This is a genomic window from Streptomyces cupreus (genome assembly GCF_014257025.1).
Lineage (GTDB): Bacteria > Actinomycetota > Actinomycetes > Streptomycetales > Streptomycetaceae > Streptomyces > Streptomyces cupreus.
Map to the genome: position 1 here is coordinate 1 of NZ_JACMSF010000010.1, position 112,834 is coordinate 112,834.

General features: G+C 70.8%; 106 protein-coding genes and 3 pseudogenes (1 of these 109 cut by a window edge). 55 read left to right on the forward strand and 54 right to left on the reverse strand.

The features are described from left to right. Positions 1-255: 255 nt before the first annotated feature. Positions 256-1,101: an SDR family NAD(P)-dependent oxidoreductase gene (locus H4N64_RS11775; protein WP_186282192.1), complete on the forward strand. Its 846-nt coding sequence runs from the start codon at positions 256-258 to the stop codon at positions 1,099-1,101. Positions 1,102-1,234: 133 nt separating this feature from the next. Next, positions 1,235-2,218, forward strand: a complete 984-nt coding sequence (locus H4N64_RS11780) for an aldo/keto reductase (protein ID WP_186282193.1) — start codon at positions 1,235-1,237, stop codon at positions 2,216-2,218. Positions 2,219-2,298: 80 nt separating this feature from the next. Here H4N64_RS11780 and H4N64_RS11785 read toward each other — a convergent pair whose 3' ends face one another. The 7 genes from H4N64_RS11785 to hppD form a co-directional block, all read right to left on the reverse strand. Then, positions 2,299-2,658 (reverse strand): 5-carboxymethyl-2-hydroxymuconate Delta-isomerase, encoded by a 360-nt coding sequence (locus tag H4N64_RS11785; protein WP_186282194.1) that lies wholly within the window; start codon positions 2,656-2,658, stop codon positions 2,299-2,301. Between the two features lie 87 nt (positions 2,659-2,745). After that, positions 2,746-3,831, reverse strand: coding sequence for a prephenate dehydrogenase (locus H4N64_RS11790; RefSeq protein ID WP_186282195.1), 1,086 nt, complete (start codon positions 3,829-3,831; stop codon positions 2,746-2,748). 91 nt (positions 3,832-3,922) lie between these two features. Then, positions 3,923-4,876 carry an EamA family transporter gene (locus tag H4N64_RS11795; protein ID WP_186282196.1) on the reverse strand — a complete coding sequence of 318 codons (954 nt, stop codon included), beginning with the start codon at positions 4,874-4,876 and terminating at the stop codon, positions 3,923-3,925. Then, a complete protein-coding gene (locus tag H4N64_RS11800; RefSeq protein WP_336246690.1) occupies positions 4,873-6,195 on the reverse strand; it encodes an aminotransferase-like domain-containing protein in 1,323 nt (440 codons plus the stop codon). The genes H4N64_RS11795 and H4N64_RS11800 overlap by 4 nt, the downstream gene beginning before the upstream one ends. After that, entirely contained in the window at positions 6,192-7,109 is a 918-nt protein-coding gene (locus tag H4N64_RS11805) for a phytanoyl-CoA dioxygenase family protein (protein ID WP_186282197.1), read from the reverse strand. Before H4N64_RS11805 ends, H4N64_RS11800 begins: the two co-directional genes overlap by 4 nt. Positions 7,110-7,124: 15 nt before the next feature. Then, complete coding sequence (locus H4N64_RS11810; RefSeq protein ID WP_336246691.1) at positions 7,125-8,276, reverse strand: alpha-hydroxy acid oxidase; 1,152 nt, start codon at positions 8,274-8,276, stop codon at positions 7,125-7,127. Then, positions 8,273-9,373 carry a 4-hydroxyphenylpyruvate dioxygenase gene (hppD, locus tag H4N64_RS11815; RefSeq protein ID WP_186282198.1) on the reverse strand — a complete coding sequence of 367 codons (1,101 nt, stop codon included), beginning with the start codon at positions 9,371-9,373 and terminating at the stop codon, positions 8,273-8,275. The genes H4N64_RS11810 and hppD overlap by 4 nt, the downstream gene beginning before the upstream one ends. A gap of 769 nt (positions 9,374-10,142) precedes the next feature. On the opposite strand from hppD, the gene H4N64_RS11820 reads away from it, so the two are divergent. Both H4N64_RS11820 and H4N64_RS11825 read left to right on the forward strand, forming a co-directional pair. After that, a complete protein-coding gene (locus tag H4N64_RS11820; protein ID WP_186282199.1) occupies positions 10,143-11,090 on the forward strand; it encodes a recombinase family protein in 948 nt (315 codons plus the stop codon). Between the two features lie 201 nt (positions 11,091-11,291). Continuing rightward, positions 11,292-12,725, forward strand: coding sequence for a PepSY-associated TM helix domain-containing protein (locus H4N64_RS11825; protein ID WP_186282200.1), 1,434 nt, complete (start codon positions 11,292-11,294; stop codon positions 12,723-12,725). Here the strand turns inward: H4N64_RS11825 and H4N64_RS11830 are convergent. Beyond that, positions 12,682-13,128: a winged helix DNA-binding protein gene (locus H4N64_RS11830; RefSeq protein WP_186282201.1), complete on the reverse strand. Its 447-nt coding sequence runs from the start codon at positions 13,126-13,128 to the stop codon at positions 12,682-12,684. The genes H4N64_RS11825 and H4N64_RS11830 overlap by 44 nt on opposite strands. Continuing rightward, positions 13,125-13,616 (reverse strand): MarR family winged helix-turn-helix transcriptional regulator, encoded by a 492-nt coding sequence (locus tag H4N64_RS11835; protein WP_186282202.1) that lies wholly within the window; start codon positions 13,614-13,616, stop codon positions 13,125-13,127. The genes H4N64_RS11830 and H4N64_RS11835 overlap by 4 nt, the downstream gene beginning before the upstream one ends. A gap of 114 nt (positions 13,617-13,730) precedes the next feature. Here H4N64_RS11835 and H4N64_RS11840 point away from each other — a divergent pair, with 114 nt between their 5' ends. Next, positions 13,731-14,696, forward strand: coding sequence for a pirin family protein (locus H4N64_RS11840; protein WP_186282203.1), 966 nt, complete (start codon positions 13,731-13,733; stop codon positions 14,694-14,696). A 44-nt stretch (positions 14,697-14,740) separates the two neighbouring features. On the opposite strand, the gene H4N64_RS11845 is transcribed toward H4N64_RS11840, so the two are convergent. The 3 genes from H4N64_RS11845 to H4N64_RS11855 form a co-directional block, all read right to left on the reverse strand. Continuing rightward, positions 14,741-16,429, reverse strand: coding sequence for a tetratricopeptide repeat protein (locus tag H4N64_RS11845; protein WP_186282204.1), 1,689 nt, complete (start codon positions 16,427-16,429; stop codon positions 14,741-14,743). Between the two features lie 75 nt (positions 16,430-16,504). Further along, complete coding sequence (locus H4N64_RS11850; protein WP_186282205.1) at positions 16,505-17,905, reverse strand: hypothetical protein; 1,401 nt, start codon at positions 17,903-17,905, stop codon at positions 16,505-16,507. A 97-nt stretch (positions 17,906-18,002) separates the two neighbouring features. Continuing rightward, the gene (locus H4N64_RS11855) at positions 18,003-19,028 is read right to left on the reverse strand and encodes a hypothetical protein (RefSeq protein ID WP_186282206.1); all 1,026 of its coding nucleotides are present in this window, start codon (positions 19,026-19,028) and stop codon (positions 18,003-18,005) included. Between the two features lie 336 nt (positions 19,029-19,364). Here H4N64_RS11855 and H4N64_RS11860 point away from each other — a divergent pair, with 336 nt between their 5' ends. Continuing rightward, positions 19,365-19,781 (forward strand): hypothetical protein, encoded by a 417-nt coding sequence (locus tag H4N64_RS11860; protein WP_186282207.1) that lies wholly within the window; start codon positions 19,365-19,367, stop codon positions 19,779-19,781. 206 nt (positions 19,782-19,987) lie between these two features. Here H4N64_RS11860 and H4N64_RS11865 read toward each other — a convergent pair whose 3' ends face one another. From H4N64_RS11865 to H4N64_RS11915, 12 genes and pseudogenes are all read right to left on the reverse strand, one after another. Beyond that, positions 19,988-21,211, reverse strand: a complete 1,224-nt coding sequence (locus tag H4N64_RS11865; RefSeq protein WP_186282208.1) for a patatin-like phospholipase family protein — start codon at positions 21,209-21,211, stop codon at positions 19,988-19,990. Further along, positions 21,208-22,287 (reverse strand): ComEC/Rec2 family competence protein, encoded by a 1,080-nt coding sequence (locus H4N64_RS11870; protein ID WP_186282209.1) that lies wholly within the window; start codon positions 22,285-22,287, stop codon positions 21,208-21,210. The genes H4N64_RS11865 and H4N64_RS11870 overlap by 4 nt, the downstream gene beginning before the upstream one ends. 27 nt (positions 22,288-22,314) lie before the next feature. Then, positions 22,315-24,066: a S8 family serine peptidase gene (locus H4N64_RS11875; protein ID WP_336246692.1), complete on the reverse strand. Its 1,752-nt coding sequence runs from the start codon at positions 24,064-24,066 to the stop codon at positions 22,315-22,317. Positions 24,067-24,168: 102 nt separating this feature from the next. Next, complete coding sequence (locus H4N64_RS11880; protein ID WP_186282211.1) at positions 24,169-26,067, reverse strand: M6 family metalloprotease domain-containing protein; 1,899 nt, start codon at positions 26,065-26,067, stop codon at positions 24,169-24,171. A 107-nt stretch (positions 26,068-26,174) separates the two neighbouring features. Further along, the gene (locus H4N64_RS11885) at positions 26,175-26,798 is read right to left on the reverse strand and encodes a LuxR C-terminal-related transcriptional regulator (protein ID WP_186282212.1); all 624 of its coding nucleotides are present in this window, start codon (positions 26,796-26,798) and stop codon (positions 26,175-26,177) included. Positions 26,799-27,046: 248 nt separating this feature from the next. Continuing rightward, entirely contained in the window at positions 27,047-27,475 is a 429-nt protein-coding gene (locus H4N64_RS11890; protein WP_186282213.1) for a DUF5959 family protein, read from the reverse strand. Between the two features lie 45 nt (positions 27,476-27,520). Beyond that, complete coding sequence (locus H4N64_RS11895) at positions 27,521-28,963, reverse strand: Gfo/Idh/MocA family protein (RefSeq protein WP_186282214.1); 1,443 nt, start codon at positions 28,961-28,963, stop codon at positions 27,521-27,523. 296 nt (positions 28,964-29,259) lie between these two features. Next, entirely contained in the window at positions 29,260-29,970 is a 711-nt protein-coding gene (locus H4N64_RS11900; protein ID WP_186282215.1) for an FAD binding domain-containing protein, read from the reverse strand. 87 nt (positions 29,971-30,057) lie between these two features. Next, on the reverse strand, positions 30,058-31,134 hold the full coding sequence (locus tag H4N64_RS11905) for a LacI family DNA-binding transcriptional regulator (protein ID WP_186282216.1): 1,077 nt from the start codon (positions 31,132-31,134) through the stop codon (positions 30,058-30,060). Positions 31,135-31,219: 85 nt separating this feature from the next. After that, on the reverse strand, positions 31,220-33,565 hold the full coding sequence (locus H4N64_RS11910; protein WP_186282217.1) for a beta-galactosidase: 2,346 nt from the start codon (positions 33,563-33,565) through the stop codon (positions 31,220-31,222). Then, positions 33,562-33,859: pseudogene (locus tag H4N64_RS44975) on the reverse strand (beta-galactosidase); the annotation flags it as partial. The pseudogene H4N64_RS44975 and the gene H4N64_RS11910, both read right to left, overlap by 4 nt. Before the next feature lie 45 nt (positions 33,860-33,904). Next, complete coding sequence (locus tag H4N64_RS11915) at positions 33,905-35,065, reverse strand: MFS transporter (RefSeq protein WP_336246693.1); 1,161 nt, start codon at positions 35,063-35,065, stop codon at positions 33,905-33,907. A 154-nt stretch (positions 35,066-35,219) separates the two neighbouring features. Here H4N64_RS11915 and H4N64_RS11920 point away from each other — a divergent pair, with 154 nt between their 5' ends. From H4N64_RS11920 to H4N64_RS11930, 3 genes are all read left to right on the forward strand, one after another. Next, positions 35,220-35,936, forward strand: a complete 717-nt coding sequence (locus tag H4N64_RS11920; RefSeq protein ID WP_186282218.1) for a helix-turn-helix transcriptional regulator — start codon at positions 35,220-35,222, stop codon at positions 35,934-35,936. After that, a complete protein-coding gene (locus tag H4N64_RS11925; RefSeq protein WP_186282219.1) occupies positions 35,933-36,901 on the forward strand; it encodes a pyridoxal-phosphate dependent enzyme in 969 nt (322 codons plus the stop codon). The genes H4N64_RS11920 and H4N64_RS11925 overlap by 4 nt, the downstream gene beginning before the upstream one ends. A gap of 145 nt (positions 36,902-37,046) precedes the next feature. Continuing rightward, positions 37,047-37,409, forward strand: coding sequence for a cupin domain-containing protein (locus tag H4N64_RS11930; protein ID WP_186282220.1), 363 nt, complete (start codon positions 37,047-37,049; stop codon positions 37,407-37,409). Positions 37,410-37,433: 24 nt separating this feature from the next. Here the strand turns inward: H4N64_RS11930 and H4N64_RS11935 are convergent, their stop codons facing one another. Next, positions 37,434-38,408, reverse strand: a complete 975-nt coding sequence (locus H4N64_RS11935; RefSeq protein ID WP_186282221.1) for an NAD(P)-dependent alcohol dehydrogenase — start codon at positions 38,406-38,408, stop codon at positions 37,434-37,436. A gap of 214 nt (positions 38,409-38,622) precedes the next feature. Here H4N64_RS11935 and H4N64_RS11940 point away from each other — a divergent pair, with 214 nt between their 5' ends. Further along, positions 38,623-39,324, forward strand: coding sequence for an SDR family oxidoreductase (locus tag H4N64_RS11940; protein ID WP_186282222.1), 702 nt, complete (start codon positions 38,623-38,625; stop codon positions 39,322-39,324). Here the strand turns inward: H4N64_RS11940 and H4N64_RS11945 are convergent, their stop codons facing one another. Further along, positions 39,325-40,683, reverse strand: coding sequence for a VWA domain-containing protein (locus tag H4N64_RS11945; RefSeq protein WP_186282223.1), 1,359 nt, complete (start codon positions 40,681-40,683; stop codon positions 39,325-39,327). It lies immediately after the preceding gene. Next, positions 40,680-41,537, reverse strand: coding sequence for an AAA family ATPase (locus H4N64_RS11950; RefSeq protein WP_186282224.1), 858 nt, complete (start codon positions 41,535-41,537; stop codon positions 40,680-40,682). The genes H4N64_RS11945 and H4N64_RS11950 overlap by 4 nt, the downstream gene beginning before the upstream one ends. A 141-nt stretch (positions 41,538-41,678) precedes the next feature. Between H4N64_RS11950 and H4N64_RS11955 the strand changes: the two genes are divergently transcribed. Then, positions 41,679-42,245, forward strand: a complete 567-nt coding sequence (locus H4N64_RS11955) for a TetR/AcrR family transcriptional regulator (RefSeq protein WP_186282225.1) — start codon at positions 41,679-41,681, stop codon at positions 42,243-42,245. Between the two features lie 31 nt (positions 42,246-42,276). Here the strand turns inward: H4N64_RS11955 and H4N64_RS11960 are convergent. Continuing rightward, a pseudogene (locus H4N64_RS11960) lies at positions 42,277-42,516 on the reverse strand (ABC transporter permease); the annotation flags it as partial. Between the two features lie 200 nt (positions 42,517-42,716). On the opposite strand from H4N64_RS11960, the gene H4N64_RS11970 reads away from it, so the two are divergent. Then, positions 42,717-43,646, forward strand: a complete 930-nt coding sequence (locus tag H4N64_RS11970; RefSeq protein WP_186282226.1) for a hypothetical protein — start codon at positions 42,717-42,719, stop codon at positions 43,644-43,646. Between the two features lie 23 nt (positions 43,647-43,669). On the opposite strand, the pseudogene H4N64_RS11975 reads toward H4N64_RS11970, so the two are convergent. Next, positions 43,670-44,201, reverse strand: a pseudogene (locus tag H4N64_RS11975) (ATP-binding cassette domain-containing protein); the annotation flags it as partial. Between the two features lie 97 nt (positions 44,202-44,298). On the opposite strand from H4N64_RS11975, the gene H4N64_RS11980 reads away from it, so the two are divergent. Further along, positions 44,299-45,837, forward strand: a complete 1,539-nt coding sequence (locus H4N64_RS11980) for an FAD-dependent oxidoreductase (RefSeq protein ID WP_186282227.1) — start codon at positions 44,299-44,301, stop codon at positions 45,835-45,837. Between the two features lie 10 nt (positions 45,838-45,847). Here the strand turns inward: H4N64_RS11980 and H4N64_RS11985 are convergent, their stop codons facing one another. The 6 genes from H4N64_RS11985 to rhaI form a co-directional block, all read right to left on the reverse strand. Further along, a complete protein-coding gene (locus tag H4N64_RS11985; protein WP_186282228.1) occupies positions 45,848-46,489 on the reverse strand; it encodes an LUD domain-containing protein in 642 nt (213 codons plus the stop codon). Then, positions 46,486-47,964: a LutB/LldF family L-lactate oxidation iron-sulfur protein gene (locus tag H4N64_RS11990; RefSeq protein WP_186282229.1), complete on the reverse strand. Its 1,479-nt coding sequence runs from the start codon at positions 47,962-47,964 to the stop codon at positions 46,486-46,488. The genes H4N64_RS11985 and H4N64_RS11990 overlap by 4 nt, the downstream gene beginning before the upstream one ends. Beyond that, the gene (locus H4N64_RS11995; protein WP_186282230.1) at positions 47,961-48,716 is read right to left on the reverse strand and encodes a (Fe-S)-binding protein; all 756 of its coding nucleotides are present in this window, start codon (positions 48,714-48,716) and stop codon (positions 47,961-47,963) included. The genes H4N64_RS11990 and H4N64_RS11995 overlap by 4 nt, the downstream gene beginning before the upstream one ends. A gap of 71 nt (positions 48,717-48,787) precedes the next feature. After that, a complete protein-coding gene (locus H4N64_RS12000) occupies positions 48,788-50,227 on the reverse strand; it encodes an FGGY-family carbohydrate kinase (protein WP_186282231.1) in 1,440 nt (479 codons plus the stop codon). Between the two features lie 5 nt (positions 50,228-50,232). After that, complete coding sequence (locus H4N64_RS12005; protein WP_186282232.1) at positions 50,233-52,272, reverse strand: bifunctional aldolase/short-chain dehydrogenase; 2,040 nt, start codon at positions 52,270-52,272, stop codon at positions 50,233-50,235. Between the two features lie 142 nt (positions 52,273-52,414). Next, the gene (gene rhaI, locus H4N64_RS12010) at positions 52,415-53,575 is read right to left on the reverse strand and encodes an L-rhamnose isomerase (protein ID WP_186282233.1); all 1,161 of its coding nucleotides are present in this window, start codon (positions 53,573-53,575) and stop codon (positions 52,415-52,417) included. A gap of 272 nt (positions 53,576-53,847) precedes the next feature. Between rhaI and H4N64_RS12015 the strand changes: the two genes are divergently transcribed. The 11 genes from H4N64_RS12015 to H4N64_RS12065 all read left to right on the forward strand — a co-directional run bounded on the left by H4N64_RS12015 (position 53,848) and on the right by H4N64_RS12065 (position 65,420). After that, positions 53,848-55,365, forward strand: a complete 1,518-nt coding sequence (locus tag H4N64_RS12015; RefSeq protein ID WP_186282234.1) for a sugar ABC transporter ATP-binding protein — start codon at positions 53,848-53,850, stop codon at positions 55,363-55,365. Then, entirely contained in the window at positions 55,362-56,402 is a 1,041-nt protein-coding gene (locus H4N64_RS12020; RefSeq protein WP_186282235.1) for an ABC transporter permease, read from the forward strand. Before H4N64_RS12015 ends, H4N64_RS12020 begins: the two co-directional genes overlap by 4 nt. Then, positions 56,395-57,429 (forward strand): ABC transporter permease, encoded by a 1,035-nt coding sequence (locus H4N64_RS12025; RefSeq protein WP_186282236.1) that lies wholly within the window; start codon positions 56,395-56,397, stop codon positions 57,427-57,429. The genes H4N64_RS12020 and H4N64_RS12025 overlap by 8 nt, the downstream gene beginning before the upstream one ends. Before the next feature lie 40 nt (positions 57,430-57,469). After that, entirely contained in the window at positions 57,470-58,552 is a 1,083-nt protein-coding gene (rhaS, locus tag H4N64_RS12030; protein ID WP_186282237.1) for a rhamnose ABC transporter substrate-binding protein, read from the forward strand. Positions 58,553-58,569: 17 nt separating this feature from the next. Further along, positions 58,570-58,890, forward strand: coding sequence for an L-rhamnose mutarotase (locus tag H4N64_RS12035; protein ID WP_186282238.1), 321 nt, complete (start codon positions 58,570-58,572; stop codon positions 58,888-58,890). Between the two features lie 54 nt (positions 58,891-58,944). After that, positions 58,945-60,375: a BNR repeat-containing protein gene (locus H4N64_RS12040; protein ID WP_186282239.1), complete on the forward strand. Its 1,431-nt coding sequence runs from the start codon at positions 58,945-58,947 to the stop codon at positions 60,373-60,375. 83 nt (positions 60,376-60,458) lie between these two features. After that, positions 60,459-61,484, forward strand: a complete 1,026-nt coding sequence (locus H4N64_RS12045; RefSeq protein ID WP_186282240.1) for a LacI family DNA-binding transcriptional regulator — start codon at positions 60,459-60,461, stop codon at positions 61,482-61,484. A gap of 101 nt (positions 61,485-61,585) precedes the next feature. Further along, positions 61,586-62,887, forward strand: coding sequence for an alpha/beta fold hydrolase (locus H4N64_RS12050; protein ID WP_186282241.1), 1,302 nt, complete (start codon positions 61,586-61,588; stop codon positions 62,885-62,887). A gap of 34 nt (positions 62,888-62,921) precedes the next feature. After that, positions 62,922-63,665, forward strand: a complete 744-nt coding sequence (locus H4N64_RS12055; protein WP_186282242.1) for a PIG-L deacetylase family protein — start codon at positions 62,922-62,924, stop codon at positions 63,663-63,665. After that, a complete protein-coding gene (gene sigJ / locus H4N64_RS12060) occupies positions 63,662-64,558 on the forward strand; it encodes an RNA polymerase sigma factor SigJ (RefSeq protein WP_186282243.1) in 897 nt (298 codons plus the stop codon). Before H4N64_RS12055 ends, sigJ begins: the two co-directional genes overlap by 4 nt. A gap of 31 nt (positions 64,559-64,589) precedes the next feature. After that, positions 64,590-65,420, forward strand: a complete 831-nt coding sequence (locus tag H4N64_RS12065; RefSeq protein ID WP_186282244.1) for a pentapeptide repeat-containing protein — start codon at positions 64,590-64,592, stop codon at positions 65,418-65,420. 147 nt (positions 65,421-65,567) lie between these two features. On the opposite strand, the gene H4N64_RS12070 is transcribed toward H4N64_RS12065, so the two are convergent. Beyond that, positions 65,568-67,049 carry a cytochrome P450 gene (locus H4N64_RS12070; protein ID WP_186282245.1) on the reverse strand — a complete coding sequence of 494 codons (1,482 nt, stop codon included), beginning with the start codon at positions 67,047-67,049 and terminating at the stop codon, positions 65,568-65,570. 108 nt (positions 67,050-67,157) lie between these two features. Here H4N64_RS12070 and H4N64_RS12075 point away from each other — a divergent pair, with 108 nt between their 5' ends. Further along, positions 67,158-67,769, forward strand: a complete 612-nt coding sequence (locus tag H4N64_RS12075; RefSeq protein ID WP_186282246.1) for a TetR/AcrR family transcriptional regulator — start codon at positions 67,158-67,160, stop codon at positions 67,767-67,769. A gap of 96 nt (positions 67,770-67,865) precedes the next feature. After that, a complete protein-coding gene (locus H4N64_RS12080) occupies positions 67,866-68,591 on the forward strand; it encodes a DUF2470 domain-containing protein (protein WP_186282247.1) in 726 nt (241 codons plus the stop codon). On the opposite strand, the gene H4N64_RS12085 is transcribed toward H4N64_RS12080, so the two are convergent. From H4N64_RS12085 to H4N64_RS12110, 6 genes are all read right to left on the reverse strand, one after another. Then, on the reverse strand, positions 68,559-69,743 hold the full coding sequence (locus H4N64_RS12085) for a lactonase family protein (protein WP_186282248.1): 1,185 nt from the start codon (positions 69,741-69,743) through the stop codon (positions 68,559-68,561). The two genes, H4N64_RS12080 and H4N64_RS12085, sit on opposite strands and share 33 nt — an antisense overlap. A 74-nt stretch (positions 69,744-69,817) precedes the next feature. After that, positions 69,818-70,858 carry a hypothetical protein gene (locus H4N64_RS12090; RefSeq protein ID WP_186282249.1) on the reverse strand — a complete coding sequence of 347 codons (1,041 nt, stop codon included), beginning with the start codon at positions 70,856-70,858 and terminating at the stop codon, positions 69,818-69,820. Between the two features lie 25 nt (positions 70,859-70,883). Continuing rightward, positions 70,884-72,125, reverse strand: a complete 1,242-nt coding sequence (locus tag H4N64_RS12095) for an FUSC family protein (RefSeq protein ID WP_186282250.1) — start codon at positions 72,123-72,125, stop codon at positions 70,884-70,886. Positions 72,126-72,325: 200 nt separating this feature from the next. After that, a complete protein-coding gene (locus H4N64_RS12100) occupies positions 72,326-72,820 on the reverse strand; it encodes an FBP domain-containing protein (RefSeq protein ID WP_186282251.1) in 495 nt (164 codons plus the stop codon). Positions 72,821-73,645: 825 nt separating this feature from the next. Beyond that, on the reverse strand, positions 73,646-74,224 hold the full coding sequence (locus tag H4N64_RS12105) for an HD domain-containing protein (RefSeq protein WP_186282252.1): 579 nt from the start codon (positions 74,222-74,224) through the stop codon (positions 73,646-73,648). 13 nt (positions 74,225-74,237) lie between these two features. After that, positions 74,238-75,353 (reverse strand): helix-turn-helix domain-containing protein, encoded by a 1,116-nt coding sequence (locus H4N64_RS12110; RefSeq protein WP_186282345.1) that lies wholly within the window; start codon positions 75,351-75,353, stop codon positions 74,238-74,240. Positions 75,354-75,572: 219 nt separating this feature from the next. On the opposite strand from H4N64_RS12110, the gene H4N64_RS12115 reads away from it, so the two are divergent. The 6 genes from H4N64_RS12115 to H4N64_RS12140 all read left to right on the forward strand — a co-directional run bounded on the left by H4N64_RS12115 (position 75,573) and on the right by H4N64_RS12140 (position 80,878). Further along, the gene (locus tag H4N64_RS12115) at positions 75,573-76,007 is read left to right on the forward strand and encodes a hypothetical protein (protein ID WP_186282253.1); all 435 of its coding nucleotides are present in this window, start codon (positions 75,573-75,575) and stop codon (positions 76,005-76,007) included. Next, positions 76,004-76,504 (forward strand): DUF6415 family natural product biosynthesis protein, encoded by a 501-nt coding sequence (locus H4N64_RS12120; RefSeq protein ID WP_186282254.1) that lies wholly within the window; start codon positions 76,004-76,006, stop codon positions 76,502-76,504. The genes H4N64_RS12115 and H4N64_RS12120 overlap by 4 nt, the downstream gene beginning before the upstream one ends. A 313-nt stretch (positions 76,505-76,817) precedes the next feature. Further along, positions 76,818-77,999, forward strand: a complete 1,182-nt coding sequence (locus H4N64_RS12125; protein WP_186282255.1) for a methyltransferase domain-containing protein — start codon at positions 76,818-76,820, stop codon at positions 77,997-77,999. Between the two features lie 326 nt (positions 78,000-78,325). Next, the gene (locus H4N64_RS12130; protein ID WP_186282256.1) at positions 78,326-79,291 is read left to right on the forward strand and encodes a phosphotransferase; all 966 of its coding nucleotides are present in this window, start codon (positions 78,326-78,328) and stop codon (positions 79,289-79,291) included. A 44-nt stretch (positions 79,292-79,335) separates the two neighbouring features. Further along, positions 79,336-80,595 (forward strand): ROK family protein, encoded by a 1,260-nt coding sequence (locus H4N64_RS12135; RefSeq protein ID WP_186282257.1) that lies wholly within the window; start codon positions 79,336-79,338, stop codon positions 80,593-80,595. A gap of 67 nt (positions 80,596-80,662) precedes the next feature. After that, positions 80,663-80,878 (forward strand): hypothetical protein, encoded by a 216-nt coding sequence (locus H4N64_RS12140; protein WP_186282258.1) that lies wholly within the window; start codon positions 80,663-80,665, stop codon positions 80,876-80,878. Between the two features lie 246 nt (positions 80,879-81,124). On the opposite strand, the gene H4N64_RS12145 is transcribed toward H4N64_RS12140, so the two are convergent. Then, positions 81,125-82,150, reverse strand: a complete 1,026-nt coding sequence (locus H4N64_RS12145) for a PHP domain-containing protein (RefSeq protein ID WP_186282259.1) — start codon at positions 82,148-82,150, stop codon at positions 81,125-81,127. Positions 82,151-82,252: 102 nt separating this feature from the next. Between H4N64_RS12145 and H4N64_RS12150 the strand changes: the two genes are divergently transcribed. Further along, positions 82,253-82,492, forward strand: coding sequence for a hypothetical protein (locus tag H4N64_RS12150; RefSeq protein WP_186282260.1), 240 nt, complete (start codon positions 82,253-82,255; stop codon positions 82,490-82,492). 3 nt (positions 82,493-82,495) lie between these two features. Here the strand turns inward: H4N64_RS12150 and H4N64_RS12155 are convergent, their stop codons facing one another. After that, positions 82,496-83,731, reverse strand: coding sequence for a lectin (locus H4N64_RS12155; protein ID WP_186282261.1), 1,236 nt, complete (start codon positions 83,729-83,731; stop codon positions 82,496-82,498). A 171-nt stretch (positions 83,732-83,902) separates the two neighbouring features. Between H4N64_RS12155 and H4N64_RS12160 the strand changes: the two genes are divergently transcribed. The 3 genes from H4N64_RS12160 (at position 83,903) to tgmB (ending at position 86,111) form a co-directional block, all read left to right on the forward strand. Then, positions 83,903-84,679, forward strand: a complete 777-nt coding sequence (locus H4N64_RS12160; protein WP_186282262.1) for a sulfite exporter TauE/SafE family protein — start codon at positions 83,903-83,905, stop codon at positions 84,677-84,679. A gap of 272 nt (positions 84,680-84,951) precedes the next feature. Next, positions 84,952-85,143 carry a putative ATP-grasp-modified RiPP gene (gene tgmA, locus H4N64_RS12165; protein ID WP_186282263.1) on the forward strand — a complete coding sequence of 64 codons (192 nt, stop codon included), beginning with the start codon at positions 84,952-84,954 and terminating at the stop codon, positions 85,141-85,143. Positions 85,144-85,157: 14 nt separating this feature from the next. Further along, positions 85,158-86,111 carry an ATP-grasp ribosomal peptide maturase gene (gene tgmB, locus H4N64_RS12170; protein ID WP_186282264.1) on the forward strand — a complete coding sequence of 318 codons (954 nt, stop codon included), beginning with the start codon at positions 85,158-85,160 and terminating at the stop codon, positions 86,109-86,111. Between the two features lie 7 nt (positions 86,112-86,118). Here tgmB and H4N64_RS12175 read toward each other — a convergent pair whose 3' ends face one another. Then, entirely contained in the window at positions 86,119-86,652 is a 534-nt protein-coding gene (locus tag H4N64_RS12175) for a VanZ family protein (protein ID WP_186282265.1), read from the reverse strand. A 208-nt stretch (positions 86,653-86,860) separates the two neighbouring features. On the opposite strand from H4N64_RS12175, the gene H4N64_RS44980 reads away from it, so the two are divergent. The 6 genes from H4N64_RS44980 to H4N64_RS12205 are packed head-to-tail and all read left to right on the forward strand — an operon-like array spanning position 86,861 to position 90,578. After that, positions 86,861-87,040 carry a hypothetical protein gene (locus tag H4N64_RS44980; RefSeq protein ID WP_186282266.1) on the forward strand — a complete coding sequence of 60 codons (180 nt, stop codon included), beginning with the start codon at positions 86,861-86,863 and terminating at the stop codon, positions 87,038-87,040. After that, positions 87,037-87,486 carry a monovalent cation/H+ antiporter complex subunit F gene (locus H4N64_RS12185; RefSeq protein ID WP_186282267.1) on the forward strand — a complete coding sequence of 150 codons (450 nt, stop codon included), beginning with the start codon at positions 87,037-87,039 and terminating at the stop codon, positions 87,484-87,486. The genes H4N64_RS44980 and H4N64_RS12185 overlap by 4 nt, the downstream gene beginning before the upstream one ends. After that, entirely contained in the window at positions 87,483-87,731 is a 249-nt protein-coding gene (locus tag H4N64_RS12190; protein WP_186282268.1) for a Na(+)/H(+) antiporter subunit B, read from the forward strand. Before H4N64_RS12185 ends, H4N64_RS12190 begins: the two co-directional genes overlap by 4 nt. Continuing rightward, positions 87,728-88,468: an MnhB domain-containing protein gene (locus H4N64_RS12195; protein WP_186282269.1), complete on the forward strand. Its 741-nt coding sequence runs from the start codon at positions 87,728-87,730 to the stop codon at positions 88,466-88,468. Before H4N64_RS12190 ends, H4N64_RS12195 begins: the two co-directional genes overlap by 4 nt. Further along, the gene (locus tag H4N64_RS12200) at positions 88,468-88,815 is read left to right on the forward strand and encodes a sodium:proton antiporter (protein ID WP_186282270.1); all 348 of its coding nucleotides are present in this window, start codon (positions 88,468-88,470) and stop codon (positions 88,813-88,815) included. The genes H4N64_RS12195 and H4N64_RS12200 overlap by 1 nt, the downstream gene beginning before the upstream one ends. Then, a complete protein-coding gene (locus tag H4N64_RS12205; protein ID WP_186282271.1) occupies positions 88,815-90,578 on the forward strand; it encodes a complex I subunit 5 family protein in 1,764 nt (587 codons plus the stop codon). The genes H4N64_RS12200 and H4N64_RS12205 overlap by 1 nt, the downstream gene beginning before the upstream one ends. Here H4N64_RS12205 and H4N64_RS12210 read toward each other — a convergent pair whose 3' ends face one another. Then, the gene (locus tag H4N64_RS12210) at positions 90,579-91,244 is read right to left on the reverse strand and encodes a DUF4230 domain-containing protein (protein WP_186282272.1); all 666 of its coding nucleotides are present in this window, start codon (positions 91,242-91,244) and stop codon (positions 90,579-90,581) included. Between the two features lie 146 nt (positions 91,245-91,390). Between H4N64_RS12210 and H4N64_RS12215 the strand changes: the two genes are divergently transcribed. The 3 genes from H4N64_RS12215 (at position 91,391) to tuf (ending at position 94,860) form a co-directional block, all read left to right on the forward strand. Then, a complete protein-coding gene (locus H4N64_RS12215; protein WP_186282273.1) occupies positions 91,391-92,581 on the forward strand; it encodes a cytochrome P450 in 1,191 nt (396 codons plus the stop codon). Between the two features lie 58 nt (positions 92,582-92,639). Then, entirely contained in the window at positions 92,640-93,593 is a 954-nt protein-coding gene (locus H4N64_RS12220) for a ribose-phosphate diphosphokinase (protein ID WP_186282274.1), read from the forward strand. Between the two features lie 73 nt (positions 93,594-93,666). Further along, a complete protein-coding gene (gene tuf / locus H4N64_RS12225) occupies positions 93,667-94,860 on the forward strand; it encodes an elongation factor Tu (RefSeq protein WP_186282275.1) in 1,194 nt (397 codons plus the stop codon). An 8-nt stretch (positions 94,861-94,868) separates the two neighbouring features. Here tuf and H4N64_RS12230 read toward each other — a convergent pair whose 3' ends face one another. Together H4N64_RS12230 and H4N64_RS12235 are read right to left on the reverse strand one after the other, a co-directional pair. Then, the gene (locus tag H4N64_RS12230; RefSeq protein WP_186282276.1) at positions 94,869-95,249 is read right to left on the reverse strand and encodes an anti-sigma factor antagonist; all 381 of its coding nucleotides are present in this window, start codon (positions 95,247-95,249) and stop codon (positions 94,869-94,871) included. Positions 95,250-95,470: 221 nt separating this feature from the next. Then, entirely contained in the window at positions 95,471-95,908 is a 438-nt protein-coding gene (locus H4N64_RS12235) for a MarR family winged helix-turn-helix transcriptional regulator (RefSeq protein ID WP_186282277.1), read from the reverse strand. 104 nt (positions 95,909-96,012) lie between these two features. Between H4N64_RS12235 and H4N64_RS12240 the strand changes: the two genes are divergently transcribed. Continuing rightward, complete coding sequence (locus H4N64_RS12240; protein ID WP_186282278.1) at positions 96,013-97,467, forward strand: aldehyde dehydrogenase family protein; 1,455 nt, start codon at positions 96,013-96,015, stop codon at positions 97,465-97,467. 25 nt (positions 97,468-97,492) lie between these two features. Continuing rightward, entirely contained in the window at positions 97,493-98,599 is a 1,107-nt protein-coding gene (locus H4N64_RS12245) for an NAD(P)-dependent alcohol dehydrogenase (RefSeq protein ID WP_186282279.1), read from the forward strand. Positions 98,600-98,619: 20 nt separating this feature from the next. Here H4N64_RS12245 and H4N64_RS12250 read toward each other — a convergent pair whose 3' ends face one another. Continuing rightward, positions 98,620-99,570, reverse strand: coding sequence for an NADP-dependent oxidoreductase (locus tag H4N64_RS12250; protein WP_186282280.1), 951 nt, complete (start codon positions 99,568-99,570; stop codon positions 98,620-98,622). Between the two features lie 71 nt (positions 99,571-99,641). Between H4N64_RS12250 and H4N64_RS12255 the strand changes: the two genes are divergently transcribed. Together H4N64_RS12255 and H4N64_RS12260 are read left to right on the forward strand one after the other, a co-directional pair. Next, positions 99,642-100,592 (forward strand): GlxA family transcriptional regulator, encoded by a 951-nt coding sequence (locus H4N64_RS12255; RefSeq protein WP_186282281.1) that lies wholly within the window; start codon positions 99,642-99,644, stop codon positions 100,590-100,592. A gap of 62 nt (positions 100,593-100,654) precedes the next feature. Then, a complete protein-coding gene (locus H4N64_RS12260) occupies positions 100,655-101,509 on the forward strand; it encodes a hypothetical protein (protein WP_186282282.1) in 855 nt (284 codons plus the stop codon). 3 nt (positions 101,510-101,512) lie between these two features. Here H4N64_RS12260 and H4N64_RS12265 read toward each other — a convergent pair whose 3' ends face one another. Both H4N64_RS12265 and H4N64_RS12270 read right to left on the reverse strand, forming a co-directional pair. Next, positions 101,513-102,076, reverse strand: a complete 564-nt coding sequence (locus tag H4N64_RS12265) for a TetR/AcrR family transcriptional regulator (RefSeq protein WP_186282283.1) — start codon at positions 102,074-102,076, stop codon at positions 101,513-101,515. Next, positions 102,073-102,435 carry a DUF1304 domain-containing protein gene (locus H4N64_RS12270; RefSeq protein ID WP_186282284.1) on the reverse strand — a complete coding sequence of 121 codons (363 nt, stop codon included), beginning with the start codon at positions 102,433-102,435 and terminating at the stop codon, positions 102,073-102,075. The genes H4N64_RS12265 and H4N64_RS12270 overlap by 4 nt, the downstream gene beginning before the upstream one ends. A gap of 267 nt (positions 102,436-102,702) precedes the next feature. Here H4N64_RS12270 and H4N64_RS12275 point away from each other — a divergent pair, with 267 nt between their 5' ends. From H4N64_RS12275 to H4N64_RS12295, 5 genes are read left to right on the forward strand one after another with little or no spacing between them, the layout of a single operon-like run. Further along, positions 102,703-104,406, forward strand: coding sequence for an ATP-binding protein (locus H4N64_RS12275; RefSeq protein WP_186282285.1), 1,704 nt, complete (start codon positions 102,703-102,705; stop codon positions 104,404-104,406). After that, positions 104,403-104,816, forward strand: coding sequence for a roadblock/LC7 domain-containing protein (locus H4N64_RS12280; RefSeq protein WP_186282286.1), 414 nt, complete (start codon positions 104,403-104,405; stop codon positions 104,814-104,816). The genes H4N64_RS12275 and H4N64_RS12280 overlap by 4 nt, the downstream gene beginning before the upstream one ends. After that, the gene (locus H4N64_RS12285) at positions 104,813-105,184 is read left to right on the forward strand and encodes a DUF742 domain-containing protein (protein ID WP_186282287.1); all 372 of its coding nucleotides are present in this window, start codon (positions 104,813-104,815) and stop codon (positions 105,182-105,184) included. The genes H4N64_RS12280 and H4N64_RS12285 overlap by 4 nt, the downstream gene beginning before the upstream one ends. Next, positions 105,165-105,773, forward strand: a complete 609-nt coding sequence (locus H4N64_RS12290; protein ID WP_186282288.1) for an ATP/GTP-binding protein — start codon at positions 105,165-105,167, stop codon at positions 105,771-105,773. Before H4N64_RS12285 ends, H4N64_RS12290 begins: the two co-directional genes overlap by 20 nt. Further along, positions 105,770-107,020 (forward strand): cytochrome P450, encoded by a 1,251-nt coding sequence (locus tag H4N64_RS12295; RefSeq protein WP_186282289.1) that lies wholly within the window; start codon positions 105,770-105,772, stop codon positions 107,018-107,020. The genes H4N64_RS12290 and H4N64_RS12295 overlap by 4 nt, the downstream gene beginning before the upstream one ends. Positions 107,021-107,170: 150 nt before the next feature. Here H4N64_RS12295 and H4N64_RS12300 read toward each other — a convergent pair whose 3' ends face one another. From H4N64_RS12300 to H4N64_RS12310, 3 genes are all read right to left on the reverse strand, one after another. Next, positions 107,171-108,787: a hypothetical protein gene (locus H4N64_RS12300; RefSeq protein ID WP_260859680.1), complete on the reverse strand. Its 1,617-nt coding sequence runs from the start codon at positions 108,785-108,787 to the stop codon at positions 107,171-107,173. Between the two features lie 538 nt (positions 108,788-109,325). Further along, on the reverse strand, positions 109,326-110,960 hold the full coding sequence (locus tag H4N64_RS12305; RefSeq protein ID WP_186282290.1) for an amidohydrolase: 1,635 nt from the start codon (positions 110,958-110,960) through the stop codon (positions 109,326-109,328). Positions 110,961-111,123: 163 nt separating this feature from the next. After that, positions 111,124-112,617 (reverse strand): APC family permease, encoded by a 1,494-nt coding sequence (locus H4N64_RS12310; RefSeq protein ID WP_186282291.1) that lies wholly within the window; start codon positions 112,615-112,617, stop codon positions 111,124-111,126. Positions 112,618-112,742: 125 nt separating this feature from the next. On the opposite strand from H4N64_RS12310, the gene H4N64_RS12315 reads away from it, so the two are divergent. Further along, a protein-coding gene (locus tag H4N64_RS12315; RefSeq protein WP_186282292.1) for a TetR/AcrR family transcriptional regulator crosses the window boundary here: on the forward strand, positions 112,743-112,834 show its beginning. 622 nt of this gene lie beyond the right edge of the window; 92 of the gene's 714 nt are visible here — the first part of the coding sequence; the start codon lies at positions 112,743-112,745; its stop codon lies off the right edge, out of view.

Genomic DNA, 112,834 nt, shown 5'->3' on the forward strand with positions numbered 1-112,834 from the left:
GTTGGCGATCGTGTCGATCGCCACATCCGCGCCCTTCTCGGAGAAGGCACGCACGGCCGCTTCGAGGATGCGCTCCCGGTTGCGGCGGGCATCGGCACGCAACACGCTCGGCTTGCTGGTCAAGACTGCTCCCTTCGTCGCGGGACCAGTCTAACTGGACAACCGGGGAGTTCCCCGATTACGGTTGGCGGATAACCGGGGAACTCCCCGGTTACGGTGCCGGCCCGTTGTGCTCCCCAGGTAAGGAAGACCCTCATGACCTCCCCGAAGACGGTTCTGATCACCGGTACGTCCTCCGGCATCGGCCTGGCCGCCGCCATCGGTGCCGCCCGGGCGGGCTGGACGGCCATCGCCACCATGCGCGACACGAGCAGGGCCGAGGCCCTGCTCAAGGCCGCCGCCGAGGCGGGTGTAGAGGACCGGATCCAGGTCAGGCGCCTGGATGTGACCGACTCCGTCGGCATCACCGCCTGCCTGGACGAGGCCGTCGCCGAGCACGGCCGCCTGGACGCGCTGGTCAACAACGCCGGAGCCGCCCAGGTCGGCACCATCGAGCAAAGCAGCGTCGACGACGTCCGCGCGGCCATGGAGGTCAACTTCTTCGGCGTGGTGGCGGTGACCAGGGCCGCCCTGCCGCACCTGCGTGCGTCGAAGGGCCGGGTGATCACCGTCAGCAGCGTCGGCGGCGTCGTCGGCCAGCCCTTCAACGAGGCCTACTGCGCGGCGAAGTTCGCCGTGGAGGGCTTCATGCAGTCCCTCGCGCCGGTCGCCTCCACCGTCGGTGTCGATGTCACCGTGGTCGAGCCGGGCGCGGTGGCGAGCGAGTTCGTCGCCAATCTCGGCCTGGATGTTCCGACCCTGCTCGCCGCCGCCGGGCCCTATCGCCCGGCGCTTGAGGCCTACATCTCCCGCACCCGGCAGTCGTTCGGCAACGCCCAGACCCCGGTCGAGGCAGCCGCCCCGATCGTCGATGCCCTGACCGCCGCTCGCCCGCCCTTCCGCATCCAGACCTCGCCGTGGGCCCGCGACTTCGTCGCCACCACCCTCGCCGACCTCGACGGCTCCGCCGTCCAGACCCTCACCGGTACCTGGGTGTGCTGACCGCCCCACCTCCCGCCCGCCCGCGGCCGGCACGCAAACCGACCCGGTCCGGGCCGAGGGTCGCAGCGCACCGGAAGCACAACCTGACCAGTCACACATCACAGAACGACCCGCAACATCAAGGAAGATCACCGTGGAACTCCGCACCCTCGGCAGCCAGGGCCTGACCGTCTCCGTCGAAGGACTCGGCTGCATGGGCATGAGCGCCTTCTATGGCAGCACTGACGAGGCCGAGTCCCTCGCTACCATCGACCGCGCCCTGGAACTGGGCGTGACCCTGCTGGACACCGCCGAGAGCTACGGCCCATTCATCAACGAGCAGCTCCTCGGCAAGGCCCTCGCCGGCCGCCGCGAGCAGGCCGTCGTCGCCACCAAGACCGGCATCGAGTTCACCGACGACGGCACGCTCGTCGGCCTCAACGGGCGCCCTGAGTACATCCGTCGTTCCCTGGACCGCTCCCTGCGCCACCTGGACACCGACCACGTCGACCTCTACTACCTGCACCGGGTCGACCCGCAGGTGCCGATCGAGGAGACCGTCGGCGCCATGGGTGAGCTGGTGGCCGTCGGCAAGGCCCGCTACATCGGCCTGTCCGAGGTCGCCCCGCAGACCATTCGCCGCGCCCACTCCGTCCACCCCCTCACGGCGATCCAGACCGAGTACTCGCTCTTCGAGCGTGGCATCGAGAACGACGGGGTCATGGCCACCCTGAACGAGCTCGGGATCGGCCTGGTCGCCTACTCGCCGCTCGGGCGCGGGTTCCTGTCCGGTGCGATCACCAGCCCGGACGACTTCGCCGCCGACGACTTCCGCCGCACCGACCCGCGCTTCCAGGGCGAGAACTTCGCCCGCAACCTGGCCGTGGTCGACGAGGTCCGCCGCATCGCCGCCGCCAAGCAGGTCTCGCCGTCCCAGCTGGCTCTCGCCTGGGTGCTGCACCAGAGCGCGGTCGCCATCCCCGGCACCAAGCGCCGCCGCTACCTGGAGGAGAACGTCGCCGCCACCGCCATGACGATCACCGACGAGGACCTGGCCGCCATCGAAGCCGTCGCCCCACGCGGCATCGTCTCCGGCGACCGCTACGCCTCCGAGCTGATGCAGAACCTCAACGGCTGACCCCCGGCCGTGCGGCGTACCGGCGGCTCGCTCCGCCGAGCCGCACGGCAATTTGCCTGTCTGCGAGCCCTTTACCCAACTCACCCAACGTGCTTCGTGTATGAGGCGCTGAGGTCGTGTACATCGACGGACGCGTGTACCACCGTGTCGGGCACGGTTGCCGTGTGTGCGCGTACCAAGTCGAGTACCGCACGGCTCAGTTCGGTCTTGGTCTGCGTCGAACGGCCCGGGAGGATCGCAAAGTCGATGTGGATCAGGGCCTGACCAGGCTTGCCGTCCGAGATGACGGCCTCCTCGACGTACCGGAAGCGTGTCTTACAGCTTTCGACCGTGATGCCGTCGACTGTCTTGGCGGCCAGCGCGTGGAGTTCGAGGGCGAAGCGGCGGCGGTTGAAGAAGCCGTCCAAGGGCTTGTCGTAGTCCACGGTGATGTGCGGCATGTAAGTCTCCTGGTTCGATGGGCTGTAAAGGCGCTGATGCCGGGGATGGGGTGAGCTGCTTTCCCTGGCTCCATTGGTTACGTTGCGTCAAAAGCGGACCGCCCAGCCTCGGTCGAGCAGGGCGTCGGACAGTGGGCGCGCCGCGTCAGGGGTGACCAGGAGCTCGACCGAGCGTTGCGGCGCAGCCGGATCCGGGAACGCCAAGTCCTCCAGATCCACCCGTGCCTCGCTCACATCCTCAAGCAGCCGCCCCAGGCGGCGGTCCGGGGCGCCGATGGAGACCGAGAGCGAGGTGGCCAAGGGCGCTCCTACGCCGCCGTGTGCGGTCGTGATGCGGGCCCGGCCCTCGCAGCCGCGGCGCAGGATGTCGGTCAGGTCCGCCAGGGCACCGCCCTGCTGTTCCGGTGTCCCGTCGGTGAGTCGGGCCAGTGCGTCGGCCGTTCGCTGCAGGTCCGCGGTGAGCTCGGCGAGCAGCGCACCGACGGCCGGGGCGTTGGCCGCGAGGATGTCCGTCCACAGCGCGGCGTCACCTGCGGCGATCCGGGTGACGTCCCGTATGCCGCCACCGGCCAGCCGTACCGCGTAGTCCTCGCCCTCCAGCAGCCGGGCGGCGGTGAGGCTCGCCAGCAGGTGGGGGAGATGGGAGGTCAGCGCCACGGCCCGGTCGTGGTCGGGTGGGTCCAGCAGTACCGGGACGGCGCCGCAGAGCGACACCAGTTCCAGGGTGCGGTTGAGTGTGTCCTCGTTGGTCTCCGGGGTGGGAGTGAGTACCCAGCGGTGGTCACGGAATAGATCGGCGCGGGCCGACAGCGGCCCGGAGCGTTCCCGCCCGGCGAGCGGATGTCCGCCCACCAGAGCGGTGGTGTCGCATCCCAGGGCCAGGCATTCGGCGTAGGGCAGCGCCTTCACGCTCGCCACGTCCGTGTACACCGTGGCCAGTTCGGCCTTCTGGTGTTCCGCGACGGTCTTGGCGACCGCCGACGGTGGAACGCAGATGACGGCGATGTCCACCGGTGCCGAAGGCGGTTCGGGCGTCCCCGCTCCTCGTGCGGCGGCGATGCGTACGCTGTCGGGGTTGCGGTCGATCAAGTGGGTGGTCACTCCGCGGCCGGTCAGTGCCAGCGCGATCGATGTGCCGATGAGACCAGTGCCGACGACTGCAGCGGTATGCAAGGGTCGCTCCTCGACCGTGGTGAGATGGGCGGCAGCCCGCTCCGGCCCATCCGGTCTGCGGATGGGCCCGGACGGACCTGCGGGGAGGGCATTACCGGTCGGCTGTGCTCTCTGCCGTCGGCTGCGTCGATGTCGCCGGTTGGGCGGGGAACCGGTTGCCGGTCAGGCGCCGCAGCAGCGTCGGGTCGGTCAGCATCACTGCGTTGCCGATCAGGATCAGGACGACGCCCGCCAGGTCCCGCCCGGTCCAGTGGAAGTCCTCGAACATCGTGGACAGCAGCAGCGCCACGATCGGGAAGAGCACCATCGCGTACGCCGCGCGCTCGCCACCGATCCGGCCAAGCAGCGTGAGATAGGCGCCGAAACCCACCACTGAGCCGAAGACGGCCAGGTAGACGAGCGAGCCCGCGTATCGCGGCGTGGGGTCGAACAGGGCGCCCTTGCCGAGGACGGCGGCGAACGGGGCCATCAGCAGCGCCCCGTAGGTCATGGCGTACCCGGTGCTCTGGATCACCGGGATGCCGGCGGCCTGGGTCTTGCCGGAGACCACGTTCCCCAGGCAGAACACCAGGGTGCCGAGTGCCGAGAGCGCGATGCCCTGGCCCGAGTCGGAGGAGAGGCCGAAGTTCTGGAACTCCGGCCAGAACACCGTTGAGATCCCCAGCAGTCCGACCGCGCCGCCGATGAGCGTCTTCACCGTGATGGCGCGCTTGAAGAAGAAGCGGGCGAACACCATGTTCACTACCAGTGACATCGCGAAGACGATCGAGACGAGACCGGTGGTCAGATGCTCTTCTGCGAAATAGAAGCAGACGAAATTGGTGGAGAACATCAGGGCGCCCATGAGGGCGAACTGGCCGTGCACGCGCAGGGGATAGCGCAGCGGCAACCCGCGCAGACGGGCCCATGCCAGCAGGATCACGGCCGCCAGGGCGAACCGGTACGCGATCGACGCCGTGGGGTGTACGTCCCCGAGCTGGCCCTTGATGGCCAGCCAGGTGGAACCCCAGATCAGCACCGTTACGCCGTAGAGCAAGGCGTTCACAGGCAGCTCCGTTCCAGCAGATCCACCAGCCGACGGGCTCCCTCGGCCACTTGCTCCGGCGTCAGGCAGCTGAGGGACAGCCGCATCTGATGCCGGCCGCCGCCGTCCCGGTCCGGATGGAAGTAGCTCATGGGCGTCCAGATCACCCCGTGCTCGCTGGCGGACTCTTCGAGGAGTGCGTTGTCCGCCGGAACCGGCAGCGTCAGAGTCAGGAAGAATCCGCCCTCCGGCGAGTTCCAGTGAATTCCGGCCGCCTCGCGCCGCTCCGGAGGCAGCAGCCGGTCGAGACAATCCAGCAGTACGGTCAGATTGTTCCGGTAGAAGTCGGCAGCGGGCTTGTTGGCCTCCCGCAGGCGGAAGTCGTGGCTGAGGAGCATGCCCCCGATCACCGCCTGGCTGATGGCGGGCGTATTGACCGTCACCATGCCCTTGATCTTGGACAGTTCGTCCGCCAGGAGCCCGTGGCTGCCGTCTGCCGCCCGGACGCGCTGATCGGCGACCACATAGCCGACCCGGGCGCCGGGGAAGCAGGTCTTGGCGAAGGACCCGAGGTAGATCACTCGCCGCCGGCTGTCCAGCGCCTTGAGGGTGGGCAGGCCGGTCCCGGTGCGGGTGAAGAACCCGTACGGATTGTCCTCCAGAAGGAGCAGGTCCTCCTCCTCGGCCAGGTCCAGCAGACGGCGACGCGCGGGGAGCGGCAGGCAGGCGCCGGTGGGGTTCGAGAAGTCCGGCACCAGGTAGAACGCGCGCGGCCGCTTTCCGGCCGCACGTAGCTCGGCGACCGTCCGCCGCAGCAGCTCCAGGTCGGCCCCGTCCTCGCCCTCGGGCACATGCACCGTCTCGACGTCCAGCAGCCGGGCCGCTCCGGTGACCCCGACATAACAGGGAGAGGAGACCAGCAGGACGTCCGAGGGGCCGGTGAACAGGGCGCGGAGGGTGATGAACATGCCCTCCTGGCAGCCCACGGTGACCACGAGGGCATCGGGGTTCGCCTCGATGCCCTCGTCGTTGCGCAGGACGCGCGCCACCAGGTCGTGGATCTGGCCGTTGGTGCGCCCGTACTGGAAGAGCATGGTGCGGATCTCGTCGGGGGTCCGGCCCAGTTCCTCGGAGAGATGCCGCGTGTAGGCGTCGAGGTAGTCACCGATCCGCTCGACCTCGAAGAGCCCTTCGTACGGGCGCCCCGGGCCGAAGGAGATCGCCTCCGGATAGCGGGAGGTGACCTCGTTGAGGAAATTCATCACCTCCATGAGCGGGTCACCGAGCGATGCGTGCAGCTCATCGGCCGACAGCACGGTGGTGGGGGGACCTTGGGTCACCGCGGGTCCTCCCACAGGACCGGGCAGAAGTCCGGGTCGGTGTAGTCGGGGTTGCCGTTCGCGTCCGCGCGTACGAGCACGTCGTTGTTGTAGACGACCCGCTCGCCGGAGGACAGCTCGTACGGCCGCCACTGGTTGGTGCGGTCCTGCAGGTGGAAGGAGATGGCGCGGCGGGGACGGTCGCTCACGTTGTGGCCGCTGCCGTGGTAGGTGCGGCAGTGGTGGAAGCTGATGTGTCCCTTGGGGATGTTCACCGGACTCTTGCGTACCTTCGCGTTGTTGAACGCGGCGTTCTCCGCAAGCATCTCCTCGAGTTCCGACCGGTTGCGATCGGCGAAGTGGCGACTGGTGGAATCGTCGCCGCCGGTCTCCTTCCAGCGGTGGCTGCCGTCGATCATCGTGATCGTCCCCATCTCCTCGCCACAGTCGTGGAAGGGGATGAAGGCGGTGAGCATCTCGTCGGAGGAGCAGGTCTGCCAGTAGTGGCGGTCGAAGTGCCAGGGCACGATATTGCGGGCGTCGTCCGCACGCGGCGGCTTGTGGATGAGCGTGCTGTTCCACAGGCGTATCTGGCTGGTCTGTGCTATCCGTGCCGCCACGGCCGCGATGACCGGCTTGGACAGGATGCCGCGGATGGTGTCGTCCTCGTAGAAGATGTAGTCGTTGTGCCGGTGCACATCGCCCTGCTCGGGCTCCCAGTACGCCAGGCGCGGCGGACGCTTCGGCAGGGTGCGGTCACGGTGGCCGGCGTAGAAGCGGTCGGCCGCGGAGTTCAGCAGGTCGACCTCGTCATCGGTCAACAGCTTCTTCGACAGATACCAGCCGTACTCCTGGTAGAACCGCACCTCCTCGTCGGACGGCAGAAGGTCCTGTTCGGCGGCGGTCAGCGTGAAGTGCGCGTCGTTCGTCGTCATGTCATATCCCTGCCGTTAAAGGGGGTTGAGGGTGCGGTGGTACGCGGGGTCTGCGCAAGGGTGAAGGAGATCCCGGTTGACGGTGTCGAGCCGGGACCGGCCGGTCAGCGCCATCGCCTCTTCCAGCTCCGCCCGGATGGTGGCCAGGACCCGTTCGACGCCCTCCGCACCGTCGACGGCGAGGCCCCACAGGATCGGACGGCCGACGAACACCGCGCGGGCCCCGAGCGCCAGCGCCTTGAGCACGTCGCTGCCGCGGCGGATGCCGCCGTCGACGAGGACTTCGCACTGGCCCTGCACGGCCGCGACGACCTCGGGAAGCGCGTCCAGTGCCGGTATGGCACCGTCGAGTTGGCGGCCTCCGTGCGTGGACACGATCAGCCCCTCGATCCCCAGTCCGGCCGCCCGCCGGGCGTCCCCCGCGGTGAGTACGCCCTTCAGCACCAGCGGCAGGCTGGTCAGCGAGCGCACCCAGGCCAGGTCGTCCCAGGTGAACGCGGCGTCGTGGTGCTGCGCGGCGTGCTCGGCGAGAGTGGAGCCACCGGAACGGCCCCAGTGCAGTCCGGCCCGGTGGCAGTCGTCGAGATTGGCCGGCCGGACATGCAAGGGCAGACCGAAGCCATTGCGCAGGTCGCGGTGCCGACGCGCCATCCGGGGGGTGTCGACCGTGATCACCAGGGCTCGGTATCCGGCGGCTTCGGCCCGTCGTACGAGGGATTCGGTGACCTCCCTTCGACGCATCACATAGAGCTGCAGCCACAGCGGTCCGGTCCCGGCCCGTGCGGTCTCCTCCAGCGTCCTGCTGGCGAAGGTGCTGGTGATGGTGAGTGCGCCTACCGCACCGGCCGCGCGGACGGTGGCGGTCTCGCCGTCGGCATGGACCAGACCGTGGTAGGCCATGGGTGCGATGCCGACGGGGAAATCCACGGGCCCGCCGAGCAGTGTGGTGCTCAGCTCGCAGTGGGACACATCGACCAAGGCACGGGGACGCAGCCGGTAGCGGTGGTATGCCGCACGGTCCTCCCGCAGGGTCACCTCGTCGCCGCTGCCGCCGGCGATGTAGTCCCACACGGGCCGGTCGAGCCGGGCGCGTGCCGCCGCCTCGTAGTCCTGCGGGGAGAGCAGCAGGTCCTGCCGACCGCCCTGAGGTCCGGTCAGCGCGGTCACCCGCCCGTCCTCGCCGCGGCGCCGGCCGGTACGGAGGCCTCGGCGCGCTCGCGCTCCACGGCCTCGTAGAGGGCCTTGATGTTGCCGCTGCCGAAGGTCCGTGCGTCGAGCCGCTGGATCAGCTCGAAGAACACCGTCCTGCGGGCGTACGGGGAGCGGGTGAACACCTGTACCAGCTGGCCCCATTCGTCCCGGTCGGCCAGCAGTCCCAGCTCCTGCAGCACCTCGGTGTCGATGTGCACGTCGATACCGCGATCAGCCAGCGCGGAGTAGTAGCCGACGGGCGTCGAGAGCAATTCGACGCCGGATGCCCGCAGTTCGCGGGCGGCCTCGACGATGTCGTCGGTGCCGTAGGCCACATGCTGGACGCCGGGGCCGTCGAATGCGTCGAGGAAGTCGTTCAGCTGGCCGCGGTCGCCGGTGAGGTCCGGTTCCACCATGGTGAAGGTGACACCCCTGGTCTCGTCCTGAACGACCTTCGAGGCCATCGCCTGACCGCCGACGACGATGTACTCGTCGTAGGTATGCCGCAGCCCCAGTGCCCGCTGATAGAAGTCGACCATGGTATCCAGCGAACCGGCGCGCAGGCACAGAGCCAGGTGATCGACGGATCGCAGCAGTTCGGGCCCCGGCGCGGGCTCGTCGGTCACGGGCAGATACCTGCCCGGCAGAAAGGCGCCTGACGGGTCGTCACGCTGAACGAAGGTGTGCACCAGGTCATTGGTCGCGGCGATGGTGGCCCGTATGACCCGGCCGTCGGCGTCCTCGAAGGTTTCCGGTTCCGCGACGGACTCGGCCCCGGCCGCCAGCGCCCGCTCATAGTCGCCCGCGGCATCGGTGGACCGCAGGGCGACATCGCGCACGCCGTCGCCGTGCCTGCGGACGAACCGCGAGGCTGCGTGGTCGGCGTGCAGGGGGGACGTCAGTACCAGGCGGACGCCGCCGTGCGCCAGTACCAGCGAGCGGGCCGAGGCGAGCCCGGTGAGCGGGCCCGCCTCGGCCACCACTCGGAAGCCGTAGGTACGGCCGTAGTAATGGGATGCCTGATTGACATCCCCCACGAAGAACTCGACATGGTCGACGGAATGGACAGTCACCTTGATCCAATCGCTCGTTGAGGCAAGGGAGTTGAGGAGCGGATCGGTCCTGCAGCAGGGCTGTGCGACCCGGGAGGTTCTGCGTCAGCGACCTGCGCGAGCGCCTCGTCGTGCCCTTGCGAACGTAGTACGGCATTGCCGAACGGCCGTGGGAAGCAAAGCCCACCGACCCTGGTCCCGTCAAGCATGTGGTCGCAGTGTGGTCGCACAGGGAGCGACTAGGCGGACGGGGGCCTGTGGAGGGCGAGTTGATGGTTTGTGGAAGACGTTGCAGGGCCCGGGAAATGCCCTCGGCCGCAGGCGCACGGCCCCGCTTACCTGGGCTCCGAGCTTGCGGAATAGGTCGTGGGCAACCTGCGGACCGCGACGGTACTGCACGGCGATATTTCGAACCCCCATCAACCAGGGCTCAGCATTTGACGATTGCCGTACGACATTGTCGAATAACGTTCAGGGTGAGCGAGGTTGTCATGACGGCGCACGAGTGGGCGAATCCGGTGGAAGGCGGCGGGAGTTGACGAGCCGTGTCATAGGTAGGGCCTGCTTACCGTCAGCGGGTGGCGGGCGGCCTCCTTGTCCGACCCACCGCACGGCAGAGGAGACGCATCCATGCGTGACGCACTCGCAGAACAGCGGAGCTTGACCCGCAAGATCCTCGGCAAGGGGCCGTTCAGTGACGGCCTCTGCCGGATCTCACCGAGCTGATCGGGAGCTGACCGGGGTCACGCGACTTGTGCCAGGAAAGCAAGAACACGGGGGAGCGTCATCTGTGCACACTGAGCAAGGCCGGACCACGGACAGGAGGAGCCCGGGCGCGGACACCGGCCCCCGACCTGCCACCGTGGCGCCGACGGCACGGCTGCGCGGCCGTTCACCGTACGGCTACCGGCCGCCGACCTCCGAGGAGGAAATGAAGGCAGGACAGGGCCTCGTCCCGGACGAGTGGACCGCGCCGGTGGTCCGGCGGATCTTCCGGGAGTACCTGTCCGGCAAGGGGCTCCAGCGCATCGCGGACGGCCTCAACCTGGATGCGATCCCGAGCCCGGGGGCGTACGGGCGTGGTGCGACGCTGCCGGAGGCGGCGTGGTCCAAGGGCACGGTGCGCGCGATCCTGGCGAACCCGCGCTACGCCGATCACCCCACGCCCGATGGCACGGTCGGTGTGCATGCGGTGTCCGGCGCGATCGTCCCGTACGAAGTGTTCGATCAGGTGCACCGGATGTTCGTCGCCCGCCGCCGGCTCCAGCGCGAGCCGGGTACGGCCACCGGGAAACAGCGGTACCTGCTGCGGGGTCTGATGCGCTGCATCAGATGCAACCGGCTCATGCAGGGGACCTGGAACAACGCGGAGCCGTATTACCGGTGCCGACTGCCGGCCGAGCAAGCGACGGCGAACCGCATCAGCCATCCCCGCAATGTGTACCTGCGGGAGACGAACGCACTCAGACCGCTCATCGCCTGGCTACGCACGGTCTGCACGCCGCACAGCCTCCTGGCGCTCGCGGGGGATCCCAGCCCGGGCCGTTTCCGCGCTCTGGTCATCGAGGCGGCCGACCACTACGGGAAGGCCCTCCGGGAGGCCAGGGGCGAGGGACTCGCCCGGGTGTTCCGCTCCATGGGACTGCAACTCGTCTATTCCGATGCCGACAACCTGCTTAAGTCGAAGGCCGTGTTCGCGCCCGGGCGGATCACGGTCCGTGGAACTGTGGAACTGTGACCGGCGAAGATCGCCACCGACACGGCCGTCTTCGGCCGACCCGAGATCAAGCTCGGTGTCATCCCCGGCATCGGCGGATCCCGCTGCCCTTCGTGGATGTGGCTCAGGTCACTTCATAGGGCGGGAACTCCGGCGTGCCTCGGCCCGACTACTGGACCGCAACAGCACAACAAGCGTCCCCAGCCCCGGAGAGGCTCGCCGATGTCCACCCCTCCCTCGACCACCACGGACGAGGCCCCACCGTCCGACGCCGCCCCGGCGCCGGTCCGCCGCACCTGGGCGCCCCTGCGCCCGTTGATCCTGCGGCTGCACTTCTACGCCGGAGTGCTCGTCGCGCCGTTCCTGCTTCTCGCCGCCGCGACCGGGTTTCTGTACGCCGCCTCGTTCCAGGCCGAGAAGATCGTGTACGCGCATGAGCTGACCGTCCCCGTCGGCGACGAGAAGCTGCCGATCTCCGAGCAGGTCGCCGCCGCCCGCAAGGCCCACCCCGAGGGGACGGTCGCGGCCGTACGGCCGTCCCCCGAGGACGACGCGACCACCAGGGTGATGTTGTCCGGGGTTGAGGGAGTCGATCAGGACTACACCCTTGCCGTCTTCGTCGACCCGTACACCGCCGAGGTGCGCGGCTCGCTAGAACAGTACGGCTCCACCGGCGCGCTTCCGCTGCGCACCTGGATCGACGAGTTCCACCGCGATCTGCGCCTCGGGGAGACCGGCCGGCTGTACAGCGAACTCGCCGCGAGCTGGCTGTGGGTGATCGCGCTGGGTGGTCTGGTGCTGTGGTTCTCCCGGCGCCGGGCCCGCAGGAAGGTGCGCGGTACCAGCGGGCGTCGTCGCACCCTGGGGCTGCACGGCACGGTCGGTGCCTGGGCCGCCGCCGGGTTTCTGTTCCTGTCGGCCACCGGTCTGACCTGGTCGCAGTACACCGGCGCCAACATCGACGAACTGCGCACTTCGCTCGGCGGGGCGACCCCGTCGATCTCGGCCGGCGCGGGCGGTGAGCACTCCGGTCATGGAGCCTCGGCCGCCGCCGGGGACGCCGCGCACGGCGTCGGCCTCGACAAGGTGCTCGCGGCGGCCCGCGCCAAGGGGCTCGGCGACCCGGTCGAGATCGTGCCGCCCGCGGACGCGGAGTCGGCGTACGTGGTGAAGCAGATTCAGCGCAGTTGGCCCACCAAGCAGGACTCCGTCGCCGTCGACCCCACCACCGGTCGGGTCACCGACGAACTGCGGTTCGCCGACTACCCGGTGCTCGCCAAGCTGACCCGCTGGGGCATCGATCTGCACACCGGCGTGCTGTTCGGCCTGGTCAGCCAGATCGCCCTGATGCTGCTCGCGCTCTCGCTGATCGTGCTGATCGTCTGGGGTTACCGGATGTGGTGGCAGCGCGGCCGCGGCTCCGCCTTCGGCCGGCCGATCCCGCGCGGCGCCTGGCAGCAGGTGCCGCCGCAGGTTCTGGTGCCGCTGGCGGCGGTGGCCGCCGTGGTCGGCTACTTCGTTCCGCTGCTCGGGATCTCCCTGTTGGCCTTCCTCGCCGTCGACATCGTGCTCGGCGAGATCGATCATCGGCGCGGGCGTACTGCTCCCACGGCTACGTCGTCAGGGCGGCCAGCTCGGCGTTGGCCCGCTCGGTGATGAGGGTCAGCACACGTCCGGCCGCTGCCAGGTCCTCCGTGGGGATACCGGCGTAGATCCGGGCGCTGATGGGGGCGGTCTCGGCGGAGGTCCTGTCGTACAGCTTCCGTCCGGCGTCCGTGATCCGTACCTGGGACGGCTCCTGAGAGGACAGCAGTTCGGCGTTGATCAGCTCGTCGACCACGGTGTGTGCCTCGGCGGCGTCGATCTTCAGCGCGCCGACGACGCCGTCGACGAGGTGGTCGCGCTCGACCGGGCCGTCGGCGATGGCGACGAGCCGGAGGGTGACGGACTGCTGGAATGTCGCGCCGTGACGGTCCAGCACCTTCTCCAGCAGCGCGCGGCCGGCGTAGTGGGCCAGGGCTATGACTCGGGGGTCGACCAGGGGAGTGGTGGTGGTCATGACTGCTCCTTGTCGGACTCGCTGTTCAGGGCGAACGGATCAAGAGGTGCGTCGAGCAGGGTTGCCAGGTCGCGCGTGAACTCCCGGGTGCGCGCGCTGTCCAGGCCGCCGAGCGGCGCCAGCAACTGCTGCAGGAGTCCTTGTACGACGTCGATCGCCTGCCGGGTCTTCTCGCGGCCCTGCTCGGTCAGCGTCAGCTGCACCGCGCGCGGGTCGCGGGGGTCCCGGGTGCGTTCGAGGAGGCCGGCGGTTTCCAGGGAGCGCGCCAGCTTGGAGACGTACAGCGGCTCAAGGCCGGTGTGGTCGGCCAGGCGCCGCTGGCTGGGGCGCTCCCCCTCGCGCTGCATGCCGTACAGCGAGGCCACCAGCGCGTACTGCGCGTGGGTGAGCCCCAGTGGGGTCACGGCTCGGTCGACCGCGACCCGCCACTTCGTCGACAGGCGCCACACCAGGAAACCGGGTGTGGCCTTCTCGGAACCCTTGCTCATGACAGATACAGTACATGGCTACTATGTCCATGGCTACTATTTTCTTGACCTGCATCGGGGCCGCCCGGAGTGACGGACTGACGGGGCGGCGCCGGCGGGGCTAGTTTGGGCGGCATGAGCAATCTTGATCGCGAGCCCGTGCCCGCGGTGTGCGGCGGCCGCGGCTTCGTCGTGGCGGAGCCCGTACGGGAACTCCTCAGCCCTCGCCGGGTCAAGCTCGGCGAGTCCTCCGAAGTGCGCCGACTGCTGCCCAACCTGGGCCGCCGTATGGTGGGCGCCTGGTGCTTCGTCGATCACTACGGCCCCGACGACATCGCCGACGAGCCCGGTATGCAGGTACCCCCGCACCCGCACATGGGCCTGCAGACGGTGAGTTGGCTGCACGAGGGCGAGGTGCTGCACCGCGACTCCACCGGCAGCCTCCAGACCATCCGCCCGCGCGAGCTGGGCCTGATGACCTCCGGCCGGGCGATCAGCCACTCCGAGGAGAGCCCGAAGCCGCACGCCCGCTTTCTGCACGGCGCGCAGTTGTGGGTCGCCCTGCCCGACGGCGACCGGCACACCGAGCCGCGCTTCGAGCACCACTCCGAGCTGCCCGTCGTCACGGCGCCCGGCCTCACGGCCACCCTGATCCTCGGCGACCTCGACGGCGCCCGCTCACCCGGAACGACGTACACGCCCCTCGTCGGCGCCGACCTGGCACTCGCCCGCGGCGCGGACGTACGCCTGCCGCTGGAGCCGGACTTCGAGTACGCCGTACTGTCCATGTCCGGCGAGGCCCATGTCGACGGGGTCCCGGTACTCCCCGGCTCGATGCTCTACCTCGGCTGCGGCCGCACCGAACTCCCGCTGCGCGCCGAGTCGGAGGCGGGCCTGATGCTCCTGGGCGGCGAGCCGTTCGAGGAGGAACTGATCATGTTCTGGAACTGGATCGGGCGGACCCAGGCAGAGATCGAGCAGGCGCGCCAGGACTGGATGACCGGCACCCGCTTCGGCGAGGTGAAGGGCTACGACGGGGATCCCCTGCCCGCCCCCGAGCTACCGGCGTTGCCGCTGAAACCCCGGGGACGGGTGCGTTGACCAGTCGGGAGCAGTGAGCCGCTGACGTCCGCCGGACCGCCCGGTCAGGGCTGTCCGGCCGCCAACGCGGCTTCCACCTCCGCCAGTTCCTTCGCCGGGTCGGCCGTCCGGGCCAACACGGTCAGGTCGTCCTGGCTGTAGCGGGCGCGCACGTCGTCGTCCCACCTCGCGGAAGCCGTCCGCAGCGGTTCGACGGCTTCCGTGAGTCGACCCAGCCGGTGCAGGACGAGTCCGTAGTAGCCCGCGGCCTCCGTCCGGTGCGCAGCGTCGCCGGCCTCTTCCCAGACCTTGCGCAGGAAGGGTTCCGCCTCGATGTACGCGCCGCGCTGGGCCATCAGTTTCCCCGCGAGCATGGCGTTCAGCGACGAACCGTCGTCGGCCGCGCGCACATACCAGCGCTCGGCCTCCTGGTAGTCCCGGTGGTACTCGGAGAGCCAGCCCATCTCATTGCACGCGTCGTGGTGCCCCGCCTCGGCGGCCCTTCGGTACCAGTCATCGCGCAACGCGGGCCTGCGCAGCGAGCGGTACACCTCCGCGAGGTCGTACCCGGCCTCCGGGTCACCGGCCAGCGCGGCGGGTTCGATCCACCGGACCACATGGCGGTCGGCCGCGCCGGCCCAGTCGCGGAGGATCTTCCCGTACGCGTACGAGGCGTGGACGTCGCCCGCCTCGGCGAGTTCGCGCAGCCCGGGCAACCTGCGCAGATCCTTGCCGGGCGCGATGCTGCCCGCCTCGCGCAACTCGGCGATCCGGTCGAGCTGCGCGACGACGTCCTCGTCGTCCTCCCCGACCTGACGGAACCAGCGCTCGGCTTCCTCGTACCGCCGTTGCCGCTTGCAGAGGATGCCGAGGTTCCACTGGGCGGCCGGGTGCCCGGCACCGGCCGCGAGGCCGTACCAGTGCTCGGCGTCGGCGAGGTCACCGCGCTGCTCGTGCAGGACTCCGAGCACGTGCGCGGCGCCTTCGTAACCTTCCTCGTGGGATTGGACCAGCAGGCCGCGGGCCTCGGGCCAGGACGCGTCGTCGGCGGTCTCCGTCAGGAACACGGCATGGTCCACGCGGGCCGACGCGCTGAGCACGGAGGCCCGGCGGTAGTAACCCGCGGCCTCGACGGTCAGGCCCGGGTAGTCACGGAAGTGCTTCTCCAGGTCGAAGAGCGGTCGCAGGGCCGCGGCCGCGGCGTCCCCGTCCCCGGCTGCCTCGGCGGCGTCGAGGTCCGCGGCGACGCGGTCGAACTCCTCGCGGATGGACTCGAAGAGCTTCACCCAGCGGAAGACCGCGATGTCGCCGATCTCGATGTCGCTCATCAGGAACTTCGGCGCCTCGTCGAGTCGCCCCTCGGCCACGAGCAGCTTGCCCAGCTCGATCTTGCAGTTCAGGTCGCGGCCGTTCTCCCAGCCGCGCCGGAACCATTCGGCGGCCTCCGGATCGCCGTTCTCCTTGAGCAGGACACCGAGGCCGTAGGCGCATCCGGAGTGGCGGTCGGCGACGGCGCGGTAGAGGGCCTCCGCCGCCGGCCGGTCCCCACGGATCTTCCGGTACCGGGCCAGGGTGTAGTGGGAGAACGCGTCACCCGCCGCCACCGCCTGCTCCCAGTACGGGATGCCTTCGTCCACGCGATGGCCGAGCACGAAGAAGTCGGTGTGCCTGCGTGCGGTCTTCGGGTCGTCGGCGCGTGCGGCGGCGACGAGCGCTTCGCCGCGGGTCTGTATGTCCTGCGTCACGATCAACATCGTGCCATGGCCTTGTAGTTGGCCGACCGGGCGGTTGCGGTGGCCCTGACCAGCCAGGCCTTGTCAGAACCGACGTCATCGGCCGGCCGGCAGCTCCGGCACCCCCGCCCGGTCGAGCAGGGCCCGCATCTCCGCCACCGGCAGCGAGGAGTTGGCCGCCGCCGCACCGCCCACCTGGGGATCGTCGAGCAACTCGACCAATCTGCGCACGGGCAGCCGGGGGTCATGGGCCGCCGCCCCGCGCACCCTCGCGTCCGCGTCCCGGCTGAGCCGCTCGACCAAAGAGGGCGAGGCGTCCGGATCGCGCAATGCGAGGGCGCGTTCCCTCGGATCCGCCGCGTCGGCGCAGCGCGCCGCCAGCCCGGCCGAAGGGAACCCCGGCCGGGTGACGAGCATGCCGACGGCCCGGTGGGTGCCGTGCAGATACAGGTCGTACAGCAGCTCCGGCGGCGCCTTCGGATGCCACTCGGCGAGCAGCAGTCGTACGGCGAAGTCCTCGTCGTCGGCGAGGAGTTGCACGCAGTCCTCGGGCAGCTCCTCACAGAGCGCGGCGGAGCGCCGCAGCCAGGTGTGCGCCGAGTGCGCGCAGCGGCGCAGCACCTCCTCGTCGCCGCGCGAACGCCACACCCACCTCAGGACGTCCAGCCGGTCCTCGGGCGCCACCGTCCAGTCGATCGCGGCCCGCTGATCCTCCGTCAGCTCGGGGCGCGCGGAGACCGCGAGCCGCACCCGCGGATCCTCGTGGCCGGCCAGCCGGGCCGCGAGATCCGCGGGGAACGTCGGATTGAGCGCGAGCCGGGCCAGATGCCTGCCGCCGGCCATCAGGCGCTCGGCCAACTCCCGGCTGAGCAGGCCGGTTTCCAGCACGTCCCCGAGCTGCCAATGGTCCGCGAGCGTCTCGACGAGCCAGGCGGTGCGCTCGGCGTCCTCGTGCATGACGTGCAGCGCGGCGGCCTGACGGATCCCGGGGTCCGGGTCGTCGAGGAGGGCGGCGCGCGCATCGTCGGGGAGTTCGGACCAGACGCGGCGGCACGCGGCCAGCCGGAACACCGGGTCCCCGTGGGTGGCCAGCGGCACCAGGACGTGGACGGGGACATGGGCGGACATGACCGTCTCGTGCCGGACCATGGGCCGCTCGTGGCTCAGCAGCCGCTCGTACGCCCGGTCCGGCAGGGCAGGGACCGTCGCACGGTAGGGGAGCGGACCGCAGGCGACGAGGATGGCGTCCGAGTCGGGGCCGTCCAGGAGCCTGGCCCGCAGCTCGGGGTCGGCGTGGCAGCTCTCGGCCAGCGCGGAGCGCACCCGTCGGTCGGGATGGGTGACCAGAGCCTCCCCGACCTCGGCCGGCAGCGACTTGCGCCGGACGAGCCGGGTGACGATGTCCCAGTCGTGCTCGGACGGCACGATACGGAGAAGAACATCGGTGGGCGCGGACGGATTGGCGGCCAGCCCCGGCACCGACTCATGTGCGGTCATCGAATCCCCGTGACATCAAGAAGCGGGCCGCACCGGAAGCAGCGCAGCTCAACCGAATGATCCAATACCGTGAGGGGGCGTCACACGGGCCCTCCCGTCAGCACCAGCGCGTGTGGTGGCAGATGCTCCAGCCGTCGCCGCCGCCCGACGAGCTGCCGCTTCCGTCCGAGCCGCTCGGTCGGCCGTCCGGGTACAGCCGGGTGCGGTTCCGGTCGTCGGGGTAGGGGTCGAGGTAGTCGGGGTCCCCGTCGTCGTCCCGGTCGGGCAGGTAGGCGTCTCGGCCACGGTCCGGTGCCGGGCAGCCGTGGTCGGGCGAAGACAGCGAGAGCGTCACGAGATACACCTCGTCCGTGACGGGATCGCCCTCCGCCGGATCCTGGACGCAGACCCGCCAGTCGTCGTACTCACCCTCAGCAGGCAGGACGTCGTTGAGGTACGCCGTATCGGCGTGCAGCCGGTCCTCGGGCACGCCCGCGGCGACCACCTTCGCCACGGCGGCGCGCCAGGTCTTCCACACCACCTCCGGCATGACCGGCCACGGCACCGCCCTGCCCTCGTATCGAGGACACGGCTCCTCGCGGCGTACGACGGCGAAGTCGACCGTCGGCTCCTCGGGAGTGCCGCCGACCTGCTGGAAGCACACCTTCCACAGCGAGCGCGCCGTCACCTCCCGCTTCTGCTCCGAGGCATCCCGGTAGGCGACGGTGAAGCCCTTCTTCCGCGACCGCGGGAAGGCGACATCCAATGAGTCGCCCGTGAAGTCGGGCAGCGTGGGCATCGTCGCCTCGGGCGTCGTCCGCGCGGCGCCCGGAACGTAACTCGGGCGGGCGGGCGGAGTGACGTGCGCCGAGCCCGCCGTCGGGGCTGGGGTCGGCTGTTCCGGGAGTACCGCTCCGAAGAGCGCCATCGCGACGACCGTGGCCACGAACCGGCCCTTCTTGGGCCAGGGGTTGCGCCACCACAACAGGGTCAGGGCGACCAGCAGCATCAATCCACCCAGCCGGTCGTTCAGCAGCCCCAGAACAGGCACCGCGACGACCGCCCCGACGCGCGCACCACCCGTCTGCCACCAGCGGCGCGGTGTCGGGGGAGTGGGCGGTACGGGTCTCTGAGGGCCGGACATAGTGGCGCGCGTGCCTTTCCGTGCAGGTGTACGAGGCGTGTTTCACGCGCATCGTATGCGGAGCACGGACCCCGTTCCGCCCACTGACCTGCGGAATGGCGACGCCACCGAAGAGACTGCCATCGCGTCAGGTTCGCGTGGTCCCGTGACCCCGGCGACCTCGAACAGGCAGCCGCGCTCATCGGTGAGGCCGCCGACGGCGCGCCGGACAACGATCCGCGACGGTTCAGCGTCCTGTCGAACCTGGGTCATGTACTCGCGACGCTCACGCAGGAGCGCGTCGGCGCCGAGGACCACGCGACGCAGGCGGTGTCGGCATGGCGCGCGGCCGCCGGCATGCGGACCGCGAGTGCGGCTCAGCGCTTCGAGGCGGCAGAGAGCTGGGCGGAGCTGGCCGCGTCACTGCCAGGCCAGGAGACGCTCGCCGCCGACGGGTACGCGGCGGCCGTGGACCTGCTACCGCTGCTCGCCTGGCACGGCCTCGAACGCGGCGACCGGGAAAGTCTCCTGACCCGTTCGATCGGTCTGGCCGGCGCCGCCGCGGCGACGGCCCTGCTGGCCGGCAGGCCGAATCAGAGCATCGACCTTCTTGAGCACGGCCGAGCCGTCCAATGGACGCAGGCCCTCCAATTACGCACCGACCTCGCTGTTCTGCGCACGGCGGCACCCGAACTGGCCGACCGCCTCGACGCCCTACGGCAGGAACCGGACAAGCCGGTGGTGGAGATCGAGACCCCCGAGCTGGCTCGTTGACCAGCGGGGCAGCCACGCAGCCGGGTAGCAACGACCGCCCCGCCGACGGAAGACGGGCCAGGAGGCGGCTTGAGCGCTTCGCGGATGTCTGCCAAGCGTGATCGGCTCCGCCCGGCCTGCGGGTGGCCAGCCGCGCAGGGGGTGGCAGAGAGCGGGCAATTCAATGGCGAACGCACCTATGGACAGGCGTGGCTTCGGGGCGGAGTTCACAGCGGCGGTGGCTTCAGCGAGGTGATGTCCGGGAGGCGGTGTGGATGGTAGGCCGCGAGGGCGGCGCCCGCCAGCCACCAGCCGCGGTACACCAGGGCCCGGCACAGGGGTTCCTCCAGCTGGTCGAAGACGGTCGGTACGAGAGCCAGGTCGCGGCCGTCGTGGGTGCGGTGCTCGGCGAAGGCGTCCCGCCACTGGTCCAACTGCCCGTCGGAGTCCTTCGGGAAGTCGGTGGCCAGGCCCACCAGGACGCCCCTGCGTGCGCCCGGCGGCAGCGTCTCGTCGGGGCCCACGGTTCGACCGCGCAGGAAACGCTCGACGATCAACCGCGTGCGCAGCGCCGTACTCTGGCGGTACAGGAGGGAGTTGGCGCGCGCGAGATCACGGATGACGGGGATCCCGCTGTACACGCCGGGCCGCAACAGGCCGCCGGCATTGAGCACGAGCAGGAAGACATCGCGGTAGCGCTCGCTGTCGATGGATTCCGTGCCGGTGTTGTCGTAGGCGCCTCCGTCGAGGAGGGCGGGTGCGTCGCTGCCGCAGGGGAAGCTTGCGCCGTCGAGGACCAGCGGGGGGAAGGCGCCCGGGACCGCGGCCGAAGCGGCGACCGCGGTGCTCAGCTTCAGCCCTGTTCCGGCGGTTGGGGCCAATCCGATCGTGTAGTCGCCGAACACGTCGCGTTCGAAGGTGAACCGGGCGCCGGTGGTCAAGTCGGCCGCGTTGAGGATCCAGCGGACCCCCGGGTCCAGGTCCTGGAGCAGGGTGCCGTCGAAGAACCACTCGTCGAGGCGCCGGGCGAGGAGTTCCGTGCGGGTCATCGGGCCCACCGTGCGCCACAACCCCCGCAGCAGCGCCTTCTTGAGCGAGCGGGAGCTGACCTGCGCGACGAGGGGGTCGATCAGGAGTTCGTCCACGGCCGCGGTGCTGAAGCCCTGTTGTCCGAGGTCGGGCCAGCTCGTGGCGAGCCGGCCATTGGCGATCGATCCCCCGGAAACCGACGACGCGTATCGCAGCTCCGACAGCATCCCCGCATCGGCGAGCAGTCGGATGGCACCCAGTGCGGAGAGCGTCGCCCGGAAGCCGCCTCCGGACAGTGCGAGGGCGACCGGCCGGTCGGCCGGGGGCGGTTGAGCCGGGCGCAGGGTGTCACCGCAGGGCCGTGCCTGAAGACCGGTACCGAGGGCGGGTGAGTCGACGGCGAGACGGCTCGGCCGGTTCATTGCTCGTCACCTACCTCTATCACCAGCGCCAGGTCCGCGGGATCCCGGACGCTCACCGTGAAGTTCCGGTTGTCGCGCAGATCGTCGAGGGTGTCGTCGGCGAAGTCGATGTGGTTCGTCAGATGGATGGTGTACTCGTCGTCGCGGCCCCTGGATTCGACGAGCATGCGCAGGGTGTCCTCGCTGGGGTGGTGGTGCTTCACTCCGTCCGCAGAGATCACGTAGTGATCGGCGTGGACACTCTCGAAGAAGTCGCTCTCCACATTGCGATCACTGCCGTGGTGGGGCAGTTTCAGCAGGTCGACATGGAGCGGTCCCGCGTCGTCGAGCAGCCCGGTGGCGCGCAGTCCGGCAAGGATGCGGTCGCCTCGGGCGTCGCCGGTCAGCAGTGCGGTCCGGCCCTGGTGCCTCAGCATCAGGACGATGCTGGAGAGATTCGGTATCGAGCCGTCCGTGTAGGCCGTGGTGATGACCTTCGGGTCCTGACGGCTCTTCGCCTCCAGCCAGCGCTCGGTCAGCTTCTGCAGGGCGATGTCGTCCGGGGCCACCACCGTGACGTGCAACCGGTCGAGTGTCGCCTCCTCGCCTTCGAGGAGCGGGCCGTCGAAGAGGGGGTTGCCGTCAAGACCCAGCGCGGCTGCCGCGTCCCGGATGGCCCGCCCCTGGTTGTAACTGGCCCTGACGGCACTGCTGTCCTCGCTCGCGCGGTCGACGATCTCCTGGGTCGAGGCGCTCAGCCCGGGTGCGTTGCGGTCCACCAGTTCCTCGACGGAGTTGAACCAGACCCGCTGCACGGCGAAGGGATCGGGTTCCTGGTCCCCTCTGGCGCGTTGTATCCCGGTGAGCAGCTTGAGCAGGCCGACCGCATGGTCGTCGTCGACGTGGGACAGGCAGACGACATCGATCCTCGGGATGCCCTGGGCGTCCGGAGCGAGCTGCGACAGGCGGTCGCGCAGCGAAGTCTCGAAGACCTGGCTCGGCCCGCCGTCGACGAGCATGACCCGCTCCTTGGGTGCCCCCCACCGGACCAGGAAGGAATCTCCGTGCCGAGCGTTGAGGAAGTCGAAGGTGAACATGGCACGCTCCTTTCGAGCCCGGCCGCCTCAGACGGACTGCATCGCCCGCAGGACGTCGACCAGTCCGGATCCCTGGAAGTGCCGTTCCCGGCCCAGATCCGTCGCCGTCCCGCACAGGATCTGCTTGATCCGCTCCGGGCGCCCGATCAGTTCCCGGTTGCGCGCCAGCAGCATCGCGGCGGCTCCGCTGACATGGGCCGCTGCCTGACTGGTGCCGTGCAGCGCGGCGATCCCCTGGTCGGGCACGGGCCCGTCGATGTCCTCACCCGGCGCCAGCAGGTCGGGCTTCGGCCTGCCGTCGCCGGTGGGGCCGCGGCTGGAGAAGTAGCTGACGCCATGGCGGTACGGGTTGCTGCGATGGGTGGAGCCGACCGTGATGACGGACTCCGCGTTCCCGGGATCGGAGATGCTGGCGCCGCGGTAGTCCTTGCCCAAGGTCCGTACGGCTCCCGCGTATCCGGAGTTCCCGGCCGCCGCGACGACCACCACACCCGAGCGCACCAGACGGTCGCACTCGATGCACACAGGAGTCCAGCCGGTCGAGTGGCTCGCCACGTCATGCGGCACGGAGAGGCTGATGTTGACCCCGGCGATGACGAACCGCCCCGCCTGCTCATTGATGTACCGGATGGCCTGAAGAGCGGTGACGATGGAGAACTCGTCCCCGGTCCCCTCGTCGCCGAGGACCCGGAAGTCGTACAGCTGGATCCTGGGACAGATGCCACGGAACTCTTCCTGACCAGGACGAGGCCACCAGGCACCGATGATCCCGGCGATATGGGTGCCGTGCGGGTCGACCGGGGTGGTGTACCGCTGGTAGCGCGGGACCTCGGAAGGCTGTGCCGTGCCAAGGTCCGTGGCGAGATCGATTTCGGCGTACGGCAGGGCCATGGGCCAGTCGATACGTCCGTCGTTCAACGCGTCGAGGGACAGTGTTCTGCGTACGCCGACGAAGTTGAAGGCACGGGGAATGCGTGACCGGCTCGGCGTCGGCTCCGGCGTGGCTGCGGTGTTCCAGTCGTAGAAGGCGGGGTGCCGTGCGTCGATGCCGCTGTCGACCACGGCCCAGCCTATGGAACTGCAGTTCACGGAGAAGACCTGCTCGGCGGCGTCGGCCTTGACGGTGGCCCGGGACCGTACGACCGCGGAGGACGCCTGCCGGTTGGCCGTCACGGAAAGGATCGGATACCGCTGTCTGTGGTCGAGGACGCCTTGTCCCGCTGGATCCGCAGGGCGCTCGGTGTCCTCCGGCTCCAGATGAACGCCGGTCAGCATCCCGGCCACTTCGCCGCTGACCTCCGGGTCCGACGGCCGTCTGTCACGCAGCGGCGGATACGACTCCGCGACGATGGCCGTCAGCAGCCTGAGGAACCACCGCTGGTGCCGTGTGCGCTCATGCCGCCTCGCGGAGGTGTCATGAACGTCGCTGGCCCGCTCAGGAACGGCGCCGGGCCGTGCTGTTGCCGGGGTGTCGTCGTGCAGCGCGTCCGCGATGCCGGAGCCTCCCTGCCGGTTCGCCAGATCGTGCGCATCGCGGATGACACGGTTGAGGTTGGTCTTCGGCAGAACGGTCTGGACGAGTTCGCGCAGTGTCAGCTTCGCCGCGATGAAACTGCCGGAGGCGATCGGCTGGCAGTCGTTCATCATGTTCAGATTCCTGAAGCGCTGGAGAATCTGCTCGACACCGTGTTCCTCGTTGATGGCGAGGATCAGGTCCTCCCGCGGCTCCGTCCCGTCCTCGGGAGCATGAGCGAGCGCCAGCAAGGCGTCGAACCGCACCGGGCAGTCCGTCGCCCATGGAACGGGCCTTGGACCCTTCCCGTAGAACAATTCCTCAAGCCTTTTTCGGTCCATCTGGTGTCCCGCTGTGGGTCGGTGGAGTCAGGTGCCGGTACGGATGGCGATATCCCAGCTGCGCAGGGTCCCGGCGGCGCCCGCGACCGCATCCGCGATCTTGAGCTTCCAGCTGCCCGCCACCGCGTCCCCCACCAGCGGCGCCAGGAGCGACGGTGGCTGTGAAGTCAGGGTCAGGCGAAGGTTGTCGGTGTTGTCGCCCATGCGGTTGTGGATCACGGCCCGGCGGCCCGACGGCGCCAGCAACACCACGCGCAGATCGCCGATGCGGGGGTGCTTGATGTCGAGCGTCACCGTCAGCTCCCTGACCGTGCCCATGCCTTCGAGTGTGATCGCGTCGGTCAGACCGCCGGCGTCCTCGTCGGGGATCGCGGCGTCCGGGGCCGACCGGCCCGTGATCCGCCGGCCCGCGACCGCCTGCTCACCGGTGCGGAAGCCGATGACCTCGCCCGGGGGACCGACCTGGGAGACGGTGAGCCCGGACTCGCTGCCGTCCCACCACAGGGACGCGGGGCGGCTGCTGTGCGACACCGCGGTGCCGGCCGTAGGACCGAACAGGTCGCCGCCGTCACCGAAGTTCAGGCCGGTCTCCAGATCCAGGTGGCCGTCCGCCTGGAGCAGCGCGCACTGGTAGTGGCGTACCTGGTTGCCCTGCTGGAACTCGTTGGAGCCCTTGATGTCGCAGTGGTAGACCGCGAGTCCGCTGGAGGTCAGCTGGGAGTCGAAGCCGAGCCTGCTGCGGTTCTCGATCAGGTAATACTCCACGTTCTCGCGCTGCGGGTTGTGGTAGATCAGCGCCTTGTCGTACTCGCCCTGGTTGGCCTCGTACACACCGGGCACGGAGATGTCGACGTCCCGCGTCCAGCCCACCAGGCGGCGCAGATAGACGCAGACCGCGGACGGCAGGAACCCGTCGCCCAGATGGTCCCCGGCCGCCATGGCGCAGTAGGTGCCCATGCCCGCGCTGGTGAAGTCGTCGCCCTCGCGTTCGACGGTTCCGTAGTCGTAGAGATCGGGCCAGCGGCACAGCAGGTGCCCGCTCTCGTGGCAGAAGGTGCCGATGCTCAGGTCGGCAGCCGTTTCGCCGATGCTCGTGATGGTGTAGAGGTCCGACCGCACATCGCCGATCTGGGCGGCGAAGCGCGAGTTGTGGGGCCACAGATCCTCCCGGAACTCCGTCTGGCCCGCGTACATGATGCAGATGGAGTCGACGATGCCGCGGTCGAGGGAGTCGAAGCGGCTGAAGTCCACACCGGCGTCCGCGGCCGCCTGAAGCGCCTCCGGTACGAGCTTGCCCCGGTGCCGCGCCAGCCCGTACGCGAGCCGGGGCCGGCTCATGCGGAACGGACCGACGACGGTGTTGGTGAATCTGAGCCTGCCCGTCGACATGGTGCGGAAGTACTCCTTGACGGAGCAGCGGTTGCCGTTCGCCGTGAAGTCGGGGCTGTTCAGCAGGGCGGAGACCTCCTCGACCGTCACGTCCGTCGGAGTGTCCGGGAAGTCGACCAGGATCGTCAGGCCCTGGACGTCGCCCTTCGTCAGGGCAAAGCCGGGGAGCAGGCCCTTGACAGGACCGAAGGTGAGCAGGGTGCCGGGGTCGGTCTCGGCCCGTTCCTCCTCCGGAATCCCTTCCAGCACCCGGCCCATGAACACCTCTCTGCGGTAGAGCTGGCCCTCCCTCAGATGCCGGGGCAGCCCCTCGGGGGGCGGTTCGGAGACGAGGACGCCACTGGAGACGAACCGGCGTTCGGCGCCGGCGCCGTCGGTCTCCGCGTAGCAGTAGGCGCCGCGGTCGGCGTCGTAGGTGACCGAGTAGCCGTCGAGGGTCTCGTATCGCGCGTACTTGTCGTCGCCGAAGGCGACGAGCTGGACACCGCCGCCCTCTTCCTGGCCGAAGGTGAGGGTGTCGCCGAAGATGCCGCTCATCGCTGAAGACCTCCCGGAATCGGCCGCAAGAGGGCACTGGCCTACAGTCTGGAGCGGGGGAGGGGCGACGCACAGGGCAGAAGGACCCACGTACGGCAGGGGTAACGCTACCCCTGCCAGGAGCCCGCCGGGATGATGTCGTGCGTGATGGCGAAGCGCGTCAGGTCGGCCCGTCGCCGGGAGCCGATCTTGTCGCGGAGCCGGTCCAGGTGGGAGTGCACGGTGTGCTCGCTGATGCCCAGCCGGACGGCGATGTCGTGATCGGTCTCGCCGTGCGCGATCAGCTCCAGGATCTGGCGCTCACGATCGGTGACATGGCAGGACGGCTTGGTCTCCGGGCGCACGGCGAGATCCGCGGAGATGTAGGAGCAGCCGTCGGCGACGAGCCGGATCGCGGCCAGCAGCTCGTGTTCGTCGGCCTGCCGGCTGAGACAGCCGCGGGCGCCGGCGCGCATTGCGGGGACGGCGTGGTTGCCCGGGCCGGAGGAGAAGACGATGACACGAATGCCTCGGGCGGTGAGTTGTGCCACCACTTCCGCGAGACACGCGGCTGGCAGCTGGAGGTCCACGAGCGCGATGTCATCCCGTGCGAGTTCGGCCGCGGCCTCGTGGGCCGACCGGGTGGTGAGGGCGAGCGCGAGGCCGTCGGCGTCCTCGACGACATGGGCCATGCCGTTGCGCAGTAACGGGCAGTCGCCGACCACGGCGACACGTCTTACGTCCGCACTCATGGGCGCCTCACTCCGACGGGGCCGGGCGCCCGCGCCCGGGCAGGCCTCACACCTCCAGTTTCGTTCCTCCTGGGTTGTCCGGCACCCCGAGGCGTCTCGGCGGCGGGTCGGCGGTGGTCGTGCCCTGGCGAAGCGGCTGCGGTATTCAGTCGGGGTGGTGCCCTGGTGGCCGCCTGCTCGGCCGCAGTCCTCATACGGGGTACGGGCCGTGTTCGTACCGGCGACGGAGCCGGGCGGCGTGCGCCGGCTCAGGCCTCGGCCGAGGGCCAGGTCTTCCAGATCAGGTCCAGCCGTTCATAGGCGTCGTCGAACCAGGAGTCGTCCATCGGCACGGTCACCGTGACCGACGTCAGGGACATCGACGTGTCCTTGACCGTGACGCGCGCCCGCTCCTCCTCCACGTCGCGCTCGACGAACATCGAGGGCCCCCGCGAGAACTCGCGCCACGCGACGTCCCGCCCCGCGTCGAGCGCGTCCAGCGACTCCTGCCACTCCCGCAGGTCCTGGGGGAAGACCCAGATCCGGAGAGCGCCCTTCACGAAGGGGGTCTCGACGATGAAGGCACCGGTCAGGACCTCGCTCCCGGCGGAGCCCTGGCCTTCCGTCCCGGTGATCCGCAGGACGACGCTGTTGCCGTCGCCCTCCAGGCGCATCAGATCGATCGGTCCGTCAGTCACCGGTGCCCTCCCCGTTCACTCGTCTGGCCGAAGAATAGCCGCCGGTCAGACCACCGGTGGCATCTCGCTCGGGCGTGAGTCCAGGCCCGTGCGGTGGTTGACCCAGGAGCCGCGGGTGAAGTCGGGCACCGCGACCGGACGGCCGCCCGCCGCGAGGGACTTGACGCTCAGCGGGATCGGGGAGCACCACACCGCGCCGTCGTAGACGTCCATGTCCGGGACCAGGCCCGCGCGCATCTGCTGCACGGTGCGCCACTGCAGGACGTAGTCCATTCCGCCGTGGCCGCCGTTGTTGGCCGCGTCGTCGCCGATCTTCAGCCACAACCAGTGGTCGAACTCCTTGCGGTAGGCGTCGAACGCCCGCCAGGTGTGGCCGCTGTGGTCCGGTTCGAGGTAGACGCGGCCACCGCCCGCGGACATGACGCCCGCGTAGTCCTCGAAGATGCCGCGGCTGCCGGCGAGTGAGTTGATACGGCTGTACGGGCGCGGCGAGCTGACATCGTGCTCGGCGCGGATCACGCGGCCCTCGGCGGTGTCGATCAGACAGGTGACGAGGTCACCGTTGATGTACGTCTCCTTCCAACTCGGGTGGGACTTGGGGATGAAGCGCTCGCGGTAGTCGGCGAGGCCCCGGGGCTCGGTGGCCGTGGCCCGCAGCGTTGTCATGCGGTCGCCGCGGTTGATGTCCATCGCCGCCGCGATCGGGGCCAGTCCGTGCATGGGGTAGAAGGACGCGGTGCTGCGGGTGTGCCACAACCGCCGCCAGGCGTCGGTGTAGTAGGTGTCCGAGAACAGCAGCTCGCGCAGGTCGTGCAGATAGCCGCCGTGGCCGTTGGTCACATCGCCGAACAGGCCGTCGTGAGCCATCTTCAGCATCGCCAGCTCGTTGCGGCCGTAGGAGCAGTTCTCGGAGAGGATCAGATGGCGGCGGGTGCGCTCGCTGGTGTCGACGAGGTCCCACAGCTCGTCCAGCTCGGTGGCGATGGGCAGTTCGACCAGGGCGTGCTTGCCGGCGAGCAGGGCGGCGCGGCCCTGCTCGTAGTGGAACTCCCAAGGGGTCGCGATGTAGACGAGGTCGATGTCGTCGCGCCGCAGCATGCGGGCGTAGGCGTCGGCGGAACCGCCGTACTCGGCCGGGCGGGGACGGCCCTCGGCGACGAGCCGGTCGGCGGTGCGTCTGGCGCGGTCGGCACGGATGTCGCACACGGCCGTCACCGTGCAGCCCGGGACCGCGGCCCAGCCCGAGGACATGCCATGCCCCCGGTTCCCGAGACCGATCATGCCGACGCGGACCGTCGGACAGTCGTGGAACGGCACGTCGATCATCGACTTCTGACCCGGGCGCCGCGACGGAGTGCCCTCGGCGGTCGGGGCTGCGGGGGAGTCGGGGGCGGCGGAGGCCTTGGTGCCGAGTCCGGCGACCACGGCACCGGAGGCCAGGGCCCCGCCCATGAGAGTACGGCGTGAGACAGCAGGGTTTTCATGCATGGCGCGGATCGCTCCCTAATGCGTGGCGGCCGGCTGCTCGTGCTGCCGCATGACTTTGTCCACGCGAGCGCCGCGTGTCAATAGGTGCTTGAAAAGAAGGTGTTACGAGCAGAAACGAGCAAGCGGGCTTCAACTGGCCCAAGTTCGCCGCCGCTTGGCCGTGGTTGGACACCGGCTGCCGCCCACGACGCGAAGGGCCCCGTCGCCGGTCACGCAACACGCAGGGCGACCTGCGGTGTTGGGCGATCGGCGAACGGGGCCTGTGGGCTGGGCGTGTTCGGCCTGTCGCGTGGCTGTCAGCGCGCGAGGATGTCCCTGATCCGGCCGTGGACCAACTCCCGCGCGTCCGCGGGAAGCGCGCCGATGTCCGTGTTCTCCACGGTGTGCAGGACCGTGTCGACATCGGTGTCGTACGGCGTGGTCGCGGTCAGGAACTCGTAGCCGTCGCGGACCGCGAGGCGCAGGCGCTTGGTGCCGTCGGGTTCGGCGTGTACGGCGGTGGCGACCACGAAGGGGGGCGGGCCGCCGGGGTCGCCCTCCTGCTTCAGATAGCCGCTGACCAGTGGAGTACGCCAGTTGACGCCGAGGAGGAGGGGGCGCTTGGCCAGGAGTTCGGTCAGGTCGGTCTCGTAGACGCCCGCCGCGTCCAGGACCGTCGCGCGGGCGTCCAGGACGAGGGCGGCGGGGAGCAGGCAACGCAGCGTACTGCCCACGATGTTGCCGCCGACCGTGGCCGCGCGGCGCACGGCGCCGGTGCCGATCGAGCCGGCCGCGCGGCGCAGCACCTCCGGCACCCGGTCGTCGATCCGTTGCAGCACCACCGCCGAGCCCAGGGTCTCGGGCCCGAGGACGTTCGCCTCCGGCAGGTTGCGCAGGGACATGGCCCGGTCGGGGAAGCCGTCGCGCTGGAAGGTCGCCCAGACGAGCGTCGCCCCGCCAATCGGCAGCGCCCCCTCGGCTATGTGCTGCTGAACCTCGGACACGGATGTGGGCAGATGCAACAACACGGAGCGGCCTGCTTTCGCGATGGGTCCCGTTCAAACGCGTATCGCATTCTCCCCACGCGGCAGGGGGCGCATGCAGGGTTCACGGTGTCATCCTGCGCGCCCCCTGAGGCCGCGCGCAGTGCTACGGCGCACCACCAGCTCCACCGGCACCAACGACTCGACCCGCGGCGGCCCTTCGTGGCCGTCGATACGGTCCAGCAGCAGCCGCAGCGACCGCGTGCCGATCTCCGCGAAGTCGGTACGGACCGTCGTCAGCGGCGGCAGCAGATGCGCGGCCTCGGGGATGTCGTCGTAGCCGACCACGCTGACCTCGCCGGGGACCGAGCGTCCGGACTCGTGCAGGGCGTGCAGCAGGCCGAGGGCCATCTGGTCGTTGGAGGCGAAGACCGCCGTGACATCGGGGCGCCCGGCGAGCGCTCTGCCCAGGTCGTAGCCCGAGTCCGCGCTCCAGTCACCGACCAGCGGTTCGGGGATCTCGGCGCCGTGCTCCCGCAGACACACCTGCCAGCTGTCGCGGCGCCGGTCGGCGGAACTCCAGCCGGCCGGGCCCGCGATGTGCCAGACGGTGGCGTGTCCGAGGCCCAGCAGATGCTCGGTGGCGAGGCGGGCGCCGGTGCGGGAGTCGCCGGTGACCATCAGCGTGTCGGCCTCGGGCCCGGTCTCCAGCACCACCAACGGCGTGTCCAGATGGGTGTCCGCCAGCGCCTTGCCCACCCAGGCCTGCGGGGCGATGGCGATCACGCCGTCCGCGCCCTCCGCCGACAGCCGGTCCACCGCCTCGGTCACCGTGTCGTGGTCGGCCGTGTCCAGGGCGATCGAGCTGACCAGGTAACCGGCCTCCTGCGCCGCGGTGTTGATCGCGGTGAGGATGGAGGCGGGGCCGTAGCGGGCGGCGTCGAAGGAGATCACACCGAGCATCCGGGTCCGTCCGCTGGCCAGCGACCGGGCACTGCGACTGGGCCGGTAGCCGAGGGTCCGCATCGCCTCGACCACCGCCTCCCGCGTCTCCGCCCGCACCGACGGATGCTCGTTGAGCACCCGGGAGACGGTCTGCTTGGAGACCCCCGCCAGCCGGGCCACGTCACCCATCACCGGGCGCGTACCGGCGAAGTTCCGTTTGGCGCGCCCCTTGGGTACGGAGGAACTGGCGGGGCTTGGGCTCATGGTCGCTGTTTCCTCGGCGTCGGCACGGCGGTCCGGTCCCGCCCGGTCGGGACCACAGCATAGGCATCACCGCCGAGCGGGCCACTCAGCCCGTCCGCACCGTCCAGGACCGCGTGGTCACCCACTCGGCCCGCGTCACGGCGGCCGTCCGTGCGTCCACCCCCGCCCGCCCCGGCAGATACACCGGCGCGTCCGGGTGCAACGGCAGCACCCGCAGCCGTAGCTCCCCGGCCGGAAGCCGGTCGATGCCGATGTCCCACACCCGCCCCGAGAAGAACTGATCCGCGACAAGCCGGTCGCCCACGTACGCCCGCCCCATGTCTCCCGTCCAGGTCAGCCGCAGCACGGTCCCGGTCGGCAGGCCGTCCGGCACCGCGACGCGGTACTCGGCGGCCACCTCCTCGAAGTGCTTGTCCGCGGGCGCGCTCGCCCGGCCCTGGACACCCGTCACCGGTTCGGGCGCAGGCCCGGCGGGACGCACCTGTGTGAGGTGTACGTCCCCCACGGCGGCGGTGGCGTCCAGTGTGTAGCGGGTGAACACCCCGTCCGCCGCCCCGGTCAGTGCCGCACCGTCCACCACCGGGTCCCGCTCGGGCGCGGGCAGTACGGCGAAGGACGGCCCGGCCGCCGGGCTGTGCACGCGGATGTCGCCCCGGTCGAAGACGATCCCGTCGGCGCAGAGCACCAGGCGCTCGGCGCCCCAGACCTCGCCCCGATACACACCGCGGGCCGTCGTCGCGTCGAGGACCAGCACACCGACCCGTCCACCGGCCGCCGTGCCGACCTCCACCAGCGCGTCCGTACCCGGGCGCAGACCGGTCACCAGAACCCGGCCGTCGACGTGGGTGACCTCCCCGGACGGTGTGTCGACGGACATCACCGTGCCCCCGTCCAGGGCGAGTTCGGGGGCGATGCCGTCGGTGGCGGCCAGCACCAGGACCGTACGTCCCTCGTCCTGGATCGTGCACACCGGCTGAGCGGTGGCCCACTCCAGCCGCAGACCGGCCACGTCGAGGCGGAGCGGCCAGCAGAAGCAGGCGCCGCTGGGGATCGTCACGGGAGCGGTGGGGAGGTTCAAAGTCCCCTCAAGCGCAGGGAGTTCGATGGAGAACGCCGTATCCCCGTGATCCGGCAACGGTTCGTGCGGCTGATGGTTGTTGACGAACAGGAAGCCCGATCCGCCGTCGCTGCGGACCGACCAGCGCAGGGTGTCCCGGTCGTCCTGGCCCGTGGGCTGCCGCTCGGGCAGCACCGCCGCCATGGGCGCGATGAAGTGCCCGAAGTCCGCCAGCATCAGGTGCTGAAGGCGCAGTTCGTGGTACGAGGGCCGGTACTGTCCGTACTCGCCGAGCGGCGCCTGGAAGTCGTACGTCAGCAGGGGCAGGTCGTTGGGATAGCCGGTGGCGTGGGACTCCTGGAGGGCGCCGGGCGGGTTGGTGCCGCCGTGGAACATGTAGTAGCCCTGCCAGACCGAGCCGCAGCCGATCTTCGTCAGGCCCAGCGCGCCGATGTCCGCCGCCTCGACCCGTGGCCGCCGGTGGTACGCCACCGCCATCCCGCCGCCCAACTCGCAGGTGGCCCAAGGGAATCGGTCCGTCGGTGCCGGTTCGCCACCGCGGACGGTGACCGGTCGCAGGTCCGCGCCGATGCCCTCGTCGTCGCGTTGGTCGGTGAAGAAGAAGTGCTTGCGGCAGGTGTCGGGCCAGCCGCCGTCCCACTCCGTCCAGAAGGTCTCCGGATAGCCGCCGTACAGCGGAAGCAGCTCATCGGGCGGGAGTTGGACGCCGCCCCAGGCAGTCGACGTCCACAGGGGCGCGCTCAGTCCGGCGTCCTCGGCCATGCGCTTGAGGGTGAGGAGGTGGCCGGGCTGGTCGTAGAGCTCGTTCTCGATCTGGATCGCGACGATCGGACCGCCGTGCGCCCGGTCCAGGCCGCGCAGTTGCTCCGCGACGGCCCCGAACCAGGCTCGCACGGGCTCCAGATAGGCGGGGTCGTCGGTGCGGGGCGTGCAGTCGCGGGCCAGCAGCCAGTCGGGCAGTCCTCCGTTGCGCACCTCGGCGTGGCACCAAGGGCCGATGCGCGGGATGAAGTCCAGGCCGTGCCGGGCACAGAGCTCGGCGAAGCGGCGCAGATCCCGGTCGCCGTCGAAGCGGACCCGGCCCTCGGTCTCCTCGTGGTGGATCCAGATGACGTAACTGGCGACGGCGGTGACCCCGCCCGCCTTCATCTTCAGCAGTTCCTCCTCCCAACTCACCGACGGGTAACGGGAGTAGTGGAACTCGCCGGAGACCGGGAACCAGGGGCGGCCGCCGCGGGTGAACCAGCGGCTGGTCACCTCGATCGGGTCGGCCACGCCCCGCGCGTCGGCGAAGGGCAGATGGCCGGTCAGCGGGGGAGTGGTGGGCGCGGGGACGCGCAGGCGGTGTGTCATGAGTGCTTCTCCGGGCCGAGGTCGGGGGTGTCGGTGAGATGGGCACGGGTGCCGGTGCTGGCGTGCGGCGCCAGCGGGACGAGGTCGTTGGCGCCGGGGCGCAGCAGCGGGGCGGGGACGTACAGGGTGCGCTGGGGGCCGGGGTTGCCATAGCGGCCGAGGTGGAAGCCGGTCGACCCACGCCTGGTCCTTGACCCGGCCGGGCAGGGACAGGAAGGCGTCGGCAGGGGGCGCCACCTCGAACGTGCCGTGGTGGAAGGCGGTTTCGGCGGCGGCTTCCGGAGCGAAGGGCATGGGTTCCGGCAACAGGTCTCACTCCCGCTCAGTCTTTGAGAACGGTCAGCGCGACCGGGTGGCCCGGGTGGCGCGGACCAGCCAGAGCGTCGCCGTCAGGCAGAGCGCCGAGACGGCGCCGAGGAGCAGGGGGACCGTGCGGACCCCGGACCACTCGATGGCCTTGCCCAGCGCCGGGCCCGCCACCACGCCGCCGGCCATCGAGGCGGCGATGACGACGGCTCCCGCCCTGCGGGCTCGCGGGGCCGAACGGTTCAGCCAGGGCAGGCCGGTGGGGAAGATCGGCGCGATGAACAGACCGACTCCGGCGTAGGCGTACGGGGCCGGCCCGGGGATCGCGGCGAGCAGCAGACACACCGTCATGCCCGCGCAGGACACCGTGATGATGGTCTGGGGCGTGAAACGCAGGGCGAGCGGGGCGACCAGGAAACGGCCGACCGTCATCATCAGCCAGTAGGCGGAGGTGGCGGTGGCGGCGAGGCCGGCGCCGTAGCCGACGGTCTGGAGGTGGGTGGGCTCCCAGCCGCCCACGCCCGCCTCGATACCGACGTGCAGCACGTACAGGGCGATGAACACGGCGAGTACGGAGCCCAGGCTGCGGCCCAGGACCTGGCCCCGGGGCTCCTCCTCCGCCGACGGAGGCACCTCGTCGCTTACGCCCCTCAGGCACAGCAGCAACGGCAGGTTGGCCAGGGCGAAGACCAGGAACACCGCCGGGTAGTGCCCGGCGCCGACCAGGCCGATCAGCGCCGGGCCGAGGATCGCGCCGATGCCGAAGTGGGCGTTGAGGATGTTGAGCATGGCCGTCGAGCGGTGGCCGAAGCCGACGGCGAAGAGCTGGTTGAGGCCGTAGTCGACGCCGCCGAACCCCAGACCGGCCAGCAGCGCCATGACGAGGGCCACCGGCCAGCTCGGCGCCAGCGCGAACCCGGCCGCCCCTACGGCCATGAGCAGATACGAGGCCCCGAGGATCCGCCGGTTGCCGATCCGCCCGAAGGCGCGGTCGAAGAGCAGCACCCCGGCCACGCCGCCGACGAAGTGGGCGCTCAGCCCCAGCCCCGCGGCCGACGGGCCCAGTCCGAACTCCTCGCGGAAGGCGGGGATGGCCGGTCCGTACAGGGCCTGAAGGGCGCCGAGCAGCACGAACCCCGCGCAGGAGGCGACCACCGCGGTCGGACTGAAGACCTGTCTGTCCCGCAGCAGCACGGCACGACCTCTCGTTCACGGGGAGGGACGGCTGTTGATGTTACCGGTAACATCTCGCCCGGCACACCCCTCCGAAAGCGATTTCCGCGGGGAATCCCGGAGTTGGGGATCAGCTGGACTGTCTGTACAGAATCTGGACGTGTAGTCTAGAAGCATGGGTGGACAGGAGCGTGAGACGGCGGCCGACTCGGCCCTGGAACGCGAGCGGGACGCGATCATCGCGGCGCTGACACCGGTCGTGGACGGGCTCGTGGCGACCTTCGGGCCGCTGTGCGAGGTGGTCCTGCACGACTACCGGCGGCCGGAGAAGTCCGTGGTCGCGGTGGCCGGTTCGGTGACCGGACGGACCGTCGGCGGGGCGATGAGCGAGATCGGCATGCGGATCGTCGCCCGCGGCGCCGAGGCGGACGACGACCTGAACTACGTCACCCGGACCCGGACCGGGAAGCTGGTCAAGGCGTCCACCATGGTGCTGCGGGACTCCACGGGCGAGGTCTTCGGCGCCCTCTGCGTCAACCTGGACGTCACCGCCGTGGGCGAGGCCCACGCCCTGCTCGGCGCCCTCGCCGGCATCGGCCGCGACAGCGCCGAGGCGCCGGTGACCGCCTTCGGCAACGACATCGACTCCGTCGTCGACGCCATCCTCGACGCCCATCAGCTCCGCCAGAACCGCGGCTGGGCGGAGCTCGACCGCGACCGGCGCCTGGAGCTGTTCCGCGGGCTGGACGGACGGGGTGTGTTCGCCGTGCGGCGCGCCGTCGAACAGGTCGCCGCTCGGCTCGGCATCTCCCGCGCCTCCGCCTACCACTACCTCGCCCAGGCACGCGCCACGACCGGCTCGGCTTCCGACCCCGATGGAGGACCCGCGTGACCAGCACCCCGCCCCTCACCCTCGACGACGTCCGCGACGCCGCCGTACGCCTCAAGGGCGTCGCCCACCGTACGCCGGTCCTGCGCTCCAGCACCCTCGACGACCTCGTCGGCGCCGAGGTCTTCCTCAAGTGCGAGAACTTCCAGCGCGTCGGCGCCTTCAAGTTCCGCGGCGCCTACAACGCCGCCTCCCGGCTGACGCCGGAACAGCTCGCCCGGGGCATCGCCGCCTACTCCTCCGGCAACCACGCCCAGGCCGTCGCCCTCGCCGCCCGGGAGCTCGGCACCACCGCCGTGATCGTCATGCCCGAGGACGCCCCGCCCTCCAAGCGGCAGGCGACCGAGGGCTACGGCGCCGAGATCGTCACCTACGACCGCTACACCGGCGACCGCGTCGCCATCGCCGAGGCCCTGGCCGCCGAGCGGGGCCTCACCGTCATCCCGCCCTACGAACACCCCCATGTGATGGCGGGACAGGGCACGGCAGCCCTCGAACTCCTCGAAGAAGTAGGCGAGTTGGGTGCACTGCTGACGCCGGTCGGCGGCGGCGGACTCATAGCGGGGAGCGGCACGGTGGCCAAGGGGCTGTACCCGGGCCTGCGGCTGATCGGCGTCGAGCCCCAGGCCGGGGACGACACCAAGCGGTCCCTGGAAGCCGGGCGGCGCATCGAGATCCCGGTGCCCAAGACCATCGCCGACGGCCAGGCCCTGCACATCCCCGGCGAACTCACCTTCTCCGTCAACCGACGGCTCGTCGACGCCATTGCCCTGGTCAGCGACGACGAGATCCGGGACGCGATGCGGTTCGCCTTCGAGCGTCTGAAGATCGTCGTCGAGCCGAGCGGCGCCACCCCACTGGCGGCCCTCCTCTCCGGCCGGGCCGGTGCGCTGCCGCGCCGGGTCGGAGTGATCGTCTCCGGCGGCAACATCGACGCCGAGCGGTTCGCCGAGCTCTGCGGCGGCTAGATCTGAGCGAGTGTTCCCGAATGGCGGCTCCGGATGGACGGGCGGACGATGGAGTGGTAGGGGGCCGGCTGCCGACGGCGGTGCACGGATCCGCCGGGGAGCCCGGTCCCGGTCGCGGTGAACCGCGGCCGGAAGGGAGTTCGTCATGTTGGAAGTGAAGACGCTCGAAAAGCCGGACGAGCGGCGTGATTTCCCCCACGGTCACATGGAAGCCGTTCACATGACGGAGCTCGACTTCGCCGTGGCGACCTTCGAGCCGGGCTGGCGCTGGACCCAGGACGTGGCCCCGATCGCGGGCACGGCCACCTGTCAGATGCACCACAACGGCTACGTCCTCCGAGGCCGCATGCGCATCCATATGGACGACGGCGGTGAGAGGGAGGTCGGCCCCGGCGACGTCTTTGTGGTCTCGCCCGGACACGACGCCTGGGTTGTGGGCGAGGAGCCGTGCGTGGTCTGCGACTTCCAGGGGCAGACGGCGAGGGAGTTCGCGAAGAAGCAGCAGTAGCGCAGGCCGGCCCGCGCCGGCCCGTCACACGGTGACGACGACCTTTGCGCGCGCGTGCTCCACCTCCAGGTACCGAATGGCCTCGGCCGCCTCGCTCAGGGGATACGTCCGCTCGACGACCGGCGCTATTCGCCCGGACTCCGCCAGCTCCTTCAGGGCCGCGAGGTTCTTCTTGCTCTGGTGAGCGGGGAGTTCGAGCAGCCGTTGCCGCGTGAAGGGCGCCGTCAGACGTCGCTTGAAGAACAGCCCCATGGGCCCGACGAAGCTGCCGCCCTCGTACACCCCGCCGCCGGACAGCACCAGGGCGCCGGTCGGGGTGATCGCGCGCCGGAACGCCGTCAGTGAGTGGTTGCCGACCAGGTCCAGCACCACGTCGTAGCGCCGGCCCGCGCGGGTGAAGTCCTCGCGTGCGTAGTCGATGACATGGTCCGCGCCGAGCGAGCGGGCCATGTCCGCGTTGCGCGCGCTGCACACCGCGGTCACCTCCGCGCCGTACACCTTGCCGAGCTGCACGGCGAAGGTGCCGACGCCGCCCGAGGCGCCGTTGATCACCAGGCTCTGCCCCGGCCGCACCGCGCCCACGTCCCGCACCCCGATCAGTGCGGTGTTCCCGGCGAGGGGTATCGCTGCGGCCTGCTCGAAGGTGAGGTTGGACGGCTTCGGGCCCACCGAGTCGCCCGGTGCGCACACATACTCCGCGAAGGCGCCGTCGGCCTCGCCGAACACCTCGTCGCCGGGTGCGAGGTCCGTGACCCCGCTGCCCACCGCCTCCACACGGCCCGCGAAGTCCCGGCCCCTGACCCGCGCCTTGGGCCCGCGCAGCCCCATCATCGCGCGCGCCGCCTTCGGGTCGCCGTGCATGAAATGCCAGTCATAGGCGTTGACCGACGCCGCGTGTACCCGCACCAGCACCTCACCGGGCCCCGGCACCGGCCGCTCGATGTCCCGGAACTCCAGCACGTCCGCAGACCCGTACCGGTCCTGCACCACTGCCTTCATGATCTCCCCCTTCGCCGCTTTCGAGACTACGGATCCGGTCGATGGCCGGCATCAGGGGCGAACCCTGATTCGTCCCGGGGCACGACCCCGGCTTGCCCTGAGGAAACCGATCGGTTTACAGTGAGGTTCATGAGTGGAAACCGATCGGTTTCCACTTTTGAAATCGCTGTTGAAATCGCTGTCGAGATCGCCGTGAGCGAGTCGGGAGAGCCCCATGACCACCATCGAAGGTTCCGTCGCCCTGGTCACCGGCGGCAGCCGGGGGATCGGCCGGGCACTGGTCGCCGCCCTGTACGAGCGCGGCGCCAAGAAGGTGTACGCCACCGCCCGCGACCCGCGCACCGTCACCCACCCCGAGGCCGTACCCCTGGCCCTGGAGGTCGGCGACCCGGCGTCCGTCGCGGCCGCCGCCGCCCAGGCCCAGGACGTCACCCTGCTGATCAACAACGCGGGCGCCGGCGTGAACGCCAACTTCCTGGACTCGCCCGTCGCGGACGTGCGCCGCGAGTTCGAGACGAACTTCTACGGACCACTCCTGGTCACCCGTGCCCTCGTCCCGGTCATCGAGCGCAACGGCGGCGGCCACATCCTCAACGTCCACTCCGTGCTGTCCTGGATCGGACTCGCGGGCTCCTACAGCGCCTCCAAGGCCGCCCTGTGGTCGCAGACCAACTCCCTGCGCCTGGACCTGAAGCCGCGCGGCATCGAGGTCACCGGCCTGCATGTCGGCTATGTCGACACCGACCTGACGGCGGGCATCGACGAGCCCAAGTCCACGCCCCAGAGTGTCGCCGCCCAGGCCCTCGACGGCATCGAGGCCGGGGCCTACGAGGTGCTGGCCGACGACATCTCCCGGCAGGTCAAGGCCGGTCTGTCCGCGGACCTCGCGGCGCTCTACCCGCAGCTCGCGGCCTGATCACACCGGCAGCAGCCGGGCCACGAGGTCGCTGAGCTGGCGGGCGTTGCGGCACTCGTGCATCTCGACCAGCTCGGCGTAGTCGGGCGCGGCGGAGTCGCCGGTGCCCCAGCTCGCGGTCTGCTCGGGGTTCAACCAGTAGACGCGGCGCGCCCGTTCGGCGATCTGCCGGACGGCCGCGAGGTTCGGGTCGCTCATGTTGGTGCGCGCGTCGCCGAGCACGAACACCGTGGTGCGCGGGCCGACCGCGGCGCCGTACCGCTCGGCGAACTCGCCCAGCGCCATGCCGTAGTCGCTGCTGCCGTGCCAGCCCGTGAGCGTGGCTTCCGCCTGGATGCGGGCGCCGAGCCCCTCCGGGTCGGCCCTGCCGTGCACCAGCAGGCCGGTCACCTCGTCGATGCGGTTGACGAAGGCGAACACCCGTACCTTGCTGAACTGGTCGTGCAGCGCCTGCACCAGCAGCATGGTGAAGTCCGAGAAGCCGGACACCGAGCCCGACACATCGCACAGCAGCACCAGTTCGGGCCGTACGGGCCGCCGTCTGCGCAGCACCGGCTTCATCGGCACCCCGCCCGTCGACAGCGAACCGCGCAGGGTCCGCCGTAGATCGATCGATCCGCGCGCGGCCCGGCGTCTGCGGGCCGCCAGCCGGGTCGCGAGCTTGCGGGCGAGCGGCTGAACCGCCCTGCGCAGTTCGGCGAGTTGGGCCTTTCCCGCGAACAGGAAGTCCACGCGGTCGGCGCTCGGCGCCACCGCCCGCCGGGCGATCTCGTCCCGGCCGCGCCGCTCCGCCACCCGGCGCCGCGCCTCCGCGGCCACCAGGCCCCGGAACGCCTCGATGCGCCGCCGGATCTCGTCCTCCAGCAGCCGGTCGGTGAACCCCGAACCGCCGCCCTGCGCACGCACGTTGTCGCGGACCCGGGCGAGCAGCGTCTGCGGGCGGAGGCGGTCGAGTGTCTGGTACGACGACCAGCCGTCCGACGCGGGGGAGGAGCCGTATCCGCCGAAGCCGTCGACCGCCTCCACCGCCAACCGGCCCATCATCGCCCGGTCGTTCGCGGCCAACGCCGACGCCAGCCGGTCGCGCAGGTCCTCCCGGCCGGCCGCCTCCTGCTCCGGCGCGCCGACACCGCGCGGGAAGTACAGGTCGAAGACCGGGTCGAACACCGGCCGTTGGGCCGTACCGTGCAGCAAGGTCGCCGCCAGGCCCTCGCGCAGAGTCTCCCGGTCCGTGAGCCCGAGCGCCGCCACCGCCTGCGCCGCGTCCACGGTCTCGCCGGTGCCGATCCGGATGCCGTGCGCGCGCAGCGCCGCGACCAGCGTCGTCAGTCGCTCGGCGACCCCGGCGGGAGCAGTCACAGGGCGTCCAGGTCGAGCTTGGCGGTGGCCTTCAGGACGTCGTCCTGGTGCTTGAGAAGTACGCCGAGACTGTCCCGTACGACGGTCTCGTCGAGGGAGTCGGCGCCGAGCGCGAGCAGCGTGCGCGCCCAGTCGATGGTTTCGGCGACCGACGGCAGCTTCCGCAGGTCCATGGCGCGCAGCGCGCCCACCACCCGTACCACCGAACGGGCCAGCGCCTCGTCCAGACCCGGCACCTTCAGCCGGACGATCCGGCGCTCCAACTCCTCGTCGGGGAAGCCGATATGGAGGAAGAGGCAGCGGCGGCGCAGTGCCTCGGACAGTTCGCGGCTGGCGTTGGAGGTGAGGACGACGAAGGGGCGGCGGGTCGCAGTGACGGTGCCGAGCTCGGGCACCGTCACCTGGAAGTCGCTCAGCACCTCCAGCAGCAGACCCTCCACCTCGACGTCCGCCTTGTCCGTCTCGTCGATCAGCAGCACCTTCGGGTCGTCGCCGCGGATCGCCGTGAGCAGCGGACGGGGGAGCAGGAACTCCTCGCTGAAGATGTCGGTGCGCGTCTCGTCCCACGTCTCGTCGCGGCCCGCGCTGATGCGCAGCAACTGCTTGGCGTGGTTCCACTCGTACAGCGCGCGGGACTCGTCCACGCCCTCGTAGCACTGCAGGCGGACCAGCCGGGCCCCGGCGACCTCGGCGACGGCCTTGGCGAGCTCCGTCTTGCCGACCCCGGCAGGGCCCTCGACCAGCAGTGGCTTGCCGAGGCGGTCGGCGAGGAAGACGGTCGTGGCGACCGCGGGCGAGGCGAGATAGCCGGTCTCGGCCAGTCGCGCGGCGACGTCGTCGACGGATGTGAACAACGGGGCCTCCAGGTCGGCGGCGATACAGCACGGTGGCGATACGCACCTATCTAAGCGCTTGTTCAGTGCTTGTGTCACGTGAAAAGCGGACAGGATACCGATCGGTTTCCGCCTGGGTGCGCGGCGCGGTAACCTCGCCGTATGGCTACCGACAAGGCGTCCACGAAGGACCGGCTCCTCGACGCGGCCGCCGAGCTCTTCTACCGCGACGGCGTCTCCATCGGCGTCGAGGCGCTGTGCCGCTCCGCCGGTGTCTCCAAGCGCTCGATGTACCAGCTCTTCGCGAGCAAGGACGAAGTCCTGGCCGCGAGCCTGGAGCGCCGGATCCCGGCGTACGAGGCCCTGCTGGTGCCCGCTGTCACGGACGCCGCAACACCCCGCGAGCGGATCCTGGGCCTCTTCGAGCGGCTGGAGCAGGGCTCCGTCGAGCCGGACTACCGCGGCTGCCCCTTTCTGGCCGCGCTGGTCGAGCTGAAGGACCCCGAGCACCCGGCGAGCACGGTCGCCCGCACGGTGAAGGAGCGCCTCCAGGCCTTCTTCCGTGAACAGGCCGAGCAGGGCGGCGCACGCGACCCGGAGCTGCTCGCCCGCCAGCTGATGCTGGTCTTCGACGGGGCGAGCGCCCGCGCCGGCGCCGGGATCGAGACGCTGGACGGGCTGACGACCGCCACGGTCACCGCCCTGCTCGACGCGTCCGGCACGAAATAGCCAGGGCGACCGCCCCCAGCCCCCCGCTCCGTCACGCCACCGCGACCGCCCCCACCGTCGGAGTCCGCAGCACCCGCCACGCCGTCACCAGGCTCGCGCCCAGCGTCGCCGCCGCGACGGCGGCCACCGCGGCCCCGATGCCGTAGAACCGGCCCGGCAGCACCCCGTCGGGGCGGACCACGGTGAACGGGACGACCCCCGCCGGCGCCGCCACCGCGCCGAACGCCACACCGGTCAGCGTCAGGATCAGCCCCTCGGCGCCCACCACACCGGACCGCCCGGCTGTGTCGTGTGTCCGACCTCGCCGCCCTCAACCAACAGGTCGACAACCGACGGCGGTTGGCGACCGACGTGGCCCGGACCTACCTCCAGGGCAAGGGCCTGCTGAAGTGACACGCCCGTGACAGCCGTCACGGTATTGGTGCGGCGCGCCGACTTCCCGACCGTCGTCCGCGGGGGTAGAGGTACTTCATGACGGTCGACGGGGGACGCCTCCACACCACGTGGTGGCAGGGACTACGCGAGTCGGTCGAGGGGGCGGACACCGATCTGCGCCCCGAGGGACTGACCCACATCGTGCCGGCCGGACTCGGCCCGGCCTACGTGAAGTTCGGGGACCTGTATCCCGAACAGCAGCTTCAGCTACAGCTGTTGTACGGCGCCTCGCAGCGCGCCTTCGAGCGCAACACCCGGGTCGCGGCGCGCGTCACCGTGCAGCGTGTCCTCGGCAACGCGCTGAGCGATCCACGGCTGGAGGACCTCAAGCCGAACGACCACCTGGTCGAGTACCTCGACGAGGAGATCGCCGACCTGCGCGGACGCCTCGCGCAGGACAGCGCGACCGCTGTGAGCCGCGGCCTCAACGTCGGTCTGACGCTGGGCTCCGCCGCCAGCCTGGTGCTGCTCGTCGTACCGCTGCTGTGGGGCGTCGGACTGCTCCAGGCCCTCGGGGTGACGCTCAACTGCACCAACCGCTGGCATCTGCTGGGCGCGTTCGTCTGCGGCGGGGTCGGCGCGTTCGGCGCGGTGCTCAGTGTGCTGGTCCGACTGCGGGGCAACGCCGAGCAGTTGACGAAGCGCCAGAACAGCGCCCGGGACGGCCTGATCGTGCCCGGCCAGATGGCCCGCAGCATGCGCCACGAGGGCGTGTACCGGGTGTTCGTCGGGTGGATCCTCGCGCTCGCGGTGTACTTCCTGCTCAGCGGCGGTCTCGTGCCCGTCTTCGAGGTACCGGCCACCGCGGCTGAGATCTGCCCGGGCGCCGGGAGCCCCGGATCGGCCGCCAAGGGTACGGAGTTCTGGGGATTCTGGTGCGCCATAGGATTCGTCGCCGGCTTCAACGAGCGGTGGGCGTTCGGCATCCTGGGACGCGAGTCGACCCGTAAGCCGAAGGGCGCCTGAGGCGCTGGCGCCGGAACGGAACCTCAGGCGTCCGCCACCGAGTCGAACCGCACCTGGTCCCGCGCCACGCCGAGCGAAGAAGCGTGCCCCTTCCAGCACGGCGACCCAAAGCCGGCGTCGTGCTGGAGCATCACCCCGAACGCCTGCTTCAGGGGCGCCCCGACCGGCACCCACGCATTGATCCGGTGCGCGTGATTGCCGACGACGCCGCCCGCCGCGAGATCTGCGCCACCGCGGGCGCCGGCTCGTCCAGCCGTGCCGTCGGCGGCTGCTTCAGATCGTCCGCCTCGCTTCAGCCCAAGGTCCGCGCCCACGAACTCCGCGATATACGGCGTCGCCGGCGTCCCGAGCATCGCCCCGGGCGTTCCACGCCCCGAAGGGCTCGTCCATCAGCAGCACCGGCGGATCGGTGGCCAGCGCCCGCGCCTTGGCCCGCTTCCAGCCGACCGGCGTCGGCACGGTCGCGGGGTTGTCGAGGACCGTGCGGTGCGGGAGATACCGCTTGCCGACCTGCTCGATCCGGATCATGTCCGCACGCTGTCGGCCCTGCCCGGGGCACCCTCCAGCGCCGACGAATGGCGGACTCCACCTCCGCGCTCGCCTGACCAGCGGCAGGTCGTGTGGTCGAACCGGTCCGGGGAACTCGGCCGCCATGGACGACCAGGCCCGCACCCGCACGTCGTACTGGATCGAGACGGCACCGCCCGGCGACCTCGCGCCCCCACCGGACGGTGACCTGACCGTCGAGGTCGCCGTCGTGGGTGCGGGCATCGCCGGGCTCTGCACGGCCTGGGAGCTGGCCCGGCGGGGCCAGGGCGTCGCCCTGCTGGAGGCGGACCGGGTCGCTATGGGCGTCACCGGGCACACCACGGCCAAGCTGAGCGCCCAGCACACTCTGATCTACGACCGGCTCCGCCGCACCCGCGGCCGGGACGGGGCGCGTCTGTACGCCGCCTCGCAGATGGACGCGATCCGGCACGCCGCCGAGACAGCGGACGCGCTCGGCGTCGACTGCGACTGGGAGGACACGGCGGCCTGCACCTACACCGAGGACGGCGACCGTACGGACGAACTGCGGGCCGAGGCCACCGCGGCCCGGGAGGCGGGCCTGCCGGCGCGGTACGTGACCGACACGGATCTGCCGTTCCCGGTCGCGGGCGCGGTCCGGGTCGAGGAGCAGGCACAGTTCCATCCCCGCAAGTACCTCCTCGCCCTGGCCGAGGACCTGCGCCGCCTGGGCGGTCGCGTGCACGAGCACACGCGCGTGGTCGCGCTCTCCGAGAGTGAACCCTGTGTGCTGACGACCGAGGACGGGGTGAAGGTGACCGCTCGGTCCGTCGTGGTCGCCACCCACTATCCGATCTTCGACCGGGCGTTGCTGTTCACCCGCCTCTCGCCGCGCCGCGAACTGGTGGTCACGGCGCCCATCGAGGCGACCGCCGCTCCGACCGGCATGTACATCACCCCCGAGCAGAACACCCGCTCCGTCCGCACCGCACCCTACGGGGCCGGCAGACGCCTGCTCATCGTCACCGGAGAACACTTCACCCCCGGCGCCGGCGGCGATGTCGAGGCACGCTTCGAGGCCCTGTCCGGATGGGCGGAGGAGCGCTTCGGCGACCTCGACTTCACCCACCGGTGGGCCGCGCAGGACAACGATCCCACCGACTCCGTACCGCTCGTCGGCCCCCTGCACCCGGCGAGCCGGCACGTCTATGTGGCCACCGGCTTCGGCGGCTGGGGACTCGCGAGCGGGATCATGGCGGGCCGCCTCCTGTGCGATCTGATCACCGGCCGCGAGAACGCGTGGAGCGGCCTGTACGACCCGTGCCGCGTGACGTCCGTGCTGCGCGAGGGGAAGGACTTCCTCAAGCATCAGACCGACGTGGCACGCCACTTCGTGGGCGACCGGCTCCAGCATCTGCCGGGCCCCTCGACCACGTCGGTGGAAGAGATCGCCCCCGGCGACGGCGCAGTCGTCCACATCTCCGGGAAGCGCTGCGCCGTCCACCGCGACGAGGAGGGGAAGCTGCACGCCGTCTCCGCGAAGTGCACGCACCTGGGCTGCCTCGTGGCGTTCAACCGCGCGGAACGGACATGGGAGTGCCCGTGCCACGGCTCCCGCTTCGACCCGGACGGCCATGTGGTGCAGGGGCCGGCGGTGCGGCCCCTCGAACCACGGGACATCTGAGACGACGGCCTCAGCCGACCAGGATCACCTCCAGGGTGCGCGGTCCGTGCACCCCCTCGACCCGGTCCAGTTCGATGTCGCTGGTCGCCGAGGGACCGGAGATCCAGGTCAACGGACGGGCCGGATCAAGGAGTTCGAGGGCCTGAGGGACGGACGAGACGACCTGGTCCGGCACTCGCACGACGCAGATGTGGTGGTCGGGGACGAGGGTGATGCGGCGACGGCCCTGGTCGGGCGAGCCGTCCAGCACGATCGTGCCGGTTTCGGCGACGGCCACCGCACACGCCGTCACCACACTGTCGAGCTGGTCCAGTTGGCGCGCGGAGCTCTCCGCCCGGTCCGGGACCCGCTCTACGTCGGCCGCCGCAAGCCACGCGGTCTCCAGCCCCGGCGGCACGAGCACCGTCTTCGCGCCCCGCGCGGCGAGCATCCCGGCGATCGTCGCCGGGAGGTCCCCGGCGGAACAACGGTGCACGATCGCCCGGTAGTCGGCGAGGTTCTCGGCGAGAAGATCGACCGTCTCCTCGACACTCCGCTCCCCGTGCTCGCGCAGATACTCCCTCAAGACCGCCTGTTCATACGGCGTGTCGTCCGGTCGTACGTCCGCCAGCGCGCGCCGTACTCGGCCCAGGATCCGTTCCCTGCTGCTCACTTGGCGCCGTCCTTTCCGCCGTGCGTCCGCTGCCACCAGTCCCGGAACGGCTCCGCGGGCACCGCGGGCAGATCCCGGGTGCCGCTCCACGCCTTGCCGGGCCCGGGCAGGCTGCGCGGATGCAGGCGCCGGGTGCGGGAAGCGAGCCGTTGGCCGGTGCGCAGGGCGGCCGGGCGTGCGAACGCCCAGCCCGCCGCCCGCATCGCCGCCCGCTCGGCCGCGTGCCCCTTGGCGGGCTTCAGTACGACCTTGTTGCCGCCCTGTATGACCTGCCCGCCCTGCACGACCCGCTCCCGCAGATGCACCAGCACCTCGGGGATGTCGATGGCGACCGGGCACACCTCGTAGCAGGCGCCGCACAGGGTGGAGGCGTACGGCAGGGAGGCGTCGATCTCGCTTGCGGTGCCCCTGAGTTGGGGGCTGAGGATGGCGCCGATCGGGCCCGGGTAGACCGAGCCGTACGCATGGCCGCCCGCCCGCTCGTACACCGGGCAGACGTTGAGGCAGGCCGAGCAACGGATACAGCGCAGGGCCTGGCGGCCGACCTCGTCGGCGAGGGTGTCGGTGCGGCCGTTGTCGAGGAGGACGAGGTGGAAGTCGCGCGGTCCGTCCTCGTCCGTCGTACCGGTCCATGTCGAGGTGTACGGGTTCATGCGCTCGGCCGTGGAGGAGCGGGGGAGGGTCTGGAGGAACACCTCCAGGTCCTGCCAGGTCGGCACGACCTTCTCGATGCCGACGACCGAGATCAGCGTCTCGGGCAGGGTCAGGCACATCCGGCCGTTGCCCTCGGACTCCACGACCACCAGGGTGCCGGTCTCGGCGACCATGAAGTTGGCGCCCGAGACACCGACCTTGGCGCGCAGGAACTTCTCCCGCAGGTGCAGACGCGCGGCCTCGGCGAGTTCGGCGGGTGTGTCGGTGAGGCCGTCGGGGGCCGGGCGGCCCCACTCACTCATCTCGCGGGCGAAGATGTCCCGGATCTCGCCGCGGTTGCGGTGGATCGCGGGGACGAGGATGTGCGAGGGCCGGTCCTTGCCCAACTGCACGATCAGTTCGGCGAGATCGGTCTCGTAGGCGCGGATGCCCTCGGCCTCCAGGGCTTCGTTGAGCCCGATCTCCTGTGTGGCCATCGACTTGACCTTGACGACCTCCGACTCCCCGGTCTCCTTGACCAGTTCGGCGACGATCCGGTTGGCTTCGTCGGCGTCGGCGGCCCAGTGCACGGTGCCGCCGGCCGCGGTCACCGACTCCTCCAACTGCACCAGATAGCCGTCAAGATGACGGAGCGTATGGTCCTTGATCCGTGCTCCCGCGTCCCGCAGCGCCGCCCAGTCCGACACCTCGGCCACGGCCGTCGCCCGCTTGCCGCGGATGGTGTGTGTGGCATGGCGCAGATTGCCGCGCAGGGTCTGGTCATGGACGGCCTCGTGCGCGGCCTTGGGAAAGGCCGGCATTCCTACGAACGTCCCGCTCATACGGCCGGTTCCTCCTCCGTGCTGGCCAGGATCTCGGCGATGTGGACGGGCCGCATCCCGGTCCTGAGCCGGGCCATGGTGCCGCCGATGTGCATCAGACAGGAGTTGTCGGCCGCGCACAGCACCTCGGCGCCCGTCGACTCGGCGTTGCGCACCTTGTCCGCGCCCATCGCCGCCGAGACATCGGAGTTCTTCACGGCGAAGGTGCCGCCGAAGCCGCAGCACTCGTCGGCGCCCGGCAGCTCGACCAGCTCGATCCCCTTCACCGCCTGGAGCAGCCGTTGGGGCCGGTCGGCCAGGCCGAGGCCGCGCAGCCCGTGACAGGCCGGGTGGTAGGTCACCTTGTGCGGGTAGTACGCCCCGACGTCCGTCACCCCCAGCACATCCACCAGGAACTCCGTCAGCTCGTACGTCTTCGGCACCACGGGTGCGAGGGTCGCGGCGAGCGTGTCCCCGCGCCCCTCCGCCCGGGCCCGCTCGCCCATCCGCGGATACAGCTCCCGCACCATCGCCCCGCACGACCCGGAGGGCGTGACGATGGCCTCGTACTCCCCGAAGACATCGGAGAAATGCCGGGCCAGCGGCTCCGCCCCATGCCGGTATCCGGTGTTGTAGTGCGCCTGCCCGCAGCAGGTCTGCGCCATCGGGAAGTCGACTTCGACACCCAGCCTGGTCAGCAGCTTCACCACGGCGCGCCCGGTGTCCGGATAGAGCGTGTCGTTGACACAGGTCAGGAACAGAGCGACACGCATCGCGGCTCCTTGTCGTCGATCATCGGATGAGTGAAGGGTAGTGCGGGGCCGCGGCCCGGGGGAGACCTCGCTCACCCCCCGGCGAGCCGGGCCTCGGCCTCCCGCCATCGTTCGGCGTCGCCCCGTGGCTCGTACCGCGTCAACGGCTGGGTACGGGTGAGCAGTTGCCGCCCGTCCGCGAGGTCCCGGACGAGCCCGTGCGGCCGGGCCTGGACCAGGACGTTGCCGAGGGCCGCCGCCTCCGTCGGGCCCGCCACCACCGGCAGCCCGCAGGCGTCGGCGGTGAGCTGGCACAGCAGGGCGTTGCGGGTGCCGCCCCCGACGACGTACACGACGTCGACCGGCCGGTCGGCCAGGCGCTGGGCGTCCGCGACGGCCCTGCGGTGGGCGAGGGCCAGCGAGTCGAGGATGCAGCGGGTGACCTCGGCGGGCGACTCGGGCACCGGCTGCCCGGACCGCCGGCAGGCCTCGGCGATCCGCTCCGGCATCCGCCCCGGCGCGAGGAACGCGGCGTCGCCCGCGTCCACGACCGACCGCAGCGCCGGCGCCTTGGACGCCTGGAGCAGCAGACCGCCGAGATCCGGGTCGCCCCAGGCGCGCAGGCACTCCTGGAGCAGCCACAGGCCCATGATGTTGCGCAGATACCGGACCGTGCCGTCCAGCCCCAGCTCATTGGTGAAGTTGGCGGCCCGGCTCTCCTCGGTCAGCACCGGCGCGTCCAGCTCCAGACCGGCCAGTGACCAGGTCCCCGTGCAGATGTACGCGAACCGCTCACCGGCGCCGGCCGGGACCGCGGCCACCGCGGAGGCGGTGTCGTGCGAACCGACGGCCGTCACCGGCACGGGTCCGGTGAACCCGGTCTCCTCCAGCACCTCGGGCCGCAGCAGCCCGGCCGGATCGCCGGGTTGCCGCAGGGGTGCGAACAACTCCAGGTCGATGCCGAGCCGTTGGGCGATGCCGTACGACCAGTCACGGGTCCGGGGATCGACGAGCTGGGTGGTCGAGGCGTTGGTCAGCTCGGTGCCCTGCTCGCCGGTGAGCCAGTAGGTGAGCAGGTCCGGGATGAGCAACAGGCGCTGGGCATGGGCCAGTTGCTCGCTCTCACGCGCGGCCGTGAGCTGATACAGGGTGTTGAAGGGCGCGTACTGCAGCCCCGTGGCCGCGTAGAGCTCGGCGGCCGGCACGCTCGCCCACACCTTCTCCGCGACCCCTTCCGTACGGGCGTCGCGGTAGTGCACGGGATTGCCGAGGAGTGCCCCGTCCGCGTCCAGCAGGCCGTAGTCCACGGCCCAGCTGTCGATGCCGACGGAGTCGACCTGCCCGGCCGCCCTGAGCCCGTCCAGGACCCCCGCGTGCAACCGGAGAATGTCCCAGCGCAGCCCCTCCGGGACCCGCACCGGCCGGTTCGCGAAGCGGTGCGCCTCGGTCAGCTCCAGGCTGTCGGGCCCGACGCGGCCGACCATGACCCGTCCGCTGGACGCGCCGAGGTCGACCGCGGCGTAGGACTTCACGGCCGTCACCGGAGGAACGCGGCCGCCACACCCGCGTCGACGGGGACGTGCAGCCCGGTGGTGTGCGTCAGCTCCCCGCCGGTCAGCGCGAAGACGGCATTGGCGACATGCTCGGGCAGCACCTCCCGCTTGAGGATGGTGCGCTGGGCGTAGAACTCACCCAACTTCTCCTCCTCGACCCCGTACACGGCCGCCCGCTGGGCGCCCCACCCGCCGGCGAAGATCCCCGAACCGCGCACCACGCCGTCCGGGTTGACACCGTTGACGCGGATGCCGTGCTCACCCAACTCGGCGGCGAGCAGCCGCACTTGGTGGGCCTGGTCGGCCTTGGTGGCGGAGTAGGCGATGTTGTTCGGGCCGGCGAAGACGGCGTTCTTGGAGGCGATGTAGACGATGTCACCGCCCAGTTCCTGCGCGATCATCACCCGGGCCGCCTCCCGCGACACGAGGAAGGAACCGCGGGCCATGATGTCGTGCTGGAGGTCCCAGTCCTTGGCCGAGGTCTCCAGCAGCGGCTTGGAGATGGAGATCCCTGCGTTGTTCACGACGAGGTCGACCCCGCCGAAGGCGAGCACGGCGGCCTTGAAGGCGCCGGCGATCTGCTCCTCGTCCGTCACGTCGACGGTCACGGCGACGGCCTTGTCGGCACCGCCCAGTTCTTCCGCGACGGCGGCGGCGTTCGCGCCGTTGAGATCGGCGACGACGACACACGCGCCCTCGGCCACCAGCCGCTGGGCGATGGCCTTCCCGATCCCGCTGCCGGCGCCGGTCACCAGGGCGACCCGGGTGGCGAGCGGCTTGGGCTTCGGCATCCGCTGGAGCTTGGCCTCCTCAAGGGCCCAGTACTCGATACGGAACTTCTCGGACTCCTCGATGGGCGCGTACGTCGAAACGGCCTCGGCGCCCCGCATCACATTGATGGCGTTGACATAGAACTCACCCGCGACCCGGGCGGTCTGCTTGTCCTTGCCGAAGGAGAACATGCCCACACCGGGAATCAGCACGATCGCGGGGTCGGCGCCGCGCATGGCCGGGGAGTCGGGCAGAGCGTGCCGCTGGTAGTAGGCGGCGTACTCCTCGCGGTAGGCGGCGTGCAGCTCCTTCAGCCGTGCGATGGCCTCGTCGAGCGGAGCGGTCGGGGGCAGATCGAGGACGAGCGGCCGGACCTTGGTGCGCAGGAAGTGGTCCGGGCAGGAGGTGCCGAGCGCGGCGAGCCTCGGGTGCTCGGCGCGGGCGAGGAAGTCGAGGACCACGTCGGAGTCGGTGAAGTGTCCGACCTGAGCCTTGTCCTGAGAGGCCAGGGCCCGGACGTACGGCGCGAGAGCCGCGGCCCGCTCCCCGCGCTCGCCTTCGCCGAGAGCCTCGTACCCCTCGATGACGGGCCCGAAGGGCTCCGCCTTCCCCCTCTCCGCCAGGAAGGCCTCGGCGGTCCGGATAATGTGCAGCGAGTTGCGCTTGCACTCCTCGGAGGTGTCGCCCCAGGCGGTGATGCCGTGGCCGCCGAGCACACACCCGATGGCCTGCGGATTGGCCTTCTTCACCGCGGCGATGTCGAGCCCGAGCTGGAACCCGGGCCGCCGCCAGGGCACCCACACGACGGTGTCACCGAAGCACTCGGCGGTCAGCTTCTCCCCGTCGGCGGCACAAGCGAGCGCGATACCGGAGTCCGGGTGCAGATGATCGACATGAGCGGCCTCGACGAGCCCGTGCATGGCGGTGTCGATGGAAGGAGCGGCCCCGCCCTTGCCGTGCAGGCAGTAGTCGAAGGCGGCGACCATCTCGTCCTCGCGCTCCACACCGGGATACACATCGACGAGCGCCCGCATCCGATCCAGCCGCAGCACAGCCAGCCCGGCCTCGGTGAGGGTCCCGAGATCGCCCCCGGACCCCTTGACCCACATCAGCTCGACATCACCCCCGGTGACGGGGTCGGTGTCGATACCTTTCGCGGACGCGTTGCCGCCGGCGTAGTTGGTGTTACGGGGATCGGAGCCGAGCCGATGGGAACGAGCGAGGAGGGCGGCGGCTTCGGGATGGGTGGACATGGAGCTTCCTTACTTTTCGAAAGAGGGGTGAGTGCACTTCCCTGGGGGCGCGGGGCTGTGCTGAATTTGCGGCTACCGCCGCGCGGGCTCGACCAGCCACGACGGACCGGTAGCCCGCGACGAACAGAAACCGGGCAGACGCTTACGCCCCCCATCCCGCCTGCTGCCCACCAACCCGCTCAGCCACGATCTTCTCGGCCCACCCGGACCGGGCATACGCAGCGAGCGGCTCGGGGTCCAGCCCCATCTCCTCGCGCACCTCACGAAGAAGCGGCCGCACATCCGTGTTGTACGCGTCCATGACCACGGCATTCGCACCGAGGACGTCACCGGAAGCCTGCGCCTCGGCAAGAGAGACGCGGTCCACGAGGAGCGCCTTCGCCGTGGCCTCCTGCACGTTCATCACGGACCGGATGATCGCCGGGATCTTCGCCTCGATGTTGTGGCACTGGTCGAGCATGAACGCGACCTCGGAGGTGAACCCCCCACCCCGGACCACCTCGTACATGATCCGGAACAACTGGAACGGATCCGCGGCCCCGACCATGAGGTCGTCGTCGGCGTAGAACCGAGAGTTGAAGTCGAACCCGCCGAGCTTCCCCTCCCGCAGCAGCGTGGCGACGATGAACTCGATGTTGGTACCCGGCGCGTGATGCCCGGTGTCGACAACGACCTGCGCCTTCTCCCCGAGCTTCAGACAGTGGGCGTAGGCGGTACCCCAGTCCGGCACATCGGTCGTGTAGAACGCCGGCTCGAAGAACTTGTACTCCAGCAGCATCCGCTGCCCGTCCCCGAGCCGCTCGTACACCTCGGCCAGTCCTTCGGCCAGCCGGTTCTGCCGCCCGCGGATGTCGTCCTGCCCGGGATAGTTCGTCCCGTCGGCGAACCACAGCTTCAGATCGGTCGACCCGGTGGCGTCCATGATGTCGACGCACTCCAGCAGATGGTCGACGGCCTTGCGCCGCACCGCGGCGTGGGGGTGGCAGATGCTGCCCAGCATGTAGTCGTCGTCCTGGAAGGTGTTGGAGTTGATGGCGCCCAGCCGGACACCTCGCTCCTCGGCGAACTTCGCCAGCGCGGCATAGTCCTGCACCTTGTCCCAGGGGATGTGCAGGGCGACGGTCGGCGCGACGCCGGTCACCGCGTGCACCTGCGCCGCGTCCTCCAGCTTCTCCTGCGGCGTCCGTGGCACGCCCTGCTGGGCGAACACCTTGAACCGGGTCCCCGAGTTCCCGTACGCCCACGACGGTGTCTCGACGGCCTGGGTCTTGAGCGCGGCCTTCACCGCGGCGAGCTCGGTCACTTCGGGCTCCTGTGACGTCGGTTCGGAAAGTCTTCAAAAGGGCATCACTGTGAAACGATTCAAGACGGGAAGCTATGAGGCCGCCGGAGGGGTGTCAACCCCCAAGTCCAAGCCTTTTGCTCGTGACTCCGCCGTGACCTTTGTTCATCGAAACTTTTTCGACACGAACCCATTGACGTGACATGCGGGGCGTGTCTAACGTCCCGGCAACCAAGTTGAAACCTTTCACGACGTCGCGAGAGCAGTCCCGCCGACGTCGTCGAGGAGCCCTCATGACCCACCCGTCCACCACGGGTCCGGCCCCGGTTCTTGCGCTCAGGGACGTTTCGAAGTCCTTCGGCGCGGTCCGCGCCCTGCGGGACGTCTCCCTGGAGCTGCTTCCCGGGGAGGTGCACGCCCTCGCCGGAGAGAACGGCGCGGGCAAGTCGACCCTCATCAAGACGCTCGCCGGAGTGCACCGGCCCGACGCCGGCCAGGTGCTGCTCGATGGCGCGCCCGTCGTCTTCCACGGCCCCGGCGACGCCCGCGACGCCGGCATCGCCGTGATCTACCAGGAGCCGACCCTCTTCCCGGACCTGTCGATCGCCGAGAACATCTTCATGGGCCGCCAGCCCCGGCGCGCCCTCGGCCGTATCGACCACAAGGCCACCCACGCCGCCACCCTGGCCCTCATGCAGCGCCTCGGCGTCGAGCTCGACCCCGACCGGCCGGCGCGCGGTCTGTCCATCGCCGATCAGCAGATCGTCGAGATCGCCAAGGCGCTCTCCTTCGACGCCCGCGTCCTGATCATGGACGAGCCCACCGCCGCCCTGACCGGCAGCGAGGTCGCCCGTCTCTTCGGCGTCGTGCGGACGCTGCGCGAACAGGGCGCCGCGGTGCTCTTCATCTCCCACCGGCTGGAGGAGATCTTCCAGATCTGCCGGCGGGTGACGACCCTGCGCGACGGCGCCTGGATCGCCAGCGAGCCGCTCGACGGCATGACCGAGGACGACCTGGTCCGCCGGATGGTCGGCCGCGACCTGGACGAGCTGTACCCCAAGCAGGACGTCGAGCCCGGCGAGATCGCGCTCAGCGTGCGCCGGCTGACCCGGGAGGGCGTCTTCACCGACGTGTCCTTCGACGTCCGGCGCGGCGAGATCGTCGGTCTTGCCGGACTGGTCGGCGCCGGGCGCACGGAGGTCGCCCGCGCGGTCTTCGGCATCGACCGCTGGGACGCGGGCGAGGTCGAGGTGGCCGGACGGAAGCTGATCAACGGCGCTCCGTCCACCGCCATGGCCTCGGGTCTCGCCCTCGTCCCCGAGGACCGGCGCGCCCAGGGCCTGGTGATGGACATGTCCATCGAGCGCAACATCGGCCTGACCGGACTTCGTACGACCGTGAAGGCCGGACTGATGGACCGCGGCGCCGAACGCAGCCGATCCCTCGACTGGGCCGTCAAGCTCCAGGTGAAGTACGCCCGGATCGCCGACACGGTGAACACCCTGTCCGGCGGCAACCAGCAGAAGGTCGTCCTCGCCAAATGGCTCGCGACCCGGCCCGAGGTGCTCATCGTCGACGAGCCGACCCGCGGAATCGACGTCGGCACCAAGGCCGAGGTGCACCGGCTGCTCTCCGAACTCGCCGCCGACGGGGTCGCCGTCCTGATGATCTCCTCCGACCTGCCCGAGATCCTCGGCATGGCCGACCGCGTGCTGGTGATGCACGAGGGCCGGCTCACCGCCGAGATCCCCCGCTCCGAAGCCACCGAGGAAACCGTGATGGCCGCAGCCACGGGGAGGGCCGCCGCATGACGGTGACCACTCCTCAGCAAGCCCCTGTCACCGAAGTGCCCAAGTCCAGCGGCACCCGGCTGGTCGACCGTGTCTTCAAGATGCGCGAACTGGCCATCCTGCTCGTCTTCCTGGTGATGATCGCCGTCACCCAGGCCGGCAACAGCGAGTTCCTCACCGAACAGGGCATCAAGGACCTCCTGCTCAACGCGACGATCCTGGTGCTGGTCGCGGTCGGTCAGGCCGTGGTCGTCATCACCCGCAATGTCGACCTGTCGGTCGGCTCGACGCTCGGCATCAGCGCCTTCGCCGCCGGCACCTATCTCCAGGGCGGAGGCGACTCGGCGGTCGCCGTGGTCCTGGCGATCCTGGTGGGCGTCGGCTGCGGTCTGCTGAACGGCCTCCTCGTCTCTCTCGGCCAGGTGCCCGCGCTCGTCGTCACCCTCGGCACGCTGTACATCATCCGCGGCATCGACTCCATCTGGGTCGGCTCCCGCCAGATCACCGCGGCCGACCTGCCCGACGGCTTCGTCGACTTCGGCTCCGGCGGTATCTCCGCGGTGCCGTGGCTGGCGCTGATCGCGCTGGCGGTGCTGGTGGCGACCGCGTACTACCTCAAGCACTTCGGCAGCGGACGCGAGCTGTACGCGCTCGGCTCCAACCCCGAGGCCGCGCGACTCGCCGGTATCGCGGTCCGTAAGCGGATCCTGGCCGCCTACACCTTCTGCGGCGCCCTCGCGGGCCTCGCCGGCGCGATGTACCTGGCCCGGTTCGGCAACGTCGACTCCGGCACCGGCAACGGCTACGAGCTCACCGTCGTCAGCGCGGTCGTGGTCGGCGGCGTCGTCTTCACCGGCGGCTCCGGCAGCGTCTACGGCGCCGCCCTCGGCGCGATGCTGCTGACCTCCATCAACAGTGTGCTGCCCGCCCTCGGTGTCAGCTCCGTCTGGGTGCTCGCCATCAACGGCATCCTGCTCATCCTCGCCATCGCGGTCGACCGGATCGTCGCGCTGCGCGTGGCCTCGGCCCTGAAGAAGAGGAACGCCCGCCATGCCTGACTCCCTGACGCGTGCGAGCCGCTGGTCCGCCTCGTTGAGGTGGGACACAGCGGTCGGCGCCCTTCTGATCGTCGTGCTCCTGCTGTCCTTCGGAACGGTCGACGGCTTCGGGAACTCGCTCAATCTGTCGTTCCTGATCGGAAACACCCTTCCGATCGCTCTGATCGCCCTGCCGATGACGCTGTTGGTCGTCTCGGGCGAGATCGATCTCTCGGTCGCCTCCACCGCCGGTCTGTCGGGCGCCGTGATGGGCGCCCTGTGGAACCAGGGCATGACGATCGAAACGGTCATTCCGATCTGTCTGCTGATCGGTGTCGTGTGCGGGCTGATCAACGGCCTGCTGGTGACCAAGCTGGGGCTGCCGTCCCTCGCCGTCACCATCGGCACCCTCGCCGCCTACCGGGGCATCGCGCAGATCGTGCTCGGCTCCGACGCGGTCACCGACTTCCCCACCCAGTACCTGGACTTCGCGTCCGGGCATATCGGCGACACGTTCATCCCGTACGCCCTGCTGCCGTTCCTGGTGCTGCTGGCCATCGCGGTGCTCGCCCTGCACGCCACCCCGTTCGGCCGGTCGCTGTTCGCGATCGGCGCCAGCGAGGAGGCCGCCCGCTTCGCCGGCATCCGGGTCAAGCGCCAAAAGCTGATCCTGTTCACCCTGACCGGCCTGATGGCCTCGCTCACGGGCATCTTCTGGGCCCTGCACTACGCCAGCGCCCGCTACGACAACGCCACCGGCCTCGAACTGTCCGTCATCGCGGCGGTGCTGCTCGGCGGCATCGACTTCGACGGCGGCAAGGGAACACTCGGTGGCGCCATCGCCGGTGTCTTCCTGCTCGGCGCGCTCCAGAACGTGATGAGCCTTCAGGACGTCTCCGCCCAGTCGCAGATCCTCGTCACCGGTGTGCTGCTGGTGCTCTCCGTACTCGGCCCCCGCGTCGCACGGCAGATCGCCGTCGCACGGGCCGGACGACGGGCGGCCGCCTCGGCGCCGCCCGTGACCAAGACCCGCACCCCAACCGCCTGAACCCTCCGCTCACCCAGCCCCCTGTAAGGAAAGAGCCGTCATGCGTAAGTCATCCCTGCGTCGTTCCTGCGCGGCCCTCGCCGCCGTCACCTCCCTCGCCCTCGCTCTCACCGCCTGCGGCGGCACCACCAAGGAGGACGTCGCCAACGAGGACGCCTCCGCCGCCACCGCCGGCAAGGCCGACCCCAACGCCGAACTGAAGAAGGGGCTGACCGTCGGCTTCCTGCCCAAGCAGGTCAACAACCCCTACTTCACCTCCGCCGACAAGGGTGGCGAGGCCGCGGTCAAGGAGCTGGGCTCCAGCTACAAGGAGGTGGGCCCGTCCAGCGCCACCGACACCGCCGGGCAGGTCTCCTACGTCAACACGCTCACCCAGCAGCAGGTCGACGCGATGGCCGTCTCCGCGCAGGACCCCGGCGCCCTGTGCACCGCGCTCAAGCAGGCCATGAAGAACGACATCAAGGTCGTCACCTACGACTCCGACACCAAGGCCGACTGCCGCAACGCCTTCGTCTCGCAGGCCTCCGCCGAGGACCTCGGCCGCACCGAGGTGCAGCTGCTCGCCGAACAGATCGGCTACAAGGGCGAGATCGCGATCCTGTCCGCCGCGCAGACCGCGACCAACCAGAACACCTGGATCGAGTTCATGAAGGACGAGCTCAAGGATCCGAAGTACAAGGACATGAAGCTGGTGAAGGTCGCGTTCGGCAACGACGACGCCCAGCAGTCCTTCCAGCAGACCCAGGGCCTGCTCCAGGAGTACCCGAACCTGAAGGGGATCATCTCCCCGACCACCGTCGGCATCAAGGCCGCCGCCCAGTACCTGTCGGGTTCCAAGTACAAGGGCAAGGTCAAGCTGACCGGCCTCGGCACCCCGAACGACATGCGCAAGTACGTCAAGAACGGCACCGTCGACGCCTTCGAGCTGTGGGACCCGGCGAAGCTCGGTGAGCTGGCCGCCCGTACCGCCGTCGCGCTGGTGTCCGGGCAGATCACCGGCAAGGAGGGCGAGACCTTCACCGCCGGCGACATGGGCGAGTACACGATCGGCAAGGACGGCGTGATCAGCCTCGGCAAGCCGACCGTGTTCGACGCCAAGAACATCGACCAGTACAACTTCTGATCCCCAGGGGGCTGTTGATGCAACGCGTGTGCTTTCTGCTGAAGGTCCGGGCGGACCGCCTCGACGAGTACCGCGAGCGGCATGCCGCCGTATGGCCGGAGATGCTGGACGCGCTCTCGGTCACCGGCTGGCACAACTACTCGCTCTTCCTGCGGGAGGACGGCCTGCTGGTCGGCTACTTGGAGACCGAGGACTTCGCCGCCGCCCAGGCCGGCATGGAAGCCACCGAGGTCAACGCCCGCTGGCAGGCGGAGATGGCGCCGTTCTTCGAGTCGCTGGACGGCGCCCGGCCTGACGAGGCCATGAAACCGCTCACGGAAGTGTTCCACCTCGCCTGACCCTCGCTGCACCACCCTTCCCCGACACCTCGCCGACAACGGAGTCCCCCCGAGATGAAGAGACGCACGCTGCTGGGCGCCGCCCTCGCAGGAGCCGTGATGACCCCCGCCTTCGCCTCCGGCACCGCCCGAGCCGCCGACCCCGGCCCCTCGGTCACCCTGACCGGCACCACCACCCTCGACACGCAGGCCCTCTTCTTCGTGTCGTACGACGGACTGGTCAACAACAACGCCTTCCAGAAGAACGGCCTGCTGACCTACAAGGGCTACCAGTACGCCGTCTGGTACACCGCCGACCGCAACGCCGTCGTCGGCCGCCGCGTGCTCGGCTCCAGCACCTGGTCCACGGTCAAGGTCGGTCACACGCTCCGCTACAACGACTCCCACAACGTCATCTCGATGGGGATCTCGAAGGTGGACGGCCGCCTCCACCTCAACATGGACTCGCACAGCGACGGCTTCACCTACGTCAAGTCGGTCGCCGGTCTGATGGACAACCCGGCCGGCCTGAGCTGGACCGCCAGCCGCTTCGGCGCCCCCCAGTCCACCCTGGACGGCCTCGCGCTCACCTCGCAGTTCACCTACCCGCAGTTCATCTCCACCCCCGAGGGCAAGCTGCAGCTCAGCTACCGTGTGGCCGTCTCCGGCAACGGCCGCAACGCGCTCGCCGAGTACGACGGTTCGACCTGGACCAACCTCGGCGAATGGACCAGCTCCACCGGCACGTACACCAGCGAGCACGGCTCCTCCACGGCCCGCAACATGTACCTGCACGGCATCGACTACGACAAGAACGGCCGCCTGCACTCCTTCTTCACCTGGCGCGAGCAGAACGGCGCCGTGATGTGCAACAGCGGCGGCATCACCAACCACGACACCGGCTACGTCTACTCCGACGACCGCGGCCGCACCTGGCGCAACAACGCCGGCACCGTCGTCGGCACCACCGGCGGCTCCGACAAGGTCGCCGTCACCGACAGCGGGCTCGTCGTCGACCCGCTCAACCCGGACCACTCCCTGATGAACCAGGAGAGCCAGTTCACCGACTCCGCCGGCCTGCCGCACGCGATCATCAGCTACGTCCCCGGTCGCTTCGGCCAGTGCACCACGAACTACGTCGCCGACCGCACCGCCAACGGCCGCGCCTTCCACGTCCGCAAGAACTCCTCGGGCGCCTGGCAGAAGACCGAGATCCCGGTCCCGCTGAACTCCAGCCAGCGCACCAAGCTGATCCTGGACAAGTACGACAACGCCTACGCGATCTTCCCGTTCTGCCGCATCGCCGGAGCCTCCAAGGCCTCCGGGTACACGGACTGGACGATGCTGTACGACGGTGTCACGGCCGGTCTGAACGCCTTCGGCGAGGTCGTGATCGACGAGACGCGTATCGCGCAGGACAACTTCCTGTCGATCATGTACCAGGAGAAGTCCAGCGGTACGACGCCCTCGGCGCTGCGTAACCTCAACTTCCGCCTGCCTGCCTGATCGCAGTCGTTGTGGGCGGCATGACGGTAATGTGCCTTCGCGCCGCCCCACGTAGGAAACGTCTCTCTGGAGGTCCCTGACCGATGGCCCAGTCGGTGGGTATCAAGGACGTCGCCCGCGCCGCCGGAGTCTCCGTCGGCACGGTCTCGAACGTCATCAACCGTCCGGACTCGGTCGCGACCGAGACCCGGGCGCGGGTGCAGTCCGCGATAGACCGGCTGGGCTATGTCCGCAGCGAGTCCGCGCGCCAGCTGCGCGCGGGCCGCAGCCGGATCATGGGGCTGCTCGTCCTCGACATGGGCAACCCCTTCTTCGTGGACGTCGCGCGCGGCGCCGAGCGGGCCGCGCGCGAGGCCGGGCTCGGCGTGATGGTCTGCAACAGCGCGCAGAGCGCGAGCGAGGAGGCCGACTACCTGTCGCTCTTCGCCGAGCAGCGGGTACGGGGCGTGCTGCTCACCCCGGCCGACGCCACCGGCCGCAACATCGAGACATTCCGGCGGCACAACATCCCCTTCGTCCTCGTCGACCGGGTCGCCGAGGGCACCACCGAGTGCTCGGTCTCCGTCGACGACGTCGCGGGCGGTGCGCTCGCCGTGCGCCATCTCGTCGACGCCGGGCACCGCTCCATCGCCTACGTCAGCGGCCCGCCCAGCCTCAATCAGGTCCGCGACCGCCGTACCGGCGCGCTGTCGGCGCTCGCCGAGGCCGGCCTTCCCCCCGAGGTGCTGCGCGAGCTGCCCACCGAGCGGCTCGACGTCGCCGCGGGCCGGGACGCCGGCGCCCGGCTGCTCGGCCTCGCCGACCGCCCGACCGCCGTCTTCTGCGCCAACGACCTGCTCGCCCTCGGCGTCCTGCAGGCGATGTACGCGGCCGGCGTGAGCGTCCCCGACGACCTCGCCATCGTCGGCTACGACGACATCGAGTTCGCCGCCGCCGCGGCCGTCCCCCTCACCTCCGTGCGCCAGCCGGCCGTCACCATGGGCGCCCTGGCCGCGGACCTGCTGCTGGAGGAGACGGAGAGCGAGGGCGGCGCGCGCAGGCACGAGCACCGGCGGGTGGTGCTCCAGCCCGAGCTGGTGGTGCGGCGCTCCAGTCTGTCCGCCCGCTGATCCGGCGTTCAGTACGATTTCATGATCCCGGGGATCGGATATCGGACGGACATGTGCTGAACTGGGACGCGCCCGACCATCCGTCCGTCACGGGAGCCCTGTTGACCGCGACCTACCGCCAGCCCGGCGTCGTCCTCACCGACCGCCACTTCACCGTGCCCCTCGACCACGCCGACCCGGCGGGGGAGAGCATCGAGCTCTACGCCCGTGAGGTGGTCGCCGGTGACCGGGTGCACCAGAACCTTCCGTGGCTGGTCTACCTCCAGGGCGGCCCCGGCTTCGGGGCGAACCGTTTCGTCGGCAAGCAGGCCTGGCTCGGCCGCGCCCTGAAGGAGTACCGGGTCCTGCTGCTCGACCAGCGCGGCACCGGCCACTCCACGCCCGCCAACCGCCAGACGCTCCCGCTGCGCGGCGGCCCGGCCGAGCAGGCCGACTACCTCACGCACTTCCGCGCCGACTCGATCGTCCGGGACTGCGAGGCGATCCGCCCGGCCGTCACCGGCGGCGCCCCCTGGACCGTCCTCGGGCAGAGCTTCGGCGGCTTCTGCACGGTCAACTACCTGTCCACCGCCCCCGAGGGCCTCAGCACCGCGATCATCACCGGCGGCCTGCCCTCGCTCGACGCCCACGCCGACGACGTCTACCGCGCCGCCTACCCGCGCATCGAGCGCAAGGTCACCGCCCACTACGCCCGCTACCCGCAGGACGTCGAGCGGGCCCGCCGTATCGCCGACCACCTGCTGAACCACGAGGTGGTGCTGCCGAACGGCTACCGGTTCACCGCCGAGGCCTTCCAATCCCTCGGCATCGTCCTCGGCGGCGGCGAGGGCAGCCACCGGCTGCACTACCTCCTGGAGCACGCCTTCGTCCGCACCACGCAGGGCATGGTCCTCTCGGACGCCTTCCAGGAGGAGGTCCAGGGCCTGCTGTCGTACGCCGCACACCCCCTGTACGCCCTGGTCCACGAGGCGATCTACGGCCAGGACGCCCGCCCCACCGCCTGGTCGGCCGAGCGCGTCCGCGCGGAGTTCCCGCAGTTCGACGCGGCCAAGGCGCTGGCCGGGGACGGGCCGCTGCTGTTCACCGGCGAGACCGTCCACCCCTGGATGTTCGACTGCGACCCGGTACTGCGCCCGCTGCGCGAGACCGCCGAACTCCTCGCCGCCCGCACCGACTGGGCGCCCCTGTACGACCCCGCCCGCCTCGCCGCGAACGAGGTCCCGGTCGCGGCGGCCGTCTACCACGACGACATGTACGTCGACACCGCCCACGCCCTTCGGACGGCCCGTACCGTCCGCGGTCTGCGCACCTGGGTAACCGACGAGTTCGAGCACGACGGCGTACGCGCGGGCGGCCCCCGGGTGCTGGATCGTCTGCTGGCCCTGACGCGTGACGAATTGTGAGGTCATCGGGGTGCCCGCGGGCTAGTCTGCGGGCATGACCGAGCCGATGATCACTCAACTCCGGCCCATGCCCGAGGACTGGCAGCGCGCCCTCGCCGTGGTGGCGCATCCGGACGATCTGGAGTACGGCTGCTCGGCCGCCGTCGCCGCCTGGACCGACCAGGGCCGTGAGATCGCGTACGTCCTGGCGTCCCGGGGCGAGGCCGGGATAGACACACTGGAACCCGCCGCGTGCGGTCCGCTCAGGGAGCGCGAGCAGCGGGCGAGCGCGGCGGTGGTCGGGGTGTCGGTGGTGGAGTTCCTCAACCACAAGGACGGCGTGATCGAGTACGGCACCGCCCTGCGCCGGGACATCGCGGCGGCGATCCGCCGGCACCGGCCCGAGCTGGTGATCACCCTGAACCACCGGGACACCTGGGGCGGCGTCGCCTGGAACACCCCCGACCATGTGGCCGTGGGGCGCGCGACACTGGACGCGGCCGGTGACGCCGGGAACCGGTGGATCTTCCCCGAGCTGATCGAGCAGGGGCTTGAGCCCTGGAACGGCGTCCGCTGGGTCGCCGTCGCCGGGTCCAGCTCGCCCACCCATGCCGTGGACGCCACGCCCGGCCTGGAGCGGGCGGTGCGCTCGCTGCTCGAACACCGCAGCTACATCGAGGCGTTGACGGACAAGGACCCGGAGACGTACGTCCGTGACTTCCTGACCGGGAACGCCGCGGCGACGGGGGAGCGGTTCGGCGGGCGGCCGGCGGTGTCGTTCGAGGTGTTCGGCCGATGACCGCCCAAGGGGCGGTGCTCGCCGAGCGTTTCGAGGAGAACCGCGACCGTCTGAACGCGGTGGCCTACCGCATGCTCGGCTCGCTTGCCGAGGCGGAGGACGCCGTCCAGGAGGCATGGCTGAAGCTCAGCCGCAGCGACACCGAGGACATCCGCAACCTCGGCGGCTGGCTGACCACGGTGGTCGGCCGGGTCTGCCTGGACATGCTGCGCTCGCGCACGACGCGCCGCGAGGACCCCCTGGACGACACCTTCGTCCCCGACCCCGTGATCCGGCCGCTGACGCGGATCGACCCGGAACAGGAGGTGCTCCGGGCCGACTCGGTGGGCCTCGCCCTGCTGGTGGTGCTGGAGACGCTGGAGCCCGCCGAGCGTCTGGCGTTCGTGCTGCACGACATGTTCGCCGTGCCGTTCGACGACATCGCGCTGATCGTGGAGCGCAGCCCGGCCGCGACCCGCCAACTGGCCAGCCGCGCCCGGCGCCGGGTCCGCGGCGCCACCCCGTCGACCGAGCCCGACCTCGGCCGGCAGCGTCAGGTCCTGGACGCGTTCATGGCGGCCTGCCGGGCCGGGGACTTCGACGCCCTGCTCGCACTCCTCGACCCCGAGATCGTGCTCCGGGCCGACTCCGGGCCGCTGGTGGGCGGCGCGGCGGCGTCGAAGCTGGTGCGCGGGGCGCGTCCGGTGGCCGAACAGGCCATGCTGTTCCGCGAGTTCGCGCGGTACGCCCGGTTCGTGCTGGTCAACGGCGAGCTCGGCATGCTCAACGCGCCCGAGGGGCAGCTGCTGTCGGTCACCGGCCTCACCATCGCCGACGGCCGGATCACCGGGATGTACATCCTGGCCGACCCGGAGCGTCTGGCCCGGCTCGACCTGCCTGTCCTGGGGGACTGAGCGGCGGACGGTCGCCCGTAGGCTGGTCGGTATGCGAGACCTCACGCTGGACCCGGCCGGCCTGCGCGGCGACTGCGCGAACTGCTTCGGGCTGTGCTGCGTCGCCCTGCCCTTCGCCGCCTCCGCCGACTTCGCGGTCGACAAGCGGGCCGGGACGCCCTGCCGCAACCTCCAGGACGACCACCGCTGCGGCATCCACGCCCGGCTGCGGGAGCGGGGCTTCACCGGCTGCACCGTCTACGACTGCTTCGGCGCCGGACAGCGGGTCTCGCAGGTCACCTTCGGCGGCCAGGACTGGCGTACCGGACCCGCCGAGCACGCCCGGCGCATGTTCGACGTGTTCCCGGTCGTGCGTCAGCTGCACGAACTGCTCTGGTACCTCCACGAGGCCCTCACCCTGTCCGCCGCCCGGCCCGTCCACACCGATCTGCGCCGGGTCCTGAAGAAGACCGAGCAGCTTGCCGCGGGCACCCCCGAGGAGCTGGCCGGGCTGGACGTGGGCGCGCACCGGCAGGAAGCGGGCGCGCTCCTGGGGCGGGCCAGCGAGCTGACGCGGGCGGGCCTGCGCGGCCGTAGGAAGGACCGCAGGGGCGCGGACCTGATGGGCGCCCGCCTCAAGGGCGCCGACCTGCGCGGCGTCAGCCTCCGCGGCGCCTACCTCATCGCCGCCGACCTGACCGGAGCCGATCTGCGCGGCGCCGACCTCCTCGGTGCCGACCTGCGCGACGCCGACCTCACCGACGCCGATCTGACCGGCGCCTTCTTCCTCACCCAGCCACAGCTCAACGCGGCCCGGGGCAGCGCGGGGACGAGACTGCCGGGTTCCCTCACCCGCCCCGCGCACTGGACACCGCGGCTCTGAGGGCGCCCGGCGGAGCAGGGGCGGGGTAGCGCGGGCGGCCGGTTGCCCGATTTGCAGCCGCCCGGCGCGCTGGATGGCGCGGTTCTGACGGCGCTTGGTCGACCGGGGACGCGGGGGTCGGGTGGCGCCGGCGACCGGCTGCTCGACTTACTCGCCCGCCCCGCGCACTGGACACCGCTCCGGTGAGCCGACCTCGACAGCGGCGCGGCGCTCCAGGCCCAGCCGCATCCCCTCCGGCATGAGCGTCAGCCGCTCGGTCACGTGCAGCCGGTAGCCGGGGTCCGGGCGCAGGGTGTAGCGGCGCAACAGCAGGCCGAGGACCAGCGTGGCCTCGTGGAGCGCGAACTGGCGGCCGATGCAGGCCCGCGCCCCGGTGCCGAACGGCTTGAAGGTGTGCGGCGGACGGGACCGTACCGCCTTGGGGTCGAAGCGGTCCGGGTCGAAGCGCTCGGCGTCGGCGCCCCAGGCCGCCGGGTCGCGGTGCAGCATCGGGGTGAGCACCAGCGTCCAGGCGCCCCGCCGCATCGGATGCTCCCCGGCCAGCACCGTGTCCTCGCGGGCCTCCCGGGCGAAGGCGGGTGCGGTCGGCCACAGCCGCAGCGACTCGTCCAGCACCCGGCGCAGATAGCGCAGTTTGGCCACCTGGTCGTAGCCCGGCAGCTCCGCGTCGCCCCAGACGCGGTCCACCTCGGCGCGGGCGCGGGCGGCGACGTCCGGGTGCCGGGCGAGGTAGTACAGGGCGAAGGAGAGCGCGCCCGAGGTGGTCTCGTGGCCGGCCACCAGGAAGGTGATGACCTGACGGCGGACGTTCTCCGCCGACAGCCGCTCGCCGGTCTCGGGGTGGGCGGTCTCCAGCATCCGGTCGAGCAGATCGCCGTCCCCGCTCGTCGTACGGCGGGCCCGGACCAGGGCGTCGACCGTGCGGTTGAGGTAGGCGATGTCGGCCTCGTTGCGCCGCGCGGACCGGCGCAGCAGGAACGGCGCCGGGAGGGTGTTCAGCCGCTGCGCGTGGGCGAGCGTGCCGACCATCGCGGTCACGAAGGGGTGCGGCCGGGACCGTTCGAAGGAGCCGAAGTCGTGCCCGAACCCGGTACGCGCGATGGTCTCCAGGGTCAGCTTGGTCATGTCGCCGGGCACGTCGACCGTCCGGCCGGCGAGGGCCGCGCGGTCCCAGTGGTCCGTGAGCCGCCCGGCCACGTCCAGCATCATCGCGTGGTAGCCCTCCATGGCCTCCCGGCTGAACCCGGGGGCCAGGACGTCGTGCGCGAGCTGCCAGTTGGGCTCGTGGTTGTACGCCGTGAACAGGGCGTCCCCGACGACCGGCCGCAGATTGGCGATGCCGAGGCCCACGTGCTTGGCGAACCGTGTCTCGTCCGCGAGGTCGGCGGCGAGGGCCGCGCCCCACACGAACACGAACTCCTTGCCGAACGCCTTGCGCCGGAAGATCGGCCCCAGTCGGCGGGCGTGCCGCATGGAGTCCTGCAGCGGTGTGGTCCGGCTCGCGCCCAGGACGTCGCCGAGCAGCGGGAGCCGGTGGGGCGGGTGCGGGATGCGGTGCAACTCGGGCCAGCCCTGCTCGGCGCTGCGGAACCCCTTGGGCAGCGCGGACCTGGTCGTCGTCTCCGCCATGACGCGATCTCCCTTGATCCTGCGGCAGGTTGAGCGTGTTGTACGTCGGTTCAATAGCGCGGTTCAGTCTGGTCCGGTTGTTGAACCGGCGTCAAGTAAGGTGCGGGCATGAGTGCGAACCAGGGCGAGCGCACGCGCCGTCGGCTCAGCACCGAGGAGCGCCGGGAGCAGCTTCTCGCCGTCGGGGCGCGGCTGTTCTCGGAGAGCCCGTACGACGAGGTGTGGATCGAGCAGGTCGCCGAGATCGCCGGGGTCTCGCGCGGGCTGCTCTACCACTACTTCCCGACGAAACGGGACTTCTTCGCCGCCGTGGTGGACCGCGAGAGCGAGCGCATGCTGCGGATGACGGCCGCCGTGCCGGGCCTGGCGGTGCGCGAACAGCTCACCGCGAACCTCGACACGTATCTGGCGTACGTCGAGGAGCACGCGCACGGCTTCCGCGCGTTCCATCGCGCCGAGGCGTCCGGCGACCGGGCCGTGCGCCAGGTCTACCGACGGGCTCTCGCGGCGCAGGAGAAGCAGATCCTCGCGGCGATGGCGGTGGACCCCGAGTTCGGCCCTGTCTTCGAGCAGCGCCCCGACATCCGGTTCGCGGTGCGGGGCTGGCTGGCGTTCACCACCGCCGTCTGTCTGGAGTGGCTGAGGGGTTCGGAGGAGCTGACCCGGGACCAGGTGCGCGACCTGTGCGCCCGCGCCCTGTTGGGCGTCATCGCCCCCTGAAAGCAGTCCAGTGACTCCGCGCACGATCGCGGGTGGTGGTTGGCGTGCGGCTCGATCTTCGATAGGTTAGGCAAGGCTTACCTAAGGAGGTACGGAATGGGTGACAGCCAGAGCTGGACGGCCACGCCTGCCGCGGCGGAGCGCGCCCGGTCGGTGCTCGCCACCGCATGGTCCTGCACGGTGACCGCGGAGGGCAGCCGGGAGGATTTCGTCGGCGCGCACACCGTGGCCGAGGACGGCCGGGTGCTCCTGCACGTGCCCGAGGACAGCGCCCTGGTCACGGCCGCGATCTGCGCGCCGCGCGGAGAGCCGTCCGCGGTGCTGGAGTTCGCCGACGTCGCGCCCGTCCCCGTACGCAACCGTATCCGGGCCCGGCTGTGGATCGCCGGCTGGTTCGGCGCCGAGGAGGGCCATCTCGCCTTTCAGGCCACGCGCGTGGTGCTGCGGGAGCCGAGCGGCGCCGTCGTCGTCGACCTCGACGAGTTCACCGCCGCCGAGCCCGACCCGCTGGCCACCGCCGAGGCCCGGCTGCTGACCCACCTCGCCGACTGCCACCCGGACGCGGTCGAGCGGCTCACCCGGCTCGTCGAGCCGGAGAGCCTGCACGGCGCGGTCCGCGTCCAGCCCCTCGCCGTCGACCGGCACGGACTGACGCTGCGCATCGAGCGCACCCGCGCCCACGGCGACGTACGCCTGCCCTTCCACCGGCCCGCCGACGACGTCGCCCAGCTCACCGAACGCATGCACGTGCTGCTCGGCCAGGCGAGCGCCGCTTCCTGCCCGCGAGCCCTACAGCGGCAGCGCACAGACGGCGACGGGTGACGCGAACGGCTCGCCCGCGAGCCGCAGTTCACCGCTGACCTCGTCGACCCGGAAGACGCTCACGGTGCTCGACCGCTGGTTCGCCGCGAAGAGCAGCCCGCCGTCCGGTGAGAGGGCGATCTGGCGAGGGAAGTCACCGCCCACCGGCACGGTGCCGAGCAGCCGGAGCCGGGCCCCGTCCGCCTCCACGGCGTACCGGGAGAGGCTGTTGTGGCCCCGGTTGGCGAGAAAGGCGTACCGGCCGTTCGACGTCACCACGATCTGCGCCGGGTAGTTGGTGCCCGATCCGGTGCCGGTGGACTGCGCTTCGCCGACGGTGACACGGCCGGTTCCGGGGTCGTAGGCGCAGACGGCGACGGTGTCGTCGCCCTCGTTGGCGAGATAGGCGTACCGGCCGCCGGGATGGAAGGTCAGATGGCGTGGCCCCGCTCCCGGGCGGATCCGCGCGCGGGAGACCTCGGTGAGCGTGCCCCTCGTCTCGTCCAGGCGGTAGGTGTACACCGTGTCGGTGCCCAGGTCGACGGCGAGGACATGGCCGCCGTCGGGACTCGTGACGATCTGGTGGGCGTGCGGTCCGTCCTGGCCAGGACCCGGCGCCGGACCGGAGTGCGTGACCAGATCGGTGCGCTCCCCGAGCGCGCCCGAGGCCTCGACGGGGTGCACGGCGACGCTTCCGGTGCCGTAGTTCGCGCTGAGCAGCCAGCGCCCGCCCGGATGCACCGACAGATGAGCGGGCGCCGCCCCGCCGGTGCTCCGGCTGCCCAGGATCTTGCGGTCGGACAGCCGGACGGCGGTCACGGCACCGTCCTCGCGCTCGTTCACGGCGTACAGCGTGCGGCCGTTCGGATGGAGCGCGAGATACGACGGGTCGGCGATGCCCGCGATGGTGCCCGCGCCGGTGACCCGGCCCGACGCGGGGTCGTACGAGGCGACGCCGACGCCCTCTCCGCCGCCCTCGGCCGAGGTGTACGTGCCCAGGTACAGCGGGCGGGGACCGGAGGGTGTCGCGGCCTCGTCCGAGGCGCTCGGCGTGGTCTCGGGGGCTGTGGTCTCCGGCGTCGACGCCTCGTCGCAGGCCGGGAGCGCCACCGCGGCGGCGGTTCCCGCGAGGGCGCCGACGAACCGGCGCCTGCTCACGCCACCACTGCCCATGTCCACACCTTCAGATCGTCCGTCGTCGCGACAGCCACCCTGGCGTGGATCACCCGGCCGGTGCAACCGACGCGCTACCAGTCGCCGTCCTCCACCGGCTTCCCCTTGAGGGGCTTCACCTGGCCCGGAGCGGGCTGCTGCCAGGGCTCGTGGTCGTCGCCGATCCAGTCGCCGACCGGTTTCACGCCCTCCAGCGTGTCGGTGGGGGCGAGATCCTGCGCCTGGTCGTCGTAGTAGTCGAACCAGGGCAGCCCCGCGCGCGTGTAGGCCGCGCGGTCCACCGGGGACGGGGGCGGCTCCTCGCCGGTGATACGGCGCCACTCCGGGGGTGTCACCAGGTGGACGAAGACCCGGCCGGCCGGCTCCTCGGCCCAGTCCGTCGCCGGGCGGTCGTCCTTGTAGACCTCCTGACGCATCGAACCGCCGACGCCCAGGCCCATCGCCGGGGCGGACCGGGGCGCGGCTCCGGGCGCCGGCATCGCCGCCGGGGCGGGCGGCGGCGCCATCGCCATCGGCATCGCCACGCCGTACGCCCCCGGCGGGGTGAGCGCCCGCGCCCGCTCGGCCCGCAGCCGCTCCTCCTCGCGCCAGCGGGCGAGCGCCTTCGCGCCGAGCGGGAACGTCTGGAGCTGGACGCCGCCCCAGACCTCCTCGCCGGTCACCTGGCCCTCCACGGTGGCGCCGAGGCCGAGCGGTACGGCCACGAACTGGCGGACCGTGCCCTTGCCGGAGTTGATGCCGTCCAGCCAGGGCTGACGGGGGAGCACGACGTAGTTCTGCGGCTTTCGGGTCAGCCGGTTGCTCCACGGCTTGCCGGAGACCGCGCACACCTTGCCGACCCCGACCTGGAGCGCCGCGGGCTCGACGGTGCCGGCGAAGCTCAGCCACATCGCCTCGCGCAGATACATCGGCAGCATCACCCCGCCGCGCGCCCGCCACGCCTCGGGAACCGTGTCCGGGTAGTCCGAAACCCGCCGCAGCGGGAACTCGCCAAGACCCGGCGGCAGCGGATGCGTCCCCGTCTCCGGCAGCCGCAGGGTGCGGACGAACCGCACCGCCACCCCGCCCGGCAGCCGCAAGGTGTTCCCGTCGATCCGTACGCCGTCGCCGCTCATCCACACGCCCCCTCAGGTGACTTCGTCACCTAGAACGACGGACCGAGGCCAGACGGTTCCGGCCGTCCCGCATGCTCTCCTGGAACCGGGTCAGCCGCGGCATCCGCTCGCGCTGCTCGCGCGAGACCCGGTCCAGCTCCTCCAGCAGGCGGCGCGAGCGGTGCTCGGTGTCCAGCTCGTCGAGGATGCGGTTGACCTCGGTCAGCACCGCGCCGTGCAGCTGCCACTGGCGGGCGTCGCGCTGGACCTCCTCCAGCAGCAGCTGGGCGAGCTTGTCGCGGGTCGCCGTGGCATGGCGCAGCTCGGAGGCGAGCCGCTCCTCCGCGGACTCGGCGTTCTCGCTGACATGGGCGGTGACCAGCACCGCGAAGCTCACCACGGCGTCGGCGATCTCGGACAGCAACTGCTCCACCGCGGCACCGACCTCCGATGCGAACAGCGGGTCGGGATCGCGTTCCTTGGCCAGGTCGGTGAGGGTGCGGGCGATCACCCGCAGGACGACGGTGCAGATCTCCAGGGTGTCCAGGCCGGTGCGCAGCACCACCCGGTGCAGCAGTCCCTCACGCACCCGAGGGTTGAGCCGCAGGCTGTCCTCGGCCTGCCGGAGCGCCGCGTCCACCTCGACGATGTCGTGGTCGAGCCGGCGTGCCTCGTGCAGCCGGGCCGCCGCGCGCTCCACGGGCGTACGGCCCGCGGCCTCCTCGCCCATGCTCAGCATCAACTGCCGCACCCGGCGGGCAAGACCCTCGATGGACTCACCCGCCTCGCCCACCCACACCGGCGGGGCGAGCAGCAGATTGCAGCCGAGCCCGACGACCGCGCCGATCAGCGTCTCCAAGACCCGTGCCCACGCCGTGTCGCCGACGGTCGTCACCCCGAGCACCAGCATCGCGCTGATCGCCACCTCGGGCACGTACTCGTCCACCCGGACCAGATGACCGACCGCCAGCGAGGCCACGATCAGCAGGGCCAGGCTCCACCAGGTCAGACCCACCAGGAGGCTGAAGGCGATGGCGACGAGGACTCCGGCCACCACGGAGTTCACCCGGCGCACGCCGTTGGTGAGCGTCGCGTAGAGGGTGACCTGGACGACCAGCAGCGCCGTCAGGGGCGCGGTGAGCGGGGCATTCTCGGGGCTCAGCTGCAGCGCGATGACGTAGGCGACCGTCGCCGCGGCCGCCGACCGCAGGGTCTGGACGACGACGGGGTCCCGGCGCAGCTTCACCAGCCGCTCCCGGGACACCCGCCACTCCCGTACGTCACGCATTCTTGGGCTGTTCCCCTCTCACGGAGCACCGAACGTGCCGAGACCGGACATGCGGAACGTGACTGTCCGCAAGGAGGCCAACATTGATCGAACAGGGGGTCACCTGGCAAGAGGCAGGAGGACGCACGAGCGGCGGACCGCGTGGGTCCCGACCCTGTTCATCATCCCCGGCACCGCGACGTCCGTCCTCCCGACCGGGCTCAGACGTACAGCTTGTCCAGGAAGGCGGTGAGATTGCCCTCGGTCCGTGCGATCTGCTCCTCCAGCGTGAGGCTCTCCTCGAAGCGGGCCCCCGAATCCGGGACCTTCCTGCCGCGGACGTAGAGGGAGCAGGCGAGGTCGGTGCACATGTACAGGCCGACCGAGTTGCCCTCGCGACCCGCCGAGCCGGCCTTGCGGGCGGTCATCAGGGAGACCCCGCCGCCCCGATGGGTGGTGAGGCACAGCGAGCACATACTGCGGTGCAGGAACCCGCGCTGAGAGGAGGGAAACCGGAGCGTGACCCCGACGAGCTGCCCGTCCCTCTCGGTGACGAGACAGCACCGGTCGGGCGCCCCCGGATCTCGCCAGCCGAGGAAGTCCAGATCGGCCCAGGGAAGTTGATCGAGATCCCGCGGCACGGCGAGCCGCTTGGCCTCGCCCTTCGAGCAGTTGACAAAGGAGTCGCGGATCTCGGGCTCGGTGAGTGCTCTCATGGGGGCCTCCTGGGGGTGCGTGCTGTATCTTTAGAACCTAGGGATCCTAGGTTTCTGGCTAAAGCCAAGCGTAATCCCCCGATAGGGGCCAGTGAATTTCGATGCCACCCGGGGTGTGCCGGATGACCGGGGGACAAGGTGGCGGATTCATGGGCACGGGTCCGGCGCACCCTGAGCGTGAAACGGGCGGGTCGCGGTCGCGTCCCATTGCTCCTATGCCAAACAGCCAATGCGAGGGGGTTCACGTGGTCGTGTGAGGCTTGGGCATCGTGCTGGAGGGCTCAATAGACGACGTCGGACAGTCGACGTTCGAGGGCGTGCGGAGGGCTTCGGTCGTGGTGTCGCCGGAGTCCTGTCGTCGCTTCAGATAGGCGCGTGCGTCGGGGTGGTGGTGCGCCTGGGTGACCGCGATCTGTTCAGGGCTGTGTTGAGTTGACGGTTTCCGACGCGACTGAGGCGGTGCCGTTCGTGGTTGTCCGACCACAGGGGCAGGGGCGCTCTCCCCCAGCATCTTCGCGGCGTGAGCGTGCCACAGCCGGGGATTTCAAGCAGGGTCGCGCCGAGCACTTCGATGCTGCCGGTGATCTCCGCGTCCAGGTCGTTGATCTCCTCAGTCAGTGCTTGGCAGCGGGCCCGGCACCTGCTGGCCAGGCGGGCGACGACGCCGTCGGCCTGCGGAGGAAGTCCGCCACCACGGCGGTCAGCCCGTCGCGTGGCATTGCGTGTCAAGCGTTCAGAGGCAGCCGTGCCCCTCATTCCCCCTGCACGACCGAGCCCCCTGCACGGCCCTCCTTGGGTCGTGCAGGGGCCCACTGCCGTGTCGGGTCAGCGCAGTTCGCCGAGCGTACTGCGCAGCCAGTCCAGCGGATCTGTCTCCAGCAGCTGGTCTGCGAGCGCGTTGGCCGTCTTCGTGATGAGACGACCGCGGCTGTTGTCAATCCACCGCTGCGCGAGCTCGTAGCCCTGGGCTTTGTACTCGATGCCCTGCAGCATGCATTCCAGCTTGTCCGCGTCCCGTGCGCAGATCGCCTCGGCGGACTCCCGAGCCTCGTACTCCGCCACCAGGTCCCGGACGGTCGAGGCGAGGACCTCCGGCATGCCCGCCGTCTGGTCGGCGGTGACGGCCTGCGGATCGGGCTCGTCGGCGTACTTCTTCGCGAGGTGGTTGAGGTCGCCGGTGCGCGTTTCCTGCGAGTCGTGCCAGACAGCCAGGAACGCGGCGCGTGCCGGGTCGGCGCCTTCCAACTTGGCGATCACGGACGCGATCAGCGAGGTGCGCCAGGCGTGCTCGGCTACGCTCTCTGGATCGCGCACGCCTGCCATCCACCACCCGGTGCGCTTCGATTGCTTGAGCGTCCCCGCTTCGTACAGGAACCGTGCCACCTGGGCCAGCTCATCGGTCACGGTTGGTCTCCTCTCACGCCTCGGCAAGGCGGATTGCGTACGTGATGCTCTCCAACTCGCGACGAGCGCGAGCCGTTAGCCCCGGGCTATCCAACATCACTGGCAGCCGATCGCGCAGCGCCCGGCTGGCAGCGCCGGACTTCAGGAGGTTCGGACGGATGGCGAGCAGTGACCACAGCGAGTGGATGTTCAGGTCCACGTAACCATGCTGGGGTGCGAGCCCGTGGGTCAGGTGCAAGAGCAGCTTGTCCCCGGGCCAGGGCCCTGGTGTCCGGGAGGCCATGAAGTCGTCGGACAACTGGAGGTGAGTGTTCTCGCCCACCCAGTACGCCCAGTAATTGAGGTTCGCCGCCTCGCCGACGTCGTCGTCGACCAGCTCGGAGTCGATGAAGTAACTCATCCGGTCCCGGTCCCCCTGCCGTGCAGCGACCGCTGCCACGGAGCGTGAATTGAGCCAGTCGATCAGCCAGCCGCTGGGCCGCTCTGTGGCCTGCTGGTGGGCCAGCCACTCGGCAGTGTCCGCCTGGTCGTCGTAGCCGGACAGGTACAGGGCCTGGCGGCGTAACAGGAACTGGTCCTCACCGCGGGCCTGTTCGGCCGTGTGTCGCATCCGCTGGAAGAACCGGCGCCGGTCGTTGATGGCCAGTTCGGGGGCCGGCGGAACCGGGCCACGGCGAGGCCGCGGTGGAACAGGCAAGTCGACCACGGCCTGCGGCGGCACGCGGTTGAGTGGCCAAGCGAGCACCGCGACCAGGTCGCGTTGCATGACCCAGGCGCCCAGAGGGCTCTCGGCGACAGGTGTCTCTTCGTCCAGGGCACTCGTCAGGAGCACATCCGCCTCCATGGCTCGCTCAAGCGCCTGCAGGAGTGTCGGGGCAGTGCCCAGTTGCATCAGGCGGTGGCGCAGTACGAGCATCTGCCCGACGGGGATGGCTGTGAGCGGTCGTCGCCCGGACTCCCAGCCTGCGACCGTGTCCGGTGAGACATTGAGCTGCTCGGCAATGGCCTCCTGCGTGAGGCCGAGTTGCTCTCGGATGACCCGGAACACGTACCCGGTGATGACCCCGACACGGGGCCGCGAGGCCGAACCCCGACTGCCAGTCAGGGTTTCGCCTGAGCTCGACGGCATGAAATCCACCAATCCCCGCGCAGTATCACGTTCTTACCTGTACCGACGGTCACTTCAGGCCGTGATAGCTACTTCCTACCGTGAAGGTAGTCACCTAACAACTGAGCGTATACGGAAGGCGCTGCCGTGGAATCCCAAGTGCCTATGAGTACCCCACCGCATGACACCCCTTCGAACACCGAGCGATGGCTACTCTCCGCGCACCCCTCCCCTGCCGCGGTGCGCCGGGAATGGGACAGCGCCGCCAGGCTTGCCCTCGTCCCGCTGGGGCGGCACTTCGACGCGGTTCGCATCCCCGCGGCCATCGCCCACCTCGCCTTCGCCAGCCATGATCAGGCGGTCGTGGCTCGGAGGCTGGCGCGGCACATGCACGGCGGACCCGTCATCCACGACCCCGAGAGCCGCCGCTACTACGCCCTCGTCCCGCCCGGCACCGCGGAGGAATGGCGGGCGCCCGCCGCCCAGTGCCTCGGGGAGGGCACCTACCTTGGCGTCCCCCGCCCCGACCTCACTGAGCTGGACCAGGGAACGCTCTGCTCGTACTGGGCAGTGCCCGTTTCCCGGCCGGGCAAGCTCTGCCAGGTGTCGGACGTGCTGATGCTGGCCATGGTGGGCCGCTGCCTCGCCGACGAGGACGGCGAGGCACTGTCATGAACTCCGCCGAGAGCCGTGCGGACACGGGCGCACCGCCGGTGGACGTCGCCACGATTCGCGCCAGCGTCACCCAGGTGCTGCCGCCCGAGGTGACCCCCACCGACCGGGCCACGCTGGAGACGCTGACCGGGATGCTGCGGGGCCACATGCAGCTGCTGATCCCCGAGGTCGAGCAGGCTGCCGCGAAGCAGCCCGCCGACGACGTGCCCCGGTACGTTGCGCTCGCCTGCGTCCGCGAGGCCCGGGGCAAGCTGGACGCCCGCCCCGTACTGATGCCGTCCGACGCCGTGGCGTACGTGCGCAGGCTCGGCCGGTCGCTGCTGGCCCTGTGCGATCACTACGAGACGCTTACTGGCGTCCGCGTGTGCCTGGCCTGCGACCAGCCCATCAGGCAGGGCGAATCGACACGGCCGTACGACCAGGTCAGCCCCTCCGGCGGGGCGGCGTTCTCGGGCCGGATCCACGACCACTGCGCCAACGCCGTCCGGATCCGCTGACCGGCGGCGCCTCCCCGGCGTGAAAGGGGCCTATGGCGACCGAATCGGGACAGGGTCGCACCCACGAACCCCCGTCCCGGCTCCCCGAACCTTGGACAGGTCGAGCGGCCGGGACGGGCAAGACCCCCTTGGTCGACCGCATGAGGGTCGGCAGCCAGACGGGTTTCAGGAGAACAATGACGAAGGAGAGACTGTGCTTCACATCGTGACCAACGGCGGCGACGGGCTTCCGGGCGAACCTGCACCCCCGCCGCCCCCGCCCACCCCGGATGGCGGCCCCGGAGTCCCCAACCCGCCCAAGGCCGTCTGAGCAATGACCATCAACGCTCACCAGGAGCGCCCCGGTCGTACCGAGTTGGCGCGCGTCCTCATGTCGCGGGGCGTGCTCTCTGCCGATTGGGCCCCCTCGTTCGCGGCCGTGCCCCGCTCTTTCTTCCTCCCAGACCTCATGTGGCCCTTCGACATGGAGACGGGGCGGAGCCTTTCCGTGTCGCGTTTGGACGATGCGGACGCCTGGTTCCGGTACGCGGACGCCGACGTCCCGGTTGTCACGCAGTGGGACGACGGACAGCACTCCGGCGCCGGGCCGGGGCAGGTGTCCACCTCGTCGGCATCCATGCCGTCCGTCGTGTTCCGGATGCTGCGGGACCTGGACGTGCAGCCAGGAAACCGTGTCCTGGAAATCGGCACCGGCACCGGATGGAACGCCGCGTTGCTGGCGTACAGGCTGGGGGCTGAGAACGTCGTCACCGTGGAAGTCGACGAGGCCGTTGCGACGGAGGCCCGTACGGCGCTGCATCACTTCGAGCTTCCGGTGCGGGTCATCTACGGCGACGGGCTCAGGGGATATCCCAAAGGGGGGCCGTACGACCGGATCATTGCCACCTGCGGCTTCCGGTCCATTCCGTTCGCGTGGGTCGAGCAGAGCCGACCGGGCGCGGTCATCGTGGCCCCGTGGGGGACTCACTACAGCAACGGCGATGCCGTAGCCCGGCTGGTTGTCCCGGAGGACGGAGCCAGCGCCACGGGAGCGTTCACCGGCCCTGTGGAGTTCATGAAGGCGCGGACCCAACGGCTCTTGCCCGTCGTGCACTCCGAGTACGTCACGGACAGCGTGGCCGACCGCGAGAAGTCGTCCACGCCGATCACGGAAGGCGAGTTCATGGGGGAACGGTTCAGCCCCCAGCGGTTTGCCCTGGGGCTCCGACTCCGACATTGCGTGCACGTCGTGGCCGAAAAGCGCGACGGCGCACGGCCTGTGTGGTTCTACGGGCTTGGCGACCGGTCGTGGGCGTGCGTGGTGTTCCGTGACGGCCAGGCGGAAGCGCAGGTCTGGCAATCCGGGCCGCGCAGGCTGTGGGACGAGGTGACCGCCACGCTCGACTGGTGGCGGGCGGCCGGCAAGCCGGGGTACGAGCGGTTCGGTCTCACCGTCACCGCCGAGGGCACACAGCGAGTCTGGCTGGACGACCCCTCAGACAGCTGGGAGGTCTGAGTCGCTCAGGACCAGTCGCCACTGTTCGAGGCGATCGGGCCGAGGTCAGCCCACAAGAACGGCGAGAGATAACCCCGGGCCGAGGGCGAGGTCTCGCATACCGACCAGCCTACGGGCGACCGTCCGCCGCTCAGTCCCCCAGGTCTGGCAGGTCGAGCCGGGCCAGCCGCTCGGGGGCGGCCAAGTGCAGGTCGAGGCCCACCGAGTCGGGGACGAAGGTGTCGTCCAGGCGGGGTTGGTTAATTCCGGTGCCGTCGGGAGACGTTTCGTACGCTGTACCGCATGCGTCGAGGACGTGTACGCGGCTGGCTGACCGAGGGGGCAGGGTGGGGGATTCATGGGAACGGGCCCGGCGGATTCTGGATGCGGCGGGCCTGCCGCCCGGCGACCTCAGCGGCGTACGGCCGCTGACCGGCGGCACCTACAACACCGTAGAGGAACTCCTGCTCGCCGACGGCAGTCGGTATGTGCTGAAGGTGCCGCCCCCGGAGGCCGTGCCCGGGCTGCGGCATGAGCGGGAACTGCTCGTCTCCGAGGCGGAGTTCTACCGGGCGGCCGCCACCGTCGGCGTCGAGGCTCCGCGCGTTGTCGCCGCCGGGGCGCGTGAGCTGTTGATGACGGCATGCCCCGGCGAGGCCTGGGACGGCTCGTTCACGGATGCCGAACAGCAGGAGCTACGCGCCGAGTTGGGGCGGCAGGTGGCGCGGCTGCATCGGGTGAGCGGGCCGGGCTACGGCTATCCGTCCGGCGCCCTCGGTCCGCTCGCCGCCGACTGGCGGACCGCCTTCGCCGGCATGCTCGACGCGGTCCTCGACGACGCACGTCGCTATCGGCCGTGGCTGCCGCGATCCGTCGAGGAGACCGCCCGCACGCTTCAAGCCGCCTACTCCGCGCTCGACGCGGTCACCGTCCCTTGCCTGGTCCACTTCGACCTCTGGCAGGGCAACATCCTGGTGGACCGCTCGACCGGGACGCCCCGCATCGGCGGGCTCATCGACGGGGAGCGGATGTTCTGGGGCGACCCGGTCGCCGACTTCGTCTCCCTGGCGCTGCTGGGGGACATCGAGAAGGACGTGGCGTTCCTCTCCGGGTATCGGGAGGCCGGTGGTCTGGTCGAGTTCGACACCCCCACCCGGCTCCGGCTCGCCCTGTACCGTGCCTATCTGTACCTGATCATGCTCACGGAGACCGTGCCGCGCGCCGTCGACGGAGGGCGCCTGCAGTGGGTGCGGGAGGCCGTCGGGCCTGAGCTGGTCGCGGCGCTGGACGAGATCGCCGAGCTCAGCCGCTGAGCCGGTATCTTCCAGGTCGGACGGCGTGTCGAAGGGGGAGCCAGATGGTGGGGCGGAACAGGCGAACGGTACGTGATCTCCGTCGGGCCAACCGCTCCGTCGTCCTCCAGCGCCTTTACTTCGACGGCCCCCTCAGCCGCTTCGAACTCGGCCCGGCCACCGGGCTCAGCTCCGGCTCGGTCAGCAATGTCGTCGCCGACCTCCTCGCGGACGGAGTGCTGGAGGAGGCCGGCAACGTCGACTCCGACGGCGGACGGCCCCGCACCCTGCTGAGGGTGGCGCCCGGCAGCGGCCACATGATCGGCGTCGACGTCGGCGAGACCCGGGTGCGCGTCGAGCTGTTCGACCTCGCACTGACCGAACTCGCCCGTGCCGAAAGGCCATTGGGGCCCGAGGGGTACGAGGTCGATGTCGTCGTCGGGCACATCCGCGATGCCGTCACCGAGGTGCTCACCGCCGCCGACCTCGCCCCGGAGCGGCTGCTCGGCGTCGGGATCGGCGTCCCCGGCATCGTCGAGCACACCCCCGACCGCGGGGCCGTGGTGCACGGACAGACGATCGGCTGGGACGCGGTCGCGCTGGAGTCGCTGCTCCGGGAGCGGTGCGAACTGCCCGCGACGGTCCCGTACTTCATCGACAACGGCGCCCGGACCCTCGGCCAGGCGGAGATGTGGTTCGGGGCCGCACGCGGCGCCCGCAGCGCGATCGTTGTGCTCTTCGGCTCCGGCGTCGGCGCCTGTGTCGTCACACCCGAGGCCGAGGACGGGCGGGCGGTCGAGGGCGGGCATCTGACCGTACGGGTCGGAGGGCGCCGTTGCCGATGCGGCGCGCTCGGCTGCCTGGAGGCATACGCCGGTGCCGAGGCCCTCCTCGGCCGCTGGCGCGAGACCGGCGGGCGCCCGCCGGAGGGCGCCGGACAGGAGAGCGCCCTGACCGCCCTGGTCGCCGACCCCGATGCCCGGGACCTGCTGGAGGAGACCGCGGAGTACATCGGCGCGGGCCTGTCCGACCTGATCAACCTCTTCCAGCCCGAGCGCATCCTCATCGGCGGCTGGGCCGGACTGCGGCTCGGCCCCGCGCTGCTGCCCGACATACGCCGGCACGCGGCCGCGTACGCCCTGCGCCACCCCGCCGAGCGGGTCACGATCGACCTCGGCGGGCTCGGCCCGGACGCGGTCACCGTGGGCGCCGCGCTCCTGCCGCTCGCCGACTTCTTCACCCACGGCGGCCGCCGCGCCGCCCCGGCCCCCGAGAGCCCGCGGCCCGCGTGGCAGGCGGCGCTGCAGGAACGCGCGCCGCGCTGACGTTTCGCCGCACGGCGCCGGAGGTACTCGCGTGGGGCCTCTGGCGACGCGAGGGAAGGAGGACGCCGTGACGGACGCGAACGGCGAGCCCGTCCCGCGGGACCTGCCGGACCAGCAGGCGGGAGAGGGCGAGGACCCCTGGGACGTGGACCCCGCCCCCGAGGACGCAGCACCGGACGACGACGTCCCCGACTCCGACGAGGCGGGCACGGCCCGCAAGGGAGCCCCACGCGACGCGAACGTGCACCCGGAACACCCGGCGCCGGACGAGTCAACGGCGTGACGGCCGGGGCGGCGGCAAGCCGGCCCGCAGGAAAGAGCCCCGACCGCGACGGGGGAATCACGGTCGGGGCGACCAAGGGTGGGTACGGATGGCGGTCGCCTCTCGGCGAAAGGCTCCACAGGGCTTCAGCCGAACGATCGTCCCTGTGGGCAAAAGGTGAGGCCCGGGGACACTGTCCCATCCGTACCCACGGCTCGTTCAACGGGCAACGACACTGGGGTGTTCCACGGCCCTTGGTGATGCGTGTCACCTCACGCGCGACGGCAGGTGCCGCTCCCGGGTCCAGGCCAGCAGTTCCTCCCGCGTCCAGGTGGTGACCACCCGGTCAGCGGGCACCCCGCACTCCTCGGCCCGGGCGCAGCCGAGGACCTGCCAGTCCAGCTGGCCGGGCGCATGGGCGTCGGTGTCGATGGAGAACAGCACCCCCGCCTCCACCGCCCGCCGCAGCAGCCGCCGGGGCGGGTCCAGGCGCTCGGGCCGGCTGTTGATCTCCACGGCCGTGCCGGTCTCCGCGCAGGCGGCGAACACCTCGTCCGCGTCGAACCGCGACTCCGGCCGCCCCCGCCCGGTGATCAGCCGCCCGGTGCAGTGCCCGAGGACGTCGGAGTGCGGATCGCGTACGGCGGCCACCATGCGCCGGGTCATCGAGCGGGCGTCCATCCGCAGCTTGGAGTGGACCGAGACCACCACCACGTCCAGCCGCTCCAGCAGCTCCGGCTCCTGGTCCAGCGAGCCGTCCTCAAGGATGTCGCACTCGATGCCGGTCAGCAGCCGGAACGGCGCCCAGGTCTCGTTCAGCGCCGCCACCACGTCGAGCTGCTCGCGCAGCCGGTCGGCGGACAGCCCGCGGGCCACCGTCAGCCGGGGGGAGTGGTCGGTCAGCGCCGCCCACTCGTGCCCGAGGGCGGCCGCGGTCCGGCCCATCTCCTCGATCGGGCTACCGCCGTCCGACCAGTCGGAGTGCAGATGGCAGTCCCCGCGCAGCAGTGCCCGCAGTCCGGTGCGGTCCTCTCCGGACGGCGTCTCGGCCTGGAGCTTCTCCAGATAGTCCGGCACCTGTCCGGCCAGCGCCTCCCGCGCCACCCGCGCCGTCTTCGGGCCGACGCCGGTCAGCGCCTCCAGCGTCCCGGCCGCGGCCCGCTCCCGCAGTTCCGCCTCCGGCAGCGCCGCCAGCACCCGGGCCGCGGTGCGAAAGGCCCGTACGCGATAGGTGGGCGCGAGGGACCGCTCCAGCAGGAAGGCGATCCGCTCCAGAGCCTCGACGGGGTCCATCGCCACCTCCGACCTCCAGGGTTGCCCAGGGGCGCGAGGTCCGCACGACGGACCGGCCGCTCGCCGGGTCGGAATGGCCGGATCCGCTTTACGCTCTATTGCATGACCGAAATCGCGAGCCCGTACATCTCCCATCCACGGATCATGGTGCTCGGTGTCCAGCCGGGCACGCCGCCTTTCCGCATCGTGGAGATCGACGGCATTGTGGTCGGTGAGGCGAAAACCGTCACCGACGTCCTGTCCGCCGCCGCCGTGTTCGGCATCACCGTCCATGATCTGGACGACCCTGATGTGGTGCGCTGGGTCGGCGGCGACAAGTTCACCTGGACCAGGCACTACTAGGGGTCAGCCGACCGTCCACTTCTGGTTGGCGCCGCCCGTGCAGGACCAGATCTGCAGCCGGGTGCCGTTGGCCGAGTTGGTGCCGGTCACGTCCAGGCACTTGTCGGCCTGCGGGTTGACGATGTCGCGTGCCGCGGTGACGGTCCAGCGCTGGTTGGGGCCGCCGGTGCAGTCCCACAGCTGCACGGTGCTGCCGTCCGCGGTGCCGTTTCCGGTCACGTCCAGACACTTGCCGAGCGCCCGGATCGTGCCGTCCGAGCCGACCGCCCAGCGCTGGGCTGCGGTGCCGTTGCAGTCGTAGAGCTGCACGGGGGTGCCGTTGGCGGGGTTCGCCCCGGCGACGTCGACACACTTGCCGGCCAGGCCCCTGATCGCGCCGCCCGTGGGGGTGTCGCCCGTGGTCACGGTGACGTGGTCGACCACCATCTGCTGCGGGAAGACCGTGGAGCCGTCGGGATCGCCGGGCCAGTAGCCGCCCACCGCCAGGTTGAGGATCAGGAAGAACGGCTTGTTGAAGACCCAGGCCCGTCCTCCCAGGTCGGCCGGTGTGCGCCGCTGGTAGACGTTGCCGTCCACGGACCAGGTGAGGGAGTCGGGCGCCCAGTCGACGGCGAAGGTGTGGAAGGCGTCGGCGAAGGCCTGACCGTTCGGGAGGGAGTAGGCCGCGCCGATGCCGCCCGCGCCGAAGTAGCCGGGGCCGTGGATCGTGCCGTGGACCGTGGAGGGCTCGAAGCCCACGTTCTCCATGATGTCGATCTCGCCCGAGTCCGGCCAGTCGACCGGGGTGCCGAGCATCCAGAACGCGGGCCACATGCCCTGCCCGCGCGGCACCTTGATACGGGCCTCGATGTGCCCGTACTGCGCGGTGAACTTCCCCGCGGTGTTCAGCCGGGCCGAGGTGTACTGGCAGGTGCCGTACCAGCACTGGTAGTTGGCGGGGTTCTCGCGCCGGGCCGTGATGACCAGATGGCCCTGGCCGTCGAGGGCGGCGTTGCGGTTGCCCGCCGTGTAGTACTGCCGCTCGTGGTTGTTGACGTTGTCGCCGGTCTCGATCTGCCACTTCGAGGAGTCGACCGCCGATCCGGCGGGCCCGTCGAAGGTGTCGGAGAACGTCACGGCGGCGACGCCGGCGTCCGCTTCGTCTTCCGCCCGGGCGGGGCCGGTCGCGGCGCTCGCGACCAGGGCGGCCAACAGGGCGGCCGACAGCAGCCAGGTGCGGAGTCTGCGGGAAGAGGGCACGACTCTCCCTTCCGTCGGCGCGGTGCCGAGCGAGGTGGGGGGTGAAGGTGTCGTCTCTTGATTTAAGGATTGAGGTAAGAGACCGTCAATACTTTGGTATGGACCAGGAGTCGAGGAATCCCCGGCACCCTTCGGTCCCCGCCGAAACGTCGACTTCCTATGCTGCCCGCCATGAATCCCGCACACCTCGCGGAGATGCTCGCCGTTCTGGGTGCGGGCCTGGCCGCCGGCGCCGTCAACGTCGTCGTCGGCTCGGGGACCCTGATCTCCTTTCCGGTGCTGCTCGCGACCGGCCTGCCGCCCGTCACCGCCACCGTCTCCAACGCGCTCGGCCTGATCCCCGGTGCGGTCGGCGGAGCCGTCGGATACCGCGGGGAACTGCGCGGCCGGGGACGGCGGATCGCCCTGTGGAGCGCCGGTGCCGCGCTCGGCGCGCTCGCCGGCGCCGCACTGCTGCTGGCCCTCCCCGCCGAGGTGTTCGAGACGGTCGTCCCGGTCCTGGTGGGTCTCGCGCTCGTCCTGGTCGCCGCCCAGCCGCTGATCCGCGGACGACTGCGGCGCCGCCGCGCCCGGACGGGCCGATCCGCCCGCACCGACGGCGGCCCGCTCCTGCTCGCCGGGCTGACACTGGCGAGCGTCTACGGCGGATACTTCTCCGCCGCCCAAGGCATCATCTACGTGGCCTTGATGGGCCTGTGCCTCGACGACGAACTGCAACGCCTCAACGCCGTCAAGAACGTTCTCGTCGCCGTCGTCAACTCGGTCGCCGCGCTGTTCTTCCTCATCGCCGCCGACTTCGACTGGACGGCCGTGGCCCTGCTCGCGACCGGTTCCGCCGTTGGCGGCCAGGTCGGAGCGCGCGTGGGCCGTCGGATGAGTCCGGGAGTCCTGCGCGCTCTCATCGTGGCGGTGGGCTCCGTGGCCGTCCTCATGATGCTGCTGCGCTGACCGCGCGGGCGGCTCGGACGCCGGCCCGGTCCAGGGCACACGGTGAATCTCCCCAAGTGAGGCCGCTGTCACCCTTGGTGACGCAGTGACACCTTCGGCCTGCCATCCGATGGGTATGTGTGGGGCTGGTGTTACTCATGGTGCATCTGATGCAGATGATGCAGGTGATGTGACGACCTTCACCCTGATGTAGCCGAAAGTGATGAATTCCTTACGCAACAGGCGTGTAAGGGACTGTACTCAGGCAACCGCGACCCTTGGAGGTTTTTCGAGTGCGACCGTTCACCCTCAACTACGCCTTTCCCAGCGGGCTTACGACCATGGTGACGCCGTACAGCTTCGACGCCGCACGTCAGTTGAACGTGCTGCCCGACGGCCGCCCGGCCGTCATGGACCGGGAGCTCCTCCTCGCGGCCGGTACGACGACGTCCACCGCGGGTTCCCAGACGCACTTCGACGACTGAGGACCCGTCACCGCATGACCGTTCTGATCCTCACGTCCGAGGAAGACGTCACCGCCGACATGGTGGTGGCCAGGCTGCACACGGCGGGAGCCCCCGTGATGCGCCTGAACCCCGCCGATCTGCCCGGCAAGGCCGTCCTGTCCGCCGACTACGCGCACGGCGACTTCGACGGCCACCTCTCGGTCAACGGCCACGTGCTCAGCATGGGCGGCCTGCGCTCCGTCTGGGTGCGCAGGCCCGGCGAACCGGCGGCGCACGCGGCACACCCCTCGCCGTGGCTGACCGCCGAGACCCGGCAGGCGCTGTTCGGCATGCTGTACTCGGCTCCCGCACGGTGGATGAACCACCCCCGCGACGCGGACCGGGCCCGGCTGAAGCCCTGGCAGTTGCGGGTCGCCCACCTCAGCGGCTTCGCCGTACCGCCGACCGTGTTCACGACCTCGCCGCGCCTGGCGCGGGAGTTCGCCGAGGAACACCGGGACGTGGTGGTGAAGTCCGCCTCGGGGCCGCCGCCCGGAGAACCCGGAGTGGCCCTGCCCACGACGCTGATCGGCCCCGACACGGACTTCTCCGCCGTCGCGGCCGGTCCCGCGCTGCTCCAGCGGTACGTGCCCAAGCGCGCCGACATCCGGCTGACCTGCGTCGGCCAACAGCTCTTCGCCGCGCGGAAGGCGGCCGATCCGGGCCAGGTCGACGGACGGTACGGCGACACCGGGCACCCCTGGGAGCCGGTCGCCGTGCCCGGACGCATCGCCGCCGCGGTGCGCGAGTACGTCGCCCTCGCCTCCCTGGCGTACGCCGCCTTCGACTTCGCCGAGGACGAGGAGGGCGTCTGGTGGTTCCTGGAGTGCAACCAGGGCGGCCAGTTCGGCTTCGTCGAACTGGAGACCGGGCAGCCGATCTCCGCGGCGGTCGCGCACTGGCTGGCCCACTGCACGGCGGACCGCCGGGTCCCGGGGCGCCGCTGAGAAGCCGCTACCGCGCGTGCACCGCGCGCCCCAGCCGGCGCCCGAGCAGCAGATACCCGGCCAGCGCCCCCATGGTGTTCAGGATGACGTCGTCGATGTCGAAGGCGCGGCCGGTGACCAGGGCGCCCTGGGCGAACTCGACCAGGAGCATCACCGTCGCCGTCAGCAGCATCACCCGCACCACGCCGCGCGCCTTCGGTGCGAACACCGGGGCGAGCACCCCGAACGGGATGCCCAGCAGCAGGTTCCCGCCGATCTGCTTGACGGCGTCGCGCAGCTCGGGCTGGTCCAGGTAGGCGCGCAGGGACCGGCCCGGGCGCAGGTTGGTGTGCGCCAGGGACTCCGAGGCGGGGGAGGGTTCGAGGGTCAGCTTGGCGAGCACCACCGCGAACACCACCATCAGCGTGAACGCGCACAGCATCGCCACGAGCCGGGCCAGGAGGCGCAGCGGGGGCGTCTTGTCGGGCTCGGCCGCCGGCGCGGACCTGCGGATGCGTGGGCGGCGCACCCAGGTGCGGGAACGTAAGGCTGCACGGGCCATGCGGTCCTCCAGTCTTCAACTTCCCTACATGGCAAGGCGGTTACCCGCTGGGCCGCCGAGGATGCCGCCGCGCCGTTTCTTCAGGCGCTGCCGGGGCACTCCGGGCGGAGACCCGCGCGCCGCCACGCCCCTCGCCGGGCACGGTGTTTGGATGGCGCGGAAAGCGGCGCAAACGGACATCTCGCCGCGCCGACGAGGGAGGTGGCGCATGAGGCGCAGAACGGTGCTCGCCCTGGCCGAGTTCCTCATCTGGTGGGCCGCGCTCCTCGCACTGTGGCTGGTTCTCGTCAGCGCGGTGGACACCCTGGAACTCGCGGTCGGCGCCGGTGCCGCCGGCCTCGGCGCCCTCGCCGCGACCGCCGCCCGACGGGCGGTGACCGCGCCGTGAACGGCTGGCTGCTCACGGCGGGCGTGGTCCTCGCCGCAGGCGGGGCGGCCGCCCTGCTCGGGGTGGCCACCGGACCGCTGCGGCGTCGCGTCGTGGCGCAGAACCTCCTGACCGCCCTCGCCTGCCCGGGCCTGCTGCTCCTCGCCCAGGCCTACGACCGCCCGTCCTACGTCGATGTCGCCCTCGTCCTCGCCCTGCTCGGCCCCGTCGGCACCCTCGTCTTCGCCCGGCTGCTCGCCGACGAACTGGCCGCGGACCCGCCGCGCGCCCGCACCCTGACCTGGGCGGCCGCGGGGCTCGGCGCGGCCGTGGTGGTGGTGCTGTGCGCGGCCGTAGGACCGAGCAGGGCGATGGTGAAACTCCTGGTCACCGGGGCGCTGCTGATCGTCGGCAATGTCATCGCCTCGCACGCCCTGTCCGGCGGGTTCCCGGGGGAGTCGCGATGATCGTCGTGGCGCTGCTCCTGGTCGCCGCTTGCGCGACCACGGCGGTCCTGGTCCGCGACCCCGTCCACCAGGCCCTCGTCCTCGCCGTCCTCGGCACCGTGCTCGCAGTGCTGTTCACCGTCCTCCAGGCGCCCGACGTCGCGCTCTCCCAGCTCGCGGTGGGCTCCGCCCTCACCCCGCTGCTGATGCTCCTCGCCGTCCGCAAGGTCAAACGCCCCCGCCGGCACAAGGGAGACGAACGGTGAACCGGCGCACCCGGCTGTGGCTCGTCGCCGTCGGCGGCGCGGGACTCGCCGCGCTGCTCGTCGCCGCCTGCCTGGAACTGCCCGACTTCGGCGGCGACCGCCACCCCTACGGCGACCGCGCCGTGCACGAGTCCCTCGCCCGGCACACCGCCAACACCATCGCCTCCGTCAACTTCGACCAGCGCGCCCTCGACACCCTCGGCGAGATCAGCATCCTGTTCGCCGCCGTCGTCGGCTGTGTCGTCCTGCTGCGCCAGACCCGCGACGAACACCGGGCGAGGCCCCGACCCGCCGACGTGGCCCGCCCGGTCCGCCGCTACGCCCTCGCCGTCCTGCCCGTCGCCCTGCTCACAGGCCTCTACGTCATCGCGCACGGCCAGCTCAGCCCCGGCGGCGGCTTCCAGGGCGGCGTCGCCGCCGCGACCGCCCTGCACCTGCTGTACCTGGGCGCCGACTACCGCACCCTGGAACGCATCCGCCCGGTCGGCCTGTACGAGGTCGGCGACGCGCTCGCCGTCTCCGCCTACCTCGTCACCGGCCTCGCCTGTCTGATCGGCGCCGGCTCGTTCCTCGCCAACACCCTGCTGCCGTACGGCACGTTCAACACGCTGTCCTCCGGCGGCACCGTGCCCCTGCTGAACGCGGCCGTCGGCATGGAGGTCGCCTGCGCGGTCGTGGTCCTGCTCGCCCGGTTCCTGGACCAGGCCGTCGAGATCGTGGAGGAGAACGGCACGTGATGGATGTGTTCCCCTACCTGGTCGCCGCGTGGATCTTCCTGGCCGGCTGCTACGGCCTGGCCACCAGCCGCAATCTGATCCACGCGGTCGGCTGTCTGAGCGTGTGCCAGTCCGCCACCTATGTGCTGCTGCTGGCCGTCGGCTACCGCGACGACGCCACCGCGCCCGTCTTCTCCGACATCGAGCCCGGCTCACGGCCGGTCGTCGACCCGGTCGTCCAGGCCCTCACCCTCACCGACGTCGTCGTCGGCGCCACCGTCACCGCGCTGCTCCTCGCGCTCGTGGTGCAGATCGCCAAGCGGCACGGCACCGTCGACCCCGACGAGCTCTCCGAGCTGCGCGGCTGATGGCCGACCTGCTGCCGCTGCTGATCGCGGTCCCGCTGCTGGGCGCCGCCCTGCTCGTCGCCGGGGGACGCCGGCTGCCCCGGGTGGCCGCCGAGTCACTGGGCTGCGCCGTCTCGGCCGGCACCGCCGGGCTCGCGCTGGTGCTGCTGCTGAACTCCTCACCGCCGTACGTCGAATGGGTCGGCGGCTGGACGCCCGTGGACGGCCGCAGCGTCGGCATCGTCCTGGTCGGCGACGGCCCAGGGCTCGGCATGGCCGCCCTCGCCTCCCTGCTGACGCTCGCGGCCCTGGCCTACTCCTGGCACTACTTCGACGAACCCCCGCGCCGCCACGCCGGGTCCTTCCCCGCGCTGATGCTGCTGTTCCAGGCGGGCATGTGCGGATTCGCCGTCGCGGGCGACCTGTTCAACGCCTTCGTGTGGTTCGAGCTGATGAGCGTCGTCGCCTACGCCCTCACCGGCCACCGGGTCGAGGAGGCCAGGGCCGTGCAGGGCGCCCTGACCTTCGCCGTCGTCACCTCGCTCGGCGCGTACGCCATGCTCATGGGCATCGCGCTGCTGTACGCCCGGACCGGCGAACTCGCCATGAGCCAGATCGGCCGGGGCCTGGATGCCAACGGCCCGCCCGACGCGCTGGTCCTCGCCGCCTTCGTCCTCGTCCTGACCGGGCTCCTGGTCAAGTCGGCGGCGGTCCCCTTTCATTTCTGGCTCCCCGACGCCCACGCCGTCGCCCCCACCCCCGTGTGCATGCTGCTGTCCGGCGTGATGGTCGAACTCGGCGTGTACGGCGTCTGGCGGGTGTACGGCACCGTCTTCGCCGGACCCGGTGGCGTCCCGCCCGCCGACCTGGAGCGGGTGCTGGTGACGCTCGGCGCGCTCACCGCGGTCATCGGCGCCGTCATGTGCTGGTACCAGCGGCACATCAAACGGCTGCTCGCCTACTCCACGGTCGCCCACACCGGACTCTTCCTGACCGGTATCGGCGTGCTGACCCCCGAGGCCGACGACGGCGTCGCGCTGTACGTCCTCGGCCATGCCGGAGTGAAGGCCGCCCTGTTCGCCTGCGCGGGCATCCTGCTGGACCGGTACGGCAGCGTCGACGAGCACGCGCTGCACGGACAGGCCCGTGAACTGCGCGGAGTCGCCGTGCTGTTCACCGTCGGGGCGCTCGCCCTCGCGGGACTGCCGCCCTTCGGCACCGCGCTCGGCAAGGCCCTCACCGAGGAGGCTGTGGGCGGCCCGCTCACCGTGCTGTACGTCGCGGCGACCGCGCTGACCGCCGGGGCGGTGCTGCGGGTCGCCGCGCGCGTCTTCCTCGGCCTCGGCCCCGCGCCGGGCGACGAGACCGCGTACGAGACGACCGGTTCCGGCGAACGGCCCGAGACCCGCCGTCGGCTCAGCCGCATCCCGGACACCATGACGGCGGTCCCCGCGCTGCTGCTCGCCGCCGCGCTCGCCGTCGGTGTGACCCCCGGCTTCGGCGACGTCGTCGCGCACTCCGTCAACGAGGCCGGATCGGCGGGCGCGGTGGTCGCCCCCGTGCACTGGACGGCGGCCGGTGTGCTGCTGGGCCTGGCGTCGACCCTGCTGGCCGCCGGGCTCGCCGCCGTCGCGGTGTCCCGCCCGGGGTGGCTCGCCGCACCGGGCTGGGCGGAGCCGCTCAGGCGCCTGCAGTCCGGCCACGTCGGGGACTACGTGGCCTGGCTGCTGGTGGGCGCCGTAGCGCTCGGCGCGCTCGCCCTGCCCGGTGTGCTGACCGCCTGATCACGCGGCCCGGTAGCTGACCTTCACCTCCTTGAAGCCGAGCGAGTGCAGCAGGCCCCTGAGCATGTCGGTGGTGTTGCCCTCGGCGCGCTCGGTCAGCGCGCTCTCCTTCGCCGCCTCGCCGATGTGCTTCGCGGCGAGCTTCTGCACCGCCTGCTCGCTGTTGGGGTTGCCCGAGAAGAGGTCGCCGATCCGGTCGAGCAGCCCGCGCTGCTTGGAGACGGCGTAGGAGCGGTCGGGGTCGAGCGCGGGCTCGCCGAGTGCCGCGTGCGGCAGCCGGAGCGTGGCCGACGTACGGTCGTCGTTGACCGTGACGTCCCGCTCGCCCACCTTGCCGAGGTCGACATAGGCGTCCACGGTGCCCGCCCCGACGTACAGCGTGCGGGTGCCGCGGATCGCGTCGGGCAGGTACTTGGCGTCCTTCTCCAGGTCCACCACGACCTGGAAGTTGCCCGAGGCGGCGTCGTAGCGGCTGATGTCCTGGATGGACTGCAGCAGTGCGGGGCCCGAGCGGTCGTGGGTCTCCGTGCCGAACAGGTCCTTCAGACCCGGGAGCACGCTCAGCCCGACCCCGGTGAACAGCACGGCGAGCACCAGCACGACGGCGCTCACCGCCTTCGCCCAGCCGGGGATGCGCCTGGGGAGGCGCCTGATGGGAGTCGTCATGGCGACGGCCCTCCTTCCTACTGTTCGCATGCCCCCCAAATGCCCTGTGAGACCCGGCGGTTGGCCGAATGGCGCCCCTGACGGAGGCACATGGGGCGCATTAGCGTGAGAGGCCGTCCTCACCCCTTTTCGGCCAGGAGACCCGGATGAGCGCAGACAGCACGTCCCGTCCCCTTCGCCCTATGCACCGGGTCACCTTCCCCGAGCCGGGCCCGCCCCGGCTCGGCACCCTCGCCACCGGCACCCCGGTGTGGATCGTGACCCGGCACGCCGAGGTACGTCAGGTGCTCATGGACCCCCGGTTCGACCGCGGCTCCCTGCACACGCCGGACGCGCCGCCGCTGCTCGTCGTACCGAACCTGCTCGACGACCCCGACAGTCTGCTCAACCAGGACGGACCCGCCCATCAGCGGCTGCGCGGCACCGTGCAGCGGGCGTTCACCCCGCGTGCCGTCGCAGGCTGGCGGCCCTGGGTGGCCGCTGTCGTCGAGGAGTTGCTGGACGCGTTCGCCGAGCGGCCCAGGCCGGCCGACATCGTCGACGGGTTCGCGCTGGCGCTGCCCGTGTCCGTGATCTGCCGGCTGATGGGCCTGGAGCATGTGGACCGCGACCGGATCCGCTCCTGGGCCGACCACGCTCTGTCCGGCGGCGCCCACTCCGCCGAGCAAGTGATCGCGGCGATGCGGGAGTTCGGCGCCTTCGCCGCGGAACTGGTCGACGAGCGACGGCGGAGGCCGGGGGACGACCTGGTCAGCGCGCTGGTGTCGGCGGGGGACGGACTCGGGATCGACGAACGGCAGTTGGTGTCCCTGGTGTGCGGTCTGGTCGTCGCCGGACACGAGACCACCATGACCGCCCTCGGCAACACCCTGGTCTACCTCCTCACCGAGCGGCGGGACGCCTGGCCCCGGCTCGGCCAGGACCAGGAGGCCGCCTCCACGGCGGTGGAGCAACTGCTGCGCGTCGTCCCGCTCAGCGAGGCGCGGCTGCTGCCCGGACTGATCCGCCGGGCCGTCGAGGACGTCGAGATCGGCGGGGTGAAGATCCACGCGGGCAGTGTCGTCGCCGTCCAGACGAACTCCGCGAGCCGGGACCCCGAGGTCTTCCCGCCCGGACCGCCCGACCTGTTCACGCCCCTGACCTCGCCCGGCGTGGTCTTCGGCGCCGGACCCCACCACTGCCTGGGCGCCTGGCTCGCCCGCCTGGAACTCGGCATCGCCCTGCACCGCCTGGCAGCCCGCTTCCCGCACCTGCGCGCCGAGTTCAAGGCCGAAACCATCGACTGGCGGGAGGGACAGCTCACCCGCGGCCCACGCCGACTGCCCGTGTCGTGGTGAGGCGGATCCGCTCAGTAGCATGAGGCCGGCAGCCGAATGATCATGCGAGGAGCGGATCGTGCGAGACATCGCCGTGTTCAGCGGTAGCGCCCACACCGAACTGGCGGAGGAGGTCTGCGCGCATCTGGATGTGCCGCTCAGCCCCACTCGGGTCAGCCGGTTCGCCAACGACTGTCTGGAGGTCCAGCTCCAGGCCAACTGCCGGGAGCGGGACGTCTTCCTCGTCCAGCCGCTGGTCGCCCCGGTCCAGGAACACCTCGTCGAACTGCTGCTGATGTGCGACGCGGCCCGCGGGGCGTCCGCCGGGCGGATCACCGTCGTCATGCCGCACTACTCCTACGCCCGCTCCGACAAGAAGGACGCGCCCCGCATCTCGCTCGGCGGGCGCCTGGTCGCCGACCTGATGGTCGCGGCCGGCGCGAGCCGCGTCCTCGCCATGACCCTGCACTCGCCCCAGGTGCACGGCTTCTTCTCGGTCCCCGTCGACCACCTGCACGCCCTGCGCGAACTGGCCACCCACTTCCGCCGCTACGACCTGTCCCGCACGACCGTCGTCTCGCCCGACCTCGGCAACGCCAAGGAGGCCGCCGCGTTCGCCCGGATGCTCGGCGCCCAGGTCGCCGCCGGCGCCAAGCAGCGGTTCGCGGACGACCGGGTCAGCATCAACTCCGTCATCGGCGAGGTCGCGGGCCGCGATGTCATCGTGCTGGACGACGAGATCGCCAAGGGCAGCACCGTCCTCGAACTCCTCGACCGGCTCAGGGAGTTGGGGCCGCGCTCGATCCGGGTGGCCTGTACCCACGGTCTGTTCACCTCCGGCGCCCTCAAGCGGATCGGTGAGCAGCCGGACGTACTGGAGATCGTGTGCACCAACACCGTGCCGGTGCCGGAGGAGGAGCGCACCGACAAGCTGCGGGTGCTCACCGTCGCCCCCCAGCTCGCCGAGGCCGTACGCCGCATTCACAACGGTGAGTCCGTCAGCGCCCTGTTCGACGCCCCGCAAAGCGAATAGACAGGAGGGAGCAGCCGGGTACGGCCCGGCCTCAGAGCCCAGGCTCTCACTCACGCGATGAGGAGGCCCCGCAGTGGCGAAGGCGAAGTTTCAACGGACCAAGCCGCATGTGAACATCGGCACCATCGGTCACATCGACCACGGCAAGACGACGCTCACGGCGGCCATCACCAAGGTGCTGCACGACCGGTTTCCCGACCTGAACCCGTACACGCCGTTCGACCAGATCGACAAGGCGCCCGAGGAACGGCAGCGCGGCATCACCATCTCGATCGCCCACGTCGAGTACCAGACGGAACACCGGCACTACGCCCACGTCGACTGTCCGGGACACGCCGACTACATCAAGAACATGATCACCGGCGCGGCCCAGATGGACGGCGCGATCCTCGTCGTCGCGGCGACCGACGGGCCGATGCCGCAGACCAAGGAACATGTGCTGCTGGCCCGTCAGGTGGGTGTGCCGTACATCGTCGTCGCGCTCAACAAGACCGACATGGTCGACGACGAGGAGATCCTGGAACTGGTCGAACTGGAGGTGCGCGAGCTGCTCACCGAGTACGAGTTCCCGGGCGACGACGTACCGGTGGTGAAGGTCTCCGCGCTCAGGGCGCTGGAGGGCGACGAGCAGTGGGCCCAGCCGGTGCTCGACCTGCTCGACGCGGTCGACTCGGCGGTGCCGGAACCGCAGCGGGACGTGGACAAACCGTTCCTGATGCCGATCGAGGACGTGTTCACCATCACCGGCCGGGGCACCGTCGTCACCGGCCGGATCGAGCGCGGCACACTGCACGTCAACAGCGAGGTCGAGATCATCGGCATCCACGAGCAGAAGACGAAGACGACCGTCACCGGCATCGAGATGTTCCGCAAGCTCCTCGACGAGGGCCGGGCCGGGGAGAACGTGGGCCTGCTGCTGCGCGGGGTCAAGCGGGAGGACGTCGAGCGCGGGCAGGTCGTCATCAGGCCGGGATCGGTCACCCCGCACAAGGAGTTCGAGGCGCGGGCGTACATCCTGTCCAAGGACGAGGGCGGCCGGCACACGCCGTTCTTCGACAACTACCGCCCGCAGTTCTACTTCCGCACGACCGACGTCACGGGCGTGGTGACCCTGCCGAAGGGCACCGAGATGGTGATGCCGGGCGACAACACCACCATGCACGTCCAGTTGATCCAGCCGGTCGCCATGGAGGAGGGGCTGAAGTTCGCCATCCGCGAGGGCGGCCGGACGGTCGGCGCCGGACAGGTGACCAGGATCGTCAAGTAGCCGCCGTGTCACATCGAGCCGGACGTGGCCTCGGGCTGGCCCAGGGCCGCGTCCAGCGTCGGATGCGGAGGCAGCAGCCTGGCCAGCCCGGTCAGCCGCAGCACCCGCAGGGTGAGTGGGTGGGCGCAGACCAGATGGAGCTGTCCGCCGTGGTCGAGGACCCGGCCGCGCGCCCGGTACAGCAGCCGCAGCCCGGAGCAGTCGAAGAACTCCACCGGCCTCAGGTCGATCACGATGCGCGCGTGCGGGCGCGCCGTCATCCGGTCCAGACAGGGGAGGAGTTCGACCGCCGCGGCGATGTCGATCTCGCCGTGGAACTCCAGCACCGTGTGCCCCCGGTCCTCGCGGACGCGCAAGTGGCGGGTGAGCGGCGCAGGCTCCTGCTGCACGACGACATCGCCTCCAACCTGCTCCTACGGCGGCGGGGTTGCAGGTCACCAGGGGCCGGGGTGACATCGTGCAGCGAGCGTACGAGTGCAGGACCGTCACCGGGCGCCGAGTGAGAGCAAAACCGTTCCCCGCACTGCAAGTTACCCTCGATGGAGTGAATCTGAGCATGTTCGATTGACATATGTCTCTTAATTGCGCGCCGGAGTGCGCCGGGGCGGGGTTACGACAGGGCGTGCCACGCCTTCGACAGGGCCTGCCGGAACTGCTCGGTCTGGTGTCCCGTGAGCTCCCGGACCATCCTCTCCTCCAGCTCCCGCACCGGCTCCTCGTGCCGGGCCAGCAGCTCGTGCGCCTCGTCGGTCAGCAGGATCAGCAGCTCCCGCCGGTTGCGCGGATTGCGCTCCCGCCGGACCAGGCCCCGGGCCTCCAGCGACCGTACGAGATCGGCGATGGACTGCGCGGTGACGAACGAGTCGCGGGCCAGCTGGGCCGCCGACAGTCCGTCGTGCCGCTCCAGGACGGTCAGTGCCGTGTACTGCAGCGCGGTGATCCCCGACGGTTTGACCAGCTCGTCCAGGTGGGAGCGGACCACGAGCTCCACCTGTTTCACCATGTAGAGAAGGGACGGAGGTGCCTTGGTTCCTTGGGTGCCGACCATGGGATCGAGCCTAGGGCATTGACAGGAAACCTGTCTGTAATGAGACTGCGGACCAACAGGAATCCTGTTGGTTGAAGACTTGGCAATGAGGCTGAGGAGTGGTCATGACCGCCTTCGAGATCGAACCCGGTCGGCTGTTCATCGGGGGACGGTGGCGCGAGGCCGCCGACGGGGCGCGCACCGAGGTGATCGACCCCTCCCGGGGCACCGTCGTCACCACCGTCGCGGAAGCCGGCGCCGCCGATGTGGACGCGGCCGTCCGCGCCGCCCGCGAGGCCTACGACGACGGCGCCTGGTCGGGCCTCAGCGGTCGTGAGCGTGGCCGGATCCTGCACCGCGTCGCCGAGCTGATCCGGCGCGACGCCGAGGAGCTCGCCGCGCTGGAGAGCCTGGACGTGGGCAAGCCGATCACCCTCTGCCGCGCCGTCGACGTCACCAACGCGGCCAACGACTACGAGCACTACGCGGCCCTCGCGCACTCCCTGCACGGCGCCAACCGGGACACGCCCCTGAACGCCCTCGCCTACACCCGGCGCGAGCCGCTCGGCGTGGTCGCCGCGATCACCCCGTTCAACTTCCCGCTGATCCTGGCCGGCTCGAAGATCGCCCCCGCCCTCGCGGCCGGGAACACGGTCGTGCACAAGCCCGCCGACGAGACCCCGCTCAGCGCCCTGCGCATGGCCGCGCTGCTGGCCGAGGCGGGCGTCCCGGACGGAGTGGTGAACGTCGTCACCGGTACCGGTCCGGTGGCCGGCGAGGCGCTGCTGCGCCATCACGGCGTCGACAAGATCGCCTTCACCGGCTCCACGGCCGTCGGCCGGCACGCCGCCAGTGTCGCCGGACAGGCCCTCAAGCCCGTCACCATGGAACTCGGCGGCAACGCCGCTCACTTGATCTTCGGGGACGCAGACCTGGAGAAGGCGGTCGGCGCGATCATCAAGGGCTTCGTCTTCAACACCGGCCAGTTCTGCATGGGCGGCCCCCGGCTGCTGGTGGCCCGCCCGGTGTACGAAACCCTGCTGGGCATCCTCGCCGAGGCGGTCCCCGGCGTCCCGGTCGGCGACCCGCGCAGTCCCGAGACGGTCGTCGGCCCGATGGCGGGGGAGAAGCACCTGAGGAAGGTCGAGGAGTACGTCGATCTGGCCCGCAAGGAGGGCGGCCGCATCGTCTGCGGCGGTGAGCGGCTCGATCTCGACGGCGGCTACTACTACCGGCCCACCGTGATCGCCGACCTGCCGAACGACTCCCGGGTCGTCCAGGAGGAGATCTTCGGGCCCGTCCTCACCGTGCAGCCCTTCGACTCCGAGGACGAGGCCGTGGCACTCGCCAACTCCACGCCGTACGGCCTCGCCTCGGGCGTCCAGACCGGCAGCCTCGCCCGCGCCCACCGCGTCGCCGAGCGGCTCCAGGCGGGCATCGTCTGGATCAACGACTGGGCGATGCTCGACCCCGCCGTCCCCTTCGGCGGGGTGAAGGACTCCGGGTTCGGCCGCGAGTACGGCCCCGAGGCGCTCGCCGCCTACACCAAGGTCAAGTCCGTCGTCGTCTCGCTCGACTGAGCGCCCCCGCCAAGGAGTTCCTGCGATGCCCACCCCCACCCGTGCCGCCGTCGTCGAGTCCGGCGGCGCGCCCTTCACCCTCGCCGACGTCGTCCTGGACGATCCCGGACCGCACGAGGCGGTCGTCCGGATGGTCGCGGCCGGCCTGTGCCACACCGACCTCTCCGTGGCGAGCGGCGGACTGCCCTTCCCGCTGCCCGGAGTCCTCGGCCACGAGGGCGCCGGCATCGTCGAGGCCGTCGGCCCGGCCGTCACCGGTGTCGCGCCGGGCGACCATGTCGTGCTGTCCTTCACCTCGTGCGGCGACTGCCGGGACTGCCGTGCCGGTCACCCGGCGTACTGCGCGACCTGGCTGCCGCTGAACCTCATCGGCGGCCGCCGCGCCGACGGCACCGGCACCCTCAGCCGAAGCGGCAGCCCGCTCGGCGGCCACTTCTTCGGCCAGTCCTCGTTCGCCGAGCGGGCGTTGGTCGACGAGCGCAGCCTCGTCAAGGTCGATCCCGACGTACCGCTGGAGTCGCTCGCCCCGCTCGGCTGCGGGGTGCTCACCGGTGTCGGCGCCGTGTGGAACGTACTGAACCCGACGACCGGCAGCACACTCGTCGTCCTCGGCGCCGGAGCCGTCGGCCTCTCGGCCGTGATGGCGGCCGCGCTCACCCCGGCCACCACCGTCATCGCCGTCGACCGGGTGGCCGAACGCCTGGAACTGGCAAGGGAGTTGGGCGCCACCCACACCGTCAACCCCGACGAGGAGAGCCTCCCCGAGGCCCTGCACGCCCGCACCGGCGGCCGGGGCGCCGACGGTGTCGTCGAGACGACCGGCAACGTCGCAGTGCTGCGCCAGGGCGCCGACGCGCTGGCCGCCCGCGGCACCCTGGTCGTCGTGGGCGCCCCGCCGTTCGGGACCGAAGTCGCCCTGGACGTCAACGGATTGCTGGGCGGCAAGCGCATCGTCGGCCTCACCCTCGGCGACGCCGAGACGCAGACCTTCGTACCCGCCCTGGTCCGTCTGGTGAAGGAGGGGCGACTGCCGCTGCACCGCCTGATCAGCACCTATCCGTTCACGGACATCGACCAGGCGGTACGGGACATGCGCGCGGGCAAGGCGATCAAGCCCGTGCTGGTGTTCTAAGGCACCGGCTCTGACCCGGGTCACTCGCCCAGCAGGACCAGCTTTCCGGTGGTCCGGCCGGTGTCGCCGAGGCGGTGTGCCTCGGCGGCGTCGGCCAGCGGGAAGGTCCCGGCGACGGTGGCGCGCAGGGCGCCCCGCTCGACGAGGTCCGCGATGGCCTTCATCCCGGAGTGGGAGGCGTCGACCAGCATCCGCAGCGCGCGCACGCCGAGCCGCTCGGCCTCGGTGTACAGCTCGGCCGAGCCGACCGGCAGGATCGACACCAGCAGCCCGCCCGGACGCAGCACACGCAGCGAGCGCAGGCTGTAGTCGTCGCCGATCGTGTCCAGGACGACATCGACGTCCCGCACGGCCTCGGCGAAGTCGGTCGACCGGTAGTCGATCAGCTCGTCCGCGCCCAGCTTCCGCAGGAAGTCGTGCTTGCCCGCGCTCGCGGTGCCGATGACGTGGGCGCCGCGCGCCTTGGCGATCTGCACGGCCACATGCCCGACCCCGCCGGCCGCCGCGTGGATCAGCACCCGCTGCCCCGGCCGGAGATCGGCCGTCTCGACCAGCGCCTGCCATGCCGTCAGGGAGACCAGCGGCAGCGCGCCCCCCTGGACGTGGTCGATCACGGCGGGCTTCAGCGCGAAGGCGCGGGCCGGGCCGGTGACGTACTCGGCGTGCGAGCCATGGCCGAAGGGGTACGGCAGCATGCCGAAGACCTCGTCGCCGGGCTTGAACCGGGCGACGCCGATGCCGGCCTCCTCGACCACTCCGGAGACGTCCCAGCCGAGGACGAAGGGCGGCTGCCCCAGGAAGCCGCCGTGCTCGCGGTGCTTCCAGTCGGTCGGGTTGATCCCCGCCGCCCGTACGCGGACCAGGATCTCGTTCGGGCGCGGCGCGGGCCGCTCCAGCTCGGCTTCCTTCAGGACCTCGGGGCCGCCGAGGACGTCCTGGGTGATGGCGCGCATCGTGTTCACAGTGCTCATGGTCAACCAGCCTGCCGAGACCCGCTCGCTCGGGAAATGGCAAGATGGCCATCCTTCGATAGGATCGTGCCATGGACAAGGAACGCGTGGTCGTGCTGGCGCTCGACGGGGTCTACCCCTTCGAGCTCGGCATCCCTGCCCGCATCTTCGGCGCGACGCTGGGCCGCTACGAGGTGCTGACCTGCTCCGTCGACGGCCGGCCGGTGCGCACCAACGCCGACTTCACCATCGGCGTCGAGCAGGGTCCCGACGTCCTGGCCACCGCCGACACCGTGGTGATCGCGGCCATCGACCCGTCCCGCATCCCCGACGACCTCTCCGACGAGGTCACCGCCGCTCTCGAACTGATCCGCCCCACGGCACGCATCGTCTCCATCTGCACCGGAGCTTTCGTCCTCGCCGCGGCCGGGCTGCTCGACGGACGCAAGGCGACGACCCACTGGCACCTGGCCGATCTCTTCCGGCGCCGGTACCCGCACATCGACCTCGACCCGGACGTCCTCTTCGTCGACGACGGCCGGATCCTCACCTCGGCCGGCGCCGCCTCCGGCGTCGACGTCTGCCTGCACATCGTGCGCAAGGACCACGGCAGCGAGCTGGCCAACCTCGTCGCCCGCTCGTGCGTCGTCCCGCCGTTCCGCGACGGTGGCCAGGCCCAGTACATCCCGCAGCCCGTCCCGCAGCCGGGCGCCGCCAGTACGGCCGCCACCCGCGCCTGGGCCCTGGAACGCCTCGGCGAACCACTGACGCTGGCCGATCTCGCCGCCCACGCCCGGATGAGCGGTCGTACCTTCGCCCGCCGCTTCAACGACGAGGTCGGCCTCAGCCCCGGCCGCTGGCTCATCCAGCAGCGGGTCGCCCGGGCCCGCCACCTGCTGGAGGCCAGCGATCTGCCGGTGGACCACATCGCCGGCGAGGTCGGCTTCGCCACCGGCGCCTCCCTGCGCCAGCATCTGCACGCGGCGATCGGGGTCTCACCGCAGGCCTACCGGCGCACGTTCCAGGAATCCCGCCGCGCCTGAACGTTCCTGGTCGCTGCCGCGTCGGAGCAGCGAGGAACGGCACGGAGAAACAGGGGGTGGGAATGCGCACCAAGCTGATGGCGGTGGCGTTCGTGGTGGCCGTGACCGCGGTGGGCTGCGGTGACGGCGGGGAGGGCGTGGTCGTCGAGGGCGCGGCGCCGGCCACGCCGTACAGCGGACCGCTGCATGTGCCCGCGCGAAACCTCGACGAGGACAGCCCACGGGCGACGCGCATCGAGTCGGGTGCCGCGGGCCGCGCCCTGGAGTGCGACGGGGAGATCTACTCCGGCGGCGGCAGCGAACCGTGGAGCGAGGGGGACGGCGGCTCCACCGCGGCGGAAGGGCTTCAGGCGTACTTCGACATCGAGCAGCCGGACGTGCCGCGCACCGGCTACCGCGAGGAGCGCCGGGAAGGCGACCGGGTGCTGTACTCCCTCGACGTAGAGGGCCACACCAAGGTCGCGGTGATCGTCGCCAAGGACCGGAAGAACCGGCCCGGTTGGGGCGCGGAGACCAGCGCCTCCTGTGACCCGGCCGAACTCCCGGAGAGCTTCACCGACGCGCAGTGGTACGAAATCTGGACCGGCCGGGACGGCCGACGGGTGCCGATCACCACGGTGAACAGCAGCGTCGGGCCGGAGCACTGCGACTGGCAGGAGGCCCGCTTCCTGTCGACGGGCCGGGGCGAGGACGGCAGGCTCTACGCCCGCGACCCCGCGAAGGTGCTGCCCCCGGGCTCGCTCACCTCCTCGTACGACGGCGACGTCCGCCTGCCCGCCGACGCCCGCGACACCGGATACCGGTACAAGGACCGGGAGTTGTGGCTGACGGACCACGACCCGACGACGGCGTACATCCGCACTCCTGACGGCGTGGAGGCCTGGCCCGAGGTGAAGGACGGCTTCGGCTGCAAGTAGCCGTCAGCGGCTGGCGTGCAGCGCGACCAGCAACTGCCAGACCTGATGGGCCACTTCCTCGGACGTGGCCTCGATCAGGCCGTGCAGCCAGTCGCCCAGCACCCCGGCGAACGTGGCGGCGACGGCGGACGCGACGAGGGGGGCGTCCGCCCTCCCCGCCAGTTCCCGCTCCCGCAGGCTGTACGCCCTGAGGTCCCGGTGCAGGACCTGGCCGAGCGGTCCTTGGCCGCCCGGGCTCAGCAACTCCCGGTACAGGGCGGAGTGCGGGGTGAGCGAGGCGAAGAACTCCACCAGCGCGGGCGGCGCGTGCACCGGGTCGGGACGGCCCCGCCAGGCGTGCAGCGCCTCCACGGCCTCGCGCACCACATCCGCGCAGGCATCGACGGCCAGCGCCTCCAGGCCGTCGTAGTGCAGATAGAACGTGGCCCGGCCGACCTCGGCCCGGCGTACCACCGCGGCCACCGAGACCCGGGCCAGCGGCCGCTCGGCGCACTCGTCGAGCAGGGCCCGGCGCAGTCGCTCCCGGGTGCGGGCGGTCCGTGGGTCCTCGGGCGGGGGCGTGCTCATCCGGCGACCAGGACGGCGGCCAGGGCGAGGGCGCCGGGGAGCGCCTGCGCGATCAGGATGCGGGGGTTCGCGGTGGCCGCGCCGTACACGCCCGCGATCACGACACAGACCAGGAAGAAGACCTGGACGCGATGGCCCGTGGGGTCGGCCGCGATCAGCCCCCAGATCAGACCGGCCGCCAGAAAGCCGTTGTACAGGCCCTGGTTGGCGGCCATCGGCGCGGTCGCCCGGGCCATCTCCGGATCAAAACCGTGCAGCCCCCGGCCGGGCTTCTTCTGCCACAGGAACATCTCCATCACCAGGATGTAGACATGCAGCGCGGCCACCAGGCCCACCAGCACGTTCGCGACCGTTTCCATGGATGCTCCACTCTCATTCCTGGACAGGTGTCCACTATACATGGACAGCTGTCCAGGTTCGATTCGCACCGATTCCTGGCGGAGAGTGACGGAACCCTCACCTACATGAGTCGGGCGAGTTTGATCCTTTGGTCCTCGAACCCGATAAGCTCCCTCACGGCGCTGCGAGTTGACCCGATCGCGATCGGTTCTCTCGCGGTGCGTACTCATGAGTGCGGTCCCTTGCGCACCCCCCTTGTCTTGATCGCGTTGGTTCGAAGGATGCAGATGGAACTCGCCACTCCGCCCCCGGCGGCGCGGGCCCCTGTCGCCTGGTACAGCTGGTGGTTGATGCCGCTGGCCTTAGGTGGCGGGACGGTAGCCGCGACATTCATGAGCTCCGAGCGAATTACCGCCGCCGTCGCCGGTGCCGCGGCGACCGCCGCGAGCAGCGTGTGCGTACGACTCCTGATCCGCACCCGCACCCAACTGCGCCGCGCCGAGAGCGAGTTCCGCGCCTCGCAGGCCGAGCACTCGCAGCAGTGGCAGCAGCATGTGGCGGGCCTGGAGCGGAAGTACGCGGCCGAGCGCGTGGCCCAGGAGGGCGAGCGCGCCGCCGTGGAGAGCCGGCTCGCCGAGCAGGCCGGCGCCTACGAGGCGCAACTGGCCGAGCAGGCCAGGGCGTTCGAGGAGCGGCTGGCCGGACAGTCCGAGTCCTACGAGGCCCAGCTCGCCGACCAGGCCGAGGTCTTCAAGGAACAGCTGACCCACCAGCACGACGCGGTCGCCCGCCTCGCCCATGAACAGCTGCCCGAGGCACTGGAGCGGCTGCGCGCCGGAGAGGCGGTCGACGACCTGCTGCCGGCCACCAACCAGTGCGCCAAGGTCAGTTCCGAGCTCCAGGGCGAACTGCGCAAGATCCTGCGGACCTCCCTGATCGGCGTCGAGGCGGAGTTCAACCGCTCGACCTCCGCCGAACAGGCCGTGATCAGCATCGGCAACCGCATCCACGTCCTGACCAGCAAACTCCGTGGCCGTCTGCACGAGATGCAGGGCGAGCACGGGCGGCTGCCGTCCGTGGCGCGCGGGCTGATGGAGCTGGACCAGGCGATCGGCCCCGCCGACTGTCTCGCCGCCAGCGTCGGCGTGCTCGGCGGCTCGGACCGGCCAGGCCGGCAGTGGCAGGAGCCGCAGCGGCTGCTCAGCGTGGTCCGCGGCGGCATCGGCCGGATCAAGGACTTCCACCGGGTCGAGGTACGTCATCTGCCCGAACTCGGCGTCGACGGCGGCCTGGTGGACCACCTCACGCTGATCTTCGCCCACGTCCTGGACAACGCGGCCCGCTACTCGCCGCCCACCGAGCCGGTGGTCGTCTCCGGCAAGGAGGTGCCGAACGGCGTCGGCATCGAGATCCAGGACTCCGGCAAGGGCCTGAGCGAGGAGAAGAAGCGCGAGGCCGAGCACGCCCTGGCCGGCACCGCGCCCGGCGCCGGACTCGGCGGCATCTCGGAGGACGCCAGCATCGGCCTTCGGGTCGTCGGCACGCTGGCCCGCCGCTACGGCATCCGGGTCACCTACGCCGACTCGGCGTGGCTCGGCACCTCGGTGGTGATCGTGGTCCCGCACAAGTACTTCAGCCCGCTGCCCGCGTCCGCCGCGACCACCGCGTCGGCCGCCCCGGCGGCCCGGCTCGCGGCGACCGCCACCGCCACCGAGCCGGTCGAGGCGGAAGCGGGCGACGACGTGGAGACCACGCCCGGAGGTCTGCCCCGGCGCCGCAGCAAGCGCGGCGAGGCGGCACGCCCCGAGCCGGCCGAACGCGCCGAGCGCAGCGAGGGGACCGCGGTCGCGGCTGTCCCGCCGGACGCGTCCTTCGCCGGCCTGGCGGCCTTCGCCACGGCCGGCCGGGACCCCGGCGAAGACGGCCCCGGGGCCTTTGCCGGGCGCGAGTCCACCGAGCACCACATCGAAGAGAGCGACAAGTCCGTATGACGCAGCAGGGAACCGACGTGAGCTGGGCGCTCCGCGATCTGGTGGAGTCCATCCCGGAGATCCGCTTCGCCCTGGTGGCCTCCAGCGACGGCAAGGCCATCACTTCCTACGGCGCCGAAGACCCCGACGACGTGGACCGCTTCGCTGCCGTGGTGGCCGGTCTGCAGGCGCTGGCCCAGCCGGTCGCCGAGCAGTTCCCCAAGTACGCGGGGCAGCTCAGGCTGGCGATGATCGAGGTCGACGGCGGCCACCTGTTCGTCGTACGGGCCGGGGTGGAGACCTATCTCGGCGTCCTCGCCCGGGAGGGCCTGGACCAGGGGCTGCTCGGACATCAGATGAGGGACCTGGCGCGCAGGATGGGCGAGCTGCTAGGCACCACTCCGCGCCTGGAGGAGGAGCACTCTGGATGAGTGCTCCCCGCCGGCCCACGGACCCGTCCGGTCTTGAGCGCTACTACGTCCTCACCAAGGGGCGCAGCGGACCGGGCGGTTCGGCGTCGAGCCTTGACGTGGCGACCCTCATCGTCTCCCGCGCGGCCTCGGTACCGGGCATGCAGCACGAGCACGAGGAGATCCTCCGGCGCTGCCGCGATCCGCTGTCGGTGGCCGAACTCGGCGCCCACCTCGGATTGCCCTTCAACATTCTCGCGGTGCTGTTGGCGGATCTGCTGGAGGCAGGTCGCGTAGAAGCCCGTGACCCCATCCCGGCGCACGGCGCCGGCCGCGGGCCCGACCTCGCGCTCCTTGAGGAGGTACTCAGTGGACTTGAAAGGCTTTGACCACCCCGGGGGACAGGCGGCCGACGGTGGCACCCGCTCGGTGAAGGTGATGATCGCCGGCGGTTTCGGCACCGGGAAGACCACCATGGTCCGCTCGGTGAGCGACATCAAGCCGCTCACCACCGAGGAGACCCTCACCCAGGCGAGCGCCGACGTCGACCATCTGATCGGCGTCGCCGACAAGACGGAGACCACCGTCAGCCTGGACTTCGGCAAGATCAGCATCAACGACAGCCTGATGCTGTACCTGTTCGGCACCCCGGGCCAGGAACGCTTCTGGTTCCTGTGGAACGGCCTGTTCAAGGGCGCGCTCGGCGCGGTGGTTCTGGTCGACACCCGCCGACTCGCCTCCAGCTTCCGGGCGATCGAGGAGATGGAGCGCCTGGAGGTCCCCTTCGTCATCGCCCTGAACGTCTTCCCCGACTCCAAGGAACACCCCATCGAGGAGATACGGGACGCCCTCGACATCCCCGAGCACATCCCGGTCGTGGTCTGCGACGCCCGCGACCGGGCTTCCAGCCGGGACGTACTCGTCACCCTGATACGACACTTGAAGGACCGCTCTGCCGTCGCTCTGGAGTCCCGATGACCGATCAGCCCTTAAACGGCGCCGACGCCCCGCGCGGCTGCCCCGTCGCCCACGGCGGAGCCGACCTCGCCCGGCTGTACGGGCCGGAGGCGGCGACCGATCCACAGGGGATCTACGAGCGGCTGCGCAAGGAGCACGGTTCGGTCGCACCGGTGCTGCTTGAGGGCGACGTCCCCGCCTGGCTGGTCCTCGGCTACCGGGACAACCGGCGGGTGCTCGACAACCCGCGCCAGTTCAGCCGGGACGCTCGGATCTGGCGGGACTGGCGGGAGGGGCGCGTCGACGAGACCTCGCCGCTCATCCCGATGGTCGGCTGGCGGCCCGACTGCGTCTCCCAGGACGGCGAACCGCACCGCCGGTTGCGCGGCGCGGTCACCGACGGGCTGCTCGCGGCGTCCAGTCGCGGCGTGCGGCGACACGCCACGTACTTCGCGAACAAACAGATCGACGCGTTCGCCGAAGCCGGGCGCGCCGACCTCGTGGCCGACTACGCCCAGCATCTGCCGATGCTCGTGCTCACCCGGATCCTGGGCCTTCCCGCGGGGGACGCGCTACGCCTGGTGGAGTCGTGCGCCCAGGTCTTCAAGGGCGGCGAGGGCGCCCTTGAGCACAACGGCCGGATCATGCAGATCCTCGCGGAACTCGCCGACCGCAAGCGGGCCGAGCCGGGCTCCGACTTCGCCACGGCTCTGCTGGAGCACCCGGCCGGCCTCGACCACGACGAGGTCGTCAGCCATCTGCGCCTGGTGCTGATGGCCGCGCACACCACCACCAGCAACCTGCTGGCCCGGGTCCTGCAACTGGTCCTCACCGACGCTGCCCGGCTGTCCGGTCTGGTCAGCGGGCAGCTGAACATCTCCTCGGTGGTGGAGCAGGTCATGTGGGACACCCCGCCGCTGGCCGTGCTGCCGGGCCGGTTCGCGGCCTCCGACCTGGAGCTCGGAGGCCATCACATCCAGGAGGGCGAACTGCTCGTCCTGGGCCTGGCCGCCGGCAACGTCGACCCGGAGGTACGGCCCGAATCGGCCGTCGCCGTCCAGGGCAACCAGTCGCACCTGGCATTCAGCGCCGGACCGCACGAGTGCCCGGGGCAGAACATCGGCCAGTCCATCATCGAGGTCGGCGTGGACGTCCTGCTGCACCGGCTGCCGGGCCTGCGCCTGGCCGTGCCGTCGGAGGAGCTCTCCTCGACCGCCTCCACCTGGGAGTCCCGGCTCGACAACCTGCCGGTCGAGTTCTCCATCTGACACCACCGCGACCCGGCCGGACCCCCCGGCCGGGTCGCGTGGGAGCAGCCACAGCCGACGGGGGTGGAGTCCACCGTTCGGAGGTGCAGCCGAGCAGCGCGGACATGACCGCTCACTCGGAATGGGCCGCAGCACCGGTCCGAGGTGGCGTCAGCCGTCGAGCCAGTCGCCTGCGACGTCCGTGGGGCGGTATCCCGTGGCGTTCCAGAGGAAATGCGGGTGGGCGCAGCCGAACATGTAGGCGAGCAGTGTGGTGTCTTCCCTCCCGGTTCGAGGGTCGTGCAGGGTGTGAAACTTCTCGGATCCGACTACGCCGGCGTCTTGTTGGACTTGACGAGCGCGGGCCGCGGACGGTGCGGCTCTGGATGCCTCCACAGCGGCGATATAGGTGCGGCGCAGGATCTCCCAGGTGCTGTCGATGTCGCCGTACCAGGGGCCGTGCAGTGCTTCGAAGGCATGGAGCTCGGTGTCGAAGAGGGGCCATGTCTGGGGGTATTGGGCTCGGCAGCGTGCGGACAGCTCGGCGGTCCGGGCGCTCAGTGCCGGCGCGGTGCGCCGCGGGGCGATGGTGAGGGTGCTGCCGTGGGTGAGGATGCCGGTGCATGGGTTGGGCTGCAGGTCGCAGAGCGGGCACTCCTCGGCCGGGGGGAGGCCCTGGGTGATGCCGTCGAACCACAGGGCGTGGCGGCCCGTGAGCCCCATCCAGACGATGGTGGTGGTCATCAGCCAGGTGTTCCACATCGGGTCGTGCGCCTCGGGCATGCAGCCGTACTTGACGAGGGCTATGGCGCAGGCGGCGTAGAGGGCCTTGGTGTGGGTGGGCATTTCGGAGAGCCAGAAGTTGCTGATCTCGCCGGTGAGGGCGTCGGCTCGTACGTCGGCCATGTCGTCGATGACGCGGCACAGCAGGAGGGAGGCGAGGTTTTCTTCCTGCCAGAGTTCGGTGTCGGGTGCGACGTGCCAGAACAGGCAGTCCAGCATCTGCAGGAGTGAGTAGGTGCTCTGGTTGAGCGGGTTGGTCTGGGGGAGCGTGACGCTGCCCGCGTCGTGCTGTTGGAGCCAGTACTCGTCGACGGACCGCTTGTGGGCCGCGAAGAGTCCGGAGACCAGGGCCCGTGCGCTGTTGGCGCTGAAATTCTCGGCCAAGCGGCCTTCGACGTGGTGGGTGAGGCGCGTTGTGTCGATGGTGTCGATCACGCGTTTGTATTCGTGGAAGACGAGGATGTCGTCTTCGAAGCGGTGGCGGTGGCCGAGGTCTTGTTCAAGGTCGTTCATCTGCCGGGTCCAGGACCATCCACCGGTCAGGACGCTGTCGAGTTCCCGGCGGTAAGGCCAGGTCTTGACGGTGAGGGGACGACCGGCGCTCTGCCGCCAACGGTAGTCGTCCAGCGTGCGTGCGGGGGGCGTGGGCAGCCGACGGCACAGAGGGCAGGCGCAGACGGTTGTCTGCTCCTCCTCGCGCGGCGGGGTGAGTGCCCGGCTCCTCCAGGCCCCTTCCAGCATCGTGCAGGTCAGTCGGCAGACCTCGATATCGGTGCTGACTTGCGGGAAGGCCGCTTCGATCATGCGCAGGCTGGTTTCGAGGTGCCTCAACCTGGCGTAGCCCTCCTCGTCGGGAGGGAGGAACGCGGTCTGCGCCAGATGAAAGGCTCCCTCCACATGCAGCGTGGTGCTGGAGTGGGGGGATCCGAGGGCCTCCAGCCGCTGCTGAGCGTCGGTCTGGCACCTTCGGTACTGCTCCGTGCTCCCGTTGATGCGGTTCACCATGAGGCGGGCCAGGGTGTTCCCCGCCTCCGTGGGCTGGAGCTGGGAGCTTGGCTGCGCTGGGAGCAAACTGTCGGCGGACGCCTTCGGAACAGCACTTACTATTCGAGATTTCACACCGGTCTCCCATAAAGCTGTGGTCATGACAACGGAATCGATCGACCGTGGTTGTCGCCCGGTCGTGTCCGAGAGTCTTCTGTGCCTTCCGCGACGGCCTCGCCGAACCCGCGGCCTCCTGCCCGCGGGGCACAGCGGGGTGACGATGGGCTCATGCGCCACCTCGGCTATGTCGGCCGAGGCGTGTGGGTCGGCTGACGGGGGTGTCGAAGGGGGAGGTCGGAGGTGACGTCCTGAGGCATGTGGTTCCTTTCGGGAGACGGCGCGCAGAACCCCCCACCCCTGCGAGTGGGCGGCCCAGGGGGAGACCGCCCACGCACTCGAACTCGGCTTCGTGGTGCGAAAGTTGAACCGAGAAGCGGAACGAGGCTTCCCAGAGCGTAAATGACCTACACCGTGACCCGACCGTGATCTCCGTTACTGCTTATGCCTCTTGAGCTGCGTATACTCGCGCGCCCCCGACATAGGTCAGCGCCACCCGGGTCTTCGCGATCACCTCGGGCGGAGCGGCGAAGGGGTCGCGGTCCAGGACGACCAGATCCGCCAGCGCCCCCTCGCGCACCCGACCGGTGTCGTCGAGGTGGTTCACATACGCCGATCCGGCCGTGTACGCGGTCAACGCCTCGGTGAGAGTCAGGCGTTCGGCGGGCAGGAACACCGGCGCGCCGCCTGTGTCCGGCGCCACCCGGTTGACCGCGACATGGATGCCCTCCAGCGGATCGGGGCTGCTCACCGGCCAGTCGCTGCCCGCCGCGAGCGTGGCGCCGGAGCGCAGCAGCGCACCGAACGGGTACTGCCACGCGGCCCGTTCGGGCCCCAGGAAGGGAATGGTCAGCTCGTCCATCTGCGGTTCGTGCGCCGCCCACAGCGGCTGGATGTTGGCGGTGGCGCCGAGGCGGGCGAAACGCGGCACGTCGTCGGGGTGCACGATCTGAAGATGCGCCAGGTGGGGCCGCGTGTCGCTCCGTCCGTTCGCGGTGCGCGCGGCCTCGATCGCGTCCAGGGCGTCGCGTACCGCACGGTCGCCCAGGGCGTGGAAGTGGCACTGGAAGCCGAGCGCGTCCAACTCGGTGACATGCTTGGGAAGTTGCCCGGGGTCGATGAAGCTGGTGCCCCGGTTGGCGGTGGCGCAGCCGCACTTGTCCAGGTACGGGTCGAGCAGTGCCGCCGTCCCGGTCTCGGCGACCCCGTCCAGCATCAGCTTGACGGTGCCCGCCCGGAACCGGCCGTGGCTCAACGCGGCCCGTTTCTCAACGAGTTCGGGGATCTGCTCGGCCCCGCGCTCCCGGTCCCACCACAGGGCGCCGACGACACGCGCGGTCAGCGAGCCGTCGCGGGCGGCCGCCAGATACGCCTGCGCCGGGTCGTCCATGCCGAGGAAGTCCCCGACGAGCGCGTCCTGCCAGGCCGTGATGCCGAGCGCGTGCAGATGGCGCTGGGCGTGCAGCAGCGCGGCGAGCCGGTCCTTCGACGTGGCCGGGGGTGTGAGGCGTCCGACGAGCTGCATGGCGCCCTCCTGGAGGGTCCCGCTCGGCTCACCGGCCGCGTTCCGTTCGATCCGCCCGTCGGCCGGGTCGGGCGTGTCGCGGGTGACTCCGGCGAGTTCCAGGGCGCGGCTGTTGACCCACGCGCCGTGGTGGTCGCGGTTGGGCAGATACACCGGCCGGTCGGGCACGACCGTGTCCAGCAGCTCCTTGGTCGGGGTACCGCCCTCGAACGCCTCCATGGACCAGCCGCCGCCGGTGATCCACTCCCGCTCGGGATGCGCCTCGGCGTACGCGCGCACGGCGGCGACGGACTCGGCCGCGGTCTTCGCCCGGGTCAGATCGCACTGGGTGAGCTCAAGCCCCGCCGGCACGGGATGGACGTGCGCGTCCTGGAAGCCGGGCAGCAGCAGCCGTCCGGCGAGGTCCACCATCTCGGTGCGCGGCCCGGCGAGTTCGAGGACCTCGCCCCCTCCCACGGCGGTGATCCGGTCGCCGGTGACGGCCACGGCGGTGGCGGTGCGGCCCTCGGGGGTGAGGACGGGACCGCCGGTGAAGAGCAGATCTGCGTGCATATTCGGGTTCCTTGGTAGGTCAGGGGGAGTCGACGGTGGGGGGCGCCGACGCCCCTTCAGGGGCGCGGGACGGTATCGATGTGCGGCTCCGCCGCGGGCCGCGACGAGCCCCGGCGGTGCCGCAGCTGATCGACAGCGCAACCCGGCACTTTGAACGGAGCGCTCAGTGGGGTGTCGGGATGAGCTCGGCGGCCTCCGCGTCGGTGCCCTCGCCGGTACGGAAGTACGGCGACCTGCGCACGAAGCGGGCCCATACGGCGGCCAGGAAGCCGGACGTGATCATCGCCAGGGGCGTGGCCAGCAGGAACCAGCCGTTGTCGGCGCTGACTTCGAAGTGGTCGGCGGAGGTGTAGAAGGACCAGCCGAGATAGCCGCCGAGCCCAAGCAGGGCCAGCGCGCTCAGCGTGGGCAGCACCACCGCCCGCAGGCCCTGCCGCCAGTCCTCGCGCAGCAGCGAGCGGAAGCGGACGGCGGCGGCGAGGGCGGTCAGCGCGTAGGACAGGGCGACCACGATGCCCACGGCGCTCACCGTCGCCATGATCATGTCCGCGAGGCGCGGGATGACCAGGGCGAGCGTCGCGACCCCCGCCGCGAGCGCGCCGATCAGCAGCGTCCCGGCGGCCGGGGTCCCGTACCGGGGGCTGACCTTGGACCACACCGCGCCGAGCGTACGGTCCCGGCTCATCGCGAACATCCCCCGGGCCGTCGGGATCACCCCGGCCTGGAGCGAGGCGACCGCCGAGAACATCAGCGCCACCAGGGGCAGCGCCGCCATCGGCTGGGAGGCGAGACGGTCACCGAAGAACGCCAGCCCCTCAGCGCCATGACCGGCCAACTCCTCCTCGGACAGGACGCGTTGAAAGGCGACCGAGCCGAGCAGGAACAGCGCCAGCATCGTGAACAGGGTGGTGAAGCCCGCCTTGGCGGCGTCCCGGGGGTCGCGCACCTCCTCGTTGACGGTGAACGCCGCCTCGAAGCCCCAGTAGCAGAACACCGACAGCAGCAGGCCCTGTGCGAGCGCCGTCGGCGTCGGGATCGCGAACGGGTCGAACCAGCTCAGGCTGAAGCCGTGCGGTCCTGTGACGATGCCGTATCCGCAAAAGCCGAGCAGGACGGCGTACTCGAAGATCAGCAGCCAGCCCTGGAGGCGGGCGGCCTTGCGGATGCCGGTCACGGCGGTCAGGGTGACCGCGACCAGGACCACGATGCCCACCGCGGTCGTCTGCGCGGTCGAGCCCGGGTCCAGGTCGAGGCCGCCCAGCCGGTGCAGCCCGGCGTCCCCGGCCAGCTGGATGATCGCCGAGCCGGTGACCGCGGTGGTGTAGGCGAGGAACGCCACCGTCGCCACGATGCTCACCCAGCCGACCATGAAGCCGAGCCAGGGGTTGAGCGAACGGCCCACCCACACATAGCCGTTGCCCGCGTTCGGCTCGACGCGGTTGAGGCGGGCGTAGGCGCCCGCGATACCGAGCACCGGCAGGAACGCCAGCAGCATGATCGCCGGGAGATGCAGGCCGACCACCCCGGCGGTGACCCCGAGGCCGATGCCGATGCTGGTGGTGGCCGCCGTACTGGACGCAGCGATGGCGACGCCGTCGAGGACGCCGAGAGACTTGCGCAGCGCGGGTGGGTCCACGGCTGGGGGAGTGTCGGTCATGGCGGGCTCCGCTCGCACCAGGGGGCCTCGGTAGGCCCCGGTGACCGCACATGAAACTGGCCGTGCACTTCACAGGTCAACGGTGTTGTCATAAGGTGCGGCCACCCGGCCCGAGGGAGGCAACCATGAGCGACCGTGTCGTCCCGGCCGCCGCCCGGCGACGACGGCGCCCCACCAAGGAGGGCGTCGTGCTGTCCGAGGAACTGATCGTCGCCAC

Excerpts from the sequence above, each read along its gene's own strand:
- H4N64_RS12020 (WP_186282235.1), top strand. The coding sequence starts at position 55,362 with ATGACGGTGACCACTCCTCAGCAAGCCCCTGTCACCGAAGTGCCCAAG.
- H4N64_RS12310 (WP_186282291.1), bottom strand. The coding sequence starts at position 112,617 with ATGACCGACACTCCCCCAGCCGTGGACCCACCCGCGCTGCGCAAGTCT.
- H4N64_RS12255 (WP_186282281.1), top strand. The coding sequence starts at position 99,642 with ATGGACAAGGAACGCGTGGTCGTGCTGGCGCTCGACGGGGTCTACCCC.
- H4N64_RS12215 (WP_186282273.1), top strand. The coding sequence starts at position 91,391 with ATGAGCGCAGACAGCACGTCCCGTCCCCTTCGCCCTATGCACCGGGTC.
- H4N64_RS12090 (WP_186282249.1), bottom strand. The coding sequence starts at position 70,858 with ATGAGCGGCGACGGCGTACGGATCGACGGGAACACCTTGCGGCTGCCG.
- H4N64_RS44980 (WP_186282266.1), top strand. The coding sequence starts at position 86,861 with ATGAGGCGCAGAACGGTGCTCGCCCTGGCCGAGTTCCTCATCTGGTGG.
- H4N64_RS11910 (WP_186282217.1), bottom strand. The coding sequence starts at position 33,565 with ATGACACACCGCCTGCGCGTCCCCGCGCCCACCACTCCCCCGCTGACC.
- H4N64_RS12005 (WP_186282232.1), bottom strand. The coding sequence starts at position 52,272 with ATGTCCACCCATCCCGAAGCCGCCGCCCTCCTCGCTCGTTCCCATCGG.
- H4N64_RS11845 (WP_186282204.1), bottom strand. The coding sequence starts at position 16,429 with ATGTTGATCGTGACGCAGGACATACAGACCCGCGGCGAAGCGCTCGTC.
- H4N64_RS11775 (WP_186282192.1), top strand. The coding sequence starts at position 256 with ATGACCTCCCCGAAGACGGTTCTGATCACCGGTACGTCCTCCGGCATC.
- H4N64_RS12070 (WP_186282245.1), bottom strand. The coding sequence starts at position 67,049 with ATGGCGGAGACGACGACCAGGTCCGCGCTGCCCAAGGGGTTCCGCAGC.
- H4N64_RS12295 (WP_186282289.1), top strand. The coding sequence starts at position 105,770 with ATGACCGATCAGCCCTTAAACGGCGCCGACGCCCCGCGCGGCTGCCCC.
- H4N64_RS12025 (WP_186282236.1), top strand. The coding sequence starts at position 56,395 with ATGCCTGACTCCCTGACGCGTGCGAGCCGCTGGTCCGCCTCGTTGAGG.
- H4N64_RS12260 (WP_186282282.1), top strand. The coding sequence starts at position 100,655 with ATGCGCACCAAGCTGATGGCGGTGGCGTTCGTGGTGGCCGTGACCGCG.
- H4N64_RS11980 (WP_186282227.1), top strand. The coding sequence starts at position 44,299 with ATGGACGACCAGGCCCGCACCCGCACGTCGTACTGGATCGAGACGGCA.
- H4N64_RS11895 (WP_186282214.1), bottom strand. The coding sequence starts at position 28,963 with ATGCATGAAAACCCTGCTGTCTCACGCCGTACTCTCATGGGCGGGGCC.
- H4N64_RS12160 (WP_186282262.1), top strand. The coding sequence starts at position 83,903 with ATGAATCCCGCACACCTCGCGGAGATGCTCGCCGTTCTGGGTGCGGGC.
- H4N64_RS11840 (WP_186282203.1), top strand. The coding sequence starts at position 13,731 with ATGAGCAATCTTGATCGCGAGCCCGTGCCCGCGGTGTGCGGCGGCCGC.
- H4N64_RS11870 (WP_186282209.1), bottom strand. The coding sequence starts at position 22,287 with ATGTTCACCTTCGACTTCCTCAACGCTCGGCACGGAGATTCCTTCCTG.
- H4N64_RS11860 (WP_186282207.1), top strand. The coding sequence starts at position 19,365 with ATGCGGACCGCGAGTGCGGCTCAGCGCTTCGAGGCGGCAGAGAGCTGG.
- H4N64_RS12035 (WP_186282238.1), top strand. The coding sequence starts at position 58,570 with ATGCAACGCGTGTGCTTTCTGCTGAAGGTCCGGGCGGACCGCCTCGAC.
- H4N64_RS12240 (WP_186282278.1), top strand. The coding sequence starts at position 96,013 with ATGACCGCCTTCGAGATCGAACCCGGTCGGCTGTTCATCGGGGGACGG.
- H4N64_RS11855 (WP_186282206.1), bottom strand. The coding sequence starts at position 19,028 with ATGTCCGGCCCTCAGAGACCCGTACCGCCCACTCCCCCGACACCGCGC.
- H4N64_RS12205 (WP_186282271.1), top strand. The coding sequence starts at position 88,815 with ATGGCCGACCTGCTGCCGCTGCTGATCGCGGTCCCGCTGCTGGGCGCC.
- H4N64_RS12300 (WP_260859680.1), bottom strand. The coding sequence starts at position 108,787 with ATGGTGAACCGCATCAACGGGAGCACGGAGCAGTACCGAAGGTGCCAG.
- H4N64_RS11920 (WP_186282218.1), top strand. The coding sequence starts at position 35,220 with ATGGGTGGACAGGAGCGTGAGACGGCGGCCGACTCGGCCCTGGAACGC.
- H4N64_RS12015 (WP_186282234.1), top strand. The coding sequence starts at position 53,848 with ATGACCCACCCGTCCACCACGGGTCCGGCCCCGGTTCTTGCGCTCAGG.
- H4N64_RS11935 (WP_186282221.1), bottom strand. The coding sequence starts at position 38,408 with ATGAAGGCAGTGGTGCAGGACCGGTACGGGTCTGCGGACGTGCTGGAG.
- H4N64_RS11865 (WP_186282208.1), bottom strand. The coding sequence starts at position 21,211 with ATGAACCGGCCGAGCCGTCTCGCCGTCGACTCACCCGCCCTCGGTACC.
- rhaS (WP_186282237.1), top strand. The coding sequence starts at position 57,470 with ATGCGTAAGTCATCCCTGCGTCGTTCCTGCGCGGCCCTCGCCGCCGTC.
- H4N64_RS11835 (WP_186282202.1), bottom strand. The coding sequence starts at position 13,616 with ATGAGCAAGGGTTCCGAGAAGGCCACACCCGGTTTCCTGGTGTGGCGC.
- H4N64_RS12065 (WP_186282244.1), top strand. The coding sequence starts at position 64,590 with ATGCGAGACCTCACGCTGGACCCGGCCGGCCTGCGCGGCGACTGCGCG.
- H4N64_RS12095 (WP_186282250.1), bottom strand. The coding sequence starts at position 72,125 with ATGCGTGACGTACGGGAGTGGCGGGTGTCCCGGGAGCGGCTGGTGAAG.
- H4N64_RS12145 (WP_186282259.1), bottom strand. The coding sequence starts at position 82,150 with ATGGACCCCGTCGAGGCTCTGGAGCGGATCGCCTTCCTGCTGGAGCGG.
- H4N64_RS12285 (WP_186282287.1), top strand. The coding sequence starts at position 104,813 with ATGAGTGCTCCCCGCCGGCCCACGGACCCGTCCGGTCTTGAGCGCTAC.
- H4N64_RS12280 (WP_186282286.1), top strand. The coding sequence starts at position 104,403 with ATGACGCAGCAGGGAACCGACGTGAGCTGGGCGCTCCGCGATCTGGTG.
- H4N64_RS11905 (WP_186282216.1), bottom strand. The coding sequence starts at position 31,134 with ATGAGCCCAAGCCCCGCCAGTTCCTCCGTACCCAAGGGGCGCGCCAAA.
- H4N64_RS11955 (WP_186282225.1), top strand. The coding sequence starts at position 41,679 with ATGGCTACCGACAAGGCGTCCACGAAGGACCGGCTCCTCGACGCGGCC.
- tgmB (WP_186282264.1), top strand. The coding sequence starts at position 85,158 with ATGACCGTTCTGATCCTCACGTCCGAGGAAGACGTCACCGCCGACATG.
- H4N64_RS12150 (WP_186282260.1), top strand. The coding sequence starts at position 82,253 with ATGACCGAAATCGCGAGCCCGTACATCTCCCATCCACGGATCATGGTG.
- H4N64_RS11990 (WP_186282229.1), bottom strand. The coding sequence starts at position 47,964 with ATGAGCGGGACGTTCGTAGGAATGCCGGCCTTTCCCAAGGCCGCGCAC.
- H4N64_RS12100 (WP_186282251.1), bottom strand. The coding sequence starts at position 72,820 with ATGAGAGCACTCACCGAGCCCGAGATCCGCGACTCCTTTGTCAACTGC.
- H4N64_RS12265 (WP_186282283.1), bottom strand. The coding sequence starts at position 102,076 with ATGAGCACGCCCCCGCCCGAGGACCCACGGACCGCCCGCACCCGGGAG.
- H4N64_RS12275 (WP_186282285.1), top strand. The coding sequence starts at position 102,703 with ATGGAACTCGCCACTCCGCCCCCGGCGGCGCGGGCCCCTGTCGCCTGG.
- H4N64_RS12210 (WP_186282272.1), bottom strand. The coding sequence starts at position 91,244 with ATGACGACTCCCATCAGGCGCCTCCCCAGGCGCATCCCCGGCTGGGCG.
- H4N64_RS11940 (WP_186282222.1), top strand. The coding sequence starts at position 38,623 with ATGACCACCATCGAAGGTTCCGTCGCCCTGGTCACCGGCGGCAGCCGG.
- H4N64_RS12245 (WP_186282279.1), top strand. The coding sequence starts at position 97,493 with ATGCCCACCCCCACCCGTGCCGCCGTCGTCGAGTCCGGCGGCGCGCCC.
- H4N64_RS12175 (WP_186282265.1), bottom strand. The coding sequence starts at position 86,652 with ATGGCCCGTGCAGCCTTACGTTCCCGCACCTGGGTGCGCCGCCCACGC.
- H4N64_RS11880 (WP_186282211.1), bottom strand. The coding sequence starts at position 26,067 with ATGAGCGGCATCTTCGGCGACACCCTCACCTTCGGCCAGGAAGAGGGC.
- H4N64_RS11850 (WP_186282205.1), bottom strand. The coding sequence starts at position 17,905 with ATGACCGCACATGAGTCGGTGCCGGGGCTGGCCGCCAATCCGTCCGCG.
- H4N64_RS11930 (WP_186282220.1), top strand. The coding sequence starts at position 37,047 with ATGTTGGAAGTGAAGACGCTCGAAAAGCCGGACGAGCGGCGTGATTTC.
- H4N64_RS11805 (WP_186282197.1), bottom strand. The coding sequence starts at position 7,109 with ATGACGACGAACGACGCGCACTTCACGCTGACCGCCGCCGAACAGGAC.
- H4N64_RS12135 (WP_186282257.1), top strand. The coding sequence starts at position 79,336 with ATGGTGGGGCGGAACAGGCGAACGGTACGTGATCTCCGTCGGGCCAAC.
- H4N64_RS12110 (WP_186282345.1), bottom strand. The coding sequence starts at position 75,353 with ATGCCGTCGAGCTCAGGCGAAACCCTGACTGGCAGTCGGGGTTCGGCC.
- H4N64_RS12250 (WP_186282280.1), bottom strand. The coding sequence starts at position 99,570 with ATGAGCACTGTGAACACGATGCGCGCCATCACCCAGGACGTCCTCGGC.
- H4N64_RS12075 (WP_186282246.1), top strand. The coding sequence starts at position 67,158 with ATGAGTGCGAACCAGGGCGAGCGCACGCGCCGTCGGCTCAGCACCGAG.
- H4N64_RS12120 (WP_186282254.1), top strand. The coding sequence starts at position 76,004 with ATGAACTCCGCCGAGAGCCGTGCGGACACGGGCGCACCGCCGGTGGAC.
- H4N64_RS11785 (WP_186282194.1), bottom strand. The coding sequence starts at position 2,658 with ATGCCGCACATCACCGTGGACTACGACAAGCCCTTGGACGGCTTCTTC.
- H4N64_RS12080 (WP_186282247.1), top strand. The coding sequence starts at position 67,866 with ATGGGTGACAGCCAGAGCTGGACGGCCACGCCTGCCGCGGCGGAGCGC.
- H4N64_RS11830 (WP_186282201.1), bottom strand. The coding sequence starts at position 13,128 with ATGACCACCACCACTCCCCTGGTCGACCCCCGAGTCATAGCCCTGGCC.
- H4N64_RS11825 (WP_186282200.1), top strand. The coding sequence starts at position 11,292 with ATGTCCACCCCTCCCTCGACCACCACGGACGAGGCCCCACCGTCCGAC.
- H4N64_RS12045 (WP_186282240.1), top strand. The coding sequence starts at position 60,459 with ATGGCCCAGTCGGTGGGTATCAAGGACGTCGCCCGCGCCGCCGGAGTC.
- H4N64_RS12055 (WP_186282242.1), top strand. The coding sequence starts at position 62,922 with ATGACCGAGCCGATGATCACTCAACTCCGGCCCATGCCCGAGGACTGG.
- H4N64_RS12125 (WP_186282255.1), top strand. The coding sequence starts at position 76,818 with ATGACCATCAACGCTCACCAGGAGCGCCCCGGTCGTACCGAGTTGGCG.
- H4N64_RS11995 (WP_186282230.1), bottom strand. The coding sequence starts at position 48,716 with ATGCGTGTCGCTCTGTTCCTGACCTGTGTCAACGACACGCTCTATCCG.
- H4N64_RS11970 (WP_186282226.1), top strand. The coding sequence starts at position 42,717 with ATGACGGTCGACGGGGGACGCCTCCACACCACGTGGTGGCAGGGACTA.
- H4N64_RS12270 (WP_186282284.1), bottom strand. The coding sequence starts at position 102,435 with ATGGAAACGGTCGCGAACGTGCTGGTGGGCCTGGTGGCCGCGCTGCAT.
- sigJ (WP_186282243.1), top strand. The coding sequence starts at position 63,662 with ATGACCGCCCAAGGGGCGGTGCTCGCCGAGCGTTTCGAGGAGAACCGC.
- H4N64_RS12235 (WP_186282277.1), bottom strand. The coding sequence starts at position 95,908 with ATGGTCGGCACCCAAGGAACCAAGGCACCTCCGTCCCTTCTCTACATG.
- H4N64_RS12040 (WP_186282239.1), top strand. The coding sequence starts at position 58,945 with ATGAAGAGACGCACGCTGCTGGGCGCCGCCCTCGCAGGAGCCGTGATG.
- H4N64_RS12305 (WP_186282290.1), bottom strand. The coding sequence starts at position 110,960 with ATGCACGCAGATCTGCTCTTCACCGGCGGTCCCGTCCTCACCCCCGAG.
- H4N64_RS12085 (WP_186282248.1), bottom strand. The coding sequence starts at position 69,743 with ATGGGCAGTGGTGGCGTGAGCAGGCGCCGGTTCGTCGGCGCCCTCGCG.
- H4N64_RS12190 (WP_186282268.1), top strand. The coding sequence starts at position 87,483 with ATGATCGTCGTGGCGCTGCTCCTGGTCGCCGCTTGCGCGACCACGGCG.
- H4N64_RS12200 (WP_186282270.1), top strand. The coding sequence starts at position 88,468 with ATGGATGTGTTCCCCTACCTGGTCGCCGCGTGGATCTTCCTGGCCGGC.
- H4N64_RS11885 (WP_186282212.1), bottom strand. The coding sequence starts at position 26,798 with ATGAGTGCGGACGTAAGACGTGTCGCCGTGGTCGGCGACTGCCCGTTA.